The following is a 115343-nucleotide window of genomic DNA, read 5'->3' on the forward strand; positions in this document are numbered from 1 at the left end:
CCGATCAAGGCCACCTTCAAAAGGTGACAGAGACCACAGGAAACTCGCCGGACCTGCATAGTTGTGCAGATGTTTTGGATCCGAAGTTTATTCTCGTGGCTGACCGAGCGTACGGCAAGCATAAGCGGTTTGACGAATACCTGGAGCAAAATCAGTCTTTTGTGATCAGGCTCCATGATAATACCACCTTTTATGAACCGATCCCAAGGGAACGCAATCAGCCGTTTACCGGAACACTGGAACAGGATTTCACTTGCCAATTGGGAAAAAACAAATCCCTTTCCCAGCATCGGTTTCGGGTCGTGATCCTGAAAGATCCCAATGATAACCCCGTTATTTTGGCGACCAATCTGCATTGGCATTACGCAGAAAAGATTGCGGAGATCTACAAGAAACGGTGGCAGATTGAAGTGTTTTTTCGCTGGATTAAGCAGCATTTGAACATTCCTAAATTATTTGGAACGACTCCTAACGCAGTCTATGGGCAGTTGTACACGGCTTTAATAGTTTACGTCCTACTGAAATTCCTGTTTGATCAAGGCAATGCTAAGGTTCATCCGAGCGCCACACTGACATTTGCCGAATTCGATCGGTTATTTACTTTGCAATTATTGCCACCGGAGTGGAGAGTGTATTTGGCTAACAACGCGGCCTCCTCTTCCATAATTTAGTTAATCAACAGGCGTGCACTTTTTGCATTTACTAAGCCGCCACAGGTAAGGAGAGTAATGAATAAATGTACAAAATACAACTACTGCAAAAAGAAGCTCCCCTAACGCGCTCATAAAGCTCATTTTAGGAGAAGCTTCTTTTCTTTGTTCCTTCATCATCTTATAGTAGGGGATAATCTATAGCTGCTTATAGTAAAACACCGTCTCATGAAGCTCCCCGTTAGCCGATCTGGCGAACTGAGGAATGCGTCCGGCCTCAATGTAACCAAGCGAGCGATACAGCAAATTCGACGGATCACCGCCCCGCGTATCCAAAACGAGCAGACTTCTAGCTTCACGCTCCGCCTTCTCCTCTACGGCTAACATCAGCTTTCTCGCGATTCCCTGCTTCCGCGCCTCCGGGTGGACCATCAGCTTTACGACTTCGGCCCGGTGAGACCCATTTTGCTTTAACGCAAGATGAAGCTGTACGGTACCCACAATCCCACCGTTCTTGACGGCTACCCATAGAATCACACCGGGTCCGATCACTTCCTGCCAATACTGCAGCGCTTCATCTTTAGATAACGGCGGCAAAAAACCGATCGACGCGCCATCCTCTACGACCTGAATTAACAAGTCCGCTAACTGCTCCAACTGAAGTGAATCCAATACGTTCAATTCTATAACCTCGACCTGAGAATGACTCACCTGGCTACCTCCCTGCGAAAATGCTGAACTTTTTTTCCTGATCATACCACAGCTCCACCGAATCTATCAAAATTTTCCTGAGGAGCCCATCAATTAGCACTTACCAGACAAAGTTCTCCTCGTATCCCAGAAAGATAACCAGCTCACCGGCCACAAAGAATCCACCAAAAGAGTGGGCTAATGCTGAAGTCACCAGGACTACCCGCCAAATCTTCGTACCGGATTACGCACGTATCGACATCCTCCATTCAGCGAAAATACCGGGTGAAATATTTCTACAAACGGATTCAGAACCTCTACCCCGCCCTCAGGCACTCCTATTAATAGCATACGCCTCACATGCTGACATTTACTCCCCTACTCCAGCAAAGCAAGATAAAGAAACAACGTGAACTGTCCATCTTCGGTTGTTATGGACACCGACCCGTCGTACCGTCTTGCGATTTCCTCGATGCTCGCCAACCCAAAACCGTGAGCGGCCAAATCAGTCTTCCCGGTAGCAAAGCGGCCGTTTCTTTTCTTGGGCGGTTCTAGAAGGGGATTTTGCACCTGGAGAACGAACATGCCTTTATCCGCTCTGGCCTTCACCTTAATCGTTCTTTGCCCCACCGGCAACCGTTCGCAAGCCTCAATCGCATTGTCCAGACTGTTGGCAAACACGGCACAGAGATCAACCCCATCAATGGACAGCTTGGCTGGAACGGTTACAGAAATCTCCGTTTCGATCCCCATTTGCTCCATCAATGGCTGCTTCGCGCCCCACACTGCGTTAATAATACTGTTATCACTGTATCTATACGAGCTCCCCATCGCCGGAGAGTGTAGAAGCTGTCCCAAGTACTCGCGCAGTTCCTGATCCGGGAGAGAAGACATGGTTTGCAAATGGTTGGCCATATCGTGCCGCAGCCGCCGTACCTGAAATTGCTCCTGCTCCAGATTTTCATATCTTAATAAATTGAGTTGATAGAAACTCTTTTCTTGTTCCAGCTTGTGTTGACGGGCCAATATGACCACCGCCCACAAAAGTCCTATAGAGGATAAGGTGACTAAGGGGAGGAGAATGATATCTTGCATTTCGTTGCCTCGCCCGTAAGGATCCCCGAGTAAGACGGTGATGAGCGTAGCTGCAAAGGGCGTCAGTGTCAGCACATCCACCAGCCCCCAAAGGCTCGGCGGCAAATGGTATTCCTGCTTGGGCGCAAAGCGCTTCAGTGCTAGGAACACCAACAGCCATATCGTGAATCGAAACAAATAGCCGATATCAAACAGATAGTAGTTGCTGTCCACCAAGGCGCTGGAGGACAAGCCTAAACTGGACAAGATGAGGGTAATGGATAGGCGCTGAAGCCAGGTTCCCTCGCAGCAAAGAAACAATACAGCACCGAATCCCAGCAGTGTACCGGGAAGATTAACCGGGTCCCCTATAAATATGACCATCCCTGTAAAGAACCAACAACCTATATAAAGCAACGGTTTAGCCCAGCCTTTGCGCCGGATCGGCAGAAACCATTCCACAACGAACATAGCAAATATAGGCGAAATAAAACCGAATATCCTATTAATGAACTCCAGTAACCCATTGCCTATTATATTCACTCCCAGCTGTCCTCCCCAATCATAGCCTGCGCCAGCGCCATCATTGCGCTCTGCCTAAGCGCACGGCTAATCGGCAAGCAAGCACCGCCTATCGTAACAGTATTCCTCTCCACCCGCTGAACCGCTTCGGCCCGGACCAGATACCGCTGGTGGATACGAACAAAGCCGTTTGCCAGCTGTTTTTCCACCTCATCCAGCTTGCCATAAAAAGCATACTCCCGCCCTTCGGTGACCAGTTTGACAAGCCGTCTATCACTATAAAAATAAAGGATATCCCGCTTCGCGATACGAAATATCCCGTCTGAATTATGTACGAGATAGGTTTGAGGCCGCCGATGGTCCAAAAGCTCCCGAGCCCGTTTTATCACCTGCCCCAGCTTCTCTTCCTTTACAGGTTTGACAAGGTAGTCCATCGCCTGTACAGCATACCCGTCAAAGACAAAGTCAGCGTACCCGGTAACAAAGACGATCATAAGTCCAGAATCCTGCTGCCTGATCAGCTGCGCAGCCTGCAAGCCAGAAATCCCTTTGAGCTCTACGTCCAAGAAAAGAAGATCCATTTCCCCTCTATGCTTACCCGTCCACTGGACGAGCCCCTCACCGGAGGAAAATTCGTAGAAGACCTGTCCATCAAAATTGCGCAGCAAGTGCTCCAAAGTATGGCGCAGTGCATCACGAGCCCGGCTCTCATCGTCGCAGATCCCTATCCGGAGCATTTAGCCTCACCTCCTTGTCCTCTTATTTTCACACAAACTCAAGACGGTAGTGAATAACAAAGTGCTCATGGCAGCTGCAAAACATTACCGTAGACGTGCAAAACTTTACACTCTGAGCAAATCGCTGCAAAACTTTACATCGTATACTCCAAATATAGCCCGGCCAAGCAGGCACCTTATCTAAGAGAGATATAGTGGAGCCATAGAAAGGTGGTTGAATACGATGCTTCATGTTCAAAATCTGCACAAATCTTATCAGATCGGAAAAACAACCTACGAGGTGCTCAAAGGAATCGACTTGTCCGTGGCCGAGGGGGAATTTGTAGCCGTGATGGGCCCCTCCGGCTCTGGGAAAACAACGCTGCTCAACTGCATCTCCTGCTACATTCCGTTTGATTCCGGTCAAATCACTTTAGGCGGGCAGGAGTTGGCCCGTTTAGCCGAGGATGAGTTGGCAAAGGTTCGAAATCAAAAGCTCGGCTTTGTATTTCAGGACTTCATGCTGCTCGACGGACTTACCGTCCAGGAAAACATTATGCTGCCTCGCATCATTGCAGGCCAAACCGACAGGGTTATGGAACAAAGAGCCGATCAGCTCTGTGCCATTTTCGGCATCACCTCGATCAAGAACAAATACCCTGTCGAAATATCCGGCGGTGAAAAGCAGCGTACCGCCGTAGCGCGTGCCCTCATGAACGAGCCTCTGGTCATATTAGCCGATGAACCAACCGGAAACTTGGATTCCAAATCCAGCCGGGCGGTCATCTCCACGTTTCAGGAGGCTCAGAAGACGTTATCGGCCACCATTTTTATGGTGACCCATGACAGCTTTGCCGCCTCCTTCTGCGACCGGGTCATCATTTTGCAGGATGGCGCGGTCTACCGCAACCTGGAGAAGGGCAAGGACCGCAGCATCTTTCAAGATGAGCTGCTCGCAACTATTAAGGAAATGAGCGGTGAGAACGGATGAGGACCTTTGGACAAATTCATGCGAAGCTCCGCCGCCATAATCGTAAAAACTACACCCTGCTCGTCGTATGCAATCTGTTTTCGGTCATGCTGATTACCGCCTTCGTCTTTATGATGCGCTCCCCCACCGTTCTCACGATTTTGCCTGAGGGGGGCGACTCCCGCAAGCAGATGATGTCCATTTTTGTGCTGGCTATCGTCGGCTGCGGCGTATTTATAACCTACGCAGCTTCCCTGTTTTTTCGCTTCAAATCCCGGGAGACCGGTATTTTTATGGCGCTTGGCGCCTCGGTCAGCCAGCTTCGCTTTCAGCTTTTCAAGGAATTGACCCTTATTGCCGTAGGCTCCTGCTTGGCTGGGACCCTGCTGGGTATGCCTTTATCCTGGGGCATTTGGCAGCTCTTTCGTTTGCTGCTTGTGGACACAGAAGAGATGGTCTTGACCTTTGATCCGCAAGCTTACCTGTATGCCGGAGCTTTTTCACTGTTTACGATCGTTACACTGTTTACGATGGGTTTGCGGTTCATCCACCGAACCCAGATCATTGATATCGTAAATGAACAACGGCGGACCGAGCGAATGCGCGATGTGCGGCCATGGTACGGTCCGGTTGGCATTGTATTGATGCTGACAGGCGGCTTTATGGGATATATCGCTCCCTCCGTCTGTATCCTTGTATTTCATTGGTACCCGCCCGTCTGGATCAACATTCTCTACTTACCGCTGTTTGTCGGCATTTATATGGTGCTGATGCATACCGTAGTACGCGGCTGGAGCCGCGGCCAGAACCGTTACAATCACATCATTACCCGCAGCATGATGAAGTTTCAGGGGAGACAGACCGTACGCAATATGCTGGTCATTACGGTGCTGCTGGCAGGAGCCTACTTTGCGGCCTTCTATACCCCTATGATGGGCACCGGCTCGATTATGGAAGCCGAGCAGCGCCCTGTCGACTACGCTTTTCATTACCGTGCAGATCAAACGATGCTGACCCGCTCCGAAATTGAGCAAATGGCATCCGAAGAAGGAGTCGCGATTACGAGCTGGCAGGAGGCGGATTTTGCAAATTTAGGTCAGGATGGGCGGACCTCTATAGAAGATGGCGGCGGTAAATACCATTATGAGTACAGACCGCTGCTTCAGGAAGGAAACTATATTTCTGAGAGCAGCTTTAAACTGATGAGCGGCCAAAATATTGATATTCATCCGGGCAAATTTGGCGCCGTATTGGCCAAAGACGGCTCAGGCGATTACCTTATCACGACGGATTCGACAATGCTGACGAACATGGTTAGCCAAAAGACGCTGAAAACTTCTTTTCAGGAATATATTTACGACGATATGATGGCTACCAGATATTACGTGCTGGACGATTCGGACTACGCGGCCATCACCGCTGATTTGACAAATGCCTGGAAAGAGAAGCTCATTTATTTCAATGTGAAGAACGTGCAGGATACGTATCCTTTTGCCAAACGGCTGTATAACAGCATCATTGATCACTCAGGCCCGAAAGCCGAGGTTTCCACATTTTTTGACCGTGTAAGCATTGCGGCAGCTCATAAAACGGGAGACCAGGCTTGGGAGGATGCGAAAAAGAGAGACGGATTAAAATTTACAGAGCGGAACTCCATGGAATTCAAAATGTTTTGGAAATACGCACCGCAGTTCCGCGTGCTGGACCGCAGCGATTTTGTGGCCAACTTCGCAGTATTTCTAATGCTGTTTGTATTTATCGCCATCATTTGCTTTGCCGCCGTGCTGGTCATCGGGTTTACACGCTGCATGACGATCGCTATCCATAATCGGCAGGTTTACGACGACTTGAGGCATCTTGGCGCCAGTCCGAAATACTTGTACCGATCGGTTCGAGGGCAAATATCCAAAGTGTTCGGCGTCCCCGCCGTGGTTGGCACCATCCTGATTTATACCTTGTACTTCATCATTATGTATTTCAATGATAACCTACTGACGCCTGCGGAAATCGCCGGTCTGCTAAACTGCTTGCTCGTGCTGTTCGGACTGAGCGGAGTGCTGTGGGGCTTTTACCGGTATACGCTGCATAAAGTTTGCCGGATGCTGAATGTTAGAAAAGCATAGCTGGACTGGTTAGCTTCGCCCAAGCTTTGGACGCTCCAATCCAAAAGGAATAAACTGCGTTCGCAACATTAGGAGGACCCCCCTATGCCAGAAAACGGAGGGGTTCCTCCTTTGCTTTTTTAAGATACTAATTCTTCCTTACAATGATGTATCTTAATATGTACTCTTTAGCCGATTGATCCTGATAGGTCAACGATTCCCGGATCGATCCGGTTTCTAAAAGCTGCATTCCTGTAAAGTGATCGATCAAATCCTGCTCAGAGAAGAAGTGGGCGTATTTACCTTCGGTGTATTCGTAAGTGCCGTCTTCTATCCGTTTTCCCATACCATTGTGAGAATCCTCGTCTGAGAAACTAGTAAAGTACATAAGTCCACCAACTCGTAGATGTCTTGCACATTGCTCCACCAGCATTTCTCGCTCCGGCTGTAGCAATAAATGCAGCAGATCATAGCAATACACGGCATCATATCGTTTACCGTCCGGTCGTGGGCTTAGCGCCGAGTCCTCAACAAATCGGGTTTTCGGGTCCCACTCTCTAGCAAGCATTATCGCATCATGTGAAAGCTCAATACCTTCGACCCCAAAAAAAGGAGACAAGGCTTTTGTATTTCTACCGTACCCCGAACCCGGTACCAGCACTGTCTTGACATGGTTTTCCAGAAATAAATTCTTAGCGTGAAATGCTGTCTTACTGGGCTCCTGCCCCCAAATCATGCCTTCCTTTTTGAATCTGCGGTCCCAATAGTCCTTTAACTGGTTCATCCCGTGATTCACCTATCCCTTATCTGATGAAAGCGATCGTTTTAACAAGCTTCTCTAAATCGTTCGGGCGAATCTTTAATGTCGTATTCGGAAAACCTGTTCCTCCATAAACGTAGTCGAAACGGTAGAGCTCACGATCCATGATAATAGGCAGGTGGTGCTGAATTAGCGACACGCTTCCGATTTTACTGCCGGTCACTGCCTCCACTTCCTGAGGTTTGGCTAACTTGATTTGCTGTACCTGCAGCAACGCTTTTAGCTGTTCAAAATCCACTCTTCCAAAATCACCCGAAATAATCAAAGCGAAAAAACCGTTATCCGTTTTTAAAATCAAGGTTGGAGCAGTTTGCCCGATATGAATGCCGAAATAGTCGGCTCCTTCCTGGGCCGTATTGATTTGTTGTCGATGCTCGATGATCTCATAATCAATACCCTGCTGATCCAAAAAAGCTATCAGTTTATCCATCGCCTTCTCCTTTTGTTTTCCCTTCGCACCTAACTAAAAACATGCCAATCCGGCTCCAAATCGATTCGTGCCTCCACATTATAGCCGAGCTTATCTTGTACGTTCTGTAATAATAGTCGTTTTGGGACGGCGTTATTGTTCATTTGCATCATTAGTAAGCTTTTTTCCCGAAGCTGGTCGTCTAAAGTGTGTCCTGTGCTGTCATCAAGGAGCGTTAAACCGGTTAGGATTTTCAAGTCCATGCTGTCTATATCGCATTCTCTTTTTTCAGCGTTCCCTAAGCTAATTTCTATTTTTTCATACGATCCCGATTGCTGGTTCTCGTTCATAATCTGATCGTGTAGCTCTGTCATAAAATGCTGGTATGCGCCATGAGACTCCCAAAACGCAACAATGATGGCGTCGTTAACATTTAGCTGATTCCAGCCGCCAACCTGTGCCTTAAAACCCGGAGCTGCCGCTAGCTGCGACGACCAGCCCGATTGAGCGATATGAAATGCCTTCTTCGAGTCCTCATTGACCGTACATTGAATTAGCTTAATGAGCATCTTCTTTCCCCCCGGTACATAAGGTTCTATACTTATCTATCATACCTATTGCTCTGAATTCTGCAAAAATAGAAATTAAAGAAGAAGCCTTCGAATTTAGAATTCAAAGACTTCTTCAAATGGGTTATTAAAATTATCCAATCCATTGCTATTTTTAACGAAGTGCAGCAACCAAAGCTTCTCCAAATTCCTTGGCACCCTGAGGGCCGTCTCCGGTGATAATATCATCATGGGCAACAACGTGCTTTTCAACATATTTCACATTGTTTTTGATCAATTGATCCTTTTGTACATCAACAGGGTAACATGCAGCTTCACGACCTGAGAGCAAGCCTGTTTTTGCCACAGTTACAGCGCCGGCACAGATCCCTGTTACCAGCACTTTTTCATCATAGGCTTGTTTTAAGTAAGTTTGCAATTCTGCATTTTCCCATAAATGATCGTTTGTACCTGAACCGCCGATCACGGAAATAACGTCATAATCTGTGGCTTTTGTATCCGTGAACTTCACTTCGGCAACTGCTTTACCTTGATAGTCGCCAATGATTTCTCCAGTGATCGTGCTGGCTATGGTAACTTTGACCCCGGCACTTTCTAATTCCTCTTTAGGTTGAAATAATTCGTCTTCGTTAAACCGTTCAGGTGGTATAATAAGTAATGCTTTTTTATTCATCATGTCCTCCTAATTAATAATGATTATCACTATGTTAATTATACAGTGCTCTATCTGGATTATGAAGAATGCACTTTTTTGAACGGAGGTTACTTGGAAGTAACTAATAAGGAGAGATTATTGCATGGCCGAGACGCTAAGAGACGAAATAAAGAAAAAGATCATAAATGGAGATTTCAACTGTGAAAAGGAATACACTTTATCGGTCATCAGCGGCAAGTGGAAGGTTGTTATTTTATGGCATTTAGGTGTTGAGGGACCCCATCGATTTAGTGAGCTTCAACGGCTCTTTCCAAAAATATCCCACAAAATATTAACGAACCAGCTACGTGAATTAATCGAGGATGGCATTGTCCACCGCGAAGTAATCCCTGAAGTCCCACCCAAGGTCGAATATTCGATGACAGAGCTGGGAATGACACTGCTCCCCCTCATTCAGATGATGTATGATTGGGGAAAACAACGTATGGATCAATTTAAAAGAGAGCTTGAATTGTAAAAATGGAAGCTGTAATGCTTCCTTCCTCCTTACCAAACGTTATCTCTCTACAAGATAGCTGTTCATCAGATCCATATGATCAGATTCGACCACGATAGCTGTCATGCCAAGCTCAGTCCTGATCTCATGCCACTCTCCAGCTTCCCATACAGCCAGTTCTCCAGCTTTGATATTCTTAATAACGTTTTCCTTACCAGTCACCAAGCCCTCACCAGACACAACTAAAAACAGCTGAGGAACCGCCGCTTCATGCCCTCCAATAATGCCTTGTTCAGAAAGATGGATACATCCGATTTGAATGACATCAATTTGTTTTTCAAGCATTCGAATAATTGGTGTCATCACTACATTTTGGCTGTCAAAGCGATCTACTGGCTTCCCATGCTCTTTGCCGTAACTGTATATTTTCAATATGCATCACATCCTAAACTAATAGATAGGCTAACACTTCCCCAAAAACCAAAGTCGTCAATGTAACGATGTAGTTTTTAGTTCCCTTGAGATACCTCCAATCGAGGAACGCCTAAAAACCAATGGCAGCTAGTATAATCCTGCCCCAGATCGCAGTCTTCTTTCCCTCCTCGGGAAGCTCCGGTCTACCAAGTCCAACTGTCCATATTCTCAGTATCAGGTTAAAAAAAACGGTAAGCAAAAGGACGATGTTGATCGAAAACATAACTCCCGTCGCATCACTCACTCCTTTCCTCTTGCTAATAACGATAGCTACAATGTCCGATCTGCGCTAAAGAATCTAGATGATCTTATTTGGCCGAAACCACATGGTTTTCTATTCTAACGAATCCATACATTCTTATTTGCTCAAAAAATACAATAAAATCGTACTTAACCACTAAATAGCGCTACCTGAGTTCGTTAGAATCGGAAACTGGACATCTTCATACAAATAACGTGGCTCAGGTTCGTTAGACTCTCCTATTAGCACTGGCCCAAACTGAACAAAAGGACCGAACGACATTCGCCCGGTCCCTTATATAAAATGTTCAATTACACACCCAACCAGCGTTTAAACATATGCTTTGTAGTCGCTTTGTTCATCTCCGCGATCGAGGTGGTCAGCGGGATGCCTTTCGGGCAAGCACGAACGCAGTTTTGTGAGTTCCCGCAGCCCTCAATACCTCCGTCCTCCATCAAGGCTTCGATCCGTTCGTCCGCATTCATTTCACCAGTTGGATGAGCATTAAATAAACGCACCTGAGAAATTGGCGCTGGCCCGATAAAATTGGTCTTCTCGTTGACGTTCGGGCAAGCTTCCAGGCAGACGCCGCAGGTCATGCATTTGGACAATTCATATGCCCATTGGCGTTTTTTCTCCGACATGCGTGGCCCTGGCCCCAAGTCATAAGTACCGTCAATCGGGATCCAAGCCTTGACCCGCTTGAGTGCATTAAACATTCGACTGCGATCAATAACGAGGTCGCGAACAACCGGGAAGGTTCTCATCGGTTCAATGCGAATAGGCTGCTCCAGATTATCAATCAGTGCCGCACAAGCCTGACGCGGTTTGCCGTTAATGACCATGGAGCACGCGCCGCAAACCTCCTCCAGACAGTTCGATTCCCAGCACACTGGAGCAGTATGCTCGCCCTTCATGTTTACTGGATTGCGCTGAATCTCCATCAACGCGCTAATGACGTTCATACCGGGGCGATAGTTCAGCTCAAACTCTTCCGTATAGGGTGCGGACTTCGGATCATCTTGGCGCGTAATGATGAATTTTACTTTTTTGGCCGCAACTTGAGTTTCCGCCATTGCCATAGCTTTTCCCTCCTATTTATCCTTCGAATAGTCGCGAATGCGCGGCGGGATCAGAGAGACGTCCACATCTTCATAGGAAATTTGCGGTCCGTCAGGCGTCCATGTCGCTTTCGTTGTTTTCAAAAATTCCTCATCGTTCCGTTTCGGGAAGTCCGGCTTGTAGTGAGCTCCCCGGCTTTCATTCCGCAGCAGTGCTCCAAGCGTCATCGCCTCTGCCAGCTCAAGCATGTTCCAAAGCTGACGAGTAAATGCTGCACCTGAATTGTTCCAGCGCGACGTATCGTTAATGTTGATTTTTTTGTAGCGCTGCTTCAATTCTTTAATTTTGTTGATGGTCGCCTCAAGCTTGTTATTATAACGAACAACCGTCATATTGGCGGTCATGCACTCGCCAAGCTCCTTATGAATCACATAGGCGTTTTCGGAGCCGTTCATGGCTAGGATACCTTCATATTTCGCCTCTTGCGCTTTACGATAGCCTTCAAACACAGCCGGACTTACGTCCTCAGCCGACTTCTTCAACCCGTGGATGTATTCCACCGCTTTCGGTCCGGATACCATTCCGCCGTAGATGGCGGAGACGAGTGAATTGGCGCCAAGCCGGTTGGCACCATGGTATTGATATTCGCATTCACCTGCTGCAAATAGGCCAGGAATACTCGTCATTTGATTGTAATCAACCCACATGCCGCCCATAGAGTAATGAACCGCCGGGAAGATTTTCATCGGTATTTTACGAGGGTCGTCGCCCATGAATTTTTCATAAATTTCAATAATACCACCAAGCTTAACGTCAAGTTCCTTTGGATCCTTATGGGACAGATCGAGATAAACCATGTTCTCCCCATTAATGCCGAGCTTCATATCAACGCAAACATGGAAAATTTCCCGTGTCGCAATATCCCGAGGTACGAGGTTGCCGTAAGCCGGATACTTCTCTTCCAGGAAGTACCACGGTTTGCCGTCCTTATAGGTCCAAATCCGACCGCCTTCCCCGCGTGCCGATTCTGACATGAGTCGCAGCTTATCATCTCCCGGAATCGCCGTGGGGTGAATTTGAATGAACTCGCCATTGGCATAATGCACGCCTTGTTGATACACCGCGCTAGCTGCGGTGCCTGTATTGATCACCGAGTTTGTTGTTTTGCCGAAAATAATCCCGGGACCACCTGTTGCCAAAATTACCGCGTCGGCAGCAAAAGTTACGATTTCCATCGAACGCAGGTTTTGAGCGCAAATACCGCGGCATACTCCTTCGTCATCCAGCACGACGGAGAGGAATTCCCAGTTTTCGTACTTCGTAACGAGACCTGCTGCCTCATGACGGCGAACCTGCTCATCGAGCGCATACAGCAGCTGTTGTCCTGTCGTTGCACCGGCAAAAGCGGTCCGGTGATGTTTCGTTCCGCCGAACCGGCGAAAATCAAGCAGACCTTCCGGCGTACGGTTAAACATAACGCCCATCCGGTCCATCAGGTGGATGATTCCCGGCGCAGCCTCGCACATCGCCTTGACCGGCGGCTGGTTAGCGAGGAAATCTCCGCCGTAGACGGTATCATCAAAGTGCTCCCAAGGGGAATCCCCTTCGCCTTTGGTGTTAACCGCACCGTTAATGCCGCCCTGTGCACACACGGAGTGGGAGCGTTTTACCGGAACGAGCGAGAACAATTGAACCGGCACGCCCGCTTCCGCCGATTTAATCGTAGCCATCAGCCCGGCCAGACCACCGCCAACAACAATTAAGCTTTGTTTAGCCATGTTTTCAACTCCTAAAAGTTTTGTGAGCGTTACTTCTATGAACTACTTCGAACAAAACTTACTTCGTAAGCATTCACTTAGTTTTGTGAGCATTACTTCTACGAACTACTTCGAACAAAACTTGCTTCGTAAGCATTCACTTAGTTTTGTGAGCATTACTTCTACGAACTACTTCGAACAAAACTTGCTTCGTAAGCATTCACTTAGTTTTGTGAGCGTTACTTTTTCTCTTAAATATCCATTCTACTTATGGCATTTCTTAGGCTATAAATGCCTTTACCGTTTGCAGCATAGCCGTTCCCTCAGCCTGGAATTCTGTGCTACGGAAGGTGAAAAGCGACCATACAAACATAATCGATACGATCGTGAACAAGCCCATGCAAATGAAGGAAGACACGCGCTGTGCCCGCGGTCCAACAGTGATGCCCCAGCTTACCATAAACGACCATAATCCATTCGAGAAGTGGAATGCTGCAGAGACAACCCCGATTAAATAAAGTGCGAAAAATACCGGCTGATTGACGATATCATGCATCACCGCGCCAAGCTCTTCATGAGTGACATTGCCTAATGCCACTTGAATACGGGTCTCATACACATGCCAAATGACAAAGACAAATGCAATACCCCCGGTAACCCGCTGTAGCAAATACCGAAGGTTTCGTTCCGTCTGAAACCGGCCATTGTTCGGCTTTGCTTGGAAGGCGATATACAATCCATAGACGCCATGATATAAAAGAGGCAGCCATATCCCGAAAATCTCCAACACTAGTACTAGTGGAAGGCTATTTAAAAATGCTACGCTATCCTTAAACCCTTGGCTTCCGCCCTCCACGGCTGAAAAGTTGGTAATCATGTGCTCCAGAATAAAAAATCCCAGCGGAATGACACCCAAAAGCGAATGCAGTTTTCTGGAATAAAACCCTTTCATAAGTGCATGTACCCCTTTCTCGTTTCCAACTTTCGTTCGATAATTAGCTATATTTCGTCACCAATCGACCGTCTGACTGCACGAAATAATATGACATACCTTACAGCCAGGTCGCCTTTTTGCCATGTTACAAACGTAACATGTGAACATCCTGTGTCGCTTTTCATGTTACTCCTTTTTAGCTTATAATGGAATTGCAATATATTTATTAACACTTATAACAAATTAACATAAGCGGACAGCTAGACGCGGTAGGTCGAGGCACATTTCTCTTATTCCGAAAAGGGGGCTCTCTTAAATGCTAGAAGAACTGCTGGTATTTACGACCGTAGTTGAGCAATCCAGTTTGAACAAAGCGTCCAAGCTGCTCAATCTGTCCCAGCCAGCCTTATCCCGAAAAATAGCCAAACTTGAAGAAGAATGGGGTGTTTCCCTCTTCCACAGAAAAGGTAAACGTCTTGAATTGACCCGGGTCGGTCAAGAAGCATATATGTATGCACTCGAGCAGCGTCAGAGGCATCAAAGCTTTCTCCAAGCTGTCTCCCGCTTCAAAGCAGCCGAACGAAGCGTAGTTACCCTCGGCGCCAGCCTTACAACCATTCAGACAACATTGCCCCCGCTCGTTACGGCGCTGATGGATAAATTCCCCGACATTGAGGTCAAGCTAGTTACCGGAAAAACGCACGAAATTGTCTCGCATGTTCGGGATAAAAAAGTTGATATCGGAGTCATTGCCTCTTCCATAAGTGAAACAGGGCTTAAGTGTTTTCCTCTTTTTCAAGATCATTTGGAGCTCGTAGTGCCGCGTGGTCATGAGCTTGCAGGCAGCAACCATGCGGAAATGGAAAATTTGAACGGGCGCTCGATGATCATCTTTTCGAAAGGAACGTGGTATCGTAAGCTTATCGACGACCTTTTTGGAAGATATAGCGTTATGCCGGACATCCGTATGGAGATCGATTCTTTTGAAGCGATCGTCCGTTTGCTGCCAACCTGCAAAGCAGCCGCACTGCTTCCAAGATCCTACTTACGAAAGCCACTGCTGCGCGATAATGGATTGGTGACCGTACCCATGCAAGAGTTGGAGCAGACGCGAAGAGAAACCTGCCTCATTTATGCTGACAGATCAGAGCTTACGCTTGAAACGAAAGAATGGATTTCCCATATCCGAGAAAGTTTGATTAAGGAGCTGTCGATGTGAGCATCACGTAGAAACGATACACCCCCGACTTCAAGGCGTAAGAAGTAGTGTGTCTAGCGGGTATTCAATAGTTTTAGTTTCAAGTCATAAAACAAGAAAGAACCTGACGGAATATTCAATTCTCCGCTAGGTTCTTCTGTTCTTCTATATGTAAATCGAGCATCTGCAAAAAACAGCTGCAGCAAGCCTCAACGCTTCGCTGCAACTGTTTTTATTTCCAAACCGAGTTTTCTTGCAACCCAGCCGGTTGTGCTGGCCTGAATAACAATTGTCAGCATAATCGCCATAAAGGCGATCGCTGTAATGATATTGGCGTTAGCGATACCCATTCCTGCGATCATACCTGATAACGCTGCAGGAATAACTCCAGTCTCGCGTACCCAGCACATGAACAACAGTTCTCGCCATGTCCATTTCACCTTGCGGTCCGGCCAAGCGCACAGCAAAATCGTAAGCGGCCGGGCGACGAACATCAATACGAGCACGGCTCCGAGACTTTGCCAGAAATACTGTCCAAGCGTTCCAAAATTCACTTGACTGCCGAGCAGAACGAAGATCAGCATCCGCATCATCACCGTCATATTCTCGGCGAACGAGCTGATTTCAAGGTGATTCTCCTTCAGGGAAAGTCCAAATGTCTCAGCATTTCCCCAAATCACACCAGCCACAAAAGTCGCCATAAATCCGCTGACATGGAGCAAATCCCCGATCAGGTAGGAAGACAAAGCGCAAACAATCATCACGATGGTCGCGTAATCGCGTAAAAATCCGTGACGGGCATGTCCGGCAAAAAAGGTTAAAATCCCCGCAATCACAATCCCGGTGAGAATCCCGCCAAGCGCCGTTTTTAGAAAATCACCCGTCATCGCCCCAAAATCCAGCGAGCCTCCTCCTACCACTGCAGCCAGCAGAGCGAAGGTCAAGATCGATCCGGTAGCGTCGTTGAAAGCCGACTCACTTTCCACGGTTTCGCGTACCTGCTCCTTGATTTTAACTTGTTTAAACACCGGAATAATCGATGCGGGGTCTGTCGAAGCAATAACCGCAGCAGCAAGAAAGGAAAAGATCCAATCCACGCCAAACAAAAAGTGAACTCCGGCACCGACAACTAACGTTGAGATCAGCACCCCGGGCACACTAAGCAGCGATAGCGTAATCCACACTTTACGCAGCCCGCTAAGCCGTAAATTCCGGCCGCCATCAAACAAAATCAGTGCAGAACCAACGGTTAAAATCAATTGGTTGATGAGGGAGCCGCTGGATTCGTGAATTAGATTCAGACCAGGTCCCAGCAGCATCCCAACAGCAATATATACCGCCACATCGGGAAGCTTCAGCTTGCTGGCCAGCTTGCCGGACACCATCCCGACACTTATGACAAACAATACTAGTATTAAAAAGTGATGAATCGAGTCTGTTACAGACGATTCCATTGATGTCACACTCCAACTGTTGGTCACTGTTATTCGTTAACTACTTCTTCGAACTCCTCAATGTTCTTTTTCGAGCCGATGATAACCATAATATCACCGGTATTCAGTTGGTCCATTGCAGTAGGAGCGACAAGGATTCCATTATTCCGATGAATAGCCACGATACTGCAGCCGAAACGAGCTCGAGGGTTCAGTTCACCAACACTCTTCTGGTCTAGACAGGCAGGCACTTTCATTTCCACAATGCTGTATTCCTTGGACAGTTCAATATAATCCACCAAATTGGGGGTTACCAGCTGGTGAGCAACCCGAACTCCCATATCCCTCTCTGGAAAAATAACCCGGTCTACGCCAAGCTTCTCCAGCGCTCGCCCGTGCAGAACAGATATGGCCTTGGCCACCACGGTTTTAATTCCTAGGTCTTTAAGCAAAATAGCGGCGAGGATGCTCATTTGGATGTCATTACCAATTGCTACTACCCCGCAATCAAAGTTGCGAACACCTAGCGATTTCAAGACTTCCTCATCCGTTGCATCCGCTACGACAGCATGCGTCAGATGATCGCTCATTTCGTCGACCAGCTCCTCATTCCGGTCAATGCCTAGGACCTCATAGCCAAGATCCATGAGCTCCAGTGCCAAACTTGAGCCAAAACGCCCAAGTCCGATCACTACAAACTGCTGTGTTTTCATCGTTTGGTTAATCCCCTTATCCTATAATCATTTTGCCTTCCGGGTGGCGATATAATTCTTTACCCTTCTTCGGTCCAAGCGCATAAGCCAGCGTCAGCGGTCCGAGCCGTCCGGCGAACATGGTGAGGCTAATAATAATTTTACCGATCACTGTCAGTTTTCCGGTTAACCCCATCGTTAGACCGACGGTACCAAACGCAGAGGTCGTTTCAAACAAAATGCTAAGGAAGCTTGCATCCTCCGTCGTTGACAGCACCATGGCCACCGCAATGACCAGGAACAAGGATAACATCGTAAGTGTGATTGCCTTGAAGATCCGTTCTTGAGTAAGCCGGTAACGAAACAGCACAAGGTCGGAGCGTCCACGAATCATGGAAGCCACCGCGCCAACGAGAATCGTAAATGTCGTTGTTTTGATCCCGCCCCCGGTAGAGCTAGGCGAAGCCCCGATAAACATCAGAATAATGATGAAAAATTGGGTTGCCTGGCGCAATGCACCGATATCGAGCGTATTGGCTCCCGCCGTTCTTGGCGTAACCGATTGAAAGAAGGAGCTCCAAATTTTCCCGCTCCAACCCAGTGGTTCAAGCGTTCTAGGATTCGTGAATTCAAATATGAAAATGACAATCGCGCCGATCAAAATCAGAGCGGAAGTCATAGATAGTACGACTTTGGAATGTAGCGAAAATCTGCGATGTCGCCGAAATTCAATGATGTCAGATAATACAATAAACCCGATGCCACCAGATACAATCAGGAACATGGCAACAAAGTTGACGATGGGATCAGCGACATATTGCGTCAGGCTCCTATATTCTCCGAATAAATCGAACCCCGCATTGTTAAACATAGACACCGCATGCCATACACCGTAATACAACGCCCTCCCAATCGGCATATCAAATGACCAGCGGATGGCAAAGATTAGGGCCGCGCAGGATTCAATAACGAGGGAATACATCAATACCTTTCGAATTAATCTTACGATACCCTCCATCGTGTTTTGGTTCATCGCCTCTTGGAGGAGTAAACGGTCTCTAAGCGATATTTTGCGTTTCAAAACGAGTGAGAACAACGTTGCCATGGTCATGAAGCCGAGACCGCCCACCTGTATTAACATGACAATGACAACTTGCCCAAACGTGGAGAAATAGGTGCCGGTGTCGCGAACGACCAAGCCCGTAACGCAAGTAGCTGAAGTGGCCGTAAACAGTGCATCAACAAAAGGCAACGTCGTTCCCTTTGTGCTGGAAATCGGGAGCATCAGCAAAACCGAACCCAGCAAAATAATAAGCGCAAATCCCATCACCAAAATTTGTGGCGGAGATAAGCTGATTTTTTTGAAGAACAACATATTCACCTCATCGTTGTAGTTAAAAAAGAACAAAAGAAAAAAAGCACTGGATTTCCAATGCCTTTCGGTGTTTGGCTCCTGTTGCAAAGGCCTACGAGGTTAGCTGCCGGATTCGGACATGCACAGTTGCCCTATTCGCTGGTTGTGGCAAGTAGCCGCAAGTTTACGCGAAATTCACCCCCAAAAAATCGGTTCCCCCGTTTTCAAATTGAAATTCGGCCGATATTCTTTTTTTCATAAATTTTCATTTCATTTTCGTCAAATGGATTATAATCCTTATTCACTTCCACTACAAAGTTGTATTTCCATGAAAAAGCTGTAAAATTGGCTAAAAGCAGCGAAACAATCTTTAAGTTCGCTTTAAATCTGAGTCATGCTAAGGCTGGCAGATGTTATTGCGCCTTTACAAGATTTTCCCTTCTGCTATGGCGAAGGTTTTAACGCTGTGTTATCTTTACTTTGACGCACTTGGAAACAATTCATGCGATTTCAAACAAATTATTATTAAAGGAGTTCTTTGGAAATGAATTCTTCCACGAAACCATTCGGTCGCATCCTAAATCAAAAATCGATCTGGGTGCTGGCCGCTCTCGGACTGATTATTTTCTTGTTTGTACAAGTATTTCCATCAACGGCTTCTGAAACACTGGAAATGGACCAATCAAACAAGGTCATCTCCAAGCAGCAAGCCAGAAATGAAGCGATAAAATTCGCTCAATCCGTATTACAAATGAAATTAGACGGGCAGGAGCAGGCACTAGTTACTTACGAGACCAATTCAGATCTTTATGGTTATTTAACCAAAGAGGACCTGCTGGCATCATTTTCGAAGAAATATGAGAAAAAATTTCCTTACGACGTTTTTCGTGTTCATTTTACCCACCCGGATGCGGTATTAAACCAGCTTAACGTTGACGTACATATGACGACCGGCCAAGTCGTCCGATTTGAGAAAGTCGCTTCAGCCAGCACGGCCAATAAACAAATGATGCTGAAATATGGTAGCGAAACCGAAGCTTCTTTACGTTCTTGGGAAGGGGACATGACCCTCGCGGAAAAGGAAAAGCTCGCCGAACCTTACCTAAAAGCATTCGGGTTCCAAAGCGATCAACTGGAACTGGCATCCAAAGAAGGAGACGTCGGTCTCCTGTATCATGTACCCGGATCCAAAGTAGGAGAATCCCAGGCTCAGATCAAATTGCATTATGAATACGGCGCGGTCTCCTCGCTGGAAAGCTCCTTTTCGGTGCCACAGTCACATACGGATTATGTAAAGGGACAGACCAAAATTGCTAACTGGCTCACCTTTGGAGGATATGCTCTGTTTACGCTCGTGCTTGGCATTTTGGCTATAGTATACAGCGCTCTGACTAGAATGCATACCTCCTTTAAAAGAGGTATATTCCTAGCCTCCGTCTATTTCATTCTTTCCATGGCAGGAACGATCAATATGCTCCCGGCCTTCCAATCGGAGAGCACGGAGACCGGTGTTATCATGTTCGCACTAATCTTTCAAGGTCTGGTAACGCTATTCCTCGCCGCCTCCGTCTATTTCTCACTCGTCGGTGGAGACGGGCTGTGGCGGAAAAGTGAGCTGCGCTTATGGGCTCGGGCCAAGGAGCCAGGCTACGGTCGCCAAGTGCTCACTTCCATGGGCCAAGGATACGCTTGGGCCCTCATTTTGCTCGGTGTTCAGTCCATCATTTACATTGTGCTGGACAAAACCATTCATACGTGGTCAACAACAGATGCTACACAATCGCCTTACAATATGTATTACCCGTTACTACTCCCTCTGCTGGCTTGGGTGGCCGGGATCGGAGAGGAAGCCGTTTACCGACTGTTCGGGATACCGATGCTGAAAAAAATATTCCGTAGCACATTCGTCGCGAGTCTCCTGACGACGTTAATCTGGGCTTTCGGTCATACGCTTTATCCGATATACCCGGTCATTTCCAGACCGATTGAACTGACCTTTATTGGGCTTTTGTTCAGCTTCATTTTTTTACGATACGGATTTATGGCTGTCGTCTTCTCGCACGTCATTTTCGATAGCATTCTGATGGCTTTGAGTCTGATGTTTATGGGCGGGGCGCTCAACATTGGTGCCGGGATATTCTATATCGCTCTGCCAGCGATCGTCGCCTATATCATCTATCTGTTCAACCCGCCAGGGAAGGAACGGAAGGAACCGTTTCCGCTAAAAAGAGAGGAGCCGTTAATCACGACTCCTCAACCTCTTCCTCATCCCGAAGGGCATTTATAATTTCGCGGGCTAGCTTATCACCAATCGAAAGAGGCCGAAAGTCTTCGACGGAGGCCTCTTTTATTTTTTTGAGCGAGCCGAAATGTTTAAGCAGTGCCTTCCGGCGTTTCTCGCCGATCCCAGGAATGGCGTCCAGACGAGAAGCAACCATCGATTTGCCCCGCTGCTCGCGGTGAAATGAAATGGCGAAGCGGTGAACCTCGTCTTGGATCCGCTGTAGCAAATAAAACTCCTGGCTATCCCGAGCCAAATGAATCGGCGCCGGAGGATCAAATGCCATCAGCTGTGCCGTCTTATGCTTGGCATCCTTTACGAGGCCGCATACCGGAATGTAGAGGCCAAGCTCGTTCTCCAACACATCGGTTGCTGCAGAGATTTGCCCCTTCCCTCCGTCGACTACGATGAGATCGGGCATCGGTAGGTTCTCCTTCAGCACCCGTTCATACCGGCGACGAATGACCTCACGCATCGTCTCGTAATCGTCCGGGCCTTGAACGGTCCGGACTTTATATTTCCGGTACTCTTTCTTAGCGGGCTTGCCTTCGATAAAAACGACCATCGCCGATACCGGATTCGTCCCCTGAATATTCGAGTTGTCAAACGCCTCAATCCGGGAGAGTGAGGACAAGCCAATGGCCCGGCCTAAATTTTCCGAGGCCTTTGAAGTCCGCTCTTCATTGCGTTCAATGAGCTGAAACTTCTCGTTAAGCGACACACGAGCATTCTCCTCGGCCATTGTGATCATCTGCTTCTTAAGTCCACGCTGAGGCACGAGCGTCTTCACGCCAAGCCATTGCTGCAACGCAGCCGCTCCGGAGACGGAGTCAAGCATTTCGCCTTCTTCCTCCATTTCGGGAAGCAAAATTTCCTGCGGCAGCGCCGGATTTTCACTATAATACTGCGCCACATACGACAGAAAATCACTGTACGCATCACCATAGAACGGAAAGACGGATGCGTGCCGTTCAATCATTTTGCCCTGACGCATGTACAGAATTTGCACACACATCCAGCCTTTATCGACTGAGAAGCCAAAGACGTCGCGGTTTTTCGCATCCTTCGTCGTAATTTTCTGCTTCTCCATCAGCGCATCAATATTGATTATTTGATCCCGCAGCTCCTTGGCTCGCTCAAACTGGAGCTCCTCAGCCGCCTCCATCATTTTGCGCTGAAGCTCTTTTTTGATCTCCTCATGCCCGCCGCTCAAAAAAGAAGTGATCTCCTGGATCATCGCATCATACGATGCCTGGGGTACTTCCTGAACACATGGTGCGAGACATTGACCCATGTGATAATAAAGGCATACCTCTTTCGGCATAACGTTGCATTTACGCAGCGGATACATGCGGTCAAGCAGCTTCTTCGTCTGCTGGGCGGCATAGGCGTTCGGGTATGGCCCAAAATATTTGGCCTTATCTTTAAGCACCCGACGGGTTACTTCCAGCCGTGGATGCGGTTCATTGGTAATTTTAATATACGGATAAGTCTTATCATCCTTAAGTAGAACATTAAACCGTGGAGAATGTTTTTTAATCAGGTTGCACTCCAGAATGAGCGCTTCCATATTGCTTCCGGTCACGATATATTCAAAATCGCGGATTTCAGACACCAGCCGCTGCGTTTTTCCATCATGGCTGCCTGTAAAATAGGAACGAACCCGGTTTTTTAGTATTTTCGCTTTTCCGACGTAAATGATCTTGTCTTCCTTGTTCTTCATCAGGTAGCAGCCCGGAAGATCCGGCAGCAACGCCAGCTTATGCCGAATGTTCTCCAGCGCCTTCTCCTGCTCCTGAATCTCGTTCATAAATGAATCCATAACTCTATCCCTCCTCCCCCTACGGAATAGTTTACATCATTCTACATAGAAAACGCCCCCGGAAAAAACCGGAGGCGTTATTAAAGCGGCAGATCACTGCGCACCTCGTTGCCTGACTTATTGATGTTTAGCGATCAGATTTTTCAAGGTATCCTTGGAATTCAGGCCGACGATTTTATCCACCGGCTGGCCGTCCTTGAACAGGATTAGCGTAGGAATACTCATAACCCCAAAACGGGAAGCCGTTTCCGGATTATCATCTACGTTGAGCTTCGCAATTTTTACGGAATCCCCAACTTCTGTCGAGAGTTCCTCTAAAATCGGAGCGATCATTTTGCAAGGACCGCACCATGGTGCCCAGAAATCAACAAGAACCGGACCTTGTCCTTCAATCTCACCATTGAAAGACTGATCGGATACATTCACAATTGCCATGACAAATCTCCTCCTTATATGTTTGCAACCTTATTTTACAAACAGAAAAATGTGCTGACAGCTCCAGGAAAAAGCTGCCGAACCAATTATACCACACTTTTTTTAGGAAAAGAAAGCAGCTGATAGCGCCTTCTTTACAAAGTAAAATGCGATTGGTTATACTAAGAATAACCTAAAAACAAAACGTCTATGACATTTCGCATTGACGACATGACTAATTCGTGAGGAGGCCCCATCGCTATGGATGCAAATATGCATGCGAACGATCCGCGGCAGCACATCAACGAAGAACCCCGAAACGACCTGTTTGATCTGATGAATGGTTTTTTCGGAATGCTCACTTTTATGGCCGTTATATTTTTTGGCATGGTCATTATCAAATTTATCGCCAGCTAAACGGCAGCGTGCACATGTTGCTTTCATCGCTGCATCAAAGAGCCGGGTCCCTTGTAAAAGGTGCCCGGCTCTTATGATATTACGCACGCCCGCGCTTATTCGTTCCACCCACCTGAACAACATCGACAAACGGAGCAATCCTGTCCATTAACCGCTGGCCCTTATGAACCTCCTCGCCATCCTTGTTCGTAAAGCTGAGATGCTTCTCCAGCATTTTAAGCGAGTAATTTGAGGTATAAAATGTCGGTTTGCGGTTCATTCGGAAATTTAAAATCGAACCCATGACATGATCACGTACCCAAGGATTTAAATTTTCCGCTCCGATATCGTCAAAGATCAGTAAATCCACCTGCTTCATCATTTCTACCGTTTCCCGCAGCCTATCGTTATCCTGCAGCATCGACTTCAAATCCTCGACGAATTCCGGCATATACACAATTGCTCCGGAAAAGCCTTCCTTCGCCAGCTCATGGAGCAGGTAGCACATTAAAAACGTCTTGCCCGTTCCAAAATGCCCTTCAAGGTAAAGTCCCTTCATTTGAAGTCCGGATTCCTTCGTCTCTTGGATATAACGAAACACTTGACCAACAGCCGGAGCGCGCATGTTATCCTTGGTCATGATTTCAACAGCATCATAACCCTCTTCCAGGGCGCGGTCATCGACGTAGAAGCTGTGAATCCGCTTCTTCACGGACATCTCCCGCTCATGCTGCAACTCTTTAGTACAAGGAACCTGCCGGTCAATGAGCTGGGGTTCGCTGCCGATTCTCTCCACCGACAGTTTCGTAAAATGCCCGGGAAAATCGTTAGGGCATTGCTCGAGTCCGGGACAATTTGCGCAGTTCTGATGATCGCGGACATATTGATATAGTTTAGCCATCCCCCGCGTAAGCTGCTCTTCACCGAGCTCAGGGTGACTGCTGCGTAGCTCTCTTACCAGCGGTTCGCTCTTCAATCTGGCTGCCAGTTCCTCCGAACGGCGTTTCAGCTGTGAGCTATTCATTTGAGACAGCACTTCCCCAAGTGATTCCATAGCGTTTCATGCACCTTCCCCCGGCCCCTCGGCCATCTAACTCAAACTACATTCCTCTCGGTTTGCCAGCCTGCATTTGCTCCGCCATTTTCAGCAGCTCAGCAAACTCCTCTTCAGACACGGCTTGATCACCGCCGGATTTCTCCACGATCGGAATTTCCGGCTTCGGCTTGGCTCCACGGTTGGTATAGGTTCTTCCGCGGCCACCGTTTTTTTCCGCTGCTCCAGCTACCTTTTCCTTAACCTTAGCTTGGTCACGAATATATTGAACCGCCTTTTCGTATGTGCTCACCTGCTTGAGTAGCATATTCGCAGCGATGGCATCCACAAAGTTACGATTGATCCGTTGCTCTCCGCCCGAGGTGAGAAGCTGCATTAAATAGTGAATTAGGACGTTGATAACTTCCCCAGGCAGTTTGTAATTAAGATCGATTTTCTCAAATATATCCAGCAGGTTGTCCGGAATCGTCCCCGGAAAAAATATTTTCAAAAGCCGGGTATACGGCTCGTTGCGCAGCATCATATTGTACTGATGAATATCGCACTTGCTTTGGAATTGCGGCGGCACGTCCACATAGTACTCCATCTGCACGGCCACCTCTTCAGGATGGCTGGCATTTCCAGAGGTACTCTCTTGGGCTTTAGCCTCATCGCTTCGCAAAGAGACGATTTTACCCACGGTAACCTCACGCTCTTCCTTCCGCCGTTTCCCCTGCCGGAATTGCAGGTTCGCTTTATATTGAAGCTCATCCAGTACAATTGCACCGTTTTTATCGAAAATGTCGTCCTCATCAAGCAGACGGCAAATATCCTGCACGCTAAGCTCATACTTGCGGGCTACATAGTTGACGACTCCCATGCCTTCGGCATCGAAGCGAAGCGCCTCGACGAAAGCACGATTCCGGGACTCCCGTGGAAAACGAAGAATGATGTCCGCATAATTGATCACTTCATCCTCACCAGACAGCTGCGTTCCCGGCTGTCTGGTCAGCGCTGTTTCAGCGATTGCCTGCTCCAGCTCATAATCGATCGAATGCGTGTTAAGCTCAAAAATATCATAAAACGGAACAGATATATTTTCTTTATTGTAAGTGGCGCCAGGCCACTCCTCCGGTTCCTTGCTAAACATTTGCTCGCGCAACGCCATCACTGCAAACTTTCCGATCTTGTCGCGCAGCAGCAAAGTCAAATGCTGTGTTCTAAAAAACTCGGCAGGACCAAGCGGAGCCTGCAACTCGTATTCATACATATAATCGTCGCTATCCGGAACGTATAGACGGCTCGTCTGGAGCAGCCCGACTGCTTCCAACCGGGAAGCCTGTTCGATTAGAAACTTGCGGCCCTTCTCGCTCGGGTCGATGCCTAAGGTCAGAAACAGCTTACGTTGCTGTTCAATACCCGAATAGCCGACCTGCTCAAGCGGCACCTGCTCCGCCAGCAATCTAAACAGCGAGACGGCGAACGCACCGACCATCGGTTGATAAACGAGTCCGAGCATCTTGCCGTCCAAGGGGCTGAGGCAGAAGTCACGGTATACGCAATATTGGTGATTTTCAGTAAAATGAAGTATGTTGCTAATGCGCACGCTCCATCTCTCCTCCCATTTACGAACAAGTAGACTTTATCTATTTTAGCATAAAAGGCTTCGTCCTGAATCGCCCCAAGCTTACAAAAATCGCTGTTTTTCCCCGCGCGTCTTGTCGGCAGATGCGTTTTGCTTCGCTTTTTGCCTATCGCAGGAGACGACTCTAGCAAATCTACCCAAACTATTATTTTACAAAAAAAGAGGACCGCCCGGCAATTCGGACGATCCTTACCCCTATTCTCTATATTCTTTTAAAACATTTTGTATCCGCCCAGTCTCAGCTTGCGGATCGTCCATCCGCTCAAAATAGCCCCTATCAACCCAGCTACCGCCGTTAAATAATCGACTAGCCTAAAGGATGCCAAATAGACACCGAAGCTCTGCTCATGGTCCCATAACGTATATATAACGATTGGCAGAATAATAAGAATGAAAATATACGCAGGAAACCAGGTCGTCTTCATCAGCATATTGAGTATGAACCCGATGCCAAACATCATGACGAAGAATAACACCATCAGCACCAGCACGATGAGCCAACCCATCGCTCCCCCACCCTTCTATAAAACGCATTTGAATTTAACTTTCAACTATGAAATAGATCACATCTGTTCAAGCTAGTAGTAAGTTTACTAGAAAAAATGTAACGAAGCAATGAACTTTGGATGAAATGTTGGTGAATCGATTTGCTCCCTTAGCTCACCTTGAGATACAATAAAAGGAGTTGAATCTATTTATGGCGATCTCATTAGAAATCTAGGAGTGATTATACAATGAACGAAGCTGCATCAACCCTGGAAGGATGGTATGCCCTTCACGACTTCCGGACGATCAATTGGACCGCCTGGAAAGCAGCGGATGACGAGGAACGCGCCGGTGCACTGGAAGAGCTGCACAATTTTCTTCAGGAATGGAGCCTCATGGAGCAATCCAAAACTGGCAGTACGGCGGTATACTCTATCGTAGGCCAGAAAGCCGACATCGTGTTTATGCATCTTCGGGAAACGTTGGAGGAGCTAAGTGCACTGGAAACTGCCTTCAATAAAACGACCTTTGCCGAATATACAACAAAGGCTTACTCCTATGTCAGCGTTGTGGAGCTCAGCAATTATATGGCCTCCGGCGACGGCGACCCTAAAGCGAACCCTGAAGTTATGGCTAGACTTCAGCCTATTCTTCCTAAATCTAAGCATATATGCTTTTACCCGATGAATAAGAAGCGTGATCTTAGCGATAACTGGTATATGCTGCCTATGGAGGATCGTCGCTCGATGATGCGCAGCCACGGCATGATCGGCCGAAGCTACGCTGGAAAGGTTAAACAGATCATTACCGGTTCTGTCGGGCTCGACGACTGGGAGTGGGGAGTTACACTTTTCTCGGACGATGCGCTGCAATTCAAGAAGCTAGTTTATGAGATGCGGTTTGACGAAGTCAGCGCACGGTTTGGCGAATTCGGCGGTTTTTACGTCGGCAATGTGCTTGATGCGGAACTACTGGAGGAAATGTTGAGAGTATAAACTGCGAGTTTCGAATATAGGGTATAATAGATAGGCTTTGACGAACCTTTCAATAGGACCTGGCGGAGGAGATTCTCCGTCAGGTCCTTTATATTCTAGCGGGTTTTCACACCCCGCTCCACTGGTAAGCTCCGATTTGCGGTGGATTTGGCTATGAATTTGCGGTGCATATGAGGTAAATGCATAAAGTACATTTATTTTTCCCCATATCTCAATTTTTCTCGCTTTAATTGTAAAAAGTGCATTTAATAACCGGTCATAGCGCATCAATCAGCCTACTATACCTATTTAGTTGCACTTTTTGCATTTACTTATGCATGTCCTCGGAAAATGGATGAATTAGATGTACCAAATACAACTAGCTCATGTTCACAATTTCACCTGACGTAAATCTGTTCAAAATGAGTGTAAGATAGAATGATTCTGGCGGCAAAAAAAGAGGCCAGCTCAATTAGCGGCCCCCTTGATCTATTCTTCCTCCTGAAGCCCAGCTTGAAGTGATTCCAAGTACTCCGCCGTGGCTCGATCACGGTCACGACTCTTTTGCTTCAGCCGCTCGATCGCCGGAAGAATCAAAATATCGATTTCCCTTTGGATCGTATACGCCAAATCGTACTTCTGCTGTGATTCCAAATAAGAGCCGACCTCCATCATGGCGTTGTAACGATCCAGCTCTTCTCGGGTTAATAGCCCCCGAACCTGCACGCTGCAATGGCGCATATTAGAAGAATCTTCCTTTTCTCAGCACGAGCGGAATTCCGCCGATAATGAAGAGATAGCGCAAATCGACGAGTTTCTTCAACTGAGCGGCACCCCAGCCTTTATATTTCTTGCCGAATGCGGACGCCACCGCTTCCCCTTTACCAAGTGAGGCTACCGTTCCTTTATTGCTGAAGATGAATTTCTTCTGCTCTTTGCCTCGAATCGCGGCAACCACATTTTGAGCACAAGTGACGCCCTGCTGCATGGCAATTTGTGCTGTTGGCGGATAAGGACGTCCTTCGGCGTTAAACATGAGCGAGTTGTCTCCGATAATAAAGACGTTCTCATGTCCTGGCGCCCGCAGATAATCGTCAACTTTGACACGGCCCCGAGCCGTTTCGAATCCGGCAGCTTCCACAAGCCGATTACCGCGTATACCGCCAGTCCAAATCACGGTTGCAGACTTAATCTCTTCGCCTGTGGCCAACACAACCCCATTCGGGGTACATTCCTTAATGGCAACGCCGATCTTAAATTGAACACCTTTCTTACGAAGTACATCCATGGCGTAATCAACAAGCTCCGGATCAAAACCCGGCAGCGCCGTTGGAGCGGCTTCCACATTATAGACATTGACAAAGTTCGGATCTACATCATATTCTTTACATAACTGAGGAATACGATCGGCTAGTTCAGCAACAAATTCAATACCGCTAAAACCAGCTCCCCCTATGACGAAGTTCAAACGATCTGTACGAGATTCATCAGCCTTGTACAAGGCAAATTGATATTCAATATGCTGGCGAATCAAACGAACGGAGTTAATGCTGCGAATCGTCATCGCGTACTCTTTAAGTCCCGGAATGCCAAACGATTCTGGCTCACCGCCAAGCGCTATTATGAGGTAATCATAAGACAGCGTCCCATCCTGAAGCACTACTTTTTTATCGGTTAGGCGAATTTCCTGTACAATAGACTTCACAAGATCGATTTTAAATTCGTCGATCAACTTAGAAATGGAAACGCGTGTATGTTCAATCGAGTCCGTTCCGGCCGCTGGCATATGCAAATGAGTTGTGAAGTAATGGTAGTCATGACGGTTCACCAAGGTGACATCCGCCTCATTGTAATTCAATTCTTTCTGCAAACGTTGAGCGGTAAGAATCCCCCCGTAGCCTGCACCCAGAATTACAATCTTGGGTATGGTACTCATGAAATGTTCTCCTTCCAAATGTTAGCTCTCTATATTTTTATTTAAAGCCAAAAACTTCAATGTGAAAATTAACACATAAAATTTCAATCTTCGGCAACAATCCTAATAGATCTAATCTGCTCTAATTATATATGTTGCAAACAGTTTAAGCCTTAATTTTATTATTATCAAAACCATTCCGTTGTATTTTGCCAAATGTACTTTTTTCGTCACAAATTTGAGTGCATACATTTGAATGATATCGATTTTTTACCAAAAGATCAAGTCTTAAATTTGCACGTGCTCTCAGTCTTCCCAGTGTTTTCATTTCCAGATATATGTTATTTTTTGTGCAAAATTTTAAGTTGTCTTTGCAAGTCGAAGCGGGATGTTTATAATAAAGTAGAATTGACATTATAAAGCTTCAAGAAACCATCTGGAGGTGTTTGGCCTGTGTCATCTCAAATCAACAACGACGATTTTACCGATCTGCTTATCATTGGAGGCGGTCCAGCGGGAATGTTCGCCGCATTCTATGGTGGAATGAGAAAAGCTTCCGTTAAATTAATCGAAAGTATGCCTCAGCTTGGGGGACAAGTTGCCGCCCTCTATCCTGAGAAATATATTTACGATGTAGCCGGTTTTTCGAAAATTACCGGTCAAGAGCTAATAAACAATTTGAATGAACAGCTTGGCAAGTTTGAAGCGGACATTCGACTGGAAGAGAAAGTGATGCAAATCGAGAAAAAGGATGAGCGTGATTTTGTCGTTACAACGGATAAAGGGGTTCACCACGCTCGTGCTTTGATTATCACAGCAGGAGTAGGTGCATTCGAACCACGCCGGCTGGAGCTGGAAAATGCAGCACGTTTCGAGAAAACGAACCTGCATTACTTCGTCAGTGATCTCAATCAATTCCGCGACAGAAAAGTGCTGATTAGCGGTGGCGGCGATTCTGCAGTCGACTGGGCTCTCATGCTGGAGCCTATCGCTGAGCAGGTTACGCTCATTCACCGCAGAGACAAATTCCGCGCACATGAACATAGCGTTGAGAAACTGATGGCTTCCCGCGTTCAGGTTATCACGCCTTCGGAAATTTCCGTGCTACACGGCGAAGATCTCATTGAAAAGGTAACGCTCGCTCATGTAAAGACGAAGGAAACCCAGGATATCCTCGTTGATGATGTCATCGTTAACTTCGGCTTTGTTTCCTCGCTCGGCCCGATTGCAGAATGGGGACTCGACATTGAAGGCGGCTCGATCGTAGTCGACTCGCGGATGGAAAGCTCCATTCCCGGCATTTTCGCCGCCGGCGATATTACGACATATCCTGGCAAGCTGGATCTGATCGCTGTTGGTTTTGGTGAAGCTCCTACCGCCGTCAACAATGCTAAGGTATATATAGATCCGGAAGCTAAATTGTCCCCGGGACATAGCAGCAATCTCAAACTGTAGCTTTTACATGAAATAATAAGAAAAAGGGTATCTTAACTTTACGGAAAATAATGCCGTAAAGGAGAGATACCCTTGTCTTTTATATGCCCTTTATGCAACGGTCTAGCTCCACTAAATGCGACTTGTCCCGATTGCGGTCATGTGCTGGAGAATGAGGGGAAAAAAGAAGATTACGCAGGGCCTTATAGTCCCTACGGCTCCGCTGACCAGTACACCTCCACCATTTCCTCGCGTCACCCTTCCGGGTGTGAGCATGTGGTTCAATGTCCACATTGTCATGAAGCCTATATTTATCATGTCAACGCCTGGCAGGCGCTTTAATGGAATGTGGATAAGTCTCTCTAATAAGCCGCTATAGTAGCTTGTCCATTCATTATTGCACAAGGCTATACACAGCAGGCTCTAATTTACGTTTACGGATTTCTGCTAACAGCAGTGCGATAAATTCCCGGTCCAATTGCAATTCTGTCGCCATATGGTAGGATTCCAGCAGCAACTCGTCCGTTAACAGCGCCATTAGTCACACATCCTTTCTATTTTTTTCCTAATCATATCAAGAAAAAATTAGTAGAACAAGTGTTCCTCTTATCCACAACCGCTTGTGGAAATCCTGTGAATAACATGTTAGTAAGGTGGATAAAGTGTTGAAAAACGTACTGGGATAATGTGGACAAAAGTTATTCACAGGATATTAACGCCCCGTTTTTTGTCTAAAAATTTTTTTGTGGTAAGTAAGAACATTTCACCTGGCTGCCTGTATTTATACCATTTATTAGTTCATCTTGTATTGAATCTACTAAAATTTTATTGAGGACGTGTGTTCACTTCAAATATCCAAATCTTGCCATTCATATCCACCCCGTAGTCAAAGCCAAGCTCGGCAATTCCCGGGAATGAATTTTCCAGGATGTGTATGCACGTATTGGTTAAGGTGCGCATCTCACGCCGTTTCGGGCTGGCGGCCCGTCTACGGAGCGATCGCGTCAAACCTTCCTTTGCGCTAAGCTGTGTACCACCTTTGCACAGATTGGTAACGAACAATCCAGGTCTGGCTAAACGCCCCACCATGGAACGATAGACCCAAGCTCCGCCTTCCTTGACGACCTTTACCCGGTAGTCGATCGGTCTTCCCCCGATTCTAGCCAGGTTGATCCCCTGCTGAATCATGTATTTCCGGCGGACCTTCATCCGGTTTAGCGATCGGAACATCGTTTCAAAACTACTGAATCTGCTCTGCCTCGACATATAGGTAAAAGCGTAAACACCGCCGGCGTATGTCACCTTGATGACCCCATAACCTCCACCGCCGCGCAGCGGTTTAATGACCACCATTCGATACTGATGAAGCATCTGTCTTAACGTGTTTGCATTGTACAATCGGGTTTGCGGTATGTGGGCGGCCACGTCCGCATTGCTGAGAAGCGCCTCGGTCTTCAGCCATTTATTGGCCAGTTGTCTTCCCGCCATTCCACCATCCCCCTTTCTGGCACTATACGATAACATACTCAAAGACGGGGGGCATTTCTTGTATGATTGTCCAAGGCGCTTGCCTTTTTTCCGATTGGCCCTTTTGATGGCTGCTTTGCCAAAAACATGGATTAACGTATAATATGGGAGAAGATGGATTAACCAGAAGGAGGAGAATTGCTATTTTGCTGACGGCTTCATTCTCGGAGTCCTTGTTTACAGGGCTGTATTGGTTTGGGATGATCGCCATGTCGCTCGTATTGATCGGGGTCACGGTGACACTGTTCTGGATGGGCATTCAAATGCTTAGAAGCAAAAGCCCGCGTAAAGGCTTGGCAATCGGATGTATTGTGTTTTCACTTACCGCGAGCTGCATGATAGCACTGATGGTAGACAAGCAATTTTTTTAGTTCAAAAGATTCAAGTCATTCCTTGGAATGGCTTGAGTCTTTTTTTAAAATAAAACGTATAACTATTTATGTATGTTTTTCTAAGGGCAACCGCAAGAGATACAGGAGGTTAGTAAATGGAAAATTCGCAGTCATGGGGTCACCGCTTCAAAAAGTTTTTTTTGAATAACCGCTTTGTGCTGTTTCTGCTAGTCCTGCTGCTCATCGGCTTAAATGTTTTCGTATTCGCCAAAATCCAGTTTATCTTTAAGCCATTAACCGTTCTGCTAAAAACGGTACTGCTCCCTATATTGCTCACCGGGGCAATCTATTACCTATTAAATCCGCTTGTTGACTGGCTGGAGCGAAAAAAAGTAAAACGTGTGTATACGATCATCGCATTGTACCTCTTTATCATAGGATTAATCACCTTGCTCGTCATGAATGTTTTTCCCCTGGTGAGGGAACAAGTCATTGGGTTGATCGATAATTTTCCAAAATACAGCTATGAGGTTCAAGCCCAGATCGAGCAGTTGACTGGAAGCAGCCTACTCCTTGAGATCCAAAAGTCTACAGGCTTTAACCCTGCGGATTTGGGGAGTACGATATCCGAGCAGGCAACGTCGCTGATGGACAGTGTTTGGTCAGGAATCGGCGGTTTTCTAGGAGCGCTCAAAAATATCGTGCTCGCCATCGCTACCGTACCGTTCATCCTTTTCTATTTGCTGAAGGACGGTAAGAAGCTGCCGAATTTCATTCTAAAATTCGTACCCGTTCGCTTTCGTGAACAAACACACCGGGTTATGACGGAAATGAACGGCCAAATCAGCTCCTACATTCGCGGCCAAATTATCGTAAGCTTCTGCATCGGTGCGCTGTTGTATATAGGCTACCTGATTATCGGCCTCGACTACTCTCTCACTTTGGCCATTATCGCAGCATGTACCAGCATTGTTCCTTATCTAGGGCCGGCTATCGCAATTACACCTGCATTGATCATCGCGATTGTCACTTCGCCGGTGATGCTGCTCAAACTGATTATCGTATGGACCGTGGTTCAGCTGTTTGAGGGCAAATTCATTTCACCACAGATCATGGGTAAATCGCTGAAAATTCACCCGATCACCATCATTTTCGTCATTCTGACGGCAGGCAACCTATTCGGCGTTGCCGGGGTTATTCTAGCCGTACCAGGTTATGCTGTACTTAAAGTAATCTGTACACACCTGTTCCAATGGTTCGAGCGCCGTTCACATTTGTATGAGCCGGAACAGCAAACAGCTAATCCAGAGTCTGGAGAAAGTACGACATCGGATCTTTCGTAAACGGTTCTTATCTTCCCGATAATCCGAAGTGGGATGGGTTCTTATATATCTAGGAAAAACCTGGCGAAAAATCACCGTCAGGTTCTTTTTGTTTAAAGTCTATACCTATCATCTCTCCCCTCTACTTCCCCAACGATCCACCAATAAATGTATTCTGTGCAGCTAATTTGAACCCAAATCGGGATTTTTGGACATTAACTGTATTATGTACATCTAAACTGGGCTAATTTGGAAAGGGTAATATTTCTCCATTTAGATGTACTTTTTGCATTTATAATCTCAGGAAATTCAACAAGACGATGTTTAACTGTACAAAATGCATCTAGTAATCATTCACTCGCCTGATCTGTCTCGATTATTGCGAGAGCAGGCTATCTCCAACATTTTTGGGCTTAAAGAATAAAAAACCTCTATTAAGAATCAGTCCAAGGACTGCCTTAACAGAGGCCAAAATGGTCATATTAAATATTAGTACCTATATCGGCTTTAGTCACACATTTCCGGCTGCCCTTCCTCATCCTTCATCTTGAAAGACTGTCCGCAGCCGCAGGTGGCGATGGCGTTCGGGTTATGGATGGTGAAGCCGCCGCTCATGCCGGACTCCTTAAAGTCAATTTCAAGTCCATTTAGATAACGAATGCTATCCTTCTCAACGACCACTTTGAGACCTTTGACGTCCATGTAGACATCGTTGTCGGTCTCCTGATCGTCCAGTCCCATTCCATATGAAAAACCGCTACATCCGCCAGGGTTAACCCCGATCCGCAGGAACATGTTCGGCGTTTCTTCTTCGCTCAGCATATGTTTAATCCGTGCCATGGCACTATCGCTAATTGTAATCATAAGTGATCACTCCTTTAATCAAATTATACCTCACAACCTAATCTCGCTCAATAAAGGTGATTTTTATAGTTGCATTATTTATTTCTCTATGCTTGGCTTATTGCCCACTGGTAATGGGAGGTTTATAATAGGATGGTGGTTTATACTGTCTAATACGATCTAGTCAATATATTATGCCGGGAATCCGGGCTTTAGCCTTGTAACCGTTTAGGGAAAGACTCATGCTCTACACTCGGAAATGGAGGGATTGCCATGTTTACAACTATTACACCAAACATCGATAAGAAAATGGCAGAAATTACGGAAAAAGTCCGGCACGGGGAGCGCCTTACGCTGGAAGACGGAGTCTATTTGTATGAAAGCGATGACTTATTGACCATCGGTCAGTTAGCCAATGAGGTCAATTTACGGAAGAACGGCAAGAAGGTTTATTTTATTGAAACGATGAGTCTTTATTTCACCAATATATGTGAATCTCACTGTGCCTTCTGCAATTTCCGCAAGGATCAGGGAGAGGAAGGCTCCTACACGCTGTCGGGCGAAGAAATGATCGCCTATGTCGAACAGCACATTCAGCCTGGAGTTCGGGAGTTTCATATCGTGGGTGGACACAACAACCACGTTCCGTTCCAATACTATGTCGATTCGCTAAAAGCACTGCATGAGCGGTTCCCGGACGTTACCCTGAAAGCCTACACAGCGGCGGAAATCGAATTTTATACGCGGATCAGCGGCCTTAGCGTAAAGGAAGTGCTAACCGAGCTGCAAAAAGCGGGTCTTAAATCGCTAACCGGCGGCGGAGCGGAAATTTTGTCCGATCAATACCGGGAGAAGATGAAGGTAGAAAAAGCGAATGTCGATCAATATTTGGACGTTCACCGGACCGCACATCAACTCGGCATGAAAACCCCGACGACGATGCTGTACGGATCGATCGAAACGTACGAAGACCGGATTCGCCACATGATGCAAATTCGTGAGCTTCAGGATGAAACCGGCGGCTTTAATGTATTTATCCCATTGTCCATGCAGCCGCGGAACAAAAATGCCAGCATCATGCGCCGCAATTCAGCTTACGAAGACCTCAAGACAATTGCCATTAGCCGGCTGATGCTGGACAATATCCCGCATGTTAAAGCTTACTTCATTAATATCGGAGTACAGCTCACCCAGGTTGCGCTTACCTTTGGCGCATCGGACGTGCACGGAACGATTTTGAAGGAGCAAATCAGCCATGCGGCCGGAGCACAAACTCCGGAAGGCTTGACGCTTAAAGAGCTGATCTGGCTCGTTAAAGGGGCTGGACGCATCCCGGTTGAACGAGACACCTTCTATAACGAGATTCAAGTTTACGAATAACGCTCGGGGACAAAGGGTTGCCCGGGGAAAAGGGGAAATTGAATAGATGAGGCAATTCGTTATTCTTGGTGGAGGCTATGGTGGGACAGCCGTCGTTCATGGGCTGTTCAAAGGACATATCCCTTCGGATGTACAAATCATTCTGGTTGATCGAATGCCCTTTCAAAGCTTGAAGACCGAATATTACGCCCTTGCGGCCGGGACCGCATCGGATCATGAGCTGCGTGTCCCGTTTCCAAACTATTCCGGTTTGATCATCAGATACGGCGAAGTCAGTTCGCTCGATCTGGAGAAACGCCGCATCCTATTTCAAGAAGGCGACCCCCTAGAATACGACCAGCTTGTTATCGCCTTAGGCTGTACCGACAATTATCATTCCATTTCGGGCGCACGTGAATTCTCCTGCAGCATCCAGTCGTTCTCATCTTGCCGGGAAACATACATGCGTTTGAACAACGCGAGGCCATACAGCAAAATCAACATCATAGGCGGTGGACTTAGCGGCGTTGAAGTAGCGGCTGAACTCCGGGAAAGCCGCCCCGACTTGAACATCGCGATCGTGGATCGAGGCTCGCGCCTGCTCTCCGCTTTTCCGCCGAAGGTTTCAGGCTATGTGTCCAAGTGGTTCCATGAGCACGAGGTGGAAACTCTATCCCATATCTCGATAAATGCATTGGAGCCCGGCGCCATCAAGCATGAGAACGGTGAAATCATGTCCGACGTTACCGTGTGGACTGCAGGAATTCGTCCTGCCGCCATCGTGGAAGCACTTGATGTGGCTAAAGATCGCCAGGGACGTGTGCTTCTTAACGAGTATTATCAAATTCCCGACCATCCGGAAGTTTTTGTCTGCGGCGATTGCGCCAGCTTGCCTTTCTCACCAAGTGCACAGGCCGCTGAAGGTCAGGGGTATCAAATTGGGTTAATCGCAGCATACTTATGGCGAAATGAGCAGCCCCGTCTGCAACCGATCAAGTTAAAAGGAACGTTAGGCTCGCTTGGTAAAAAAGCCGGCTTCGGTCTGATGGGCCGAGCCCAAGTGACCGGCCGAGTTCCCCGGCTTCTCAAAAGCGGGGTGCTGTGGATGTCCAAGCACCATATTGGGTAAACTTAAAAAGGAGCCTCACTCACCGAGGAAGCTCCTCAATTTTCTGTACGACGCGTTCGTACAATAAGGCGGGGGTTTCGGCCTCTACATGTTCGCCGTCAACCAATACGTAGGGAACCATGTAGCAAACCCCGCAATTGGTTAGGCAGCCGTATTCATACACTTCACAATCGTAGGTTTGTTGTATTTTTTTGACGACCTCATGAGTACCAAAACAAGTGTTGTTTACACAAAATTCAATAATAATGGTCACATTTTCCCCTCCCATATGACGGAGCATTTAAATTTTAGATATTTTGTAATATAATAATGCAAAGAAAGGAGTTGAAACCTATGAGTGAACACACACAAGATAAATTGTATGATGAAGTGATGGAAGTATTGGATAAACTTCGGCCCTTCTTGCAGCGTGACGGTGGCGACGTTGAGTTAGTTGACGTGGAAGACGGTATCGTTAAGCTGAAATTGATGGGTGCCTGCGGCAGCTGCCCTAGCTCCACCATTACCCTCAAAGCGGGGATCGAACGTGCACTGTTTGAAGAAGTTGAAGGCGTAGAAGAGGTCGTACAAGTATTCTAATACGCCATAACCCGGACTTTTTACGCTTTTAGCATGAAGGCTCCGAAAAATAAGCTCGGCCCTCCGGTACGCCGGAAAGGCCGAGTTTTTGTTATGACGAAGGCTTGATCCACGGTCGGATCGGATCAAGTCCCCCGGAAATATCCATAATATTACCGGTGATGAAATCGGAATCCGAATGGCATAGGAAGGCGATTACACGGGCAATATCTTCACCGCTTCCTGGCCGGCCGAGCGGCGTTTCTCCATCCTGGATCTCCCTGGCTTCCTTGATCGACTTCTCCTTGTTGCCCCCGCGAATATCCCCTGGGCACACCATATTAACCGTAATTCCATGCGGCGCTTCCTCCACCGCAAGCGTCTTCGTAAACGAGACAAGCCCGGTTTTCGCAGCCGCATATACGGCGCGATGCGGCCATGCACGAGATTCTGATGCATGACCGAAACCGAAGTGAACGATCCGGCCCCATTCTTTTTCCCGCATCCCCGGCAGCACCAGGTGATCGAGCAGTAAACTGCCTACCAGATTACCTTCTATCATGGCCAAAATTTCGGCCTCACTATATTCGGCAAACAGCTTGCGTTCACGGATGAATGGGCCAGCGTTATTGATGAGAATATCAACCGTACCCAAACGCTCTCTCACTTGCTCCACCAACTGCGCAATATCCTCGCGTCTGGATACATCCGCCTTCACGGCAATGCAAGGAACGCCCATCCGCTCGATTTCGGAACGGAGAGAGAGCGCTTCGGCTTCACTATGTACGTAGTTCAGTGCGATGTGGCAGCCTTGTTCCGCCAGCGTTAACGCCGTCTTCTTACCGAGTCCTTTAGCGCTCCCGGTAATTAGAGCTACTTTTCCCAGCAACGTTCTTCTCCTCCTCCCAAGAGTACACTTATTTCAAGTATAAAAGATTTAAGGCATTCTCACAAACAGACTAAGCAAACCCTGGGGAAAATCACCGCCAGGCCCACGTCCTATCTTGTGCAAAGAGTTACTGTAGCGGTGCAAAATTCATCACTAAATGCATTTTGTACAGTTATTTTCAGGCGAATTGCGTTTTTTTGGAATTTAATTGCATTTTCTACATCTAAAACGAGGTAATTTGACTTGGTGGGGGTATTTTGCTTCTTTTAAATGCACTTTCTGCATCTAAATGCTTAAGTCTCCATGAAGGTTAATGTTTAACTGCACAAAATGCATTTAGTCAAAAAAAACCCCGCTCCACAGCGGAGCGGGGATATATGACCATCGTGTACTTATTAGAATACAGGGACCAATGCGCCTTTATACGTATCGTTGATGAATTTTCTTACGTCGTCGGAAGTAAGAGCCTTCGCCAATTTTTGAATAGCATCGGAATCTTTGTTGTCCGGACGAGCTACCAAAATGTTTGTGTAAGGCGAATCTTTATCCTCAATAAACAACGCATCCTTAGTTGGGTTCAGCTTGGCTTCCAGCGCGTAGTTCGTGTTGATCAACGCCAGGTCGACCTCATCCAATTGACGCGGCAGCATGGCAGCATCGACTTCGATAATATCAAGCTTCTTCGGGTTTTCCGTAATGTCCGCTTTTGTAGCTTTAATGCCGGCACCGTCTTTAAGCTTTATCAAGCCTTGTTTTTCGAGCAGCAGCAGTGCGCGTCCACCGTTGGTCGGGTCGTTAGGAATGGCTACTTTAGCGCCCTCAGGAAGCTCGTCGGCAGATTTATACTTTTTGGAATAAGCGCCGAACGGCTCAACATGGACACCTACGACCGGAACGAGGTCAAATTTGTTTTGAGCATTTTGCTCATCGAGATAAGGCTGATGCTGGAAATAGTTTGCGTCCAGTTCCTTTTCAAACACCTGTACATTCGGTTGAACATAATCGGTAAACTCTTTAACTTCGAGATCAATGCCTTCTTCTTTAAGCTTAGGCGCGATAAATTTCAAAATATCGGCATGCGGTACTGTGGCGCCTACAACCAATTTCACCGGTTCGCCAGCTTTGTTGTCCGTCTTGGCGGCATCGCCTTCCGTACTCCCGGCCGTATTGCTTTTTGCAGCATTATTGCCGCAAGCCGCCAGTACCAACACCAAAACCAAAGTTAGCAAAGATAGAGTCCATTTTTTCATTTCAGGATGCCCCCTTAAAGTAGTTTTTGAATAAGGATAAGATATATATAGTATTTCCTTATTTCCGAGTAAAATAGATCACCAGCCGGTCACCAATCATTTGCAGAACCTGCACCAGAATGACCATGAAAATTACCGAAATAATCATAACTTCTTTCTCATAGCGGTAATAACCGTAACGGATTGCCAAGTCGCCAAGTCCACCGCCGCCAACCATGCCTGACATCGCCGTATACGACACAAGCGTCACTACGGTAATCGTCATGCCTGCAATCAAACCGGGCAGCGATTCCGGCAACAGTACCTTACGGATCACCTGATAGGAGGATGCTCCCATCGCTTGGGAAGCTTCGATGACCCCACGGTCAACCTCGCGAAGCGCCGTCTCTACGAGCCGAGCAAAAAATGGAGCTGCCCCGATAACGAGCGGTGGAATCGTTCCTGCCACTCCTGTGGAAACGCCCATGATCGCCCGAGTAAACGGGATCAAGGCAACGATCAGAATAATAAACGGTACAGAACGCAGTATATTAACGATGAGTGATAATATCCTGTAAACCCATCCTAAAACCCAGGAATTGGAACGTGAAAAAGAGTAAAGCAGCACGCCTAGCGGAAGTCCAATGATGAAAGTAAACAACGAGGCATACCCCATCATCTTCAAAGTGTCTACCGAGGCCTTACCCATCTCGGACCAGTCAATACCCCCGAAATCAAACATTACTCAAGCACCTCCACATCAAGATCGCGTTCTTTGAGAAGCGCAAGCGTCCGATCTACATCCGCACTGGCTCCTTCAAAGGAAACGGTAAGCTGACCGTACGGAACATCTTTAATCGTTGAAATCGTCCCTTGCAATATCGCAAAGTTGACTCCCGTCTCTCTAACGACTTGAGACATTACCGATTCGTACGTCTTCGCCCCAAGGAACGTAATCTTCACAAGTCGTGTCCATTCCGGATGCGGTACCGAAGATGCAAGCTTGACGCCTTCTTCGCCTTCACGGTTAATGAATTCTCGCGTTACTGGATGCTTCGGTTTCAGGAATGTTTCAGTGACCGGTCCCTCTTCTACAATGCCGCCCTGATGAATGACAGCGACCCGATCACAAATGCTTTGAATCACATGCATTTCGTGGGTGATCAGCAATATCGTTAAGCCAAATTTCTGATTAATGTCCAGCAGCAGCTTCAAAATCGAATCCGTGGTCTGTGGATCGAGTGCTGAGGTGGCTTCGTCACAGAGCAGTACATCCGGATCGCTGGCCAGTGCCCGGGCGATGCCTACCCGCTGCTTCTGCCCCCCGGATAGTTGGGACGGATATTTACTCTGATGCTCTTCCAGTCCAACCAGCACGAGCAGCTCATTGACTTTCTCCGCGATAGCCGCCTTCGGCGTTCCGATCAGCGTTAGCGGAAATGCGATGTTATCGTAAACAGTAGCCGATGATAACAGGTTAAAGTGCTGAAAGATCATTCCGATTTTGCGGCGCTGCTGCTGCAGTTCGCGTTTGCTGAGATTTGTCAGCTCTATGCCATTCACCCAAACTTCGCCTTCGGTTGGGCGCTCCAGCAAATTTATACATCGGATCAGTGTACTTTTCCCTGCACCGGAGTGGCCGATGACACCAAATATTTCACCTTTGCCAATGGTTAGATTTAACCCGGACAAAGCGGTTGTTGTCGTCTTCTTGCCGCCATACGTCTTGGTGATTCCTTTAAGTTCTATCAACCTGACAAGCCTCCGTTCTAGTATAAAGATCAAAAAAGAAAGAGCCCTCGACAGAATCAAAGGGCTCTTTACGTAAAGACACTGCCTTCTCATCTGCCAAAACTGCTGCACCGTGTACAGAACAGTTTTGAAGGAATTAGCACCATGACACTCGCCACAGAATACGGTTATCCACACCGCACTGCGTACGAATCGGTTGCTGGGCTTCATCGGGCCTTTCCCTCCGCCTCTCTTGATAAGAAAAATATGAAATTATATGAAAGTCGTTCTCATGTATTTTCTGAAACTATTGCTCAGTATAATGACTTTCTATGGTTTTGTCAAAGGGAAAAATAGAGTTTTTCGTTATGATTGAGCCGTTAATTTCTTCCACCTGCGATTGGTGTAGTCAAAAACCGTAAAATACGTCTCGCATACCATGCGGTAGCCCTGCTCCAAATCGCGAATATGAACGTCTAGGTCCTCCAGTTCGATTTTGCCGAATAAGGCTTGATGTCGCTGCCACAAATCGTCTCTCATTTCCGAATTCATGTAATGAATTTCGGTATTCCGGCGTCGCCGTAAAACGCCCAGCGCTTCCCGGTATTCTTCCTTAATCGCAATTAATCGATTGCCTAGCTCAGGATGCACCTTCAAATAAGAGAACTGACGCAGCACGGTAAAATAAGAAAAACGCGCCTTCACCTTGGAGGTATGCAGATTATAAACCTCGTTTAACACCGTACCAAGTTTATCCAGAGCCGAGAACACGCGGATAAATCCGTCTTTATAAAAATATACATATCTGGCGTAATTATTCCGTTCTTCGTGACTCATATCTTCTACGTAATCCGTCGTTACTTTATTTCGAAAATAAGTTGCCGCAAACAGGCACTCTTCCAGCTCATAGAGTGAGGAAATCAGGCCGTGCGTCCATATTTCCAGCTTGCGATAATCATGGGTAGGGTCCTGATGCAGCTCGATTTCCTTCTCCAGCAGCCTGGTCGTTTGCTCCATGGCATCCATGGTTTCAGCCAGCCGGCCCTCATTTTGTCTTGGCGGTTCTCCTAGTAGGCTTCGCAGCATTTGTTTTCCCCGTTTCACGCAAAGTATGTTTTCCAACGCTCATCCACCATTTGCACGATATCTTCCCGCGGGAACAATTCATCAGGATACCCCGGCTTCATCCGGGCATCGATGACGATTGGAAGGCTGTATGCCAAGTGGTGCTGCCGCACCTCAGCCGCCGCATAAATGTCGTCCGCCGGATTAAAGCGCGTAAATACCGTCCACAAGAAGGACGTCTGATTTTGTACCACTGCAGCCGCATCGTCTACGAGGACAACAAGCGGCCAGGACGTACCCCGTTCACGAAGCCGACCTAGCAGCCGCTGTGCCAGCTCCGGTTCCTCTGCGAAGGAAGCTCCTGAAACGACGAGGCATCCATCATGGAAAACCTCAATTCGGTCAATCTCGGCTAATTCACCTTCATCATAAGCTTTAGGGAGCTCGCGTACCGGCTCGCCCACTCCGATTAAGATGGCCTTACTGCCATGATTCAGCTTTCGCCCAGTATAGTCAAGGGTATCATGAGAAGTGTTATTCAGAATAAACAAATCTGTCTGCGGATTAAACCGCTCCAGTACAGTTTTAAGCAGCAAGCGGAAGTCAGCCAAGTCGACCAGCTTGTCCGTTAGCATAAGAATCTTCGTTAGCGACAGTTGACCTTCACCCAAAATTCGGAACGCTGATACAAGCGCCTCGCGGGAATAGCTTTCCCGAACGACCGCAGAGCTAAGCGCATGGAAGCCACTTTCGGCATAAGTCCAAAGTGACCGGACATTCGGCATCACAATCGGGAAGGCAGGGGAGAGCAGCTTTTGCAAAAAGTCGCCCAAATAGTAGTCTTCCTGACGAGGTTTGCCGACAATCGTCGCCGGATAAATCGCATCCTTGCGGTGCCACATATGATTCACATGCAAAACCGGAAAGTCATGCTGCAAGGAATAATAACCGAAATGGTCGCCGAAAGGCCCCTCTAAACGACGTTCATGCGGCGGCACAAGACCGGAAATGGCAAATTCCGATTCGGCAGGAATCCGGTGTCCGCCAAGTGGATTTTCCGCCATAGGCAGCTTTTCGCCAAGGATAAATGAAGCGACCAGCAGCTCCGACAAATGCTCGGGAACCGGTGAAATTGCAGAGGCAATCATCGCTGGAGGGCCGCCAATGAACACAGAGACCGGAAGCGGCTCGCCGCGTTTCTCAGCCTCATGGTAGTGGAAACCACCGCCTTTTTGAATTTGCCAATGCACGCCGGTCGTTTGGTCATCATACAGCTGAATCCGGTACATACCGAGATTGTTCTCCTTCGGCTGGAGCGGATTTTCAGTATAAACGAGCGGCAGTGTTATAAACGGGCCACCATCCTTCTGCCAGCTTGTTACCCTTGGAAGTTCCTTTAAAGGTGACTCGGTTTTACATACCTTCAGGATCGGGGCATCGCTTTTGGATACGGTTTTCATCCCTACCTTTAGCACTTCCCGAATAAGACCACGCTCATTCCAAATCGCCTTAGGCGATGGAGGGAGCAGCTTGTTAATCGCCCCGACCAATTGGTTGGCCAGCTTCTCCGGACGGGTACCGAAAGCCATCTCCACACGCCGGATTGTCCCGAACAAATTAGTCGCTACAGGAAAAGGCGTTCCCTTAACGTTAGTAAATAGCAGTGCTGGTCCACCTTCATCAATGACCCGGCGATGAATTTCGGCGAGCTCCAAATAAGGATCCACCGGGGTATCGATCACCGCCAGTTCGTTTTCTTTCCGCAGTGCATCGATCCATTGACGTAAATTTTTATAGCTCATATTTATATTCCTCCTAAGAAACAGGCCGCTAAAGATGCAAACAATAAGTACTCGAAAAGTACTCGAAAAAAGTATACCTTCTCAAGAGGCCGCTTGGGTTCACCTTTAATGTACAGATTGATGACAATCAGCCGAATCACACAATTCAATATTTAGATATAGCCGCTTTAGATAACTTTCTGTACGTTTTCTTGAATCGTTTGCGGTACGCGGCTAAGCTGCCATGTCCGCACACTTAAGTAGCATAACACTCCAAATAAGGAGGCCAAAACGACGATATGCGCAAGCGAGGCAAATAGAAATACATGATAATTGCCTAGCGTAAACACGATAGACGCCCCCGTGAGCACTTGAACGATAACAAGGATAGTCGCGGCAACTCCCAGCTTGCGAATTTCCGGATGATCCGGATGCCTGCGAAAGGCAAAGTGGCCAACCGTTAAAATCACTATGAATAAAACAGCCGCAGCAACCCGGTGCATAAAAGCAATGCCGACGCCGCCTGACAGCTCGGGAATGAGTCGTCCATTGCAAAGCGGCCAACCGGTACAGCCCCCCGCCGAATTCGTATGGCTTACATAGGCTCCGAGATATACGACGATATACGTATACCCGGTGGCAAACCAGATTAAATTGCGAAACGCTTTCGAGACTTGGGGAAGAAATTGAGTCGGTTCCTGCACATTTGCAGCATTCTCACGTCTTTCCTCCTCACGGATGCCTAAAGCGAGCATGATTGAACTGGCAAACGCGATAAGCGAAAAACCGAAATGCAGTGCCATCACCGCAGAGGAAGCAGGGTAAACCACCGCCATCGCTCCCATAAACGCTTGAATCATCACAAAGATCAAAGCGAGAAGCGAATAGATCTGCAAGTCCTTACGATGTTTCCGGTACAGCCAAAAAGCAACAAACGCAGCCAGCGAGAATAAGCCGGCAGCGCCGCTAATCGCCCTGTGAGAATATTCGATCATTGAGGCCAGGGTGTGCGCGGGGATAAACTTTCCATGGCATAGCGGCCATTCGTTGCCGCAGCCTAAACCGGACTCCGTTTTCGTGACAACGCTTCCTCCCAGTGTCGCCAAAAACATAATTAGGCAGGAAGCGAAGCTGAGCCATTTCAATTGTTTCGTATTCAAACGGTTCACACCTTTGTCTAAAAATGGTTCACCCTATCATCATGGAGTCGTGGATTATTCTAGTAAATCCATTCCATTATAACCGATCAAGCAACCACTTTCATAGGTAGAACCCGATAAATTGTTCCAAAACGTACATCGCCGCCCAACAATATTGGACGGCGATGTGATTAATGATGCTGCGCGGGCAGATGGTTTATTCTTTTCTTTCGGCCGTATCGTGAAGCGCATTGTACACGTCCAATGCACGGTCCAGGAAATCCTCGATTTCCTGCCGCGATTTCCGCAGCTTGTTTACGAACCGGACGAGTTCCCGTCCATCGGTGTATGCGACGAAGCTTGGTATGCCGAGGATGTTTTGCTCTTGGCTTACGTCTCCCACTTGATCAACGTCTACTTCGATCAAAGTCAAGCGGCCGGAATATTTCTCTTCAACCTCCGGCATAAACGGATCTATAAATTTACAGTCCCCGCACCAGTCTGCTTTAAAGACAGCAACGACTAAGCGGCTGCTTTGGATGCTCACTTGAAATTGTTCAGGTGATGTAACTTTTTCCATAATCCTTCCCTTCCTTTCCTTATCGTTCTTCTTTAAGTCAACCAAAACCGGGAGTGGAAGTCAAACTTTCCGGACATACTTGGAATAAAAAGGGCCAATGTTCAGAACATTATTTTCAGCAATAGAGAGGATGAACGCAGGAGCCATGAAGAAGCGTTCCCGCTATACTGCCGCAAAATCATCTGCAGCCGGATTTACCGAAATGATATTCCGTCTGCCTGCCGCTTTAGGACTAATATTAAAGAGTAAGGCCGCCTCATATGCTGATTCATCCAAGCTTAGAGAGGAGCGTCTTTCGATCCCTTGGAATGAATCCGCCGCGCGAACGGTCATTAATGAAATCGAAGATATGCTGCGTCGCGGCATTTCGGCGAGGCCTGTCGGGGAGGAGAAATGGAGCACCGAGGATCTGAAGCTTGTCCGGGAAATAGACGATATATGCAGTCGTGCGGGGGCAAACAACATAACACGGACCGAAGCTTATCTTGAGTGTTATCAAAATTACCCTGAGCTGCATTGGGCTTTTCTGGCTCATATGGTCTCCCGAAACGCCGGTTGGAATATGACCGACCTGCAGAGCAGTCGGATGACCGATGTATTGACTCCCGAGGAAAAGCGGATGATTTATCGTTTTTTAGAGCGAAGCAATGCCTTGATCTTTCAGGATGCCTACCCGCAGCTGATGCTGTATATGAAAAGTCGAGAGCTCGGAGCAAGCCGGTTCCATTTGCTTTCTCATTTTCACGTGTCTCAGTTCATGCGGCCCTTCTGGGAACGCTTCTGGATCGACCGAGACAGCGCCTTGCTTACCGTTGGGTTGATTATCAATGAACAGAATTATATCGAAAAACGGGTTGTTCGCCATCCCTACTTTCAGAAAAATGTAACCGGCAAAGCCAATCTTCATTTGTTTACCTTGGCCGGCTTGAACCAAGTTGTTTTTCCGCTGCTGGAGGACGGTGCGGGAAGCGAGGAGGCTGAGGTGGGAGAAAACAGGAGCGAAGGGGCTGGCGTTGAGGAGCGGGCTGTACGCCGCAGCGACCCAGGCAGCTGCGCGGAGAACGCCGCGGTCCGCCGACTCGCCGGACGAACCGTCTCCGACTTCGGCAGCCTGCCGGCCCGGATCGCGTTAGGCAAAGGCCTATACGCGATGCTGATGGGCCTGCGCGCCGTGCGCAGCGGCGCGGAGCGCTTCGCCGCAAGCGTGCCGCATAGCGGCTCGCGCGCGGATTATTGGCCGGACTTGTTCACGGCCAATATGGAAAAAGCTCTGACCGCCAAGGTGCAGGGGTCAGAGCTTCTGGGGGGCGAGACGCTGCCCGCGGGCCAGCGTCTCTATAGCCCCAAGCTGCTAAGCGCTTGGGGCGACACGCCCTATGAGCCAATCTCCCGTGAAGATTGGCTCAAGGACCACAGCGCGCTGGACGGCATCAGCGCGCCGCAGGCGCCGTTCCTGTGCGACATCAGTCGCGAGCACAGGAACGGCATCCTCAAGACCGCACTCGCGCACGATGCGGTCTCGGATGCAGGCGAATAGCGCAGCTCGCCTGCCGCACCCCAACATCCGCCTGCTTCGGGCGGATGTCCGCCGCTTCTACTTTGCCGCTGCTTTCCTTGCCTCCCTGTGCCGGTCAGCCGCGTTCCACGCCGCCTCCGCGCTGCAGCTTCATCAAGGGCATCAGCAGCTTGCGAAGCGGCGCCGGATAGCTGTCCAGCTCATCCTTGCGAACGACACGCAGGACGATCAGCATAACCGGGTATAGCACAAGAATACCCAATCCCACGATGCAGCAGGTCAAGAAGAAGGCGATCCGACCTGGCATGAACGCTACCATCTGAATGCCGGCTTGGTTGAGGCCATATCCGATCCCACCCAGCGCGATGATGGTGACAAAGAAGCCTGTCCAACGATTTCCCATGATCGAGAACGGCACGATGATCTTCATCGCCCGCAAATTGAGCAACGTAATGACGAAGAAACAAAGGCCAGTCGCCGTGATGATGCCATAGATTCCCCAAAACTGGGCCAGCACAATGCTGGCTACTAATTTCACAAGAATTCCGATGGCGACATGAATCATTGATAAATTGGTCTTGTTGATGCCCAGCAGAATCGAGTTGCTCGTCATCATCGTAATTTGGAAGATGGTCGCAAATGTTAACAGGGCGACGATACTGCTGCCGTCTCTCGTACTAAACAACAAACCGTTGACCGAATAAGCCGCCGTGCCCAGCGCGAGAATAATCGGCATCCCCGTCAGGACGGATATCCGCATCGCCAGTGTAACCTGCCGCTGCAAATGCTCCTCATCCTTGCGGGCAAAAGCCGCTGAAATGATCGGCACCAGAGATTGGCTGAGAGCAATAGCCAGTATAGGCGGAATGCCGGCAATCATCTGTGCGCGGTTTCCGAGAATCCCCAGAATGTAAGTGGCCTGATAGGATCCAAGCTGACCGCTCAGCAGCGGCTTCAGAATCGAATTGTCAATAAAGTTGACGGCCGGCACCGCTAAAGCGGTCAGCACCATCGGAATCGACAATTTGAAAATCTCAGTATATATTTCCTTGTAGGATTGCTGTCTGTGATCGGACCAGCTATGTCTATAGCTCACAGTTTCAGCCAGGTCTTTCTTTCTCAATTGATGGCTGTAATGCAACATGACCGCCAAGGCAGCCACCCCGCCAATCACCGCACCGAAGGTTGCTCCCGCCGCTATCTTTTCGCCGGAATATCCCCAGCTGTAAAACATAAACGCAAGAGCAATCCCGGTAGCCACTCGAACAATCTGTTCTATGACCTGAGATACCCCTCCGGCGATCATAATATTTCGGCCCTGCAAGTAACCGCGAATCATGGCGATAATCGGAAAGATCAGCAAGGCGGGGGCCAGCGCACGAATCGCAATAACCGATTCCGGCACGCCGGAACCTCGGGCATAATACGGTGCCAGCACGTACAGCAGCGCAAACATCACTACGCCGGCGATCAACGAAAAAATCAGCGCCGCTATAAAGATTCTTCGGGCTTCATTCGGCCGGTTAAGCGCATGTCGCTCGGATACCATTTTGCTCAGCGTGCTCGGAATCCCCGCCGTAGCCAAAGTTAGCAGCATGAAATAGGCGGCGTTGGCTTGAGAATAGGAGGCGTTCCCGACATTACCCAGAATGTGCTCCAGCGGTACGCGCTGAAAGAGACCCAATACTCTGGCAATGAGCGCGGCTCCGGCCAGAATTAATGTACCTTTGACAAATGATTCTTTCTTGGACAAAAAATATTCCTTCTTTCCCGGTAACCTGATGTATAAGAGTAAATGACGGTTTGTAATAAGGCAAATTGAAATTTATACCGGTAAGGCTTTAACAACGAAAACGTCACACGATCCAAATAATAAATAGAACAATCATCATAAGCTGGAGCACAATCTTGACCACCGCGCTGCTGAACAAGCCAACGACAGAGCCTATTCCAACCTTGAATGCCTTGGAGAAGGATTCCCCTTTGATCAATTCCCCTATCATCGCTCCGATGAGCGGACCCAGGACGAGCCCAAACGCCGGAATCACAAATGGACCTATGATGATGCCAATCGTGCTAAGCCAAACCGACAACTTGCTACCGCCGAACTTTTTGACTCCCCAGGCGCCGACCGCATAGTCCGCAACCATGAGCACCACCACGATTAACGTTTGAATGACCCAAAAGAACCAGCCAAAAGGCTCAAACGAGAAAAACCAGCCATATACAAAGAAGGCGAAGTAAATGGCGAGAACCCCTGGTAACACAGGATAAACTGCTCCCGCCATGCCAACGGCAAACAGGGCAATCACTAAAATCCAGCCGAGCACATCCATGACGAGGGGTCACACCTCCTGAAAAATATAATCGCGTATAATTAGGGCAATGCCATCTTCGTTGTTGGAAGACGTTACCACATCAGCCTTCTCTTTGACAGTATCCTGGGCATTGCCCATCGCCACACCAAGGCCGGCCGCTTCAATCGCAGCCAGATCGTTTAAGCTGTCTCCCACCGCTACGACCTCGGACATCTCAATGCCAAGCAGCTCGCAGACAGTACGGATACCAGTAGCTTTACTAATTCCAGCAGGATTTATCTCTAAATTATGTGGGGACGAATTCGTGATCTCCAGTCCCCCTATTTGCTGCAGCTGAGACAAAATCTCGCCCCGAACCTCGTCATCCTCCGTGAAATAGCCGAATTTCATCCAATGGTTCCGATCTAACAGATCCGGGGTCCAATTCGTTTCGTTATAGCTCCCCTCTACAGCGTAAGCCCAAAACCATGTTTTCTTTTCCCGGGCAATATTGTACATAGTCGAAATCAGTGCTTTGTCAAACAGCTTTCGTTGGTAAAGTTCGTGCGGCGATTTCCAAATCTCGCTGCCGTTCACCGTGATCATAGGCGTTCCCAGGTCAAGCTGATCGCCATACGGAACCGCCTCATTATACCCTCGCCCTGTCGACAAACAGACATGAACTCCCGCCGCAGCCGCCTTCCGTATCCATTTTTCCGTCTCTGCCGAAATTTGTTGCTCATCGGTCAAGAGCGTTCCATCCATATCGAGCGCCAGCAGTTTATATTTCAACAGTTCAGTTCTCCCCCATTCTATTAAAGTCCAAGTCTTTCTGTCTCTAAAACAGCATACCGCCATTTTATCATATTCCCTTGAACCCAACAAAGCACAGGACAACCCGCTTTCACTTCATATTTTTTACAAATTTTCGGTCATGAAAAAAACAATCCGCCCAAAAAAATTTTGGACGGTTCTTATTGGCAAAAAAACCACGCCAGGGCAGGGAAAGAGACACCGGTGTATGGTTTTGATCGCTTAAGCTTTTCACCTTACTTGTTCGCTTTTCTGGTCGGCTTGATGCTCTCTGCTTGGCTGCAACTCGCTCGAAATCTCACCGATCTTTCAAGAACAAAACAGCAAACCTATCACCGACTCGCGGACTATTTACTCTGAACATCCCTTAGCTACTTTACCTCCCCAATCATTCTACGAATAAGTGTATTTCGTACATCTATTTCGGGGCAAATTGCAGCTTTTGGAATTTTAGTTGTATTTCGTGCATCTAAACCAAGGGAATTTGCCTTGGTAGATTCATTTGGCTTATTTTAACTGCACTTTTTGCATTTAAATTCTCGAGCAGTCCAAACTTGGGTAACGGTAAGCCCTGTGGTAACAGTCCGTTCAACGGTAACAGCAAATTCTTCAGAATAAGTCTTAAACTTTTGACCTTCAGTTGCCATAAAAAACACCCCTTAGAATTCATCGATTAACCCAGGTTTTTTCCCAATGTCTATTCTAAGGGGTGCACTCACAAAAAGAGTGGTCTTTTACTATTCAAATGCGAATGAACAGACTAGGCCGCAGCCGACTTCAACCGCCGACGTTTACTAAACCGGGAAACAAGTCCATGCGATGGGGAGAAAATGAACGCCAGCGCAAACAGCACTCCCGCCACCGTCACCATCGAACCGGCAATGGAGGCGTCGAGCCATTTGGCAATGTAATATCCGCCGGCTGCACTGATCGCGCCGATCAGCACACTATAGAACAGCATGATGCTAAGCCGATCGGTCAGGAGATACGCAGCCGATGCCGGTATGATCAGCATGCCGACGACCAGAATCGCCCCAACGCTCTCGAACGAGGCGACTGTAGACAGCGACACCAATCCCATCAGGAAGTAGTGGAAGAGAGCTACCGGTATTCCTACCGCAGCCGCCAGCGCTGGGTCAAAAGCGCACAGCTTAAACTGCTTGTAAAACAGCAGTATTGCTGTCAGGACGAGCAGCAGCGTTCCTCCGAGCATCCACACTGCGGTTGGTCCCATGTCGTAACCGTTCCAGACCCATGTATCCCACTGGACGTAAGCTATTTCGCCAAATAGGACGCAATCGAGATCCAGATCAATGTGTGCTGCGTTTCGGCTAATGAGAATCACGCCGATGGCGAATAACGCAGTGAATACAATGCCTATGGAGGCGTCAGACTGCAATCCGCTGCTTTGAAGCGTCTGAATCAGGAATACCGTAATCAATCCAAGAGCGGCGGCTCCCAGCAGCATAAGCATCGAATCCCGCGAGCCCCCGATCAAAAAGGCAATCGCAATCCCCGGCAAAACCGAGTGGCTGATCGCATCGCCTACCATCGCCATTTTTCGGAGAACGAGGAAGCACCCGAGAACCCCACACGTTGCGGCTACAAGCGTGCCGGTAAGTATGATCCAAAAATCAGCCACTTACTCCATCCCCCTTTCCAATACCTTGTCGCTGTGATGTACGGATGCAAGCTGCACACTGTTCCTAACAGAACTACGATTTCTCCACCGCCGAATCCATTTGGCAATAAGCCCTCGATTCGGAGCGAACAACACGGATACGGCGAATAAGCTGGTTGCTGCAAGAACCGTTACCGGTCCGGTAGGTAAATTGGTTAGCGTCGAGCTAAGCAGCGCCCCTGTCACCCCCGATAAGGCGCCAAACAAACCGGCCAAAATGACCATGAGCCCCAAAGTATCGGTCCAATACCGCGCAGCTACGGCTGGGGTTATTAGAAGTGCTGCAATGAGCACAACCCCGACGGCTTGAATTCCGATGACAACCGCCACCACCGTCATAAACAACATCAACTGCTCTAGCATGGCTACTTTAAGCCCCATTCCTCTGGCAAAGCCCGGATCAAAGCTGACCAGCTTGAATTCCTTGAAAAGCAGTGCACACATAATCAGCAGCAATAAAGATACTGCCCCCATTAAATAAACATCCTCCAGCATCATGGAGGCCGCCTGCCCGAATAAATATTTGTCGAGACCGCTTTGGTTGCCGTTGCCGCTATGCTGAATTTTCGTCATCATGACGATTCCGATTCCAAAGAAGGTAGACAGGATAATCCCAAGTGCCGCATCTTGCTTGATTCGCGAATAACGGGTGATGACTGAAATGCCGAAGGTAGCCAACATGCCGGACACAAGCGCACCTATGATAAAAAGACCGATCGATTTGACGCCGCTTAGCATGAAGGCAATGCATATCCCAGGCAATGCGGCATGCGCGAGGGCGTCACCGAGCAAGCTCTGTTTACGAAGAAAAGCGAATGATCCAATTACTCCGCTGCCAAGACCTAATACGAGGGAACCCATCAGAATCCACTGCAGGTTTGGGTCAGCTAACCAATGAACTATGTTTAATAGCATCCCCCTACACCGTCCCTGTCGGTACTGCACCGGTAAACTGCAGCATGGCAATCCGGCCGCCGTAGGCTTTGTGCAGATTTTGCGCTATAAATGTCTCCTCGGTAGGACCGGATGCAATGAGCTCCCCGTTCAGTAGAAGAATGTGGTCAAAATATTCCTTGACCGTGGAAAGATCATGATGGACAACGAGTACGGTCTTTCCTTGCTCCTTTAGCTCATGCAGCAGGCTGATAATCGCTTTCTCGGTCGTCGCGTCAACACCGGCAAACGGTTCATCCATGAAATAGAGTCGGGCGTTTTGCGCGAGTGCCCGAGCTAGAAAAACCCGCTGCTGCTGCCCCCCGGATAACTGGCTGATTTGCCGTCCGGCGTAATCCGCCATTCCCACCTTGCTCAAGCATTCCATGGCGATCTGCCGCTCCTTGGCACCAGGTCGGCGAAACCAGCCCAAATGCCCATAACGGCCCATCATGACGACATCAAGGGCATTAGTAGGAAAATCCCAATCCACCGACTCCCGCTGCGGGACGTATCCGATCTCTTTCCTTTGCTCGCGGTAGGGTTTCCCATAGATGCTGACATCTCCATCGACTTTCGGAATAAGGCCCAGCACCGCCTTCAACAAGGTGGATTTCCCCGCTCCGTTAGGCCCGAGCACGCCGATGAGTTTTCCGGGCGGGATATTGAACGATACCGATGTAAGGACCGGCTTCTTGTGATAGGCTACCGTTAAGTCTTTGACCTCAAGCGCATTTTGACTCATTTACTTCGCCTCTTTTCTCCCCTGGACATTTCCAGCTTTTATTTTCATTTCAAGGCTTCGACAATCGTGTTTACGTTATGGCGAACCATCTTCACGTAAGTATCTGCATCGGACCCCGGCTCGCCGAGAGAGTCGGAGTAAAGTTCCCCGCCGATCTTTACCGTGTGCCCTTTCTCTGCGGCCCCGGCGATTACGGCTTCCATTGATTTCGTTGGAATGCTGGATTCGACGAACACGGCTTTGATTTTATTTTCAACCAAGTAATCCCGCAGCTTACTGACATCCTTGGACCCGTATTCCGAAGCCGTGCTGATCCCCTGAAGCCCCATCACCTTAATCCCATAAGCGTCGCCAAAATAGCCAAAAGCATCATGCGCCGTTACTAGAACTCGCCCGGATTCAGGAATTTCCTTAATCCGTTCCTTCACTTCGGCATTCAGTTCATTAAGCTGGCGGATGTAATGATCCGCATTCTGCCTATACTTTTCGGCGTGTTCCGGATCATATTCGGACAAGGTATCCCGAATCGTCTCCGTCGCGGAAACCCAGTGTTTTACGTTAAACCAGATGTGCGGATCGTATTCCGAGCCCCCGGCATCCTTCCCGGATCTCAGCAGCTTGGGATTGATGTTCTTGGATACGGCGATCGTACGCTTTTGACGCTCCAGCTTTTTAAAAATCTCCGTCATTTTCCCCTCAAGATGCAATCCCCCGTAAAAAATAATGTCCGCCTTATCAAGCTTCCCAACGTCTCCTTGGGATGCCTTATACAAGTGGGGATCTACGCCCGGTCCCATAAGTCCATTAACGTCAACTTCATCTCCCCCAACCTCCCGAACAACGTCCGTGATCATTCCAATCGTTGATACAACCTGAATCGGAGTTTCCTCGCCCTGTCGCTTTTGCAGATCAGCCTGACCTTCCACCTTCGAACAAGCTGCAATGATAATTAATGCCAATACGCTTAATGTCATCTTTGCCCGTTCCAGCGGGCTCTTCTTCACCTTCAATTCGTCCATCTCACTACCCCTTTCGAGCTTTAACATCCGGTAATTTGTTATCTAGCGGAATAATTGTTGTTCAACGACATAATTTTTAATATATGATAAAAATGTTTCCCTTGTGCAAATATTAATCCATAATCATACAAAAAAGCAAGAGGATTTTCCTCTTGCTTGGTCAAAAACATATGCGATTTTTAAACTTGATTATTGGCCGTTGCCCTTGTTTCTCCCCGCCGGAGTAGCATTATCCTGATTCGTTTGTTGATTGTTTTGTTGATTGTTTTGTTGGTTAGCCTGCTGATTTTTCTGCTTCTTCGGCACACCGTCCAAGCCGTACTCCTGATCGTAGGCATCGAAGATCTTACGCGCAACCGGAGCTGCGCTATAAGCACCGAATCCGCCTTCCGGAATGACTACTGCGACTGCCAGCTTCGGATTCTCACGTGGAGCAAAGGCGATGAACACGCCGTTATCGCGCATAGCTTTTTTAGCCCTTTGCTCTGATGTCCCCGTTTTTCTGGCGAAATCGTAAGGAAACCCGGCAAACGCTGAATCAACGTTTGTCTCCATTCCCCCAATGACTTCATTCCAATATGCATTATTAAACTTAACTTCGTTCAATACCTTTGGTTTAAATTCTTTCACAACTTTTCCATTTGAATCAGTTATTTTACTTACGAGATGTGGTTCCATCCGTTTGCCTCTTGTAGCCAAGGTGGCCGTATACTGAGCAAGCTGCATTGCTGTATATTTTCCTTGCTGACCAAACGAAGCATAAGCTAATCTTGATAACGCCGTTTCAGCTTCGTTTGTATATTCAAGATTACCCAGATATTCCAATGGTAAGTCTATCCCAGTAGATACCCCAAGGCCAAATTCCTTCATGTATTTATCCCAAATTTCTATCCCTTTGGATCCATACTTTTTGTACAGTCTTTCCCCAACCATATCGACCATAAAAGTGTTGGAGGAGTGGCGAATTGCTCCTGCCGGGTCTAACGAGCCATAAGCATGTCTTTGGGAGTTTCGAACGCTTGATGAGTCATTTCTCCCGAAGTAAGCGATCCCTGTGTCATTATAAAAAGTGCTTGTAGTAAATAATCCCTCATTTAGTCCAAGCAGGACAGATAGCGGCTTTATTGTGGAACCCAAGTACAAAACCGATTCGATCTCATGTCCTGAACGACCGGAACTGATAGGCGTGATTGTACCGTTCTGATAATTCGTTGAGATTTTGCTCCAAATATCCGGTGAAATACTGCCAGACTGCCATAAATTTGTATCGTAATCAGGCATGCTCGCCATAGCCACTACTTTCCCGGTATTTACTTCCATAGCTACAGCATATCCAGTTTTAGCAGCAGGATGAACCTCCCCTGATACGGGGTGGGTATGCACCCAATTAATCTGATCTAAAATTGCCTGTTCAGCAACTAACTGTACGTTTTTATTAATTGTAGTGTACAAATCATGACCTTTTTCAGGTGGTGTGATCTCCGGAATTCCAGTGGCCATATTACGAGGATCAATTGGAATACTTTTATATCCGTTTTTTCCACGCAGCTCATCCTGATAATACAATTCCAATCCATCATAACCAACGTCTTCTGTCTCCATGTACTGAAGAGATGGGTCCTCGTTTTTCTTCTTCCTGATTGCTTCATACTTGCTTAATGTAGTTGATGCACCTTTGAATTTTCTAATATACCCTATTGTTTGTACGGCTACCGTATCTTTGTCATAGTGGCGTATACTTTCCTCTACAATATCGATACCAGGAAAATCACTCTTGCGTTCCAAAAAATAGGCGACTTCATCCCGCGTCAAGTCAATCTTGATTCGTCTTGGTGAGTATCCGTTATTTTTTTTGTAATCCAAATCCATCGCGTCAATAATATCTTGTTCTGACATTTTAGATTCTGGCTTGCCATATTTGTCGAATACCCCTTTCAACCTTTTTACAAGATCAACCGCCTCAGGCCGATTCTTCTTTCCTTTATCTGTCGTGCTGCTGTAATCCTTTTGCAGCGTAATGTATAGCGATTGCACAGGGGTTGAATATGCCAGCTTTTCCCCACCGGCGGCATAGATCGTTCCGCGGGTAGGTGGCAGCGGTACATCCTTCACCCTCAAACTCGTCTCCTGCTGCGAAAGAGTTGGCCCCTCCACAAATTGCAAAATCGCCAAACGAACGATGATAACCGTAAAAATAGCGAACGCGCTGAAGAAAAATAAATTAAGCCGTATATTGAAATGACGCTGCATCGAAGCTTCCTGCTCGCGCGGATCGTCACTATAAGCACTTTTCATACCGTTTTTTCTACCTCCTTCCAACAAATCCACACACCACTTTGGTGAGTCACTTTCCTATATTAACATAACGAAATAAGGCGCGGTGAAGTTACGCCTTATTTCCAGAATTTTTTTCAGAATTAAATTAATTTATCGGGAATGTGCGTTTCGTTAAATGCCGGGGTATTGAACCAGTCTCCGGTTTTTGCCCAGGTCGAGTCTAGAGGTATCCACGTTTTTTTCTCCGACAAATACACTTCATTCCATGCGTGAGGACCATAGCCTCCTTGGCCGTCATATCCTAGTCCGGTGATCACCTTCACCTTTAGCTCCTGGGATCTCGCCATGACGGCGAATAAGCGGGCATAATCAATACAAACCCCATGCTTCGTATCAAACGTCATCTGAGGTGTCTGTTCATGCCATTTGCCCTCTTGCTCATAGTCTTTCACTTTAATCTTATCGTATGTAATCTTTGTACCGACCCAGTCGTATAAAAGCCGTGCCTTCTCCTCATCCGTCTTCGCGTCCTTCGTGATCTCCGCAGCTGCCTTCTTAATATCTTCAGGAATCTTAGCATCGATCACTTCATATTTCTGCTGAAGAATTGTCCCGAGCTCCGCCTCGACCCCACGGGTAAAGACAGGAAGTTGCTGTTTAATCAAGCTGCCGGTAAGCGGCTCAATCACACTTTGTGCTCCTTGCCGGTACACGGGTGATGCCTCCACATAACGGCTGAATTCAGTATTAGGAAATAACGTGACCACGATAAAGAGCAAAACGATGACTACCAGGCATCTCGCAGCTCCGATTAAGGTGCCAATCCCCGCTCCCAGCAGTCGACTTGGCAGAGTAGCCGGGCGACCCCCTCCAAAAGCAATACGCCCCAACAATGAGCCGCTTCCACGGAGCAGTAAAATGCCAAGCCCGACCAGTGATCTTGTCAGCAGATACATAAGAATAAACACGACGGCAAAGCGCATTAACGGAAAATCACGAACGGCCATCACAACCGTGTACCCCACTTGCTCCCATTTCGCCAAATCCCGATCCGGCAAAACGAACCCGGACAGCCATTTCTGAACAAACGGGGAAATCCAAATCGTTAGCGGGATAGCCGCAGCAATACCAAGCAGCGACAGCGCACCGCCACTTACCAAATGGAGCAAACTGCCTGCCGAGCGGGAAGCTCCACGTAACAGTCCTTGAAATATCGAGCCTAACAAAATGAGCAGCAGACAAATGGAAACTAGGTTGAATTCACGCAAGCTTTGCATCAAGACTTCCATCTAGCAGCCTCCGATTTATGAACGACTGAAACAACAATGTTGAACTGCAAGCACAAGATATGTGTTTATAACCGTGTACGTTTCTTAAACTTTATTGAGAATTCTGCTTTGCCTCTTTAATGAACGTCTCAAGGGTACTGTTAACCGACCATTCTCCAAGAGATACACCGCGGAACATGACCTTTACCTTGTCACTTCCTGGAGTTCCGTTTACTTCGAGATTCGGGGTTTTAATCGTGAACGATCCGTCTGCATTTTGCGTAAACTTCGCCTCTTTTGCCTCATTTTTCATCATATTCAAGGCTTCGCTTTGGCTGATGCTTACGGCCTGATCCTTGACCGTCGTCACCGCGTCACCGATGTCTTTCAGCGTAATTCCGCTGTAGATAATAATAAATGCGGCAATGACAAGCACAAGCGCCCATTTGACCAAGGTCTTCACAAAATTCAGAACCAAAAACAGAATCACCAGCGCCACAACGATGACCAGCCAGTTTTCCTGCAAAAATTCGGTCCATACTTGAACATCCATCATATTAACACTCCTAAACCCCATTTTTGTCAATCAAGCTCATCACATTAGATGTGGTCATAATTACCACAAAAAAGCTATTGTTCCTATTATACATGATGGCCCATGGCGGTGTCAGCTTAACCTCTCCAAGCTATATTCATTTGAGAAAAAGCCAGTCATGGACAACCTTCCGGCGATTTTTTCGGTATAAGTTCGTCCGAAAAAACGTACAAGTAAGCATAAGCAACTATCAAGGGGAGGACAAATGCATGAAGGTTGCATTTTGGCTATATTTCTTTATGTTTCTGGCTTTCTTCGACTTGCACGCCCAGTATCCGATCCTTACTCCGTTCGCCTTATCTCTCGGCGCGGCTCCTACGTTTATCGGTTGGATGATGGGTATATACGCTCTGACGCACCTGCCGGGAAATCTCATTGCTGGACAGGGCGTAGACCGGCATGGAAGTCGCGGATATATGATTTTCAGTCTGCTCGGCGCCGGCATTATCCTTCTGTTTCAAGCGCATGTTACGGAGCCCTGGCAGCTTCTCGTGCTAAGATCCATCAGTGGCTTTGTGCTGGCTTTCCTCTCCCCAGCCTGCTTAGCGATGCTTGCATCCCTTTCCAGCAACCCCGTTCAGCAAGGCAAGCTGATGGCAGGCCATGGCGTGGTGCACACGGTTGCTTCCGTCGTTTCTCCGGCGGCCGGAGCATTTCTTGTCGCTCAGTCAGGATTTACTTTAGCTTTTCAGATGCTTGGCTGGCTGCTTATCTCAACAGGAATTATCGCCATTTTTACCATTCACGAGCCCAAAAAAACGAAAGCAAGCCTTCTTCCCGCAGAGTTAAGCGTAGATGCACCGGTTTCGGTAAAAATTGATGTCATTCCGCTTCGATACTATTTGCTGCCCCTGTTCGTCGCTTGCTCCCAAGGCATCTTGTTCTTTGAACTGCCGCTGCATGAAGGTGCCGGCGCTTCAGCGATTATGCACACCGGACTTTATTTCTCCATCATTAGCCTTGGCGCGTTAGTTACGTTATCCATGCTTTTTTTAAGCAAAATTTCGCCCTACAAACGGGCTAGTTACGGCATTCTGGGCATTGCTCTATCTTTTTTCGCCTTGGCTGCTCTAGACTTTATCCCCATTCAGGTCTCTTTATTTGCACTCGGAATGGCTAAAGGTGTCGTGTTTCCGGCCATTGCCTCCATGTTCATCGACCTAAGCGGTGGCAAACGAATGGGGACCGTATTTTCCATGCAATCGATCGCCATGTCGCTCGGTTCATTTGTCGGACCCATCGCTGCCGGGGCGCTGCACGGCTCCTACTCTCCATACTTCTTGGCCTTTTTCCTGCTGATGCTTCTGCTGGTATTCGTCCCGCCGAAAAAGCATGGCGGATTCAAATCTCCACCGGTCAGAACGACCACGGAAGGTGCCATAAAATAATACTGCTGCTGTCCGCCCTGAGCCTATTTTTTCTTTTTAGGCAGCCGCACAGGGCACAGGGTATAGTCCTTCATAGTATAACGTGTAATCACCGAACAACTTGAAAGCGGGGTGAACACAGATGAGCGGAATTGACAATTGTGGACCTGGTCATGTTTCTCCGATTCATGGCATCTTTACGTCAACAGCAACTATCCTCGTACTGTATATTTTGCTGGTGATCATTCTCCGTGCTCCTCTTTACTAATCTGACCATGAAGCAAGCGTGTCATTCGGTCTACCCCCCGGTAGGCCGTTTGTCATTTCTACAGAATAGCAGCCCTTTTGCATGATACGCGGTACCGGGTATACACTATAACAAAACAAGCCTAAATTTCGATCCGCGAGGTGAGAGCATTGACGATCAGCATCATTGTGGAAGGTAAAAACGACCGCAGCAAACTCCGCCGCCTTCTGGATGAGGATGTTCGCATCTTTTGCACGTTTGGTACGCTCAATACCGATAAATTAGAGGCTCTGCGGAAGCAGGTGAAGGAGGACGAACTGTTTTTATTTCTAGACAATGACCCTTCCGGGAAAAAAATCCGCGGTATACTGCGGGATGCATTTCCCGATGCTACGCAAATTTACACAAGACGAGGCTACGCCGGGGTTGAAGGAACGCCCGACGAATATGTAATCGCTCAATTGGAAAAAGCCGGGCTAGAGGAATTTATTATTTATCCCCCGCCGGCTTCTTATTAAGTGGCTAATATTGAGTTTTCGCTACTCGAATGCTTTAAAATGCTACTCCCGGGCCAAATTCTCGACCCCTTGGGCAATTTCCGCCGCAGTAGCTTGCGGCCGATATATAGCCCGCAGTTGTCCTTCCCGATCCACTAACCCGATCAAATCCATATGAACAAAGTTGTCGTTCTGATCCTTATTAATAAGAATCTGGAAGGAGTTCATCGCCAGGTTAATAGTCTTCTGCTGATCTCCACGCAAGAAGTACCATCCTGCGTAATCGGCCTTGAATTTATCACCAAATGCTTTAATCTTCTCCCGCGTATCGCGAGCAGGATCAAATGTAACTGAGACGATCGACGCATCCTTACCGAACAAGCCTTTTTCCTTTAATATGTCCTGCACCTGACTGAGACGGAAGGTCGTCATCGGGCATACATCCGGACAATTTGCAAAGAAAAAATAAAATAATCTCACCTGGCCGTTCGTATCTTGCAGCGTCACCGTGCGTCCGTCCACATTTTCCATACTAAAATCCGCTACAGGGCGAATTACTGGAAGCTTAGGTTTAGCATAAGTGCTCCACAGCAGATAGCCCGCCAGGATGACGCATACTGCCAGAAGTACCCAAGTCCATTTATATTTTCGAAGAACGGTCATGCGTGCCCCCCATTACAATCTTACAGTATCGAAGACAATAACAATTAAAAGGATCGTTAAATAGTTGACCGAGAATAAAAATACCTTCTTCGCCCATGCATCGTTGTCTTGCGTACGAACACCTTTAAGCGCCAGTAGAATCCAGGCCAGCGACATAATTTCGCCAATGACGAGGAACCACATTCCGGTGTAGTTGTACACATACATCAATACCGGAATCGGAAGCAGCAGGAACAAGTAAGGAAACATCTGCAGCTTGGTGCGCTGAGCACCCTTTACGACAGGCAGCAGCGGATAGCCGGCTGCACGGTATTCCTCCATACGGCGAATCCCAAGCGCCCAAAAATGGGGCGGCTGCCACAGAAACAGCAAAGCGAACAGCATCCATGCGCCGAGATCGATTTTGCCAGAAGCAGCTACATAGCCGATTACCGGCGGCATCGCCCCCGATATAGCTCCTATCGAAGTACTCCAGGTCGAAGATCTTTTGAGCCAGAGTGTATATATGACTACATAAACAAACATGCCAACAATGCCAAAAATCCCTGCCAGCAGACCGGAAAAAGCAAACAAAACAGCGAGTCCCGAAACGCCTAATGTAATCGCATACCACAATACCGTTCTCGGGGATACCTTTCCAGTTGGAAGCGCCCGGTTTTGTGTTCGCGTCATTTTCGTATCTAATTCCCGGTCAAAATAGTTGTTAAATACACAAGAAGACGCCATAACTAAAGCCGTACCGACTAGCATAAAAATTAGCTCAGCATATTGCAAATGCCAATGTGACGCTAACCAGAACCCGGCAAATGCTGCAATCAAATTGGATCGCAAAATCCCCGGTTTGGTTAAAGCGATAAAATCTTTCCAAGTCGCCGTTTGCCCCTTTGGAACAGGTCTCACGGACAACGCTGCGGATTCCGAGGAAACCTGATAACTGATTGGTTTGTCCACGCGCGTTTCATCCTCCTACATCTAAATAGAGTTTGGAATTCACTTATATGAATCGTCCACAAATTGTTCATTAAATCAACTCTTCGCTATAAACTTTATCATATCAAAAGGCAAAAGTGTTTGACAATCAATGGAATTTAAAGAGATTTATATGACAATTTGGTGACACAAAAGGCCGCCCGGGGGATAACACCACCCAGCGGCCTTTAATCATCAGTATGCTTGTTTTATCTGCTAATTTTTATTTTGTCACAAACCCCATCAGCCGTTGAACATCCTGCAACGTTTTGTCGGCCATTTCGGACGCTTTTTCAGCCCCTTGACGCAAGATACTGCGCAGTTCACCGGACTCCCGGATGTCCCGATAACGCTGCTGGAGCGGTTCAAGTACACTGACTACCGCTTCAGCGAGATCCTTCTTAAATGGCCCATACATTTGACCCTCATAGCGTTTCTCTATTTCGGCAATCGTAAGGCCGGTGCATTGGCTGTAAATCGTGATCAGGTTGCTCACTTCCGGTTTGGCCGCCGGATCAAAACGAACCTCTTTACCGGAATCCGTCGTGGCCCGGCTGATTTTCTTGCGAATTTCGTCCGGCGCATCCAGAAGTCCAATTCGGCTGCCTGGATTCGGGTTGCTCTTGCTCATTTTCTTGGAGGCGTCGTCCAGAGACATGATTCTAGCTCCAACTTTAGGAATGTACGGTTCAGGAAGCGTGAAATAGTCCCCGTAACGGCTATTAAACCGCCCGGCCAAATCCCTAGTCAGCTCCAGATGCTGCTTTTGATCTTCGCCCACCGGTACCAAATCAGCATTATAGATCAGAATATCCGCAGCCATCAAAGCCGGGTATACGAACAACCCCGCTCCCACCGACTCCTTGCCCGCCGACTTGTCCTTGAACTGAGTCATCCGCTCCAGTTCCCCCATCGACGTCAGCGTCGTCAGCAGCCATCCGAGCTGCGCGTGCTGCATAACGTGAGATTGCAGATATATATTAGCTTTATTCGGATCGATACCGGCTGCAAGATAGAGCGCTGCTACGGATTCAGACTGCTCGGTTAGAGCCGCTGGATCCTGAGGGACCGTAATTGCGTGGAGATCAACCACCATAAAATTGCAGGCATAGTCATTTTGCAACGTAACGAAATTTTTCATGGCTCCGATATAATTTCCTAACGTCAGTTGCCCGCTAGGCTGAATGCCGGAAAGTACTCTTTTCATCTTCTTTTACCTCCTGAAAATTAACTTAACCCGAGTCGACTCGGCCTCAAAAACAATGCAAAAAGGCCCCACATCCTCAAGGGACGTGAGACCGTGGTGCCACCCTTATTCGCCGGAAAGTGGACTAGGATCCAACCCGTCCATCTAAATCATCCGGCCTTCAAATTCCGTAACGTAGAATCACCCGACCGACATACTAAGAGAAAGGTACCTTTTTCTCGTTTCCGTTCGGCACTCCGGGGTCCATTCAGTCAAAGTCCATCCTCCGGTTCGCAGCAACCACCGGCTTTCTGTAGGAGTGATACTTTGCTTACTTATCCCCATCATCGCATTGTTTTTGTAAGCTGATTATAGTAATCATCATAAGTTGCCCCCGGTGCAATGTCAAATCCCATTTTTCGTCCACCGCAAAAAGTGATATGATAAGGTTTAGCTTAAGGATCTGATTATTATGTGGGAAAAGGAGCAACGATATGAAAAAGGTGACCAAAGGGCAATGGAATGGTTACGACACATACATTCTACACAGCCACGAACTTGAAGTCACGCTGCTACCCCGCCTTGGAAATAACGTCATTCGCATATGGGACCGCATCCAGCAGCGCGATGTGCTGCGGCGTCCAGAGGAAAATGAACTGGATTTCTACCTGCTGAAGCCATATCATTTCGGCATTCCCCTGCTAATTCCCCCAGGGCGTATTCGCAGAGGGCATTTTACTTATGCTGGCCAAGAATATCAATTTGATCGCAATACGGCAAATGACAACCACATTCACGGCCTTCATCGTACGCAAGGCTGGTGCGTGAGCGACATTGAAGAGGATGATGATGGGTGCGCCATTACGACGGAGTTTGTTACAACGAGTGATCCTAACTGGATGCGACAATTTCCTGAGCCGCTCAAGCTGGAGATGACATTGCGCCTGCAAGGCACCTCCCTGAAGCAAACTTTTAAAATTACCCATCTGGGTCAAAAAGCCGCGCCATTTGGTTTAGGACTGCACACATGGTTTCTAATAAACGGGGAACCGGATCGTTGGAACCTTAATCTTCCTGTATCCGGGCTTGTAGAAGCCGACGACGAGTTGGTTCCTACCGGCAAAATGGCTCCTCTCGGTGAATTTCAATCGTTGAACGAGGGAACGAATCTGCGGGGTGTGAATTATGACACCATTCTAAGTATCGGAGATCATCCGGTAGAAGCGGTATTGACCCGGGATGATGGGTACGGTCTTCGTTATTCCGCCGATCCGCAGTATTTTAAATATTGGGTCATCTATACCAAAGGGGAAGCTGACCAATTCCTTTGCATCGAGCCATATACGTGGCTGCCAAATGCACCGAATTTGCAGTTGCCGGCAGACACGACTGGGCTCATCGAATTACACCCCCAAGAGACGCTGGTGCTAAACGTAAACCTGGACATCTTCTATCCGGATGGTTCGCCTGCTTAAAAACCAATGTGGCATATTCTAAGCAAGTTTCATTAACAAGCCGCATCATACCTCTAGTACATCGCATGCCGCCTTTATTTAAGGCGGTTTTTTTCTTGCAAATTAGGAAGCAATCTGGGAAAGTCACCTGAAATGTAATAATTACCAAAGCTAGTTAAAAGTCTATCCGCATATTTTCGAGCCTTGAGACCATACTAACACCACAAAGCCAAAGGAGGTGACAAACATGCCAGGTGGAAGCCGCGGAAGTCGCAATAACCTCATCGTTCCTCAGGCAAACGCTGCGCTGCAGCAATTGAAATTGGAAGCAGCGCAAGAGTTGGGCGTACAAATTCCCCAAGACGGTTACTATGGGAACTACACTTCCCGTGAAACCGGATCCCTCGGGGGTTATATTACAAAACGTCTAGTTCAATTGGCGGAGCAGCAATTGGGTCGTTCAAACCTGTAAATTTGCATTCTGCCTATTCGCACTATAGGGAAACAGGCGATCTGCTATTAGCAGGTCGCCTGTTTTAAACATGGATCTGGGTTTATGATTATGTGAAAAGAGCAGTAAGCTTCTTACCCAATTGACGCAGCAAACCGGTTATAAGCTCACATCCTGATGGTATGTATTCGCGGCATCCTTACGCGGGTAACGCTGAATAAGCAAATTCGCCATATTGTAGTTCGATTCCATAATCGCATCAACAACGATCATTCCTTGGCGAAGTGCAAATTCGTAGCTGATTTCCCCGTGGGTCCAGTATTGTTTGAACTTTAAAGCTTCGATCGCCATTAGCCGAAAAGAATTCATTTGCTCCTGATCCAGGCCCTTGCCATCCTCAGAGAGATGCCCGTTTCGTCCGGCGATCGGATTGTGACGGATTCCAAATTTTCCGATGGTATTGTTACGGATTTGGATGAATACGGTACCCGACGTTAACCCGGCAAGCTCTACCTCCAACTCCTTAAACACCAGGTCAACCTGCCTTGCGAGTGAAATCTGATCGGTGTTCAGCATATCCACCCTCCCTTCCCATATAGTTCCCTATGTATAGGGCTTATGTCTCATTATATGTCATTCTTATATAACGATCAACAATATACAACATAATTGGTTAAATATTACTATAAAAATAATTACTTCAAGCCCTTAAAATAACATAATTCGATACATATTATTTATTTTCGACATAATTCTACTCCTTAATAGGAGATCATAATGATTCTAAAGTCCTAGTAAATTCTTCTATTTTTTTCCGCCTTCTGGATATATCTCTCCTCATAAAGACATCTGATTGATTTCCCCTCCACTGTTTTTGTTGCATTTCATATCAGTAAGTAAGTGCTAAATGTATTTTATACATCTATTTTTCTTGATATTTCTAACTTTTCTCCATTAGTTGTAAAATGTACATTTAAAAACTGTACAAACCGCATTAACCGGCCTACCGAGTCTATCTAGTGCAATCGCATCCTGCCAAAAGTCCGGTTTTGTCAAATCAACTCCGAGATGTTTGGCTGCAAGCTCCTCTACCGTCATCCGGCCAGTATCCTGCAGGAGCGCATCGTATTTCGCCGCGAAGCTTTGACCCTCCCGCTGTGCCAGTGCATAGATTCCAGTACTAAACATGTACCCGAACGTATATGGGAAGTTATAAAACGGTACATCCGTAATATAGAAATGCAGCTTGGAAGCCCAAAAATGCGGATGATAGTTGCCAAGCGCCCCTTGGTACGCTTCTTTCTGTGCTTCTTCCATCAATGCGCACAGTTCCCCGGCATCCAGCATGCCTTTACGGCGTTTCTCATAAAAGCGCGTTTCAAACAGGAAGCGAGCATGAATGTTCATGTAGAAGGCGATTGCGCTTTGGATTTTATCCGCAAGCAGAATAACCTTCTCTTCCTCAGTTGCCGCATTTTTCACCAATGCATCGGATACGATCATTTCAGCGAACGTAGAGGCCGTTTCAGCCACGTTCATCGCATAATCCTGATTGAAAACCGGCAACTCATCCATCAAGTATTGATGATAACCGTGTCCGAGCTCATGCGCCAAGGTTGAAACGTTGGATACAGTTCCCCCGAACGTCATGAAAATCCGCGTTTGCTTACTCACCGGAAGTGACGAACAGAAGCCTCCAGGACGTTTGCCAGGACGATCCTCCGCTTCAATCCAGCGATTTCGGAAAGCATTCGTTGCAAACTCGGCAAGCTTCGGACTGAAACGGCCGAATTGCTCGATAATATTTTCAGCAGCTTGCTCATAAGTGACTTTTCCGGATAATTGACCCAGCGGAGAGTCTACATCAGACCAGTTCAACCGCTCCATTCCGAGCAGTTTTGCTTTACGCTCCAAATAAGCGACGAATTTCGATTTGTTCTCTTCAATCACGCCCCACATCGCATCAAGTGTCTGCTTAGTCATACGATTCACCGCAAGCGGCTCCTTCAAAATATCGTCCCAGCCGCGCCGTTCGTAAAGCTTCAGACGGAAACCTGCCAAACGATTGAGCGTGTCTGCACAGTAGTCGGCCGCATCGCCCCATGCTTTCTCCCAGCTTTCAAAGGCTCTGTCACGGACGGTTCGATCCGGGTCATCCATTTTGTTTGCAGCCTGACCTACGGACAAGACTTTGATCTCTCCATTTTTCTCCTGGAATGGAACTTCTACCTTGGCTACGATCGTATCGTAATGCTGTCCCCAACCATGGTAGCCGTCAACCGATAGATCGGAAGCAAGGCTTTCCAGTTCGGGAGACAGTTTCTCCCGGGCTTGGCCGCGTTTCTCACTCAGGAGGAACGAAATCGGGGCGATGTCCTCCCGGCCCATCCAGCCATTCCATACGGCATCCTCTGTTTGTCCAAGCAGGTTCCAAAACAAGGTCATCGTATTGTTGTATGACGCCCGTATCGAGGTCACCTTGGCAGCCAGTTGAACCGCTTTTTTGTCATGCTGATCCTGGGCGGTCAAACATCCTACAAAACTATCTGCCTCCATCAATTTCGCGGTTTCTCTTTGCAGACCTTCGATAATTTCATCAAAAACTTTCGTTTCTTCCAGGGAACCTGGAGCACTAAGTTTCTTAATCTTCATAAGGCTGTCAGCAATATCACGTTCTAACGCTTCCAGAAAGTTCCGGTACTCGGCAGAGGAAGAGCCCCCCGGAAAAAGGGAATCCAGCTCCCATGTTGGTTTAATTGGTTCAGAAAATAGTGCCATGTTCAAACTCATCCTTTCTTCATCCTAAAATTGATGCTAAACGTGATAAAAGAGTATGCTATTATATAGCTACCAGTTTGACAGGAGGGATATTCTTATGAGACCACTACAAATTTCTCCGGACACCGCCGTTAAATTAGCAGAGAAATTAAAGGTGCCTATCGAGCATTTAATGCATATGCCGCAGCATATTTTACTTCAGAAGATCGCTGAGCTGGCAAAAGAAGAGGCTGGAAAATCTTCGGACGAAGCAGCATCCAAAGAACCAGAAAACAATAAATGATGATTCCTTTAAACCGAACTCTCCCCTATGATGTGATCATGGGAGATGTTTATGTACAAGAGTGCCCCTTCTGTACCAGTAACAATGTGCTGCTCCCACTAAAGCCTCGTGAACTGAAGACCATTCACGAAGGGAAAAAGAAGCTGCTCGTGTTTCCCTGCTGCGGTAGCAGAGTTCAGTTGCTCGACTGCGATAGCGATTATTTGCTGACCGATACAGTAATTCGTTGATCACAAAATAATAACAACTTTTGCAGTTAGGGCCGTTCTACTTGAGAACGGCCCTTGTTCCTTATTATCTACAGATCAGCTCTGCATTTCCTCCGGCAGCTCGTGCCCGCCGCTCAGCATTTCCTCACGCAGAAGTGTCCACTGCTCCCTTGAAGCCCGGATCATGGCTGCATCCATAATTTTCTTATCGTTTATGACGCGGGAAAACCATTTTACCGCCTCATGGTAAGCACCGACACGCCGGTTCAGCTCCCCGATTAAATACATTAGCCGGGCATCGCTTCCCCCGACCCCTTCATTCTCATAAACGCGAATATACGCTTCCAGCGAATACTGCAAGAACCGCTTCTCCTGCTCCTGATTTCCCTGATAGCGGTATAACCAGGCGATATGCTGCAGCAAGCTTGCAACAATCCGTTCCTTCTCCCCGATGGTCTGAGCACACAGAAGGCCGAGCTTATATGTTTCCATAGCTGCCTCCCAATCCCGGTGGCCGCCGTAATTCCGCTTATGAAAACGGCTGCTGATCTCATTCTGAAACAGCTTGCTCTGCCGGTCGCTTAACCGGTCGCTGGAGTTTTCCGTCGAGGCAAACCCGCAGGAAGGACATACACGGACAACGTAGAAATCGGGATTCTCATTATGATAATATCCGCAAAAGTCCGTATCGGTCTTGATGGCCCGTTTGTAGCTCGGGCGCACGCGTGAAGTAGAAAATTCATTTTCACAGAAAGCGCAAGTAACTTTGATCTGATAAAGTGGTTCGAGTTCCAATTCCCTGACTTCCTTTCCAAAGGTCCGCCTTTTGCGGATCAGCATTTGATCTAAGGTGTATTCACAAAATGAAAAGCGGGACCGGATAGCCGCTGAAGTACGATGCCGCGCAGCGGTTCGGAAATGCCGATTTCCTCAAGCGCTTCACGCATGCATGCCAGCCATGCCTCTGCCCGTTCTGGAGTAACGGGGAAAGGCAAATGTCTTGCCCTCATCATGGGATGGCCATAAGCGTCCGAATAGAGGGAGGGCCCACCAAAAAACTGCGTTAGAAACATATACTGTTTCTCCATCACAGGGGTAATATCCTCTGGGAATAAAGGCCCAAGCAGAGGGTCCTTTTGAACTTTGGGATAAAAAGCCTCCACGAGCTTTCTTAGCGCCCCTGCTCCGCCAAGATTTTCATAAATGCTCAGGCTTGGATTCATTAACTCACCACCTGACATCAACTGTTTAATGTGGGATTTTTCCAAATTCAACTTTCTCCATTATAGCAAAAAAAAATAAAAGCTCCTAACGGAGCTTCTACGTGTAAATAGTTTGAACCCTATACTAGTAACTGCGCCAATCCTCTTCACCGGAATGGACGAGAGAGGCGCGAATGACGTATACAAAAGCGCATACGAGAACTCCTGCAACAATGCTCATTATCATCACTCCATCCACAAAATTTTCCCTGCGAAGTTAATGATCGTATCGTAGCTGGGTCTGAAGATTCAACCTCATCTTCTAGAATCATTCTAACATATATCCGGGAAAATATCAGCCTGTTCTGCAATCGCTTACTTATTTTTTTGTGCTGTTTGTCCCAGAAAATACATAAACTTCACTATGATCCCAATATGGAGGGTTACTATGGTCATAAAACGTTTGGCACCCGGGCTTCTGCTCCTGGCAGCATTGGCTTTGGTCTTATTAATGATTGCTTATCCGATGGAATCGTGGCAGGCCGGTATTCGCGGTCTTGCCATTTGGTGGGACGTCTTGTTCCCTTCCCTTTTTCCATTCTTCGTGATCTCCGAGGTCATGCTCGGATTTGGAATTGTTCATTTCCTCGGCAAACTCCTCGATCCGTTCATGAGACCGCTGTTCCGTATCCCAGGCAGCGGAGGGTTCGCCCTGGCTATGGGATTCGCTTCAGGGTATCCGGTAAGCGCCAAGCTGGCCACAAAGCTGCGTGAGCAAAAGCTCGTTACCCGCGTAGAAGGTGAACGTCTTGTCGCGTTTACGACCTCCTCAGATCCGATCTTTTTGATCGGTGCGGTGTCGGTCGGCTTTTTCGGCAATCCGAAGCTTGCTGGGATACTCGCACTTGCTCATTATGGCGGGGCGCTGTTGATCGGACTCATGATGCGGTTTTATATCGGTTCAAGCCAAGAAACGGCCGATACCGTAAATGAAAAACAACCTCTTACAGGGCGCTTCAGTCTAAAGTTAGCTTTTCAAGCCATGCATGAAGCTCGAATGCAGGATGGCCGAAGCTTAGGAGAACTGCTGCGTCAGGCAGTAGTATCCTCTCTGCAACTAATGACCGTTGTCGGCGGTTTAGTCGTCTTCTTCTCAGTCATTCTTGAAGTGCTGACAGCCTCTAGAGTCATGGACATGCTCCACGGTGTCTTTAGCTTCATACTCCCGATAATGGGACTGCCGTCCGGACTTGCTGAGCCCCTGGTCGGCGGATTATTTGAAGTAACGCTAGGCGCCAAGGCCTCGGCTGCCCCAGTTGATATTCCCTTAATATACAAAGCTGCAGCAGCGGTATTTATCTTATCCTGGGGCGGTTTGTCCGTGCACGCTCAAGTCGCGAGCATACTAAACGGCGCGGATCTTCGCTACCTTCCATTCCTAGTTGCCCGTTTTTGCCATGCCGTGGTGTCGTCCTTGCTCTTGATCATGCTGTGGAAACCACTAATGGGAGATATGCCAACATGGGCTCTGTCCCATCTGGATTATCGAATGCCCCATTTTGGCTGGTCGGCTGCCCCCGAGGCATTTCGTATTTTCCTTGTGCTTATAGCTTCCTTGCTTATTTTGTCATTTCTCGCTAAAATCATGCAGTTGGTTGTATTCAGACAAAAAAAGTAAAAACCTTGTGAATACAACTCCGAGGCGGAAAGCTAGCGCTCCAGGTGAAATGAAACGTTGTGTTCTGTTTGGGAATTGATTATGATCTTTACAAAAGGATTTACAATGCAAAGGAGCTTGTCAACTTGAGATATTATGTTCTTGACCGTGGCGATCAATTGTCCGTCGATTTGAGCGAGTCCTTTCATAAATTGGCTGCTGAACAGGGTTTGGAGCTAGATGCGAAATCCCCGGATATTGTCGTTTCCATCGGAGGAGATGGCACTATGCTTCACGCGTTTCATACGTTCAAAGATCGAATTCCGTCCATCGCTTTTGTCGGGATTCACACCGGCCATCTTGGATTTTACGCGGATTGGAAAGCCGATGAAATACCGGAGCTTGTACATATGATGAGCGGGCATGCCGATCCAGGATTGCTTAAGCCCCGGATTGTCAATTATCCGCTAATTGATCTGGAGATTGTGAATAAGTCTGGAACTTCCTCCTATGTTTGTCTAAATGAATTTACGTTAAAAAGCGTGGATGGTACCGTCGTGGCTCAGGTGGATATCAACGATCAGATGTTTGAGATGTTCCGTGGCGATGGCATTTGTGTGTCCACCCCTTCAGGGAGTACCGCTTATAACAAAAGTTTGGGCGGGGCGATGATTCACCCTTCGATTGAAGCGCTGCAAATTACGGAAATTGCCTCCATCAATAACCGGGTGTTCCGTACGATGGGCTCTCCACTCGTATTGCCAAAGCACCATCATTGCGACATTTATTCCCGTAAGGAACAAAACCTGCTGCTCACGGTCGATCACAATAATGTTCATATATCGGATCTGATCTCTGTTCGCTGTCAAGTCGCCAAGCAGAAAATCAGCTTCGTCCGGTACCGTCCGTTCCCATTCTGGAATCGAGTGCGGAACGCATTTTTGGAATAGACCGCCAAAGGACGACTCCATAGACAAGCTTCCAAAATACACCGAAAAGGACGAACTCAATAATGATTTTGAAATATTTTCGCAAATACGCTCTAATCTCCTTGTTGGCCCTGTCCATCTCTATACCACAAGCCGCCGAAGCCGCTAGTTCAAGCACAACCGGCACAACAACGAATGAAGCGACGAATACCTCTGATCTGACCACTCTCCAAGAAGTTCTGAATTATCTGGAGACCTACAATATTGAAGGCGTAGACCGAAAGGAATTTTTAGATAGCGCAATACGGGGCATGGTTTACTCGCTGGATGATCCTTATAGTGATTATTTTAGCAGTGAAGAGCTGCAAAAGTTTGAGAATGGGCTTAATCAAGAATACGTCGGTATAGGAGTAACCCTTCGCTATCACGACCATAAGCTTTATGTAACGGATGTGCTTGCTTCATCACCTGCAGCCGCGGCCGGACTTCGGCAGAATGATATAATAACCAAAGTGGACGGACAGGCTATAGCCAGTCAAGAGGATACAGCCAAAATTCAAGGCAAGGAAAACACTCAGGTACAAATCACCGTCAACCGCAGTGGCAAATCGCTGACGTTATCGATCAACAGAGCTCATTTCGCACTGCCGTCGGTCACGGGTAAGATGATTCCTTCCTCCAAGGTCGGGTATATCGCTATCTCTACCTTTTCCGAAACTGCGGATGATGAGTTTGCAACAAAGCTGGCCCAGCTTCGCAAAGAAGGCATCGCTTCACTCGTGCTAGATCTTAGAGATAATTTAGGCGGATATGTCGAGTCTGCTGCGAACATTGCCAAACATTTTATGAAGAACGGAATCTTAATGTACACCTCCGATCAGAGCAATGAACTGCAGCCTGTGACGATAACAGACGGCGAGGATATCGGGATGCCTGTTGTCGTACTAACGAATGGGCTAACTGCCAGCGCCTCGGAGATTTTGACGGGGTCTTTGAGGGATAACGGTCTCGCAACAGTAATTGGATCACAAACCTATGGTAAGGCACGAATCCAGAACCTCTTCAAGTTGTCAAACGGCAGTTCGCTAAAGCTGACGGTTCAGAAATATCTGACCCCGAACAAAGAAGACTTTAACCACATCGGCTTAAAACCGGATATTACCGTGAAAAATAGTACTGCCGCCCAGCTTATTACCGGCCTATATAAATCCGGAGTCCGGAAGGTAGAAGTAAGCGGAAGTCCTAGCTCCTTATACGTTAACGGCGCACCATTTGCCGGATATGTCGATGTGCTGCAAACGGGAGGCAAAACCTACGTTCCATCCCAGATTGTCGCAGCCCTGATTCAGGGAAAAGCCGAATGGACACCAAGCCTCAAAAAGCTTACTCTTACAGACAAAAACGGAAAACGTACTGGCTATACTGTTGCAGCCAAGAGCACTAAAATCGTGGGCAATGAATCATTTATCGAGCTGCACGACTTAAAACAAAAGGTTCCGAACCTGACTTGGAGTTACCAACAAGGCATATTGAAATTATCACTTAATTAATATCATATAAAAAACGGCTCCCGATCATTCGGGAGCCGTTTCCGTCTCATTTGGATTTCCTTTATCCTTATGATTGTCCTTCGTCTTCTGAAGCACAAAGTAAGCACAGCCGAAATTGCAATATTCGTTGATATAGTCCGTAATCCCCGAATAAGCCGTATCACGGTTCGCCTTTGGATGATTGTCCCGCAGGAAGCCCTTTAACCGCAGCTTCTCGTAACCCCAATCCCCCATAATGTAATCATAACGGTCAAGAACTTCGCTGTACCTCTGTTTAAAAGCTTCGGCATCCCAAGCGTCCCTGTAGTTCTGAATAAGTTCGTATGTTCTGCCACCGATTTGAATTTGAGTCAAGGGCGTCACCTCCTTTGCCGATCGTCCCGACATCCTTTAAGATTGTGCCGACACGCCTTTCATGTGTTTTTTTGCGGAATCGACCTGTTCATGCGCATGATAAGAGCTACGAACGAGTGGACCCGATTCCACGTGGCTGAATCCCCGCTTTAATCCTTCTTCCTTCAGCATAGCAAATTGCTCAGGTGTATAGTACTTCTCTACGTGTAAATGCTGCGGAGATGGCTGCAAATATTGACCAATTGTCAGGATATCGCAATCAACGGCCCGCAAATCATCCATCGCCTGCAAAATTTCATCCCATTCCTCACCAACACCTAGCATAATGCTCGATTTCGTCGGAATGTCCGCTTGCATCGCTTTGGCTCGCTGCAGCAGCTCTAAAGACCGGCGGTACTTCGCTCTGGCTCTAACCCGGTCGGACAACCGTTCGACCGTTTCGATGTTGTGATTCAAAATATCCGGTTTTGCATCCATAACAATCTGAAGCGAGGCCTCATCCCCTTGAAAGTCAGGAATCAGCACTTCTACGCTGCAAAAGGGCAGACGGGCGCGGATCGCTTTAATCGTACCGGCAAAAATACTTGCCCCGCCATCCTGCAAATCGTCGCGGGCCACACTAGTCACAACGCAGTGACGCAAGTTCATCTTCTCTGCCGCTTCCGCAACGCGCTCTGGCTCTTGCAGATCAAGCTCGGTTGGCTTACCCGTATTCACCGCACAAAAACGGCATGCCCGAGTGCAAATGTCGCCCAAAATCATGAAGGTAGCCGTTCGATTGGCCCAACATTCATAGATATTGGGGCATCGTGCTTCTTCACACACGGTATGTAAAGTTTTTGAACGCATCATATCTTTAATATCCTGGTAATTTTCTCCAGTCGTTAACTTAATGCGTATCCAGTCCGGTTTCGGTTGTTGGAGATTTTTAGCCAAGGGGAAAGACCTTCTTTCTTGTGATATAAGACGTAGCGCCACTTATTATATCATGATTCCCTAGGGAAAACCTACCCCACAAAATGGAATAAAAACAAGGAATTTGCTTCATTCTAAGTTGGAGAGAGCCCACAAAGTGCTTATCTAAACGGTTCGACAGTTTCGTCCGCACAAGCGGATAATGGTAAGGAGGAAATTTCACATTGAGGTCCCAACTGTTTCACCGCAGCAAATGGTTTCTCTGCTTCTTATGCGTGATCATCCTAACGTCAACATGGGCTGTACCCGGGTTTGGTGCGGCCTCGGCAGAAGCACCCGGCAAACTCCGCACTGATTCAGCGAAAAGTATCTTCGAGCAGCGCAGGAGTCTGTATGAGGAGATGGAAATTTTAACACGGATTCCTTGGTACTGGCTGGCGGCAGTTGACCAATATGAACGGACGATTACACCTCGTAAAGAACAGAAGGATGAGAACAACCGGCTGACCGGATTCCGTTTTAAAGAAGCCTTTTGGGCTGGCCCGCTAAATCCCGATCCCGTGGATACAGATCCGGAGACAATCGGATTGTTCGGCGGAATTGGCAAAGATGCTACGTCCGATGGTTCAGCCGATCCTAGAAATGACAGAGATGCCTTATTTACGATGGCATCGTATATGACCAGTTTAGGCTACGATGAAGAAGATTTTCGCATCGCTCTTTGGCGTTATTACCAAAGCGACTCCGCAGTAGAGCGCATACGCCAATTTGCGAAGCTGTACAAATCATTTAATAAACTCGATCTGACGGAAAGCGCGTTTCCCCTGCCTGTGAGAAGTACATATTCGTATCGTGACACATGGGGAGATCGACGAGGCTGGGGCGGACTCCGAACTCACGAAGGAACTGACCTTTTTGCCCCGATGGGCGTCAGTGTCCGCAGCGTTTGTTATGGAGTCGTTGAAACCAAAGGTTGGAACCCCTATGGCGGGTGGCGGATCGGTATCAGGGACATCGCAAACCGATATCATTACTATGCACACCTTCAGGGCTATGAAAAGGGAGTCGAAGTTGGACACCTGGTAAAACCAGGGCAAATGATAGGCTGGGTCGGCAATAGTGGCTACGGCCCTCCCGGAACCTCGGGAAAATTCCCGCCTCATCTTCATTACGGCATTTACCGTGACACAGGGACGACAGAATGGGCGTTTGACCCGTATCCACTATTAAAAAAGTGGGAGCACGCGGAACGGGCAAAAAATAGCAAGGCTCGGCCTCCCAAAGGAAGCGCCAAATAATAGGTGTAAAGAAGGAGCTGTCCAACCGCAGTCAGAACGACTTATTGGACAGCTCCTTTTGCAAAATCAACAGGCAATCCTGAAACGCTTCGGTTTTGATATAGCACTTGCTGCTATCAGGAAAAGGCCAATCAGCGCATACACACATCGCCCGATTATGATGGACAAAGGGACTTCAAAAGCAGGCTCTATTACGCTCAATCCCGCCGGGTAGCTGCTGAAGAAATGACTGCCAAACAGGTCGAGCTCGTATGGAAGCGGCAAATAGCCAAGCAGCAGGACAACTGGCATTAACGCGAACACCAGCGCAGGATATACCCGCCCTGCGAGCAGCCCCAGCCCGAGGAAAAACAGCATGGACGGCAGACATGTAAGCAGTGTAGGCATGATCAGCGTTCCGAAGGCAGTGAAGTGAAACCAGGCTCCATAAAAGTAGCCGGCTACCCCAATCGGGAGGACAAAAATGACGAGGTATGCGATGATTATCGCACCATAACGAAGCAGTCTGAAGCGGAAACGGTCAACCGGCGTTACCTCCGTCAGTACCTCCACCTTTCGTTCCCGCTTCGAATATAGAAGAGAAATGAAGAACAGCAAGGCTACAAGCAGGATAGGCAGTACCTTGGAGAGGTAAGCTCCATAACTCCACCCGGAAAACGGTGCAGTATTGGCTACTCCAAGAATAATATCCCCACTCATGATTTGATAACAGGACAGAGCGGTGACCACCAATAGTCCAAAGAAAAACCTGTTCATCATCAATCGCTTCAATTCGTATTTTAGTAGTCTGATCATTGTTCTTTTGCCCCCTCCTGGGATCCCGCCGGTAAAATATCCAGCTCAACCGCTTTCTCTGTCAAACCGCATGCACTCAGAAAATCATGCCAGGTGACCATGGGCGGCATTTCCTTCCCTCCGTTTTGAAACAGCTCGGCGAGAATTTTGTCCATCTTCTTTTCTCCGCCTACTTGCTGTTCCGCCTTCAGGATTTGCAACGGTACTTTTTTGTAAACCGCAGCATCCCACATCATGTTTTGCAATTGCGCGACATATTTCTCAGGGAGCAGCTTTATATATTCAGGATGCCGAACATAAAAGTTGCTCTTCTGATTTTCAAGTGCGTTTTTCCAGAAATCCACATAATATTTATTGGCGTATTCATCGCCATGCTTCTCTTTCATCATGCGGTAGGTTGTGTATACGGTAAGACCCTCGCTGCTCCAATCCTGGTTCTTCTGATCCATCATAAACCGACCGATTCCCCACCACTGATGGACGATTTCATGGGCCAGCACTTCAGTGGCACTCGCTCCTTTTTGCGGATCGCTCAACGATTCTTTGGTATAAGTAGATTCATCCATAAAACTGATATTGCCCGCAGCTCCCCCGCCAAAGGAATATGCGTGACTCATCAGTATCATCAGCGGCATTTCCTTCGTATAAGGTAACGGTCCAAAGTGTTCGGTACAGTAGGCAATGGTATCCTCCAAAATCTTCCGAATACCCAATTCCTCTAACTGCTTCTGATGCTTTTTGCCGTAATAAAAGAAAACAGGGGTTCCACCCGTGTTAATTTCCAGTTTGGCATAATCTCCAGCGAACAAGGTGGCACGACCGCGCGGGTCATGCACCTGCCACGTCCTAGTTCCATCGCCGTTGCTTCTCAGCACGGTTGCAGGGGTTCCGGTCGAAATCAGCTCCAAATCACCAGGGATCGTAACCTCCCCGGAAAAATCGCAGTCCTCGGCAGTTGCTGCATTGAGCGCTGGGATCAAAGCGTTGCCCATGATATCGATATATTTGGGATCAATTCTACTGCTTCTCAACACCATACGATCAGCAGATGGAATTTTAGGAGATCCCCCATATGTAATCTCCAAATTAATGCTTTCGTCCGCGGGCAGTTCAAAATTGATGTCCTTGGAACTCAAGTAATAATCGTTATTCAGATCGGTAAACGCAATCTCCTTGCCATTCGCCGCTATCTTGTCCACCTTGTAGCCCGGATTGAGGTTCATTATGCCTTTTTGCCGCTGATGGCTCGTATTTTGTATCTGATAGATGGCCGTACCGTCTAGCCTTGTCCTGGCTGTATTTAATACGATGTTCGCTTGTTTATGCAGCACCTTTAGCGGCTGATTTTCCGGCTTCTGCTCATTCATCATTACACTCATGCCGCCTCCGGTTACGTCACTCGTATCCGGCTCTGCCATAGGGGCGTGATCGATGTAAGGTTCGTTCGCGTAAAGGTAGAAGCTGCCTGCAACGAGCAGTACTGCAATGATTGGCACGTATATTTTGCGCCCGTTATGTGCAAGCGAACCAAACAGGCCTTTACCATGATGACGAACACATAGGAGAGAGAACAGCCATAGACCGAGCAACAAAGCGAACCACACCAGCCGGCTATACCCAGCTGTCCGGTAGACCACCTCATTGCTGAAATCACTGGAAAATGTGGGGACCAGGGGATTAATCCAGCGCAGCAAATAAATGTCGGAGGCCAACTTGCTTAGACTGAAATATACCAGCGCGGCCAACAGTATGAAGCTCAAGTCTACCCTGCGAAAAATTTGATAAAAAGCCGACGATGCGAGGATCGAAAGCCATAGCGAAGGCAGCATCAGGATCACGACGGATTTGCTATATTCGACAAAATCAAACACCATGTTCATACGATAGAACGTATATGGCAGATAGACGATGGCTGTCAGCAAAGTGACGGACAGTGCTGCCATCAGCAGGGCGACCAACTTTACCGCCCCAAGCACTAGCGGGGAAACGATACTGTCCGTTAAAACCTCAGTTTGATTCCGCTTCATCCGGTCCAATTCAAAGAGGGTGAGCAGGGCGAACAACACCGCCCCGCCTAATCCGCTTGCGAGCACGGGATTAGCCAATGCCACGGCTGCCGTGGTTGTCGTACCAGCCGGCTGATACAAACTATAGCCTGCCAACGGACAAAGCAAGGTTAAGGCCAGGATCAACAGTGTAGTCTTGGAACGGAATAACCGCCCCTGTTCCACGCGTAAATAAGAGAGAATGTTCATTGCTCCATACCCTCCCCTGCAATCAGGTACATATAAGCATCCTCCAGCGTAGGCTCTACCACCTGAGCGAAAGAAGGCAAATCTCCTGAAACAATACGGCACTGTACACCCTGCGAGGTGTTAACTCTGGCGGTGATATGGTGATTCGAGCTTACCTCTTGACCTGCCTGCAGTTGAATTATCCCTACATGGCCCTGGGCTAAAGCGATCAGCTCTTCAGGTGTACCGCTAAACAGGACACGGCCGTGGTTAATGATGATCAGTTGATTGCATACCGATTGCACATCCTCAATGATATGAGTGGACAGCAGGACGATTTTATCCCGGGCGGTTTGGGAAAACAGATTACGGAAGTTGATTCGTTCTTCTGGATCAAGGCCTACAGTGGGTTCGTCGAAAATGAGCAAATCCGGACTCCCCAGCAGGGCTTGCGCAATTCCAACCCGCTGCCTCTGGCCACCGGAGAGAGTACGGATACGGGATCGCCGCTTTTCCGTCAAATTTGTTGCCTCAATAACCTTGCGAATAGCATCCTTGCTGTCGGAAATGCCCTTCAAAGCGGCCATATAATCGAGAAACTGCCACACGGTAAGCTCATCATATAGACCAAAGGACTGCGGCAGGTATCCTAAACTGCCCTTTAGCCTCTTCTCGTCTTGCAAAAGCGGTGAATCATCCAGCATAATCTTTCCGCTCGTCGGAAGCAGGCCTGCAACCAGCAGCTTCATTAAAGTTGACTTGCCTGCACCGTTAGGGCCGAGTAAACCGATCAGATTGGGGCTCTCCAACTTTAACGAAATATCCTGCAGAGCTCTTTTTCCTGTCGGATAGGTCATGCTAAGGTTTTCAATGGAGATTTTCATATTATCGCTATCTTCCTTTCTTGTTCTTCGTACAAGAAAAAAGGATAGCAAAGTAGTTTGAAGTTGCTTTGAATTCAATTTGTGTTTTTCATGAAGTTGAAAGTCAACGAATTGGGGATATCTTAAGAGGACGCATCCTGATCAGGAAACTGCATGGAAAATCGTACGCCCTCGGTTGTGTTCTCCATCTGGTAGCTGACGCTGTGCCGGTCCAAGATCATCTTGACTAGGTACAAGCCAAGCCCGCTCCCCCCGGTTTGCCGATTCCGAGACTGCTCTACCCGGTAGAACGCTTCAAATAGATGTGGCAACGCCTCCTCAGGAATACGTACGCCGGAATTTTCTACGGAAAAACAGATGTGATTTTCCTGTTTGCTTGCCAGAACGGTTATTTTTTCACCCGGTGGAGAATAGAAGGCAGCATTGGAAAGGAGGTTTTCGATCACTTTTTGCAGCAGATCACTGTCGCCCCGAACAAACAGCGGTTCCCTCATATCTACATGGAGGTGCATCTCTTTTTGCTCCAGCAGATCAGCAAACTGTTCTATTTTTCTGCGCACTAAAGAGGAAAAATCAAATCCCTTGTTCCGTAAGGAATAATGGGAAGATTCCATCCTTGAAACGGTCAGGATTTCCTGTACCAAGCCCTCCATACGCTTTGCGACTTTCAAAGAACGGGACAGATATTTGTCCCTGTCCTGATACACGCCCACCTGGGCTAGCATTCCCTCAAGCTGCCCTTTGATCACCGTGATCGGCGTTTTCAGCTCATGGGACACAGCAGAGAAAAACTCCAGCCTGCGCTGCTCCTGCTCGCGTTCCTTATCGATATCTTGCTGCAAAGAAGCATTGGCTGCACGCAATTCGGTAAGGGCAAAGGACAATTTATCCGAAAGTCCATTAAGGCTGCGCCCCAAGGCGCCTATCTCATCTCCTCGCCGATCGTCGCAATAATAGTTAAACTCCAATCGGGACATTTTTTGAGCAATGTCGCTGATTTTAACAATCGGTCGCGTGACATAGCGTACATAAAACAGAGAACCAAAGAGTGAAACGAGCAAAACAGCTATAAGAAGCCATGGCCAAATACGACCAAGCGCTTGTATGGCCTGATTGACCGCTCTCACACTGCCGACGACCGTAAGCGTATATTTCTCCGATCCATTGGAAAAAGAAAAAGGATAAGTGCTGGCAGAGCTAATACTGGTTTTCACGACAGGCCCACCTTCAGCACCTTCGTATTCTATGGATTCCATCTTGAACAACATTCTGCCTCCCGTTGCTTTCCCCGAATGGTCCGTAGGCAGGGAATTTCCAGAGGCTTTGACTCTTTCACCTTGTTCATTCGTTATAATCAATGCAGCGTCATAAGCGTTCGAGAACCGGGTCAGTAAAGGATCGCAATCTTCCAGCGTGCTTTGCTCTAACTGCTCCACAAGCTGCTGAGCATAAGCATCTAACTTATTATTAAGATCATCGGTATAGGTCATTGGCATGACCCAGGCAATAAAACCATAGGTCAAGGCACAAACGGAGAACAGCATCAGAAAAGTAATGAGAAAAATTTTTAGCGATAAGCTATTTTTTAAGTTCCTTATCAATGCGATACCCCACCCCTCTGATGGTTTCAATATAATCTCCGCCCAGCTTTTTACGCAGGTTTTTGATGTGAGTATCCACGATTCGTTCATCGTTGTAAAAATCATAGCTCCATAAGCGGTTCAGCAGCATTTGGCGTGTCAGGACCCTTCCCTGATTCCGCAGCAATTCACGCAGCAATTCAAACTCCCGCTGTGTCACGTCGATGGTTGTGTCATTCACATACACCTTATATCCTTCTAAATCCATCATCAAATTGCGATAAATAATCCGCTCGATGTGATCTGTACCCGAGAAGCGGCGGAGTACGGCTTCGATCTTTCGCAACAAAATCGGCATTGAAAATGGTTTTGTTATGTAATCGTCAATTCGTAAATCGAACCCTTTGATCTGGTTTTCCTCACCGTCCAATGCGGTCAACATAATTATGGGGATTTGTGATTCTTTGCGGATCAACTCGCAGACACCGTAACCATCTATTTTAGGAAGCAGGATGTCGAGCAAAATCAGATCATAAGCGCCATTGTGAAACTGCTCGATGGCCGCGATTCCATCCAGCGCGGCAACCGTCCCGTATCCTGCACTCTCCAGAAAATTTTGCAAAAGCTCCTGTATGTCGGCATCATCTTCAACGATTAAAATTTGTCTCATCAGCATCACCTTCTCGAAGCTACTATACCATTTCAATTTGAATTTTGTATGGAGTGGCGAAAAATAGATCCGCACAAAGTAAAAGAGACCCCATTTGCGAGAAGCAGGATCTCTTCCGATTCGTTATTCGACTTAACGTCTTGCCTTCACCTATTTTTCGTTTTCTCCTCAGAATCCTGAATTCCGGTCGCGTCAGGAGCCGACTCATCTTCCGATTTGGACTCCGTATCCTCTCCAGGATTAGTCCCTGGCTCGGGCCCCAAATTGCCGGACTGAAGCTGCCCCCCATTCCCGGGCTGCGTGGGAATCGCAATACTTGGGGCATTGCCCTGATTGCCCCCTACCGGATTCCCCTTGCTGTCGTAATAATACATCGGTACATCCCCTACAACCAGTAAGTAAGATACCGGAATTTCCGTCTCCACCGATTGCGGCTCCATGTCGAAAGGAACGACGATACTGAGCTCCGTTTTTACACGCAGGAAAACCTCCACGAGAATCATGTTAATGCCCGCATCCTGCCTGCGTGTGTTCAGGTCCACCTTAACATCGCCCTTAGGCTCGATCTTTATCGGAATGCTCGGTCCAAACGATGCCAGAATCGGGCTGCCGAGCGCTTGACCAACTGGAATATGCTCCGAAAGCCTTGATACCTTATCGAGCGTATTGCGAACAGTCTCAATGGTTTCTGAGGTAACCTTCATATGGGCGGAATAGTTAAGCATGAACCCGGTGATTTTCCCTGTGGAATCGGTCTTCCAATCAATCAATTCTCCAACCTGCTGTTGACCTGCCACCTGGGCGGCAATCGCATCGTTGATCGATTCCGTTGCGATTTGCTTCACCCTGATTTTAGCCAAATGCATGATAGGTTCACGCATATGTTTTTCGACGTACTGAAAAAATTGTACAAATCCGATAAGACAAATCACCAAGACGGCAATCCAGATTTTTCGCCGGCTTTTCGGCCTTCTCCTCCGGCTCCGCCATCCTCGTCGAAAACGCATATTCAAGCCCCCTTACAGCGGTAACACTACTATACAAGTTATGCCGGACAGGAGGGAAAAAGAAGGACGAAGCATCCCGAACTGTGAAATAATGCTTGTAGAATTATAGCATTTATTATTTCAATTTACGGGAAAATATGGTATACTTTAAAATGTGATATTCATTGAAATGTATAATTATACGAGGGGACCAGCATCATGACCATCCAGAAAAAATTGTTCAAAGTCACTGGCGAACTTCATAAGGACCAGTTGGAGTTCAAGGTTTCCGCATGGAAGCTGCTAATTGAAACCAATCGTTACTATGAGATTAAACCGCTGACCGGTACTGCTGTTAAGAGGTTGTACAAGGAGAAGCTTAACGCAGCAACCACAGAAACACAGTATTATGCGAATGGCGCGCTAGTGGTCTCTGCCTTCTGTATGGAGGAGTATATTGAGGAGATTCAGCAGCGAATCATAGATCAACTCGAATCGAAAATTGATATCTACATGCATGAACTTACATTAAATCGAAAAGCGATCGAAGGAGTGTCGGAGCATTTACGGAAAGAGCATGTAAGCAGTGTAAGCTCGACGTAACCTTTAACCACCCCTCCGAAAACCAGACCATCCATCCTGGTTTCGGGGGGGTTTTTATCGTTTCTGTTAGCTGGAAATCCAAGCTTTTTGCAGCAACTTGGCACCCGTTCGAATATTCTCCTCGGTTATATTGCTGATACCGACCTGCAACTGAGGCCCGTTCGGCGGATTATTCATATAGTAATGGGAGGTCGGATACACTTTTACACCGCAGCTTAGAGCCTGCTTAATCAGTTCGGACTCCTTTTTATGAAGCTGCGGCCGGATTAGTACATAAAGCCCAGAGTCCGCTCCTATGACCTGGACGGTATCTCCAAACACCTCAGAAAAAGCGGTAACCAGTGTGTTCATTTTTCTTTTATACAAAGCGCGCATTTTCCGGACATGGGAATCCCAAAACCCCCCTTCCATAAAATAAGCCATCGTTCGCTGATGAATCCCGGAAGCGGCCTGCTCCATAGCTGCAAACAACATTTTATATTTGTCGAGCAGCTTGGGAGGAAGGATCATATAACTTAATCGAATGGAAGGTAAAAAAGATTTAGAAAACGTGCTTACATAGATGACCGAATCATTTTGCTGCAAGGAGGACAAGGCCGGAATAGGCTTCTGTTTGTATCTAAACTCACTGTCATAGTCATCCTCGATGATGTATCCGCTCCGGTCGGATGCCCATTTCAGCAACTGGTGGCGCTTATACATCGGCATCGTGACCCCGGTGGGAAAATGGTGGGACGGCGTGATGTAGGCGAGCCGGGCTTTCGTATGCTCCAACTGCTCTATAATTAACCCTTTGGGGGATACACCGATCGGTTCAAGCTGGAAGCCCTGCAGTCCAAAGACCGTACGGGCTCCGTCATAACCCGGATTCTCTACAGCTAAAGATGAGAACCCTTCCGACTTTAGCAAAATGGACAAATGAAGAAGCAGATGCTGCATACTGCTGCCGATGACGATGGAATCCGCATGTGTTCGTATGCCCCTGGATTGGAGAAGATAGCCCGCGATTTGCTCGCGCAGGTATGGATCTCCTTGGCGATCCCCATACACATAAGTGCTCGCCTCTTGTAATACTTTATTGGTGCAGCGGCGCCATGCTTTGAGCGGAAAAGCCTCAGCATCCACACCGCCGATCCGAAAATCGATGAAGGGCGCTCGATCCCGGGTCGCTTCCCGTATCTGCTCTGTCTGTTGCTGAGAACGGGAAACATGAATATCGGTATTTTCAAAATCCTCGACATAATAACCTCTCCTGGAATCACTACGTATGAACCCCTCTGCCAATAGCTGCTCGTAGGCAACGAGCGTCGTATTCCGGCTGACATGCAGCAGATCCGCAAGCTGACGTATGGAGGGAAGATGCGTATTCGCCCGCAGCTCGCCGTTCTCAATGAGTTCACGAATGAAATGATAAATCTGTTTGTACTTTGGACTGTTGTCTTGGAATGATAGCAGCAGCTCTTTCATCACGGCGTCTCCTAACTGACATGCACAAAATTCAAAAACTGTGCCTATTCAACATGTCAATGTTCAGCAATACTATAAAAGAACTCAGCAGGAAAAAGCAAATTTTACAGCCGATTCAGGAGATGAAAGCCTTGAAAATCATTAAAGCCGAAGTACAGCATATTACGGCAATTGCTCCGCTGTTTGATCAGTATCGGGTTTTCTATGGTCAGCCTAGTGACTTAAGCGGTGCGAAAGCCTTTATCAGGGACAGAGTCCAAATGAAAGAATCGACGATCTTTATCGCTTATGATGATGAGCAGCCGGTCGGATTCATGCAGCTTTATCCCTTGTTCACGTCTATTGGCATGCAGCGGAAGTATGTTTTAAACGATCTGTTTGTCATTCCCTCTTTTCGGACACAAGGAGTCGGCAAAGCCCTGATGCAGCAGGCCATTCAGTTTGCCAAGGAGGAGCGCGCAAATCAGATCAGCCTCCAGACTTCTATCGAGAATCATCCTGCAAAGGCGTTGTATGAAAGGATGGGCATGCAGATGGATTTAGAGTTCGATAACTATATTTTACGCTTGGTTTAAGGGTAGTTTTTTTAGAATAGGAGGCTAGACATGAAAATATTAGTTGCGGGTGCCACCGGAGCGATTGGGCAGATGCTTCTCCCTTTACTCGTTCAACATGGCTACGACGTGATTGGAATGACTCGACGTCAGGAGCGCAAAGCGCTTATTCAAGCGATGGGCGCTATTCCTGTCGTAGCGGATGTCTTTAATCAAGAATTGATCTATGCGCTCATAAAAGAAATACAGCCGGATGTGATCATCCATCAGCTAACCTCTTTAAGCAGCTGGGATTTTGGGGAGAATTCCAAGATTAGAAAAGAAGGAACGCGAAATTTGGTAGCTGCCGCTCAGGCAGCAGGTGTAAAGCGTATGATCGCGCAGAGTATTTCATGGGCTTATGAGCCGGGGGATTCTCCGGCCGCTGAAGAAGTCCCTCTGGATTATCAGGCGCCTTTCCCCCGGAAAACGACAATTGACGGAGTGGCCGCGCTGGAATCGGCGGTGTCCGAAATACCTGACCATGTGATTTTGCGCTACGGAACGCTTTATGGGCCTGGAACCTGGTATGACAAAAATGGGGCCCTCGCACAAAAAGTGATGAACGGGGATATGCATTCCAGCGATGGAGTTACTTCTTTTCTCCACGTTGAAGATGCTGCCAGGGCAGCTCTACAGGCGTTGGAATGGGATACGGGTACCGTAAATATCGTGGACCATGAGCCTGCCGCGGGAACGGAATGGTTGCCGATCTATGCAGAGCTGCTGCAAGCGCCGGTCCCCGAGTATCGTCCAGGCCGAAATCCGGGAGAGCGCGGTGCTTTGAATGCCCGGGCCATCACAGATTACGGATGGAAGCCGCTATACCCATCGTGGAGATCAGGATTTGAGTATCTAAAAAATTAAATGATAAGGTGAAATAACCCGGTACCTTTTACGGTACTGGGTTATTTGCTGACTATGATTGCTTGTGCTTGCTTGAGACTCCAACTCCTGAAGTTAAAAGCTTGAAGACTAACTTTTTACCTTTAATCCTAACAGCTTGGAAAAACCGATGGCCTGTTCCGGAGACACCTCGCACCCCTGAAGACTTGGAAACGTAACATTGATTCGTTCGTAGGTGCAGGTGCTAAGATCAATTCCTTTCAGGGAGGTTTGCGTAAAATCAACATCGTTTATATCGGTGTCATTAAAATATACCTTCGTGAGCTTACAGCCGTAATAATTCGCACTTCTCAGGGAGGAGTGATCAAAGCTCACCTGCTTCAGCCTTGCGTCCGCAAAGCTGCTCAAATTGACATCGCAATTCTCGAAACATACATTTCCCAGATTACACTCCGAGAAATCTACACCTAACAGTTTGCAGTCTCGAAAAATGACCCGATTGATAATTCCTTTGTTGAAAGATGCATTGGACAGGTTACAGCTCTCAAAGATCGCATCCGTCAGATCGATATGATGAAATTTGGAACTCGTGAAAGATACGTTCTTAAAACCAACTTTGGACAAGTAAGCTTTGTCGACCTCCGTGCCATCGACCTGCTCATCGCATACTCTGCATTCCATAAGCTGCGGTTCTTCCTCAAGATAGATAGCGTCAAATTTCACCTCTTCCAGATTGGGAGTTAGTTTAGGTTGTTCGATTTTGGGTTTGGACATCATATTCTTCCTTTTCATAAATGCTGGGAATGAAACGTTCCTCATCATTATATCTCTTCTAGTACAGATAGAGAGTGTAAATATTTCACCCTGAGGCACATAAAAAGCCTAATTCCCATTTATTATAAATTTTAACTGTCCACGAGCCAGAGTTGCTCAATTAGTTGGCCGAAACCAATTCAAAATGATCGAACGCGGCCCAGTTATTCGCGTTGGCATTAGACCATACGCCTACCTCAATTTGTCCTGTATCTACGACAATATTGTCTATAGTATACTTCTTCCAGTAATCCGAAGCATTCGATGCTACGACTGCCGTAACTTCCTTGTTGCCGTTCTTGGCATACAGGTGCAGCGCCTTTTGCCCTCCGCTCGAACGAGCCCAAGCACTGAACCGATAAATTCCATTCGGCAAGGAAATCGTCTGCCTTGTAAGTTGTTGATAGTCAGAGGAGGCCCAATGTGTTAACTTATAAGCTCCTGAGTAAGGGAAACTTGTATCAGCTGCTTGCGCAAGGACACCACCGTTCCATTGATCCCACCCTGTCGTGCTGCCTGACTCAAATCCAGGATTGACCAGGTAATTGCCGTTTACTGGTGTCGAATTCGTCGGCCTTAGCTCCAGCCAGTTCAAATTCCAATTGCCTGCGCTTGCATGAAGCCGGAGAGTCTGTACGCCCGCGTTCAGCGTCACATTCTGGGTTACAGTCTCCCAGGATTGCCACCCACCTGTATTAGGGACGCTGAAGGTCGCCAGGTTGGTTGATCCATTTCTCAGCTCGATCGCATTCGGGGCGCCATTTTGACTAGCTACCCGCATGCTCACTTTATACACCCCCGTTTCGGGTACATTCACACGATATTCTATCCAATCGTTCGTGTCGATGTAGCCCACGTTCAAACCTCCGTTCACATCACTCGTTGCTTCCGTTTGAACGCCTGAAGCGCTGTTGTGGTTTTCCGCTTCTATCATTCCTGGTACTTCTTTCACATTCGTAACCGAAGCATTTAGGCCGAAATCGTAAGGGAAAAGGGGCGAATAATTCGCATCCTTCGAGTTGGCTGGAATTTGCGCCATGCTTCTCGGCCAGGATAGCGGCAGCTTGCCTGTGAAATCATAGTCGCCGAACAGTACATCCGCCAGTCCATTCCCCTCCGTCCCCGGCAGCCAAGCCGCCACGAATGCTTTCCAATCCGGCAGATGATTCGTGATGATCATCGGTCTGCCCGAAAGCATGATAACAACCATGGGTACGCCAGAGCTTTTCACGTTGTTAAGCAGCTTGATATCATCGCTGCTGAGCTCCAGGTCCGGTATCGGCTGTCCTGTCCCCACATCGCCCATCATCTCGGCGTAAGGATATTCACCAATGACCACGATCGCAATGTCATTACCCGCTGCGCCTGTTCCTGTCGGCGAATAAGTGACATTGGAAGAATGGCTAACGGCGCTCTGGATACCCTGAAGAATCGTCGTACCCGGTGTAATATTGCCCGGTGAACCCTGCCAGGTCATTGTCCAGCCTCCGGATTGGTACCCTATGTCGTTGGCCTTGGCACCAGCCACAAACACCTTGGCATCCTTGGATAATGGCAGGATATGTCCTTCATTTTTCAGCAGTGTCGCCGACTTGCGAACCGCTTCTCTTGCGATCGTTCGGTGCTCGGTACCACCGAACGTTCCGCCGCTGATCAGGCTTCTGTCGGTATATGGCTCTTCGAAAAGACCCGCTTCAAATTTCACACGCAGAATACGACGGACGGCGTCATCGATTCTGGATTGGGGAACCTGATTCGTATTGACGAGGTTTTTGAGTGTAGGGATGAATTGCTGCCAGTTATCCGGCTCCATGAACATATCAATGCCGGCATTGACCGTATTCTTCAGGGCATCAGAGTAGTTCGAATAAATACCTTGGTTAACAAGCGAAGTGGTACCGTTCCAATCCGACACGACCATACCTGTAAAGCTCAAATCCTCCTTCAGCATCTTTGAAATCAGGTGCTGGTGAGCATGCATCTTGACGTTGTTCCAGGTCGTGAGTGAAATCATGACTGTCCTTGCGCCAGCTCTAACTGCTACTCGGTAAGGCTGAATATATGAATCCAGTTCATGCTCGGTCAAGGTAATGTTTCCTTGATCGTCTCCGTTCAATGTATTGCCGTCACCAACCCAGTGTTTGATACTGCCGACAACTTTGCTGCCCTTCATGAAATTACTGTCCGTCGGCAGGCCCTGTAGACCTTGCGTGTAGGCCTCACCCATTTTTGCGACGATTGATGGATTCTCCGAGAAGCCTTCATAGGTTCTGCCCCATCGAATATCCTGCGGCGAGCACAGGCAAGGAGAAAAGTCCCATTGAATACCTGTTGCTCTGACTTCCTTAGCCGTAGCCGCAGCAACCCGTTTAACCAAATCGGTATCCCGGGTAGCGCCAAGGCCGACATTGTGAGGGAAAATGGTCGCTCCATAGACATTGTTGTGACCGTGAACGGCATCCACTCCGTAGATGATCGGAATTTGCAGCAGCGTCTGCATGGCCTGTGTCTGGAACGCATCGATCGTATCCGCCCACGCCGTCGGTGTATTCGGATTCGGAGTCGAGCCGCCGCCACTTAGGACGGAGCCAATGAAATGATCTTTTACCTGAGTTGGCGTCGCTGTTCGACGTTCCACCTGCAGCATCTGACCGATTTTTTCGTCGAGCGTCATTCGTGAAAGCAGGTCTGTCGCCCGCGTTTCAACAGGCTGTGTCGGATCCTTATAGGGAGGTGCATCGGCATTAGCACTGGCCGAATATAGGGCTGACGTCGAAAATATCAAACTGGCGATCAGTGCTATGCTTAGCAAATTGCGTAATCCACTTGCCATTTTTCTGTTTTTCATAGCAACCTCCTATTGTTGGAAATAGAACTTACTCAAATGCTCTAAATTCCGAAATTGACCACCAGCTTGTCGAGCTTTGTTTCAATGTAACCTTGATATAGCGACCTTCGGTAATCGGGAAGTTGGCTGTCACAACCGGACCCGTTCCTTCGCCGTTCGCCACCGTCTTCCAGCTCACATTTTCGGTTGACATCTCTACAATAAAATCTCTCGCATAATCATCCGTGTTAGGACCGGAATCCATTACAATGTGATTGATCCACTGCTTGGAGCCCATATCGATTGTGAAGGATTGGCCTGGTGCCTGTGCCATGCCACTGCTCCATCGATTCGACGTATCGCCATCCAGAGCGTTATTGGTGAAACCGCCCGACTCCGTCGAAGAAGCATATGCTGTCCAGCCGTTGCGGCTCTTTTCCAGCTCGCCGTAAACTTTAAGTTCAGTGATCGACCACCAATTCGTCGAGTTGCCCGTTTGAACCACCTTCAGATAACGCGCCGTTTGCGGCATGAATTCGGTGAGAAGTGCTGCTTCAGTCCCCGTACCGCTGGACACAGTAGTCCAATTCACCCCATCGTTAGATACCTGGATATCGTAGCCTCGCGGATAGTCGGTCGTGAACGAACCAGCGTCGATCAGTACTCGATTGAACGTCTCCTTTTTTCCAAAGTCCACTTGGTAAGACTGGCCATTCACTTGAGATGTGCCGCTAGCCCACCAGGTTGAAGCATTACCGTCAATACCGTGAGATGGCTCGTTGCCGGCTGTATCAGATGACGACGCTGTTGCCGTCCAGCCCGAATTGTCCAGCGCTGGCACGGAGTAAACGTGGAACTCGGCAATCTGCCACCAGTCTGGAGCGGTTCCTGTCTGCTCCACACGCACATACTGCGCATACTGCGGCGCAAAGGTAATAGCCTGCTTCCAGCCAAAGCCTTGCCCCTCCTTCACCGTCGTCCAGTTTGTACCGTCATTGGATACCTGTACCCGGTAACCTCGCGGGTAATCCCATTTCTCATTGATTCTGGTTTCAAAGGAAACTTGGTCGAATACTTTTTTAGATCCCATGTCGACCTGAAACCATTGACCGTTCTTTTGCGGCACTCCACTGCTCCAGCGCGTCGCGGTGTTCCAGTCAATGGCGTTCACAGCCGCCCCTCCTGATTCCGTTGAGGATGCACTTGCCGTCCAGCCGGTCTGATCGAGCGGTACGGTCGCCATAAACGGTTGACCTTGTGCAAATTTCTTTACTGTATTTATAAAGCTCACGTTCGGCTGGAAATTGTTCGTGCCAAATTGCTGCAACTTCGAGTTGATCGTGGTTGCGCTGTCGTTATTAATGACCGGAATCGGCGAAGGATTGCTGTTATACATTCCCCAATAGCCGCCAATCCCTTCGTTCATATCCCCTCTGACTTTGTAGGTCCAGTTCGTCCATGATCCATGAATTCCGTTCAGTCCGCCCATAAATTTCGACCACACATCATCGTAATGATAGAGCGAATATTCGCCCATAAGGACGGGCACATTCCAGTCGTTCTGTTTGATCGCCATATCGCTGATTTTGTTATCAACCAACGCGCTCTGCGCATTCCAATCCTTGCCATTAGGCATATCGTATGGATGTACCTCGTATATGACATTCGTCCAACCCTTCACACTTGGCGGTACGATGTTCCCCCAATCGAAGAAAGCCGCGATATAAATCGTGTGATCCGGGTCTATTGCGCGGATCGCATCATATACACGATCATAGAATTCTACCTTCTGATGAACATCGTCATTGTCCTCGCCGTAATCGATCAACGGCTCGTTCATAATGTCGAAGCCGGCAATCGTCGGATTGCCTTCGTAACGGGCCGCCATCTCTTCCCAGATGTCAACGACCCAGTCCTGATACGTCGTATTCGTCCAGAATTCGTTCGGGTTCGGTCCAAAACGGCCACAGCTTGCGAACGGGCAGTTTCCGCCTGGTAACGTGTGTAGATCAAGCAGCACATAAATATTCCGCTCAGACGCTTCTGCGACTAGCCAGTCAATTTTCGTCCAAGCGTTCGGTTTCCAAGAGCCATCTTCGTTCAGCAGTTCGTTCCAGCCGATCGGAAGACGAATCAGGTTCAGCCCCATGTCAGAAATGTGGTCCAAATCCACTTCCTGAATCCACGTATCCTGATGTGTCGTCACGAGACTTTCCGCGGTTGCGTTGCCAAACCGTTGTTTGTAGGAGGCGTTCATCGAAAGGTCATCGTTATTAAGAAAAACATTCAATTCGCCGATCGACCACCAATTCGCGGTACTGCCCGTCTGTGTAATTTTGAAGTAACGAGCCGTCACGCCAGGGAAGTTGATTGGCGTCGCTTTGCGTCGCCCTTCGCCGGTTGCGACTGTCGTCCAATTCGTACCATCATGCGAAACTTCCACTTTGAAATTCCGCGGATAATCCTGCTCGGATGTAGAGTTTTTCTCCGAATCCAGAATAATCTGGTTGAACGGGATACTCGCCCCCATGTCGACCTGAAGCCATTGTCCGTTCTTTTGCGCGGCTCCAGTCGTCCAGCGCGTACTAGTATTGCCGTCCTTAATATGGTTCGGCGACGTTCCGGAACCGCTCGTGGAGGCTGTTATATTCCACCCGGTACGCTCTAGCGCGTTGCTCGAGAAGATGGAAATATCCGAGATCGACCACCAGTTGCTGTGGCTACCCGTCTGCACGATACGAATGTACCGCATGTATGTCGACCACCAGAACTCGGCGACAACGATCCTCGAGTTCGCGTTAGCGCTTGCATACTTCGTCCAGTTAACACCGTCGGACGAGCCCAGCACTTCGTAGCTTCTCGGATAATCGCCGCTGGAGGCTGGTCCGGCATCAAAGATAACCTTAGAAACGTCCTGACCATAGCCAAGATCGACTTGAAACCATTGCCCGCCAGACTGCGCGGTCCCGCTGGTCCAACGGGTATTCACATCTCCATCCAATGCATTAGCCGGCGAAGTGCCGGAGCCGCTCGAAGAGGCGGTAGCCGTGAAAGCGGAATTGTTCATGGTTGGATCGGAGAAAACGTTAAACTCCGCGACCGACCATCCATTCGAGCCGGCGCCGGTCAGCTCTACTCGAATGTATTGCGCAACCTGCGGGGCGAAGCGAATAACTGTATTTTGCGCGGTTCCAGTACCGCTCGCCGCATTCCGCCAGGAAGTACCGTCGCCCGAAACGAGCACCTTATAGCTTGCGGGATAATCACCAGTGAACCCTGCGGCATTTACATAAATACGGTTAAAATAGCCTTGGTACCCCATGTTGACTTGGAACCACTGACCGTTCGCCTGGGCAATTCCCGTGCCCCACCGCGTCGTATTGTCGCCGTCAATGGCATTTCCTGCACTGGCACTATTGGTTGATGCCGTAGCGGTCCACCCTGTCCGGTCGAATGCAAACTCACCCGTGGGCGCCATCCAATCCTCAAAAGTGAGCCAGCCGCCTAAATTCGTGCCGCGGAGGTTCATAACCTCCCCGGTACCGTTATTGTTCTTGATGTACTTTCCATCGGTTTTCAAGAAATCACTGGAGTCAAATGCTGCGTGCGCCGTGTCGGGCCGGGCTGCGTCTGCGAATACACCGAGGGCTACAAACATGGATAATAAAGCGCCTAATATCCGTCTTAGGTTTTTCATTATTTACCTCCTGTTTTTAAGGTGAACACCAATCTCGCTCCCTTGGTGCAGCCTTTTTATGGGCATTCCCTCTTTCAGTAATCGTCCTATGTTCATCTACTCCCAATCAATCAGCCGGTGTCAGCAAAATCCACTGCACGTCGATGGGATGTTGTTTCTGCCCCTTCATTTGAATCTTATTTACCCCCTTCTTCCCTTCAATCATGAGAGGTATCCGCACCGTTTCCCATTCGCCCACGGAAGAGGCAACAACCTCGGTCAATTGGTCGTTGATGGAGATCAATTGATTGCCGCCGACCGATCGAAGGCGGTAATCCGCATGGATCACCTGGGCCTCGCGGAGCGTAAAATCATACGACAGCCATTCGTTCTCATGCAGACGAACATACAGCCATTCGTCCGCCTGCCACTCTTCGCCCTTCATATGTTGAAAATTCGGTTTCACCCGATCAACATTGTCGACGAATCGAATGTCCGTCCCATCCCTTTCGCGGAAACCGAGTCCATGCTCGTGTCTCATCTTCACCTCGAAGCTGACGCCTTCACCTCGATAACCGTAAAATATGGCCGGAATCCGAATGGCTGGCCGCCGGAATAATGCATTCACAACTTGTGGCTGATAGTCACAGTTCGACAACTTGAGATTCTCGAGATATTCCCGGAGAATTTGCTCGGACGAAGCCTGACTCGGTTTGGCGCCGCCCTCCAAATATTCGACAAGCGAAGACCAGCCTGCCGGTAAGCGAACAGAATAGGGGGAATTAGTACAATGGAGCTTTTTCCACGTCCAGAAGTTCCAGGAGATGTCATGATCCTCATAAAGTCGGAATGCACCGGTAAACCAATCGCAGTTGTTTTCACCTCCCTCCCCCATAAAAATCGGCGCGTTTAGTTCGTCTCGTTTGTCTAAAAAGGCTTGAATACTTTCCGTGTCCGGGTTGTTCCAGTACTTATGAAATTGCAGCATAACATTATTGTCGGGTATCTCCGTAAAGATCGACCAATCCGTCGCCCAATGAACGCCTTCCAAGATAATCATGTGCCGATCATCGACCTCACGGATCGCCTGAATGATTTTTTGGTAGAGCGGCATGACTTGATCGTTGTATTGGGCGAACCAGTTGGGCAGCGGCTCGTTCAACAAATCATACCCCGCGACAATCCACTCGTCTTTATATCGCTCTGCCAACATCCGCCAGAGCGCGATCGTTATTTGCTGATTCCGCTCATCCATAAACAATTCCGGCTTGTCGTTCTCGGAGTCATCGATATTCGTCCCGGTTTGTCCCCCGGGTGCCCCGTGTAAGTCCAATACGACATAAAGTGAAGCCTCTCGGCACCATGTAATGACACGATCAAGAAGGGCAATATGGCCCTCGTGAAACCGTAACGGCTCCTCGTTCTCCATCAGGAACCTCGCGTTGATCGGCACCCGCACGGAATTGAACCCATCTGCCCGGATCGCTTCGATATCGGCCTTTGCAACATAGTTTTCGTAATAGGACTCCCAGAACGCTGCCGCCCTCTTCGCCCCGACCAAGTCCTGAATCATGCGCTCGATCCGGCGCGGGCGGTCGCCCGCATCCGGAAAACACCACATATACCCTTCAGGCAGAAGCCAACTGCCAAGGCCGACACCTCGGAGCAGCATCTCTTGCCCATCTCCGTTTACAAGCTTTTTGCCTTCCGCTTTAAGAAAACCAGTAACGACCGTCAACCCTTAATCGCCCCCTCCGCGATCCCGCGCAGAATGTACTTTTGCAGCAGCAAATAGAGCACGACAACCGGCAGCATCGTAAGAATTAATGAAGCCAAAATCGCTGACCAGTCATTGTTGTATTCGCCAAACAGCATGTTGGTTGAAATAAGCAGTGTGTAGTAGTCGTCATCGGTCAGCATTAGAAGCGGCAATAGGAAGTCATTCCACATCCACAGTGCGTTCAGGATGGCAACGGTGGCCGTGATTGGCAAGAGCAACGGCAGGATTACAGCGAAGAAGAGTCTAAGCTCCCCGCATCCATCGATGACAGCGGCTTCATCCAGTTCCCGCGGAACCGACTTTACGAAACCGTGATAGAGAAAGATCGCGAGCGCCACGCCGAGCCCCATATAAATGACTCCCAACCCATACGTCGTCCCTTGCACACCAAGATCCTTCGAAATTTTCATCAAGCTAATGACGATAGAATGAAACGGAATAAGCGATGACATCACGAACAATCCGAAAAAGAAACCACTGAGCTTACCGGGGGTGCGAGACATTTTATAGCCCGCCATGGAAGCGAACAGAACGATGCCGACAACACCGATGACGGTTACAACGATCGTGTTTTTAAAGCTGTTCATAAAATCGATCTTCCGATAAGCGTCAGCGTAATTACTGAAATTGATCGAGCTCGGAAACGCCAGAATCTGACTGAGTATCTCGCCATCCGTCTTCAACGAGTTCAGCAAGGCCATATAAATCGGGAACAGTGTAAATATGGCGGCACAGACCAGAATCAGTACGGTAACCGTATTTCCGGCTTTCCGCCGAAGTGATCCGTTTCCTGTCATGCTTCCACCTCTCTTCGCTTCATGACCCACAGCTGGACCAAGGTGATGAGAAGGACAATCAGAAACAGAATAATAGCTTTTGCGCTGGCATATCCGTATCGTTGCTGGTAGCGAAACGCTTCCTCTACAATATTGATCGCAATCACCTGCGTCGAGCGTCCCGGTCCACCACCCGTTAATGCAAACACGGCGTCAAATACCTTAAAGGAAGAGCTTAAGGTCAGGAACACACCGATCGTCAGCGCAGGGTAGATCATGGGGAGCGTAACATGCCGGAAAATTTGAAACGCGTGAGCTCCGTCGATCGCAGCCGCTTCCCGCAGATGCTCTGGAACGCCTTGCAGAGCTGCAATATAGATGACCATCAAATACCCGACGCCGCCCCATAGCGATAAAATAAGAATCGAATAAAACGATAGGCTCGGGTCTCCAATCCAAGATTGGTCAAGAAATGTGAGCCCGGTCGACTCCGCGATCGAAGGCAATACTTTGGTGAAGATAAATACCCACATAAACCCGCCGATGATTAGGCTTAGCATATTTGGCATAAAAAAGATCGTCCGGAACAAAACCTTGCTTTTTCGCCGAGACTCCACAAGTACGGCTAGCAAAAGTGCAAGGGCATTCTGAAGTACGACCATATAAAGAACGAATTTCAAGGTAAACCAGATCGAATCAACAAAGTACTTGTCATCCATCAGCGCCTCGATGTAATTAGCCAAACCTACAAGATCGTAAGATGGATTCAAACCATTCCAGTTCGTCAAGCTATACCATACGCCCCCAAGAGCGGGGGCGATGGTAAATACTACATAAAGCAGCAACGCCGGAAAGACGAAGGCGATCAGTGTCGCCGTTTTCTTGTGTTTTCTCGTCATGAACATGTTTTGTCACTCCCGCTTATCCAAGACATTTACTGCGTGTTCTTGACGGCGGCAGCCCAAGTACGATCCATCGTCTTAATGAATTCTTCCTTGGATAATTCTTTGGTAAAATAGCTTTGCAGCAGTTTCGCCTGCTCGTCGGTTACGCCGTTCGGCAGCTTGAGATCTTGATATGCCTTGCCTTGCTCCACGTATTTGGAAGCTTCGTCGACCCATGGAAATACTTCGTAATGGTGAACCGATGAAACCGGGTTAAACTTTAGCCCTTCGAAGAACGCGGAGGAGTCTTTCTCGTCAAGAATATAGTTGAGCAGGTCGAGCGCCACTTCCTTATTTGGACTTGTCGGTGAGACAACCAAGGACGTGGACGTGGATAGGTTAATCATGGTGCCCGCCGGGTTGTTGCTGACAGGCAGCGGCGCTACACCGAACTCCATCTCGGGGCTGACCTTCAGAATCGTTTCTGCGTTCCAAGGCCCTTGCACCCACATGGCCGCTTTGCCGTTCGCAAAATCTGTAGAACCGGCTTCGTTTCCGACTTCGAACGGCTTCGCCGTACCGTTGGCCATGATAAGATCAATGATGTTGAAAATATCCTGCACGTCCTTGTAGGACGCTTCACCTTTATTCATTTTATCGATCCAGTCAGGATGCTCCGAGGAGACGATGCCGCCCAAGGAAAGCGCTGTCATCAACTGCGGGACCCAAGCCTCTTGAAAGGCCAGCAGGAACGGTTTCACGTTATTGGCTTTCAACTTCTCGACAACCGCCTTCATTTCATCCAGCGTTTGCGGCGGCGTAATACCGTTATCTGCGAAAATTTTCTTGTTGTAGAGATAGCCCCACGACAAGCTCTCCATCGGCAATGCAACGACCTTACCGTCCAAGGTGACCGTGTTCTTCACGCTCTCGTACAACGTGCTAACAAACGGCTGCGAGGAGAGATCCTCGAGATAGCCGGCCTTATTATAGGTTGCTAGATCGTTGGCGTGTACGTCGAAAATATCCGGTGCGTCATTGGACGCAAGCCGGGATTGCAGCACCTGCTTCGCTTGCTCCGGATTCGGCATTTCGAGTTCGATCGTAACATCGATATTTTTCTCCGCCAGCTCTTTTGCCTTGAATTGATCGAAATATTTCTCAAACTGTTCTTTAAAGCGAGGCTGCCCCAACATGACTCTCAGTTCCACCTTCTTCGCGGACTCCTGTGTCCCCGGCTTATTCGCCGTTGTGGAATTCCCGGCTCCGTTCGTGGCAGATGGTGTGTCTCCGCCGTTGCCGCCGGAGCTGCAAGCGGACAATAATATCACCTGCAACGCGGCCACCAGCAGAATATGAAGCGCTTTCTTCATTTCGTTAACCCCCCATAAGGAATGACTACATCTTCAGTATAGAAGAGCCGCTCTGGTCCTTCATTCCCTTCGGTTAGCATCTTTTTATGCAATATATTGATACCGTTTCATTTCTCATGACGTCGTTTAAATTCTCCCGGCGTAATCCCGAATTGCTTCTTGAAGACGCGGTGAAAATATGGCAGTTCCGGATATCCGGTCAACCGGGCCGCATGTTTGATCGAAATCTCCGCTTTCTCAAGTAAATTTTTCGCCTTCTCCATTCGGATCCGGACGATAAAGTCCGAAAGGTTTTCCCCTGTGGTAGACTTAAATGCTCTGCTCAGATGCTCCTTGCTGACGTAGAAATGCTGCGCGATCGACTCCAATGAAATGGGATCTGCATAATGCTTTTCGATGTAGGCGGTCACTCCATCGATCGTTAGGCGCGTTTTACTCTTCTTGCGCGACTGTATCCATTCTATGGCTCTGACGCATAACAAAGAAAGATTGTGCAACGGACGTTCTTTCAAGACCATCGCTTCGTCTTCTCCAAAAACCTCGGAAAGCGAGAAGTGGTGATGATTGTTTAAGAATCGCACGAGGAGCTCCGCGTAATCCTCTTGGATGAGCACCTTCGTCTCGTCGTCTAAGCCGTTCTCAAATTCCTCGGATATGAAATCGTTCAACTGCTCGAAGGCCTGCATGATACCCGGAACGTCCAATTCAATTAAAGAGGCAAGCGCACGTTGCCGCAATATCAAGTAACGGTCGTTTAACGCATCCGATGAGAAGTCGACCGGCGTGATCGACAAAGGGCTAGTCGTCTTTCGGCGCTCCTTAAGCTCCTCTCTGCATTTCCGTAACGCCTCGTTTAACTCCGCCTCATCGAACGGCTTAAGCAAATAATCCAAGGCTCGTGAGGCAATAGCCTGCTTTAAATAAACAAAATCATCATACCCGCTCATTACGATAATTTTGATCGAGGGGAAGTCCGTGTTTATTCGCTTCAGCAATTCAATTCCATCGATGGCTGGCATCCTCATATCCGTAATGACGATGTCGGGATTAAGCTCGGTAATCAAACGAAGCCCTGTCTTCCCATCCTCCGCTTCGCCAACGACACTTAATTCTAACGAGTCCCAGGCACCTAGTGATTTTACGACTTCTCGGGCCCATGGCTCGTCGTCAATAATTAACACATTAAACATGCTCGGCTCCCTCCCCTGGCTTCGGCAATTTCATCACAATTAACGTTCCTGCGCCTAATCGACTGTATATCTGCAACCCGGTCCCGCCGAAGTGCAGCTTTACCCTTGAATCCACATTTCCAAGCCCGATACCCTTCTGCATTCTCGGTCTTTCCGATTCATTTTCTTTCGATGTTTTGCCGGAGGGGCCGCTTTGCAGCTCCTCGCGTATCGCTCGCAGGCGAGCCTCATCCATCCCAACGCCGTCATCCTTTACAAGGATAGCAATCCTTCCTCTTACCGAACGAATACGAATGTCGACACTCCACTGCCCTTCTTTCGGCTGCAATCCGTGTTCAAAGGCGTTCTCAACAAGCGGCTGCAAGGTAAAGCGCGGCAAAAAAAGACGAGGCAGCGGTTCTTCGGTATCGATCCGTACGATGCACCTTCCCATAAAACGTTGCTCTTGGATATACAAGTAATTGCGCACATGCTTTACTTCGTCTTCCAGAAGAGCTATCTTGTCCCCCGTACTAATCGAATAACGGAGCAGGTCGCCGATTCCCTTCGTGATCTTGTATATTTCCGGGACCTTCTTGGTGAGCGCGATACCCCCGATTAGGTTCAACGTATTATTGAGAAAATGCGGGTTGATTTGGGCTTGCAGCGCCATAAGCTGCGCTTCCTTCACCTCAATCTCCCTTACGTATTCATTCTCGATGAGCTCCTTCATTCTTCTCATCATCGAGTTGTATCCGTGCTCGAGCAGGCCAATTTCGTCGCGGCTCTTCACCGATTTGAATTCAAGCTGATGGATCGGCGTCTTGCGCATCGTCCGTGCCAAACTGACGATCGGACGAGTGATACGCAGGGAGAAGACGATCGATGCGGCAGCCGCAAGCCCCGCGAATAAAAGGCCTGACAGTATGCCCGCCCTTACAGTATCGTTCGCGCTTTCTGACACCGTAGATTTTGGCACAGCCTTAATAAGTGTTAACGCGCCATGGCCGACTTGCCTCGAGAATAGCAGATAGTCATCTGTCTCCTGGAACTCCTTACTACTCTGTAAAAATTGTCGATATAAGTGAATCATACGCTCGTCGCGGATGGCCGTTGATCCCTTCAGAAGTTCGCCGGTATCGTTCAACAGGAAAACGGGGTGATCCACTTCAGTACCGAGAATAGCACTTAATTCTGCCCAAACCTTTTCGTTGATACGTACAGCAACGCCACCTAAAAGGGCCCGATCTTCAAATCGATTTAAGCTATGAAAGGCATAGATATGATCGCCTGCCTGCTTGAAATAGAGACTAACTGGTTTGTCAAGCATTCGGTTCCACGGCCCCTCTTTGATATCAAAGGAATAGCTCAGCCCGCTTACCGCAAAATTGACCATATATACGCGTTTATTACCATGTGTATATAGTGACAGCTCGTTAATCTTTCTCGAATTTTCGTAGAATGTAGACGTCAATGTATTTTGAATGTATCGCTGGTTTCGAAACTGGGCGGCCGCGCCCTGATTTTCCACCATCGTTAAACTGTTCATCAACGGCTCATTGATTTGCAGGGAATAAAATAAAACGTTGATTTGAGAAACCAGTTCGTTCAAATACTGCTCCGCCCAACCCATGCGTGAGGCATTAGCCTCAATTATCTCTTTCTCAACCGAGCTTCGCGTATTATTCGTAGCAATAAGAGTTACAATCAAGACCGGGACCGACGTGAGACAAATCATGAGGACCATAAGACGATATCGAATGCTTGTAAAAATCGACACGCCCCCCCACCCCCTTCACTATTATTTTCTTTTGTTAGCGCTTACATTTTTGTGAAACAAATTTACGACTCCCCTCTCTTTTCCAAGTGTAAGAGGTAAACCTGGAATTCACAATAGGTTCTATTAGCGAAAGTATTTGGATTATATTGATCAGACAGAGGTATTATTCATTTTAAAAAAGGCGCAAAAAATATGAGCCAACAACAAATTAAAAAAATTAGGAATACCTATATAAAGAAAAGTAAAATTAAAAAGACATAGGTGCCCTACCTAATTGGTATGGGCTATCCTTATGCCTGTTTGAAAGTACCTTTGCGTTGCAAATAACCGAATCATTAATAATCGATAGTCTATAGCCCTTAGCTTTTAATTAATTTCAATGCTTGATTTAAATCTATATCTTCTTCAATATGTTTAGGTGTCCATTTTATATATATATGAGGCTGAATTCCTTTTCCGTGTATTGGGTCTATTTCTGTTTTCCGTTCAAGTCTTGATATTGGATAATATAGAGAAAACTGATTGTCCCAATTGACACTAACTAAGTCGCTATAATCATTTAGTCCCATGGTAGCACGTCCTACTATTGTTACTTTGGATGATTCTTTACAAACCTCCACAAGTTCCTCTCCAGCACTTGCACAATAACAGTCCGATAAAATAATTACATTTTTTGGATTATCCTCTCCCTCAAAATTGTTTTCTACTTCTGCAATATATTCCGAAAAGTCAAAAGCAACAAACCCTTGATTTTGATATGTCTTAAATTGATTTTCAGCAAACTCTAACATTTTAAGAGTATCTCCATTATCTGTTGAATTTCGAACTTCCTCGACCAGTTTTAAAAATAGTTCCACATTGCGGTCAGAACAATTAAATTCTCGTACTTTAAAATCAGAACTTGGTTTTTCTCCTTTTTTAAAGATATATCTCAATAAAGAAGAAAAAGCATGAGCATTCCCTCCACGATTACTCCGGACATCAATAATTAAATTTTCACTTTCAAGCAGGTCATCCTTATGTTTTTCAATTAGATTCATTATTCTATCGGGATCTCTAAAATCAGAAAAAGTTAATAATAAAGTGTTTTCATTGATAAAATGCATAGCATAAGTTGACTTTTTAGGAGTTCGTTCGTATAAACTTAATTCCAGTTTAACTAAATCTTCATTCTCATTAATAAGCTCAAAATATTTAGCTTTGTTCATTATATCTTCCCATTCTTCTCTCTCAGGATGAGATTCTCTAAGCATTTCACGGTGCAGTTTTCTTATCGAAGAAATGGATTGTCCGTCAATAGAAACAATTTTTGCCCCTTTTCCAAATCTGTTCTCTTCATAAACCTCTGTTACATATAATGCGTCTTCGTAATTCCTTATAGAAAAACCACAAGTTTTAGCTTCTACCTTTTCTGAATTATGTAAGTGAAAATACATATGACGATCTTTGAAACTAATAAGATATTCATTCACAATTTCAGTAAACAGTTGCGGTGTCATTAATTCACTGGTTTCAAGGCACTCTATTTTTTGGGTAAAATAATCAGGATTATCCCAACCTTTTTTTTCCTCATACCCTGCATAATCCTGATGCATGATAGATACTATCTCAGCAAATACATTTACGTATTCCAAATTTTGTTTCCCCTCCAAATCTTTATTGGCTAAATATCTTTCAACCAAATAGTTTAGTAGCGCTCGAGTATTTTGCGATCTCTTTCCGGCCTCAACCTTTCATCAAGTTCCTGTAAATCCTTGTTTAGTCTTAGCTTGTTCGAAGTATGTGGATAACCATTATTTACATATAGAGGAAAGTAGTTTGATCATTGACTTTCGAGGACAAAATTTAACGATCATCGGTTCAAACTCACCGTTACGGTCGCGAGGCACCTGAATTTCTTGTTCACCATATTCGCTGGTAATCTTCTTCTTGCTTTTACTGTTGTGGCTGTTTGTCGTCTGCATGTTAGAAACGTCATGTTTAGCATAACCCAACTATTGATCAAGTTCCGCCTCTAGCATTTCTTGTAGTGTTTCGGCAAACAACTCTTTCAGGGCAGACTGCACATCCGCCATTGTTTTCAAATTGTGGAGGACTTGCTGTTACCTTTTCTATTTCACTAAGATTACCTTGTTATATTCCAAATCCTTCTAAAAATTTAACTTAGCTTAAATTAAGTAATTTCGAAAAACCTTTATTTTTTCTCCGATCATAATGGCTCATCCTTTCTATCTATCCCCAGCTAATGGTGAATAATCCTTATCGAAAGTGATTTTTCCTCCGGTTTGTCCGAGCCTAAGATATAAAACTTTACCCGGTGTAAAAGTATACTTTTTTTGATTCATCTTCAATATTTTAAAGCTGATGTATAAACCAAATGGCATCGAACCACTTGTACTACAAGGGATTTGATGCCATTTGGTTGTCTCATTTTGATGTTATAACCTGTCTCAAACCTAATCAGTCTCACTTTACGTTATAACTGACAACGGGAATTATTTATGTTTGAAAAATGCCGCTGTCGCATCGCCTCATACAGCAGCACCGAAGCAGCCATCGCTACGTTCAGTGACTCCGCTTTCCCGCGCATCGGGATGATGAGGCCATCGTCCATTAACTCCCGGACTTCGCTGCTCAGGCCGCCCCCTTCGCTGCCGAACAGCAGCCACACCGGGCCGGTGAAATCATAGGCGAAGCAGTTCGCCGCCGCCTGCAGACTCGTCCCGGCCAGCCGAATGCCGCGCGCCTTCGCTTGCGGCAAAACCTCCCCCAACTTGCCGTTCACCACCGGCAAGTGAAAGAGCGAGCCCATCGTCGCACGGATGACTTTGGGCCCGTAAATGTCGGCGCAGCCCGCGCCGACGATCACCCCATCCGCACCGACCGCGTCGGCGCTGCGAATAATCGTCCCGACGTTGCCGGGATCCTGCACACCGTCGAGCACGACGACCAAGCTCCGCTCCTTGTCCAGGAGCGGCTGCACCATCCCGTGGTCTTTCCGAACGACCGCGAACACCGGTTGCGGCGTCTTCGTATCGCTGCATTTGCTGATGACGGCGGAGGATACGCCGACCCATTCCACATCAATACCCGCGGAGGCAGCCTCGTGAAGTTCAGACGGAATGCCACCCTCCACCTCATAGCACACGCATTCAATATCGGCGCGTGCGAGTAGCGCCTCCTTCACCAAATGAATCCCCTCGATGAGGTATTTATACTGCTTGTCCCTATTTTTCTTCTCAAGCAGTCCGGCCCATTCCTTAACCCTGGAATTCTGCGGAGACAATATTTCCATGTATCGGCTCATCCTTATTTTCTAGATAATTAGGTATTACGAATCCTGATAAGCAAGCTCAAGCTTGGTCAAATCGCTGGTCTCCCCGACAATAACGAGAATGTCCTCCTCTGTCAACCGATCCGTTGAAGCCGGAGAAATATTCATTTTATTTCCTCGCTTAATCGCCATAACGTTGCAGCCAAAGCGGACTCGAATTTCAAGCTCCTTCAGATTTTTGCCATACATGGCCTTAGGAACCTTCATCTCAACAATGCTGTATTCTTCGGACAGTTCAATGTAATCGAGAATGTTCGGAGAAATTAGATGGTGAGCGACACGCAAGCCCATATCTCTTTCCGGATAAATGACCTTATCCGCCCCGATCTTCTGAAGCACCTTTCCGTGCAGCTCATTCTGGGCCTTGACGACGATGAGCGGTCCATCCATGTCTTTGAGAATCAGCGTCGTTAAAATACTGGCTTGTATATCTTTCCCTATCGCCACAACGACGACATCAAAGTTGCGAATACCCAGTGACCGAAGCGCCTCTTCATCGGTCGAATCAGCCGATACGGCATGGGTCACCATATTGGATATGGCCTGCGTACGCTGTTCATCCGAATCGATGGCCAGAACGTCAAACCCCATACTGCTAAGCCCATTGGCTACGCTGGTACCGAAACGGCCCATCCCAATGACAGCAAATTGTTTTTTGTCTTTATGTGCCATATTGTCACCACCCGAGACATTTTCATTTGATTTAGTATACCACAATCCCCACTAAACTTGAATTTTCGCCAGGCTCTACGGGTACATTAAAACCAGTCAAGTTCAGATATCAAGGAGGAAAACGTTCATGCCTACGATTACGATGACGTTGCGCCAGGCGGTTATGCACAAGATAAGTGGTCAGGATGAGCAGGGACTGCGGGACATGATTGAAGGCTCCATCGATGCACAGGAGGCCGCTCTACCTGGACTTGGAACCGTATTTGAGGTGATTTGGAAAAATATCGATGCCTCTAAGCAAAACGAGTTAATTTCGGTACTTAAAACGCAAGTTGATGCAATGCATCTAAAATCTCCAAAATGAGCCCATTATGAAACAATAAGCCTTCTTGTTCACGCCGCGGGCGACAGAACATGAAGGCTTGTTCTTTGATTTACTCCTCGATCCTTGTGATATTTTCTCTATATCACTTAAGGTGCTGTTTCCAGGAATTTAGCATCCGGATTTTTCTCCACTGCTGTCCGCATGGCATACTCATTTTCGAACAAGGCAACATAATTGCCCTTCTTATCCTTTACGAGCGTGGAGTTGATGCGGAATTTGGACGGGTCGATTTTTTCAGCAACGATCCAGCGTGCAAATTGGAAAGGCATCCGCTGCAGCTGTACGTCAACGCCGTACTCACCCTTCATCCGGTACTCAAACACTTCGAACTGCAGCTGACCGACCACGCCAAGCAGAGTGTCCTCAAATCCGACAGTCGTGAATACCTGGATTGTCCCTTCTTCGGTCAACTGATCGATCCCTTTTTGATATTGCTTATGCTTCAGGGCGTTTTTCACCGTAACCTTAGCAAAAATTTCCGGGGAAAATGTCGGCAGCTCGTCAAACTCGAAGCTTTGTCCTTCCACCAAGGAATCACCGATACGGAAAATCCCCGGGTCGAATAGACCGATAATGTCGCCGGCATAAGCCTCCTCGACAATGTCCCGGTCCTGTGCCAAAAACTGCTGCGGCTGGGCCAGCTTAATGTCTTTCCCCGCACGCACATGCTTCACCGTCATCCCGCGCTGGAACTTCCCGGATACGATACGCAGGAACGCAATCCGGTCGCGGTGAGCCGGGTTCATATTCGCTTGGATTTTGAAAACATACCCCGAGAACTTCTCGTTTGTCGGCTCTACATCTCCCGCCGTGCTGCGACGTGGTTCAGGCTTAGGCGCAAGCTGAAGGAAGTTCTCCAGGAAGGTCTGCACACCGAAATTGTTTACGGCACTGCCGAAAAACACCGGCGTAAGTTCCCCGTTTTTCACCTTCTCCAGATCAAACGGGTCCCCGGCAACATCAAGCAGCTCCAAATCCTGACACAGTTGATCATGAAGGTAGTCGCCAGACATTTCCCGAATAACCGGGTCTTGATAGCCATCAACCTTTTTGACCTGAATCGTGGAATGATCGTCCCCTTGGAACAGCTCCACCTGATTTTTCATCCGGTCATAGACGCCACACAGCTCGCGTCCCATCCCGATCGGCCAGTTCATCGGCACGGAGCGAATGCCCAGCACCTGTTCGATTTCCTCCATCAGCTCAAACGGATTCCGGCCTTCCCGGTCCAGTTTGTTAATAAACGTAAAGATCGGAATGCCTCGCTTCGCGCACACCTGGAACAACTTGATCGTTTGCGCTTCGACCCCTTTGGCGACGTCGATCAGCATCACGGCGCTGTCGGCGGCCGTAAGTGTCCGGTAAGTATCCTCACTGAAGTCTTGGTGACCCGGGGTATCCAAAATATTAATACGGTGTCCGTTATAATCAAATTGCATGACGGAGGAAGTGACGGAAATCCCCCGTTGCTTCTCTATTTCCATCCAGTCACTAGTAGCGTGTTTGCTTGCTTTGCGGGCTTTAACCGTCCCGGCTAGGCGAATGGCTCCACCAAACAGCAGCAATTTTTCGGTTAACGTCGTTTTCCCGGCGTCCGGGTGGGAAATGATCGCAAACGTACGCCGTTTGTCCACTTCCTGCTGAAGCGCCTGTTCCAATGCTTTGCTCATGCTCACATTCCTCTCGTTCCACAAATTCACGTTTTATATTGTAACATATTTTGTTCCCTTTTTACGCAAAAACACCTCACGGCCATGAAGGACATGAAGGTGTTTAAGATTTCTATACTATATTCAATGGCTAGACCCGGCGGTCCTCTAAAGACACCCCGGCACTTCAATTTAATTGGGAGTAACCCAAACCACGTCATCTTCCTCTTGACCGTTCACAGGCCACCAGTGGAAACCGTCCTTGGCTAACAGCTCGTCAGCCTCTTTGGGTCCCCAAGACCCGGCAGGATACAAGCTGATATCCGAAGGATTTTGCGCCCATGCCGAAGCGATGCGGTCAACGAATGCCCAAGCGGTAGCTACCTCATCCCAGCGAGTGAAGTAGGTGGAATCACCTTGAGCGGCATCATGAATTAGTCGTTCATAAGCTTCAGGAGAGTTAATCCCCACTAAGCAGCTTTGGCAAAATTCCATCGCCAGCGGTTCGATTTGCGATTCCGATCCCGGCTTCTTGGCATTGATCTTAATATAAATGCCTTCCATCGGGTTAACCCGAATAACAAGCAGGTTCGGCTCCAGCGTATGTTTCTGACCAAGGTACACATTTGTTGGCATTTGTTTGAATTCTACAACTACCTCTGTCGTCTTGACAGGAAGTCGTTTCCCGGTCCGAATATAGAATGGAACACCGGCCCAGCGGAAATTGTCAACAAACACTTTAGCCGCAAAATACGTTTCCGTATTGGAGTTTGGATCCACCTTGTCTTCCTCGCGGTATCCGCGCAGCTTCTTGCCCTTGCTTTCTCCAACCGTATATTGACCGCGAACGACATTCTCCTTAACATCCTGTGCCGATTCGTAAGGACGAAGCGAGCGAAGCACCTTGACCTTCTCGTCCCGGATATCTTCCGGGTACAGTCTGCTAGGCGGCTCCATGGCAATCATCGTGAGCATTTGCAGCATATGGTTTTGTCCCATATCCCGCAGCGCGCCGGCATGATCGTAATAACCGCCGCGTTCTTCAACGCCGACGGTTTCGCTCAGCGTAATTTGAATGTTGGAAATATGCTTATTGTTCCACAGCGGCTCAAAGAAGGCGTTGGCAAACCGAATGACTTCGATATTTTGCACCATTTCTTTGCCAAGGTAGTGGTCAATCCGGTAAATCTCTTCTTCCTTGAACACCTGACTCAGCTCTTCGTTCAGCTTTTGGGCTGACAGCAAGTCGTAGCCGAACGGCTTTTCGATGACCAAACGGTGCCAACCGGCACTGCTGAGCATACCGCCCTTCTGCAGGTTGAACGAAACACTTCCGAATAATTCTGGCGCGAGAGCCAAGTAGAACAAACGGTTACCAGGGATGTCGAAACGAGATTCCACCGATTCGGTTAGTTCTCTCAGTTCACGGTATCCGTCCACATTGTTGATATCTAATGATTTATAGGCAAAATGCTCGGCAAAACGTTCCCAATTTCCGGAATCATCTACTTTATAACGACAAAATTCCTCAATGGAACGATAAATGTCGTCTCGGAATTCCTCCTGAGTCCGCGGGCGCCGCGCCACGCCGATCACTGCAAAATCTTCAGACAATTTGCCCTCGCGATATAATGAATAGATGGCGGGAAAGAGCTTACGGCGTGCCAAATCTCCGGTTGCTCCGAAAATAAAAAATACCGCCCCTGGTGTAGGAAGTGGTTCTTGATTTTGATTTTCAGCCATGGCTCCTCATTCTTTCTATAGTAATATTGTCATTTACATTCTATTTCCCATCAAGGCCATATCTTTACACGGCATCACGGGATGTGATGCCATTTTAGCACATTCCCTAAAAGGATGCCATCACATTAATATCAAAAAATGTTATGTTTTCAGAAACTTCATCTAATATTTATCAAATTTTCATATTACGACAAATAAGGCTCCTAATCTAGTTTAACCATTTTGGAGTGCCTTAAATCGAGGAATTTCTCATATTATGGATTTTAGTACTCAACGGTTAACAGCGGGGAACCGATCGATATTTCACTTTGACCCGTATCGCTGCTCCGATGAATCGCCATCTGAAGGGCAACCTGATGGTTTCCGCTAGCTATGGCAATAGGCAATCCTGCAGTCACATAGGTTTGACTTACTGTATTTTCGTCCGAAAAGCCTTCCACTCGCTTAAGTGCTATTTCTCCTTTTAGCTCTTGCTCCAGAGCCAGCAGGTCGGCGGACAATGCCTCTGAGTTCGTAGCACCAACGCTCTGCGCTCCGCCTTGTCCAAATGCTTTAATTCCTTGAAGAGCAACGTTCCATGCTGCCGTGACACCTTCATCAATAAGCGAACTCCCTGCCAAATCTTGCGCTGTAGCAATGTCATTTACCGGTTTTGAACTATTTGCTTCAAGCCGGAGAACAACATAGTACACTCCTGCACCCCTGCCTGTAACCGATAATTCGCTTACCATCCCCTCAAATTGTCCTTTTGTGCTGTATACTTCATGGTCTTGAATCATCGTCTTTACTGGTGCAGGCAATCCAAGCCGCGAGCTGAGGACGCCGGCGGCCTCCACCGGAGAAAGCAGCGTGTTCCATTCGCCCTGCCATTTGATCGTCGTTTGATATGGGCCTTGGATCGCTTTTTCTGCAATAGAAATCACCTTTTGGAGCTGTTCATGAGCCAGCTGTACAGGATCTGTATGTATCTCCTGTTCATTTCCCTTGTTTGTCATACCAAGCAGTATGATAAAACATACGATTAAAATTAGTCCAGAACTCCACAGCTTCCATATCCGCATTTCTCATGGCCTCCGTTCAAATCTATCAATCTATGAACAGAATGCCCGAAAGGCGCTTAAAATATACTCCCTCTCTCACCATCCACCGCTAAATGTATATAGTGCAGCTATTTTCGCGCAAATTCTGAACTTTCGAAATTTAATTGCAAAAACTGCATCTAAAATGGGGCAATTTCACTAGCCAGGTTATTTTGCTCTTAATAACTGCATTTTTTACATTTAAATGTTCGATAGTTTCAATAAGGCGAGGTTTAAATGTACAAAGTACATTTAGTAAGTTTGCAGTAACAATAAGGATGATCATTACGGAAACTGAGCCCAGGATGCAGGTGTTACATTCCGCGTAGATTTAAATAGAGTTCTAGTATACGCGCATGCGTGCCTCTTGGCACCCCGAGTAAAAAAAAGACGGAGTGCTATCACTCCGCCAAGCCGTTCTTATATGCGTAAATTGCCGCTTGCGTGCGATCCTCTACGCCTAATTTTGCCAAGATGTTCGTTACATGGAACTTTACGGTCTTGATTCCGATAATCAATTCATCCGCAATATCCTGATTCGATTTCCCTTGGGCCAGCAACCGCAGCACATCCATCTCTCGTTCGGTAAGATCCTCATGCGCCGGGGCTTCCGCTTTTGGCTGACGAAACCGGTTCATCATTTTCGACGCCACCTGCGATTCCAAAACAGATTGGCCGCGAACCGCCGCCCGAATGGCTTCGGCAATCTCTGAGGCGCGAGAGGTTTTCAGCAAATAGCTGAATGCTCCAGCCTCGATGACAGGATACATTTTCTCATCGTCTAAATAACTGGTAAGTACGATCACTTTAGCCTCCGGCTGAAGCTTGAGTAGCTCCCTTGTCGCCTCAATGCCGTCCATCCCTTCCATCACTAAATCCATCAGCACCACGTCAGGTTTATACTCCTGTGCGAGCCTGATTCCCTCTTCACCACTGCTAGCCTCACCTACGACCTCAATCCCGTCCTCGGTACCAAGCACTGCCGCCAAACCAATCCTCACCATCTCATGGTCATCCACAAGCAGCACTTTAATCTCCTTGTCTATCTCCATAGCCGTCATCCCCTCCGCTTTCCTCTTTCATGACAGGTACAGTAATTTCAATCCGCGTTCCCTTCCCGGGAGCGGTGATGATTTGTATCGAGCCGCCGATTTCAACCACACGTTCCTGCATCGTAGATAAACCATATGAAGCCTGCTTTTTCTCATCCATTTGGAAGCCAATCCCGTTATCCTTCAAAGATACTTTCACCGCCTCACCACGCCTATGAATCCGAATTTCCATCTTATCCGCTTTCGCATGGCGAAGTGTATTGGACATTGCTTCCTGAATGATTCGAAACAGATGATTTTCAATTCCTTTCCCCAGACTGAGCTCATCGTCCATCTCCAGCGCCAGCTCCATCGGCACCTTCGTTTTCAATTCTCTCACGAGATCTAGCAAGCCTTGCGCGAGCTGCTTGCCCTCCAAATAGACCGGCCGCAAATGAAGCAATAAAGCGCGCATTTCCGACTGAGCTACCGAGGCCATCTCCTCGATGAGTTCAACTTGCCGCTGCGCTCTGTCAAAATCTTTTTCAAGCGTTCGCCCTACTGCTGTTGCCGTCATCGAAATTGCAAACAGCTGCTGGGAAACCGCATCATGCAATTCCCGAGCGAGTCGCTGCCGCTCCTCAATTATGGCAGATACTCTGGCCTGCTCGGCCAATTGGGCGTTATGGGTCGATAAACGTTGAAGAGAGGATACCTGCTCCTCCCAACGTTTCCCTATGCGTTCCAACTGCTCGGCCAACCGACCGATCTCATCCTCCCCAAGCTTGGGGACTGTACCGGTTTGATTGCCCTTTTCCCACTGCAGGAGCGCATCTCGCAATTCATCAATTTTACGTTTAGAACGATAGGCTTGGCTAAAGCCATAGGCCGCTCCAATCCCGATGAGCAACGTTGCCAGTGTAACTCCAGCTTTAATACCTGTTCTCCAAGAAGCAAGGGGATGAAAATAACCGTATGTATAAAACACATAAAAAGTCACTGCCATCGTAATGACTGACAGGAGAATTCCTCCACGCATGCTGCGCGATACCATATTACTGGGCTTTCTATTTCTCATGCGGGCATCTCCTCCTGTCTTAAGTTAAGCGTATATCGACATCTCCTACAAGGTAGGAAATCATAATTTTCACTTTTTGTTCACGGAGTTCATAGTTCGGCGATTTCCAATACAGCCGATTCAGCATCCCCGTCTCTTTGTCCTTGCCAAAATCGATTTGTCCAAACATAACGAATGCTTCTATCTCAACGCCGTAATCTTCCGGCACGACAAGATCAATATCGCCAACAATCCCCTGGAACATCAGAATCGTGTTTTGTCCTTCGGCAATGGCGAGTGATAAATCAATGTCCAGCTCCCCGAATACATGCCACATGCTCGTATTTCTGAGAGACCAAGGATCGAGGTCCCAATGAATGCTGGAAGTAATGTTTTGCTTTTGGATAAAGTTGCCCTCAGGCCGGGTCTTTCTAATTTTTGCGTAATACCATCCGAGAGAAATCATCAGGACCGCGATGACCAACATGAAATGTTCCAGGAGGATCATGCCCCCTCCAATGGCCATCAGGATGTAGCCGGTTTTGACCTGCTCCCCTTGGCGAATTTTCACAATTCCGAATGCAATTAAAAAGAGGGCGACAATGGTGAAGAAACTCAGCCATTTTCCGACGAGCATCAATACCCCAATTCCAATCAAAGCGATGGCTAAGAACCTTTTATGCTTATCCATGTCGCACCTCCTTGACAGGTTCATAGAATTGGAAAAGCCATAACGGTATGGGAGTCCATACCGTATGGCTTGACCGTTATATAGCATACCACATTGTCCAGATTACGTGTA

General features: G+C 47.8%; 110 protein-coding genes, 1 pseudogene, 2 riboswitches and 1 other annotated feature. Of the genes and pseudogenes, 32 read left to right on the plus strand and 79 right to left on the minus strand.

Translation table 11 applies throughout. The features are described from left to right. The coding region (locus ACFQ3W_RS17630) for an IS4 family transposase (RefSeq protein ID WP_379320560.1) at nucleotides 1–671 on the plus strand (671 nt) is incomplete at its 5' end. 177 nt (nucleotides 672–848) lie between these two features. Here the strand turns inward: ACFQ3W_RS17630 and ACFQ3W_RS17635 are convergent. From ACFQ3W_RS17635 to ACFQ3W_RS17645, 3 genes are all read right to left on the minus strand, one after another. Next, complete coding sequence (locus tag ACFQ3W_RS17635; RefSeq protein WP_379320561.1) at nucleotides 849–1361, minus strand: GNAT family N-acetyltransferase; 513 nt, start codon at nucleotides 1359–1361, stop codon at nucleotides 849–851. A gap of 357 nt (nucleotides 1362–1718) precedes the next feature. Next, nucleotides 1719–2957 (minus strand): ATP-binding protein, encoded by a 1239-nt coding sequence (locus ACFQ3W_RS17640; RefSeq protein ID WP_379320562.1) that lies wholly within the window; start codon nucleotides 2955–2957, stop codon nucleotides 1719–1721. Continuing rightward, entirely contained in the window at nucleotides 2954–3673 is a 720-nt protein-coding gene (locus ACFQ3W_RS17645; RefSeq protein WP_379320563.1) for a LytR/AlgR family response regulator transcription factor, read from the minus strand. The genes ACFQ3W_RS17640 and ACFQ3W_RS17645 overlap by 4 nt, the downstream gene beginning before the upstream one ends. 223 nt (nucleotides 3674–3896) lie before the next feature. On the opposite strand from ACFQ3W_RS17645, the gene ACFQ3W_RS17650 reads away from it, so the two are divergent. Together ACFQ3W_RS17650 and ACFQ3W_RS17655 are read left to right on the plus strand one after the other, a co-directional pair. After that, a complete protein-coding gene (locus tag ACFQ3W_RS17650; RefSeq protein WP_379320564.1) occupies nucleotides 3897–4643 on the plus strand; it encodes an ABC transporter ATP-binding protein in 747 nt (248 codons plus the stop codon). Then, nucleotides 4640–6745, plus strand: coding sequence for an ABC transporter permease (locus tag ACFQ3W_RS17655; RefSeq protein WP_379320565.1), 2106 nt, complete (start codon nucleotides 4640–4642; stop codon nucleotides 6743–6745). Before ACFQ3W_RS17650 ends, ACFQ3W_RS17655 begins: the two co-directional genes overlap by 4 nt. Nucleotides 6746–6872: 127 nt before the next feature. Here the strand turns inward: ACFQ3W_RS17655 and ACFQ3W_RS17660 are convergent, their stop codons facing one another. The 4 genes from ACFQ3W_RS17660 to ACFQ3W_RS17675 form a co-directional block, all read right to left on the minus strand. Then, nucleotides 6873–7508 carry a class I SAM-dependent methyltransferase gene (locus ACFQ3W_RS17660; protein ID WP_379320566.1) on the minus strand — a complete coding sequence of 212 codons (636 nt, stop codon included), beginning with the start codon at nucleotides 7506–7508 and terminating at the stop codon, nucleotides 6873–6875. 19 nt (nucleotides 7509–7527) lie between these two features. After that, nucleotides 7528–7974 (minus strand): aminoacyl-tRNA deacylase, encoded by a 447-nt coding sequence (locus ACFQ3W_RS17665; protein WP_379320567.1) that lies wholly within the window; start codon nucleotides 7972–7974, stop codon nucleotides 7528–7530. 29 nt (nucleotides 7975–8003) lie between these two features. After that, a complete protein-coding gene (locus tag ACFQ3W_RS17670; protein WP_379320568.1) occupies nucleotides 8004–8522 on the minus strand; it encodes a DUF4937 domain-containing protein in 519 nt (172 codons plus the stop codon). A gap of 154 nt (nucleotides 8523–8676) precedes the next feature. Further along, entirely contained in the window at nucleotides 8677–9195 is a 519-nt protein-coding gene (locus tag ACFQ3W_RS17675) for a DJ-1/PfpI family protein (RefSeq protein ID WP_379320678.1), read from the minus strand. 124 nt (nucleotides 9196–9319) lie between these two features. Here ACFQ3W_RS17675 and ACFQ3W_RS17680 point away from each other — a divergent pair, with 124 nt between their 5' ends. Further along, entirely contained in the window at nucleotides 9320–9694 is a 375-nt protein-coding gene (locus ACFQ3W_RS17680; RefSeq protein WP_379320569.1) for a winged helix-turn-helix transcriptional regulator, read from the plus strand. Between the two features lie 39 nt (nucleotides 9695–9733). Here ACFQ3W_RS17680 and ACFQ3W_RS17685 read toward each other — a convergent pair whose 3' ends face one another. The 5 genes from ACFQ3W_RS17685 to ACFQ3W_RS17705 form a co-directional block, all read right to left on the minus strand. Beyond that, on the minus strand, nucleotides 9734–10105 hold the full coding sequence (locus tag ACFQ3W_RS17685) for a cupin (protein ID WP_379320570.1): 372 nt from the start codon (nucleotides 10103–10105) through the stop codon (nucleotides 9734–9736). Between the two features lie 112 nt (nucleotides 10106–10217). Continuing rightward, nucleotides 10218–10391 (minus strand): hypothetical protein, encoded by a 174-nt coding sequence (locus ACFQ3W_RS17690; RefSeq protein WP_379320571.1) that lies wholly within the window; start codon nucleotides 10389–10391, stop codon nucleotides 10218–10220. Between the two features lie 308 nt (nucleotides 10392–10699). Continuing rightward, nucleotides 10700–11464: a succinate dehydrogenase iron-sulfur subunit gene (sdhB, locus tag ACFQ3W_RS17695; RefSeq protein ID WP_379320679.1), complete on the minus strand. Its 765-nt coding sequence runs from the start codon at nucleotides 11462–11464 to the stop codon at nucleotides 10700–10702. 18 nt (nucleotides 11465–11482) lie between these two features. Further along, on the minus strand, nucleotides 11483–13228 hold the full coding sequence (gene sdhA / locus ACFQ3W_RS17700) for a succinate dehydrogenase flavoprotein subunit (protein ID WP_379320572.1): 1746 nt from the start codon (nucleotides 13226–13228) through the stop codon (nucleotides 11483–11485). A 259-nt stretch (nucleotides 13229–13487) separates the two neighbouring features. After that, complete coding sequence (locus ACFQ3W_RS17705) at nucleotides 13488–14159, minus strand: succinate dehydrogenase cytochrome b558 subunit (protein ID WP_379320573.1); 672 nt, start codon at nucleotides 14157–14159, stop codon at nucleotides 13488–13490. 298 nt (nucleotides 14160–14457) lie between these two features. Here ACFQ3W_RS17705 and ACFQ3W_RS17710 point away from each other — a divergent pair, with 298 nt between their 5' ends. Further along, entirely contained in the window at nucleotides 14458–15360 is a 903-nt protein-coding gene (locus tag ACFQ3W_RS17710) for a LysR family transcriptional regulator (RefSeq protein ID WP_379320574.1), read from the plus strand. Between the two features lie 188 nt (nucleotides 15361–15548). On the opposite strand, the gene ACFQ3W_RS17715 is transcribed toward ACFQ3W_RS17710, so the two are convergent. Genes ACFQ3W_RS17715 through ACFQ3W_RS17725 form a run of 3 tightly spaced genes read right to left on the minus strand, consistent with a single transcriptional unit; the run spans nucleotide 15549 to nucleotide 18839 of the window. Continuing rightward, nucleotides 15549–16793 carry a cation:proton antiporter gene (locus ACFQ3W_RS17715; protein ID WP_379320575.1) on the minus strand — a complete coding sequence of 415 codons (1245 nt, stop codon included), beginning with the start codon at nucleotides 16791–16793 and terminating at the stop codon, nucleotides 15549–15551. Between the two features lie 29 nt (nucleotides 16794–16822). After that, nucleotides 16823–17485: a potassium channel family protein gene (locus ACFQ3W_RS17720; RefSeq protein WP_379320576.1), complete on the minus strand. Its 663-nt coding sequence runs from the start codon at nucleotides 17483–17485 to the stop codon at nucleotides 16823–16825. Between the two features lie 16 nt (nucleotides 17486–17501). Beyond that, complete coding sequence (locus tag ACFQ3W_RS17725) at nucleotides 17502–18839, minus strand: TrkH family potassium uptake protein (RefSeq protein ID WP_379320680.1); 1338 nt, start codon at nucleotides 18837–18839, stop codon at nucleotides 17502–17504. A 73-nt stretch (nucleotides 18840–18912) separates the two neighbouring features. Next, nucleotides 18913–19070: riboswitch (cyclic di-AMP (ydaO/yuaA leader) on the minus strand. Nucleotides 19071–19362: 292 nt separating this feature from the next. Here ACFQ3W_RS17725 and ACFQ3W_RS17730 point away from each other — a divergent pair. Beyond that, entirely contained in the window at nucleotides 19363–21105 is a 1743-nt protein-coding gene (locus ACFQ3W_RS17730) for a CPBP family intramembrane glutamic endopeptidase (RefSeq protein ID WP_379320577.1), read from the plus strand. On the opposite strand, the gene uvrC is transcribed toward ACFQ3W_RS17730, so the two are convergent. Continuing rightward, nucleotides 21062–22921, minus strand: a complete 1860-nt coding sequence (uvrC, locus tag ACFQ3W_RS17735; protein WP_379320578.1) for an excinuclease ABC subunit UvrC — start codon at nucleotides 22919–22921, stop codon at nucleotides 21062–21064. The genes ACFQ3W_RS17730 and uvrC overlap by 44 nt on opposite strands. 117 nt (nucleotides 22922–23038) lie before the next feature. Continuing rightward, on the minus strand, nucleotides 23039–23356 hold the full coding sequence (trxA, locus tag ACFQ3W_RS17740) for a thioredoxin (RefSeq protein WP_379320579.1): 318 nt from the start codon (nucleotides 23354–23356) through the stop codon (nucleotides 23039–23041). Between the two features lie 240 nt (nucleotides 23357–23596). Here trxA and ACFQ3W_RS17745 point away from each other — a divergent pair, with 240 nt between their 5' ends. Further along, nucleotides 23597–23752, plus strand: coding sequence for a YqzM family protein (locus ACFQ3W_RS17745; RefSeq protein ID WP_379320580.1), 156 nt, complete (start codon nucleotides 23597–23599; stop codon nucleotides 23750–23752). 79 nt (nucleotides 23753–23831) lie between these two features. Here the strand turns inward: ACFQ3W_RS17745 and dnaI are convergent, their stop codons facing one another. The 3 genes from dnaI to ACFQ3W_RS17760 all read right to left on the minus strand — a co-directional run bounded on the left by dnaI (nucleotide 23832) and on the right by ACFQ3W_RS17760 (nucleotide 26915). Next, complete coding sequence (gene dnaI / locus ACFQ3W_RS17750) at nucleotides 23832–24785, minus strand: primosomal protein DnaI (RefSeq protein WP_379320581.1); 954 nt, start codon at nucleotides 24783–24785, stop codon at nucleotides 23832–23834. 46 nt (nucleotides 24786–24831) lie between these two features. Continuing rightward, on the minus strand, nucleotides 24832–26370 hold the full coding sequence (locus ACFQ3W_RS17755) for a helicase DnaB (RefSeq protein ID WP_379320582.1): 1539 nt from the start codon (nucleotides 26368–26370) through the stop codon (nucleotides 24832–24834). A 251-nt stretch (nucleotides 26371–26621) separates the two neighbouring features. Next, on the minus strand, nucleotides 26622–26915 hold the full coding sequence (locus ACFQ3W_RS17760) for a YuiB family protein (RefSeq protein ID WP_379320583.1): 294 nt from the start codon (nucleotides 26913–26915) through the stop codon (nucleotides 26622–26624). A 228-nt stretch (nucleotides 26916–27143) separates the two neighbouring features. Here ACFQ3W_RS17760 and hemQ point away from each other — a divergent pair, with 228 nt between their 5' ends. After that, nucleotides 27144–27890, plus strand: a complete 747-nt coding sequence (gene hemQ, locus ACFQ3W_RS17765; protein ID WP_379320584.1) for a hydrogen peroxide-dependent heme synthase — start codon at nucleotides 27144–27146, stop codon at nucleotides 27888–27890. 468 nt (nucleotides 27891–28358) lie between these two features. On the opposite strand, the gene ACFQ3W_RS17770 is transcribed toward hemQ, so the two are convergent. Both ACFQ3W_RS17770 and ACFQ3W_RS17775 read right to left on the minus strand, forming a co-directional pair. Next, complete coding sequence (locus tag ACFQ3W_RS17770; protein ID WP_379320585.1) at nucleotides 28359–28610, minus strand: hypothetical protein; 252 nt, start codon at nucleotides 28608–28610, stop codon at nucleotides 28359–28361. Between the two features lies 1 nt (nucleotide 28611). Beyond that, nucleotides 28612–29805, minus strand: coding sequence for an NAD(P)/FAD-dependent oxidoreductase (locus tag ACFQ3W_RS17775; protein WP_379320586.1), 1194 nt, complete (start codon nucleotides 29803–29805; stop codon nucleotides 28612–28614). A 432-nt stretch (nucleotides 29806–30237) separates the two neighbouring features. Here ACFQ3W_RS17775 and ACFQ3W_RS17780 point away from each other — a divergent pair, with 432 nt between their 5' ends. Further along, nucleotides 30238–31239: an NAD(P)/FAD-dependent oxidoreductase gene (locus ACFQ3W_RS17780; RefSeq protein ID WP_379320587.1), complete on the plus strand. Its 1002-nt coding sequence runs from the start codon at nucleotides 30238–30240 to the stop codon at nucleotides 31237–31239. A gap of 72 nt (nucleotides 31240–31311) precedes the next feature. Then, nucleotides 31312–31560, plus strand: a complete 249-nt coding sequence (locus ACFQ3W_RS17785) for a hypothetical protein (RefSeq protein WP_379320588.1) — start codon at nucleotides 31312–31314, stop codon at nucleotides 31558–31560. A gap of 52 nt (nucleotides 31561–31612) precedes the next feature. Here the strand turns inward: ACFQ3W_RS17785 and sda are convergent, their stop codons facing one another. Together sda and ACFQ3W_RS17795 are read right to left on the minus strand one after the other, a co-directional pair. Beyond that, complete coding sequence (sda, locus tag ACFQ3W_RS17790; protein ID WP_379320589.1) at nucleotides 31613–31756, minus strand: sporulation histidine kinase inhibitor Sda; 144 nt, start codon at nucleotides 31754–31756, stop codon at nucleotides 31613–31615. Nucleotides 31757–32043: 287 nt separating this feature from the next. Further along, nucleotides 32044–32706, minus strand: coding sequence for a YheC/YheD family protein (locus tag ACFQ3W_RS17795; RefSeq protein ID WP_379320590.1), 663 nt, complete (start codon nucleotides 32704–32706; stop codon nucleotides 32044–32046). Nucleotides 32707–32891: 185 nt separating this feature from the next. Between ACFQ3W_RS17795 and ACFQ3W_RS17800 the strand changes: the two genes are divergently transcribed. Further along, a complete protein-coding gene (locus tag ACFQ3W_RS17800; RefSeq protein WP_379320591.1) occupies nucleotides 32892–33116 on the plus strand; it encodes a hypothetical protein in 225 nt (74 codons plus the stop codon). A 116-nt stretch (nucleotides 33117–33232) separates the two neighbouring features. Next, nucleotides 33233–34420, plus strand: coding sequence for an AI-2E family transporter (locus tag ACFQ3W_RS17805; protein ID WP_379320592.1), 1188 nt, complete (start codon nucleotides 33233–33235; stop codon nucleotides 34418–34420). A 486-nt stretch (nucleotides 34421–34906) separates the two neighbouring features. Here ACFQ3W_RS17805 and ACFQ3W_RS17810 read toward each other — a convergent pair whose 3' ends face one another. Further along, nucleotides 34907–35263: a HesB/IscA family protein gene (locus ACFQ3W_RS17810; protein ID WP_379320593.1), complete on the minus strand. Its 357-nt coding sequence runs from the start codon at nucleotides 35261–35263 to the stop codon at nucleotides 34907–34909. A gap of 252 nt (nucleotides 35264–35515) precedes the next feature. Between ACFQ3W_RS17810 and mqnE the strand changes: the two genes are divergently transcribed. Further along, nucleotides 35516–36622 carry an aminofutalosine synthase MqnE gene (gene mqnE / locus ACFQ3W_RS17815; protein WP_379320594.1) on the plus strand — a complete coding sequence of 369 codons (1107 nt, stop codon included), beginning with the start codon at nucleotides 35516–35518 and terminating at the stop codon, nucleotides 36620–36622. Between the two features lie 46 nt (nucleotides 36623–36668). Continuing rightward, the gene (locus tag ACFQ3W_RS17820) at nucleotides 36669–37730 is read left to right on the plus strand and encodes an NAD(P)/FAD-dependent oxidoreductase (protein ID WP_379320595.1); all 1062 of its coding nucleotides are present in this window, start codon (nucleotides 36669–36671) and stop codon (nucleotides 37728–37730) included. A 19-nt stretch (nucleotides 37731–37749) separates the two neighbouring features. Here ACFQ3W_RS17820 and ACFQ3W_RS17825 read toward each other — a convergent pair whose 3' ends face one another. Further along, nucleotides 37750–37983, minus strand: a complete 234-nt coding sequence (locus ACFQ3W_RS17825; RefSeq protein WP_379320596.1) for a YuzB family protein — start codon at nucleotides 37981–37983, stop codon at nucleotides 37750–37752. A gap of 80 nt (nucleotides 37984–38063) precedes the next feature. Here ACFQ3W_RS17825 and ACFQ3W_RS17830 point away from each other — a divergent pair, with 80 nt between their 5' ends. Further along, the gene (locus ACFQ3W_RS17830; RefSeq protein ID WP_379320597.1) at nucleotides 38064–38309 is read left to right on the plus strand and encodes a NifU family protein; all 246 of its coding nucleotides are present in this window, start codon (nucleotides 38064–38066) and stop codon (nucleotides 38307–38309) included. 91 nt (nucleotides 38310–38400) lie between these two features. Here ACFQ3W_RS17830 and ACFQ3W_RS17835 read toward each other — a convergent pair whose 3' ends face one another. The 8 genes from ACFQ3W_RS17835 to ACFQ3W_RS17870 form a co-directional block, all read right to left on the minus strand. Next, a complete protein-coding gene (locus ACFQ3W_RS17835) occupies nucleotides 38401–39177 on the minus strand; it encodes an SDR family oxidoreductase (RefSeq protein WP_379320598.1) in 777 nt (258 codons plus the stop codon). Nucleotides 39178–39572: 395 nt separating this feature from the next. Beyond that, nucleotides 39573–40427, minus strand: coding sequence for a MetQ/NlpA family ABC transporter substrate-binding protein (locus ACFQ3W_RS17840; RefSeq protein WP_379320599.1), 855 nt, complete (start codon nucleotides 40425–40427; stop codon nucleotides 39573–39575). Between the two features lie 58 nt (nucleotides 40428–40485). Next, nucleotides 40486–41148, minus strand: coding sequence for a methionine ABC transporter permease (locus ACFQ3W_RS17845; protein WP_379320600.1), 663 nt, complete (start codon nucleotides 41146–41148; stop codon nucleotides 40486–40488). Further along, entirely contained in the window at nucleotides 41148–42158 is a 1011-nt protein-coding gene (locus ACFQ3W_RS17850) for a methionine ABC transporter ATP-binding protein (RefSeq protein WP_379320601.1), read from the minus strand. The genes ACFQ3W_RS17845 and ACFQ3W_RS17850 overlap by 1 nt, the downstream gene beginning before the upstream one ends. A gap of 86 nt (nucleotides 42159–42244) precedes the next feature. Next, nucleotides 42245–42400: riboswitch (SAM riboswitch) on the minus strand. 103 nt (nucleotides 42401–42503) lie between these two features. Then, nucleotides 42504–43223, minus strand: a complete 720-nt coding sequence (locus ACFQ3W_RS17855; protein WP_379320681.1) for a Cthe_2314 family HEPN domain-containing protein — start codon at nucleotides 43221–43223, stop codon at nucleotides 42504–42506. 14 nt (nucleotides 43224–43237) lie between these two features. Then, nucleotides 43238–45004: a UbiD family decarboxylase gene (locus ACFQ3W_RS17860; RefSeq protein WP_379320602.1), complete on the minus strand. Its 1767-nt coding sequence runs from the start codon at nucleotides 45002–45004 to the stop codon at nucleotides 43238–43240. 167 nt (nucleotides 45005–45171) lie between these two features. After that, nucleotides 45172–46143, minus strand: a complete 972-nt coding sequence (locus ACFQ3W_RS17865) for a COX15/CtaA family protein (RefSeq protein ID WP_379320603.1) — start codon at nucleotides 46141–46143, stop codon at nucleotides 45172–45174. 196 nt (nucleotides 46144–46339) lie between these two features. Continuing rightward, nucleotides 46340–46747 (minus strand): thioredoxin family protein, encoded by a 408-nt coding sequence (locus tag ACFQ3W_RS17870; protein WP_379320604.1) that lies wholly within the window; start codon nucleotides 46745–46747, stop codon nucleotides 46340–46342. 100 nt (nucleotides 46748–46847) lie between these two features. On the opposite strand from ACFQ3W_RS17870, the gene ACFQ3W_RS17875 reads away from it, so the two are divergent. Next, nucleotides 46848–48239, plus strand: a complete 1392-nt coding sequence (locus tag ACFQ3W_RS17875) for a DUF2515 family protein (protein WP_379320605.1) — start codon at nucleotides 46848–46850, stop codon at nucleotides 48237–48239. A 94-nt stretch (nucleotides 48240–48333) separates the two neighbouring features. Here ACFQ3W_RS17875 and ACFQ3W_RS17880 read toward each other — a convergent pair whose 3' ends face one another. The 3 genes from ACFQ3W_RS17880 to ACFQ3W_RS17890 all read right to left on the minus strand — a co-directional run bounded on the left by ACFQ3W_RS17880 (nucleotide 48334) and on the right by ACFQ3W_RS17890 (nucleotide 51307). After that, nucleotides 48334–49971, minus strand: coding sequence for a putative polysaccharide biosynthesis protein (locus ACFQ3W_RS17880; RefSeq protein ID WP_379320606.1), 1638 nt, complete (start codon nucleotides 49969–49971; stop codon nucleotides 48334–48336). A 103-nt stretch (nucleotides 49972–50074) separates the two neighbouring features. Continuing rightward, on the minus strand, nucleotides 50075–50554 hold the full coding sequence (locus ACFQ3W_RS17885; RefSeq protein WP_379320607.1) for a DUF456 domain-containing protein: 480 nt from the start codon (nucleotides 50552–50554) through the stop codon (nucleotides 50075–50077). Nucleotides 50555–50563: 9 nt separating this feature from the next. Beyond that, a complete protein-coding gene (locus ACFQ3W_RS17890; protein WP_379320608.1) occupies nucleotides 50564–51307 on the minus strand; it encodes a Cof-type HAD-IIB family hydrolase in 744 nt (247 codons plus the stop codon). Nucleotides 51308–51478: 171 nt separating this feature from the next. Here ACFQ3W_RS17890 and ACFQ3W_RS17895 point away from each other — a divergent pair, with 171 nt between their 5' ends. Further along, nucleotides 51479–51688 (plus strand): hypothetical protein, encoded by a 210-nt coding sequence (locus tag ACFQ3W_RS17895; protein WP_379320609.1) that lies wholly within the window; start codon nucleotides 51479–51481, stop codon nucleotides 51686–51688. A 400-nt stretch (nucleotides 51689–52088) separates the two neighbouring features. On the opposite strand, the gene ACFQ3W_RS17900 is transcribed toward ACFQ3W_RS17895, so the two are convergent. From ACFQ3W_RS17900 to ACFQ3W_RS17930, 7 genes are all read right to left on the minus strand, one after another. After that, a complete protein-coding gene (locus ACFQ3W_RS17900) occupies nucleotides 52089–52970 on the minus strand; it encodes a metal ABC transporter permease (RefSeq protein WP_379320610.1) in 882 nt (293 codons plus the stop codon). After that, entirely contained in the window at nucleotides 52971–53924 is a 954-nt protein-coding gene (locus ACFQ3W_RS17905; RefSeq protein WP_379320611.1) for a metal ABC transporter permease, read from the minus strand. 4 nt (nucleotides 53925–53928) lie between these two features. After that, nucleotides 53929–54687: a metal ABC transporter ATP-binding protein gene (locus ACFQ3W_RS17910; RefSeq protein WP_379320612.1), complete on the minus strand. Its 759-nt coding sequence runs from the start codon at nucleotides 54685–54687 to the stop codon at nucleotides 53929–53931. Nucleotides 54688–54731: 44 nt separating this feature from the next. Next, entirely contained in the window at nucleotides 54732–55706 is a 975-nt protein-coding gene (locus tag ACFQ3W_RS17915) for a metal ABC transporter solute-binding protein, Zn/Mn family (RefSeq protein WP_379320613.1), read from the minus strand. A 189-nt stretch (nucleotides 55707–55895) separates the two neighbouring features. Beyond that, nucleotides 55896–58001, minus strand: a complete 2106-nt coding sequence (locus ACFQ3W_RS17920) for a peptidoglycan D,D-transpeptidase FtsI family protein (RefSeq protein WP_379320614.1) — start codon at nucleotides 57999–58001, stop codon at nucleotides 55896–55898. Between the two features lie 122 nt (nucleotides 58002–58123). Next, entirely contained in the window at nucleotides 58124–59272 is a 1149-nt protein-coding gene (locus tag ACFQ3W_RS17925) for a transglutaminase domain-containing protein (protein ID WP_379320615.1), read from the minus strand. Nucleotides 59273–59363: 91 nt separating this feature from the next. After that, nucleotides 59364–59804 carry a hypothetical protein gene (locus tag ACFQ3W_RS17930; RefSeq protein WP_379320682.1) on the minus strand — a complete coding sequence of 147 codons (441 nt, stop codon included), beginning with the start codon at nucleotides 59802–59804 and terminating at the stop codon, nucleotides 59364–59366. Nucleotides 59805–60055: 251 nt separating this feature from the next. Between ACFQ3W_RS17930 and ACFQ3W_RS17935 the strand changes: the two genes are divergently transcribed. The 3 genes from ACFQ3W_RS17935 (at nucleotide 60056) to ACFQ3W_RS17945 (ending at nucleotide 61978) form a co-directional block, all read left to right on the plus strand. Next, nucleotides 60056–61234 (plus strand): MFS transporter, encoded by a 1179-nt coding sequence (locus tag ACFQ3W_RS17935; protein ID WP_379320616.1) that lies wholly within the window; start codon nucleotides 60056–60058, stop codon nucleotides 61232–61234. 121 nt (nucleotides 61235–61355) lie between these two features. Then, nucleotides 61356–61481, plus strand: a complete 126-nt coding sequence (locus ACFQ3W_RS17940) for a sporulation protein YjcZ (protein WP_379320617.1) — start codon at nucleotides 61356–61358, stop codon at nucleotides 61479–61481. A gap of 149 nt (nucleotides 61482–61630) precedes the next feature. Next, nucleotides 61631–61978 (plus strand): toprim domain-containing protein, encoded by a 348-nt coding sequence (locus tag ACFQ3W_RS17945; protein ID WP_379320618.1) that lies wholly within the window; start codon nucleotides 61631–61633, stop codon nucleotides 61976–61978. A gap of 42 nt (nucleotides 61979–62020) precedes the next feature. On the opposite strand, the gene ACFQ3W_RS17950 is transcribed toward ACFQ3W_RS17945, so the two are convergent. From ACFQ3W_RS17950 to trpS, 3 genes are all read right to left on the minus strand, one after another. Beyond that, a complete protein-coding gene (locus ACFQ3W_RS17950) occupies nucleotides 62021–62620 on the minus strand; it encodes an SCO family protein (RefSeq protein ID WP_379320619.1) in 600 nt (199 codons plus the stop codon). A 12-nt stretch (nucleotides 62621–62632) separates the two neighbouring features. Continuing rightward, nucleotides 62633–63571, minus strand: coding sequence for a heme o synthase (gene cyoE, locus ACFQ3W_RS17955; RefSeq protein ID WP_379320620.1), 939 nt, complete (start codon nucleotides 63569–63571; stop codon nucleotides 62633–62635). A 241-nt stretch (nucleotides 63572–63812) separates the two neighbouring features. After that, nucleotides 63813–64796, minus strand: coding sequence for a tryptophan--tRNA ligase (gene trpS / locus ACFQ3W_RS17960; protein ID WP_379320621.1), 984 nt, complete (start codon nucleotides 64794–64796; stop codon nucleotides 63813–63815). A gap of 76 nt (nucleotides 64797–64872) precedes the next feature. Next, nucleotides 64873–65132, minus strand: a binding site (T-box leader). Nucleotides 65133–65269: 137 nt separating this feature from the next. On the opposite strand from trpS, the gene ACFQ3W_RS17965 reads away from it, so the two are divergent. Both ACFQ3W_RS17965 and ACFQ3W_RS17970 read left to right on the plus strand, forming a co-directional pair. Beyond that, nucleotides 65270–66250 carry an aldose 1-epimerase gene (locus ACFQ3W_RS17965; RefSeq protein WP_379320622.1) on the plus strand — a complete coding sequence of 327 codons (981 nt, stop codon included), beginning with the start codon at nucleotides 65270–65272 and terminating at the stop codon, nucleotides 66248–66250. Between the two features lie 226 nt (nucleotides 66251–66476). Beyond that, nucleotides 66477–66701 (plus strand): small, acid-soluble spore protein, alpha/beta type, encoded by a 225-nt coding sequence (locus ACFQ3W_RS17970; RefSeq protein WP_379320623.1) that lies wholly within the window; start codon nucleotides 66477–66479, stop codon nucleotides 66699–66701. A gap of 138 nt (nucleotides 66702–66839) precedes the next feature. On the opposite strand, the gene ACFQ3W_RS17975 is transcribed toward ACFQ3W_RS17970, so the two are convergent. Both ACFQ3W_RS17975 and ACFQ3W_RS17980 read right to left on the minus strand, forming a co-directional pair. After that, nucleotides 66840–67256: an O-methyltransferase gene (locus ACFQ3W_RS17975; RefSeq protein WP_379320624.1), complete on the minus strand. Its 417-nt coding sequence runs from the start codon at nucleotides 67254–67256 to the stop codon at nucleotides 66840–66842. A gap of 378 nt (nucleotides 67257–67634) precedes the next feature. Further along, a complete protein-coding gene (locus ACFQ3W_RS17980) occupies nucleotides 67635–69458 on the minus strand; it encodes a M3 family oligoendopeptidase (protein ID WP_379320625.1) in 1824 nt (607 codons plus the stop codon). A gap of 97 nt (nucleotides 69459–69555) precedes the next feature. Between ACFQ3W_RS17980 and ACFQ3W_RS17985 the strand changes: the two genes are divergently transcribed. Together ACFQ3W_RS17985 and ACFQ3W_RS17990 are read left to right on the plus strand one after the other, a co-directional pair. Beyond that, nucleotides 69556–69741 (plus strand): YycC family protein, encoded by a 186-nt coding sequence (locus ACFQ3W_RS17985; protein ID WP_379320626.1) that lies wholly within the window; start codon nucleotides 69556–69558, stop codon nucleotides 69739–69741. Beyond that, nucleotides 69741–69971 (plus strand): hypothetical protein, encoded by a 231-nt coding sequence (locus tag ACFQ3W_RS17990; RefSeq protein ID WP_379320683.1) that lies wholly within the window; start codon nucleotides 69741–69743, stop codon nucleotides 69969–69971. Before ACFQ3W_RS17985 ends, ACFQ3W_RS17990 begins: the two co-directional genes overlap by 1 nt. Before the next feature lie 75 nt (nucleotides 69972–70046). Here the strand turns inward: ACFQ3W_RS17990 and ACFQ3W_RS17995 are convergent, their stop codons facing one another. Together ACFQ3W_RS17995 and ACFQ3W_RS18000 are read right to left on the minus strand one after the other, a co-directional pair. Beyond that, complete coding sequence (locus tag ACFQ3W_RS17995) at nucleotides 70047–70745, minus strand: DUF2225 domain-containing protein (protein WP_379320627.1); 699 nt, start codon at nucleotides 70743–70745, stop codon at nucleotides 70047–70049. Between the two features lie 50 nt (nucleotides 70746–70795). Beyond that, complete coding sequence (locus ACFQ3W_RS18000; protein ID WP_379320628.1) at nucleotides 70796–71173, minus strand: globin domain-containing protein; 378 nt, start codon at nucleotides 71171–71173, stop codon at nucleotides 70796–70798. Nucleotides 71174–71600: 427 nt separating this feature from the next. Between ACFQ3W_RS18000 and ylbJ the strand changes: the two genes are divergently transcribed. The 3 genes from ylbJ to ACFQ3W_RS18015 all read left to right on the plus strand — a co-directional run bounded on the left by ylbJ (nucleotide 71601) and on the right by ACFQ3W_RS18015 (nucleotide 75288). Further along, nucleotides 71601–72830: a sporulation integral membrane protein YlbJ gene (ylbJ, locus tag ACFQ3W_RS18005; RefSeq protein WP_379320629.1), complete on the plus strand. Its 1230-nt coding sequence runs from the start codon at nucleotides 71601–71603 to the stop codon at nucleotides 72828–72830. Between the two features lie 125 nt (nucleotides 72831–72955). Beyond that, complete coding sequence (locus tag ACFQ3W_RS18010; RefSeq protein ID WP_379320630.1) at nucleotides 72956–73759, plus strand: NAD kinase; 804 nt, start codon at nucleotides 72956–72958, stop codon at nucleotides 73757–73759. A 62-nt stretch (nucleotides 73760–73821) separates the two neighbouring features. Continuing rightward, nucleotides 73822–75288, plus strand: a complete 1467-nt coding sequence (locus ACFQ3W_RS18015) for a S41 family peptidase (protein WP_379320631.1) — start codon at nucleotides 73822–73824, stop codon at nucleotides 75286–75288. 24 nt (nucleotides 75289–75312) lie between these two features. Here the strand turns inward: ACFQ3W_RS18015 and ACFQ3W_RS18020 are convergent, their stop codons facing one another. Beyond that, nucleotides 75313–75642: a YutD family protein gene (locus tag ACFQ3W_RS18020; protein WP_379320632.1), complete on the minus strand. Its 330-nt coding sequence runs from the start codon at nucleotides 75640–75642 to the stop codon at nucleotides 75313–75315. Between the two features lie 36 nt (nucleotides 75643–75678). Continuing rightward, nucleotides 75679–76578 (minus strand): lipoyl synthase, encoded by a 900-nt coding sequence (lipA, locus tag ACFQ3W_RS18025; protein ID WP_379320633.1) that lies wholly within the window; start codon nucleotides 76576–76578, stop codon nucleotides 75679–75681. A 203-nt stretch (nucleotides 76579–76781) separates the two neighbouring features. Here lipA and ACFQ3W_RS18030 point away from each other — a divergent pair, with 203 nt between their 5' ends. After that, nucleotides 76782–77855 (plus strand): M23 family metallopeptidase, encoded by a 1074-nt coding sequence (locus tag ACFQ3W_RS18030; RefSeq protein ID WP_379320634.1) that lies wholly within the window; start codon nucleotides 76782–76784, stop codon nucleotides 77853–77855. 66 nt (nucleotides 77856–77921) lie between these two features. Here the strand turns inward: ACFQ3W_RS18030 and ACFQ3W_RS18035 are convergent, their stop codons facing one another. From ACFQ3W_RS18035 to yunB, 6 genes are all read right to left on the minus strand, one after another. After that, complete coding sequence (locus ACFQ3W_RS18035) at nucleotides 77922–78650, minus strand: hypothetical protein (RefSeq protein WP_379320635.1); 729 nt, start codon at nucleotides 78648–78650, stop codon at nucleotides 77922–77924. Then, nucleotides 78647–80905 carry a M1 family aminopeptidase gene (locus ACFQ3W_RS18040; RefSeq protein ID WP_379320636.1) on the minus strand — a complete coding sequence of 753 codons (2259 nt, stop codon included), beginning with the start codon at nucleotides 80903–80905 and terminating at the stop codon, nucleotides 78647–78649. The genes ACFQ3W_RS18035 and ACFQ3W_RS18040 overlap by 4 nt, the downstream gene beginning before the upstream one ends. Then, the gene (locus ACFQ3W_RS18045; protein ID WP_379320637.1) at nucleotides 80902–81768 is read right to left on the minus strand and encodes an ATP-binding cassette domain-containing protein; all 867 of its coding nucleotides are present in this window, start codon (nucleotides 81766–81768) and stop codon (nucleotides 80902–80904) included. The genes ACFQ3W_RS18040 and ACFQ3W_RS18045 overlap by 4 nt, the downstream gene beginning before the upstream one ends. A gap of 122 nt (nucleotides 81769–81890) precedes the next feature. Beyond that, nucleotides 81891–83369, minus strand: a complete 1479-nt coding sequence (locus ACFQ3W_RS18050) for a sensor histidine kinase (protein ID WP_379320638.1) — start codon at nucleotides 83367–83369, stop codon at nucleotides 81891–81893. Next, nucleotides 83347–84018 (minus strand): response regulator transcription factor, encoded by a 672-nt coding sequence (locus ACFQ3W_RS18055; RefSeq protein ID WP_379320639.1) that lies wholly within the window; start codon nucleotides 84016–84018, stop codon nucleotides 83347–83349. The genes ACFQ3W_RS18050 and ACFQ3W_RS18055 overlap by 23 nt, the downstream gene beginning before the upstream one ends. 146 nt (nucleotides 84019–84164) lie before the next feature. Further along, a complete protein-coding gene (yunB, locus tag ACFQ3W_RS18060) occupies nucleotides 84165–85025 on the minus strand; it encodes a sporulation protein YunB (protein ID WP_379320640.1) in 861 nt (286 codons plus the stop codon). A gap of 198 nt (nucleotides 85026–85223) precedes the next feature. Between yunB and ACFQ3W_RS18065 the strand changes: the two genes are divergently transcribed. Beyond that, the gene (locus ACFQ3W_RS18065) at nucleotides 85224–85607 is read left to right on the plus strand and encodes a hypothetical protein (protein WP_379320641.1); all 384 of its coding nucleotides are present in this window, start codon (nucleotides 85224–85226) and stop codon (nucleotides 85605–85607) included. A gap of 66 nt (nucleotides 85608–85673) precedes the next feature. Here ACFQ3W_RS18065 and pdxR read toward each other — a convergent pair whose 3' ends face one another. Next, nucleotides 85674–87074 (minus strand): MocR-like pyridoxine biosynthesis transcription factor PdxR, encoded by a 1401-nt coding sequence (gene pdxR, locus ACFQ3W_RS18070; RefSeq protein ID WP_379320642.1) that lies wholly within the window; start codon nucleotides 87072–87074, stop codon nucleotides 85674–85676. Nucleotides 87075–87205: 131 nt separating this feature from the next. Here pdxR and ACFQ3W_RS18075 point away from each other — a divergent pair, with 131 nt between their 5' ends. After that, entirely contained in the window at nucleotides 87206–87649 is a 444-nt protein-coding gene (locus ACFQ3W_RS18075) for a GNAT family N-acetyltransferase (RefSeq protein WP_379320643.1), read from the plus strand. A gap of 30 nt (nucleotides 87650–87679) precedes the next feature. Then, a complete protein-coding gene (locus tag ACFQ3W_RS18080; protein WP_379320644.1) occupies nucleotides 87680–88534 on the plus strand; it encodes an NAD-dependent epimerase/dehydratase family protein in 855 nt (284 codons plus the stop codon). Between the two features lie 108 nt (nucleotides 88535–88642). Here ACFQ3W_RS18080 and ACFQ3W_RS18085 read toward each other — a convergent pair whose 3' ends face one another. The 13 genes and pseudogenes from ACFQ3W_RS18085 to ACFQ3W_RS18145 all read right to left on the minus strand — a co-directional run bounded on the left by ACFQ3W_RS18085 (nucleotide 88643) and on the right by ACFQ3W_RS18145 (nucleotide 107597). Next, a complete protein-coding gene (locus ACFQ3W_RS18085) occupies nucleotides 88643–89305 on the minus strand; it encodes a pentapeptide repeat-containing protein (RefSeq protein WP_379320645.1) in 663 nt (220 codons plus the stop codon). Nucleotides 89306–89447: 142 nt separating this feature from the next. Beyond that, complete coding sequence (locus ACFQ3W_RS18090) at nucleotides 89448–92174, minus strand: glycoside hydrolase family 3 N-terminal domain-containing protein (RefSeq protein ID WP_379320646.1); 2727 nt, start codon at nucleotides 92172–92174, stop codon at nucleotides 89448–89450. Nucleotides 92175–92202: 28 nt separating this feature from the next. Continuing rightward, on the minus strand, nucleotides 92203–95850 hold the full coding sequence (locus tag ACFQ3W_RS18095) for a discoidin domain-containing protein (protein ID WP_379320647.1): 3648 nt from the start codon (nucleotides 95848–95850) through the stop codon (nucleotides 92203–92205). A gap of 106 nt (nucleotides 95851–95956) precedes the next feature. Further along, nucleotides 95957–97567, minus strand: coding sequence for a glycoside hydrolase family 5 protein (locus ACFQ3W_RS18100; RefSeq protein WP_379320648.1), 1611 nt, complete (start codon nucleotides 97565–97567; stop codon nucleotides 95957–95959). Next, entirely contained in the window at nucleotides 97564–98406 is an 843-nt protein-coding gene (locus ACFQ3W_RS18105) for a carbohydrate ABC transporter permease (RefSeq protein ID WP_379320649.1), read from the minus strand. Before ACFQ3W_RS18105 ends, ACFQ3W_RS18100 begins: the two co-directional genes overlap by 4 nt. Further along, nucleotides 98403–99284 (minus strand): carbohydrate ABC transporter permease, encoded by an 882-nt coding sequence (locus tag ACFQ3W_RS18110; RefSeq protein ID WP_379320650.1) that lies wholly within the window; start codon nucleotides 99282–99284, stop codon nucleotides 98403–98405. Before ACFQ3W_RS18110 ends, ACFQ3W_RS18105 begins: the two co-directional genes overlap by 4 nt. Nucleotides 99285–99319: 35 nt before the next feature. Continuing rightward, on the minus strand, nucleotides 99320–100642 hold the full coding sequence (locus ACFQ3W_RS18115) for an ABC transporter substrate-binding protein (RefSeq protein WP_379320651.1): 1323 nt from the start codon (nucleotides 100640–100642) through the stop codon (nucleotides 99320–99322). A 107-nt stretch (nucleotides 100643–100749) separates the two neighbouring features. Next, nucleotides 100750–101832 (minus strand): response regulator transcription factor, encoded by a 1083-nt coding sequence (locus tag ACFQ3W_RS18120; RefSeq protein WP_379320652.1) that lies wholly within the window; start codon nucleotides 101830–101832, stop codon nucleotides 100750–100752. Beyond that, nucleotides 101825–103591, minus strand: a complete 1767-nt coding sequence (locus tag ACFQ3W_RS18125; protein ID WP_379320653.1) for a sensor histidine kinase — start codon at nucleotides 103589–103591, stop codon at nucleotides 101825–101827. The genes ACFQ3W_RS18120 and ACFQ3W_RS18125 overlap by 8 nt, the downstream gene beginning before the upstream one ends. A 359-nt stretch (nucleotides 103592–103950) precedes the next feature. Continuing rightward, entirely contained in the window at nucleotides 103951–105273 is a 1323-nt protein-coding gene (locus tag ACFQ3W_RS18130; RefSeq protein ID WP_379320654.1) for a S41 family peptidase, read from the minus strand. 162 nt (nucleotides 105274–105435) lie between these two features. Further along, nucleotides 105436–105666, minus strand: a pseudogene (locus ACFQ3W_RS18135) (transposase); the annotation flags it as partial. Between the two features lie 401 nt (nucleotides 105667–106067). Further along, a complete protein-coding gene (locus ACFQ3W_RS18140) occupies nucleotides 106068–106886 on the minus strand; it encodes a TrmH family RNA methyltransferase (protein WP_379320655.1) in 819 nt (272 codons plus the stop codon). 36 nt (nucleotides 106887–106922) lie between these two features. Next, nucleotides 106923–107597 carry a potassium channel family protein gene (locus tag ACFQ3W_RS18145; protein WP_379320656.1) on the minus strand — a complete coding sequence of 225 codons (675 nt, stop codon included), beginning with the start codon at nucleotides 107595–107597 and terminating at the stop codon, nucleotides 106923–106925. A 127-nt stretch (nucleotides 107598–107724) separates the two neighbouring features. Here ACFQ3W_RS18145 and sspI point away from each other — a divergent pair, with 127 nt between their 5' ends. Beyond that, a complete protein-coding gene (gene sspI / locus ACFQ3W_RS18150; RefSeq protein ID WP_379320657.1) occupies nucleotides 107725–107961 on the plus strand; it encodes a small acid-soluble spore protein SspI in 237 nt (78 codons plus the stop codon). 107 nt (nucleotides 107962–108068) lie between these two features. On the opposite strand, the gene ACFQ3W_RS18155 is transcribed toward sspI, so the two are convergent. From ACFQ3W_RS18155 to liaF, 6 genes are all read right to left on the minus strand, one after another. Beyond that, a complete protein-coding gene (locus ACFQ3W_RS18155; RefSeq protein ID WP_379320658.1) occupies nucleotides 108069–109652 on the minus strand; it encodes a peptide chain release factor 3 in 1584 nt (527 codons plus the stop codon). 171 nt (nucleotides 109653–109823) lie between these two features. Then, complete coding sequence (gene zwf / locus ACFQ3W_RS18160) at nucleotides 109824–111374, minus strand: glucose-6-phosphate dehydrogenase (RefSeq protein WP_379320659.1); 1551 nt, start codon at nucleotides 111372–111374, stop codon at nucleotides 109824–109826. A gap of 263 nt (nucleotides 111375–111637) precedes the next feature. Beyond that, nucleotides 111638–112435, minus strand: a complete 798-nt coding sequence (locus ACFQ3W_RS18165) for a YwmB family TATA-box binding protein (RefSeq protein ID WP_379320660.1) — start codon at nucleotides 112433–112435, stop codon at nucleotides 111638–111640. A gap of 419 nt (nucleotides 112436–112854) precedes the next feature. Continuing rightward, nucleotides 112855–113505 carry a response regulator gene (locus ACFQ3W_RS18170; RefSeq protein WP_379320661.1) on the minus strand — a complete coding sequence of 217 codons (651 nt, stop codon included), beginning with the start codon at nucleotides 113503–113505 and terminating at the stop codon, nucleotides 112855–112857. Beyond that, nucleotides 113483–114562, minus strand: a complete 1080-nt coding sequence (locus tag ACFQ3W_RS18175) for a sensor histidine kinase (RefSeq protein ID WP_379320662.1) — start codon at nucleotides 114560–114562, stop codon at nucleotides 113483–113485. Before ACFQ3W_RS18175 ends, ACFQ3W_RS18170 begins: the two co-directional genes overlap by 23 nt. Before the next feature lie 19 nt (nucleotides 114563–114581). Beyond that, nucleotides 114582–115232, minus strand: coding sequence for a cell wall-active antibiotics response protein LiaF (liaF, locus tag ACFQ3W_RS18180; RefSeq protein ID WP_379320663.1), 651 nt, complete (start codon nucleotides 115230–115232; stop codon nucleotides 114582–114584). Between the last annotated feature and the right edge of the window lie 111 nt (nucleotides 115233–115343).

This window comes from Paenibacillus puldeungensis, from assembly GCF_042678945.1.
GTDB classification, from domain to species: Bacteria; Bacillota; Bacilli; order Paenibacillales; family Paenibacillaceae; genus Fontibacillus; species Fontibacillus puldeungensis.

Excerpts from the sequence above, each read along its gene's own strand:
- ACFQ3W_RS17905 (WP_379320611.1), bottom strand. The coding sequence starts at position 53,924 with ATGCTATTAAACATAGTTCATTGGTTAGCTGACCCAAACCTGCAGTGG.
- ACFQ3W_RS17885 (WP_379320607.1), bottom strand. The coding sequence starts at position 50,554 with ATGGATGTGCTCGGCTGGATTTTAGTGATTGCCCTGTTTGCCGTTGGC.
- ACFQ3W_RS18170 (WP_379320661.1), bottom strand. The coding sequence starts at position 113,505 with ATGGAGATAGACAAGGAGATTAAAGTGCTGCTTGTGGATGACCATGAG.
- ACFQ3W_RS18035 (WP_379320635.1), bottom strand. The coding sequence starts at position 78,650 with ATGATCAGACTACTAAAATACGAATTGAAGCGATTGATGATGAACAGG.
- sspI (WP_379320657.1), top strand. The coding sequence starts at position 107,725 with ATGCCTACGATTACGATGACGTTGCGCCAGGCGGTTATGCACAAGATA.
- uvrC (WP_379320578.1), bottom strand. The coding sequence starts at position 22,921 with ATGGATTCATTTATGAACGAGATTCAGGAGCAGGAGAAGGCGCTGGAG.
- ACFQ3W_RS18115 (WP_379320651.1), bottom strand. The coding sequence starts at position 100,642 with ATGAAGAAAGCGCTTCATATTCTGCTGGTGGCCGCGTTGCAGGTGATA.
- ACFQ3W_RS18000 (WP_379320628.1), bottom strand. The coding sequence starts at position 71,173 with ATGAATCCAAGCCTGAGCATTTATGAAAATCTTGGCGGAGCAGGGGCG.
- ACFQ3W_RS17745 (WP_379320580.1), top strand. The coding sequence starts at position 23,597 with ATGGATGCAAATATGCATGCGAACGATCCGCGGCAGCACATCAACGAA.
- ACFQ3W_RS17760 (WP_379320583.1), bottom strand. The coding sequence starts at position 26,915 with ATGGGTTGGCTCATCGTGCTGGTGCTGATGGTGTTATTCTTCGTCATG.
- ACFQ3W_RS18120 (WP_379320652.1), bottom strand. The coding sequence starts at position 101,832 with ATGTTTAATGTGTTAATTATTGACGACGAGCCATGGGCCCGAGAAGTC.
- ACFQ3W_RS17985 (WP_379320626.1), top strand. The coding sequence starts at position 69,556 with ATGAGACCACTACAAATTTCTCCGGACACCGCCGTTAAATTAGCAGAG.
- zwf (WP_379320659.1), bottom strand. The coding sequence starts at position 111,374 with ATGGCTGAAAATCAAAATCAAGAACCACTTCCTACACCAGGGGCGGTA.
- hemQ (WP_379320584.1), top strand. The coding sequence starts at position 27,144 with ATGAACGAAGCTGCATCAACCCTGGAAGGATGGTATGCCCTTCACGAC.
- ACFQ3W_RS17810 (WP_379320593.1), bottom strand. The coding sequence starts at position 35,263 with ATGATTACAATTAGCGATAGTGCCATGGCACGGATTAAACATATGCTG.
- ACFQ3W_RS17910 (WP_379320612.1), bottom strand. The coding sequence starts at position 54,687 with ATGAGTCAAAATGCGCTTGAGGTCAAAGACTTAACGGTAGCCTATCAC.
- ACFQ3W_RS17710 (WP_379320574.1), top strand. The coding sequence starts at position 14,458 with ATGCTAGAAGAACTGCTGGTATTTACGACCGTAGTTGAGCAATCCAGT.
- ACFQ3W_RS18155 (WP_379320658.1), bottom strand. The coding sequence starts at position 109,652 with ATGAGCAAAGCATTGGAACAGGCGCTTCAGCAGGAAGTGGACAAACGG.
- ACFQ3W_RS18095 (WP_379320647.1), bottom strand. The coding sequence starts at position 95,850 with ATGAAAAACCTAAGACGGATATTAGGCGCTTTATTATCCATGTTTGTA.
- ACFQ3W_RS17875 (WP_379320605.1), top strand. The coding sequence starts at position 46,848 with ATGAAGAAGCGTTCCCGCTATACTGCCGCAAAATCATCTGCAGCCGGA.
- ACFQ3W_RS17855 (WP_379320681.1), bottom strand. The coding sequence starts at position 43,223 with ATGCTGCGAAGCCTACTAGGAGAACCGCCAAGACAAAATGAGGGCCGG.
- mqnE (WP_379320594.1), top strand. The coding sequence starts at position 35,516 with ATGTTTACAACTATTACACCAAACATCGATAAGAAAATGGCAGAAATT.
- yunB (WP_379320640.1), bottom strand. The coding sequence starts at position 85,025 with ATGCGTTTTCGACGAGGATGGCGGAGCCGGAGGAGAAGGCCGAAAAGC.
- ACFQ3W_RS17980 (WP_379320625.1), bottom strand. The coding sequence starts at position 69,458 with ATGGCACTATTTTCTGAACCAATTAAACCAACATGGGAGCTGGATTCC.
- ACFQ3W_RS17670 (WP_379320568.1), bottom strand. The coding sequence starts at position 8,522 with ATGCTCATTAAGCTAATTCAATGTACGGTCAATGAGGACTCGAAGAAG.
- ACFQ3W_RS18055 (WP_379320639.1), bottom strand. The coding sequence starts at position 84,018 with ATGAGACAAATTTTAATCGTTGAAGATGATGCCGACATACAGGAGCTT.
- ACFQ3W_RS18080 (WP_379320644.1), top strand. The coding sequence starts at position 87,680 with ATGAAAATATTAGTTGCGGGTGCCACCGGAGCGATTGGGCAGATGCTT.
- ACFQ3W_RS17675 (WP_379320678.1), bottom strand. The coding sequence starts at position 9,195 with ATGAATAAAAAAGCATTACTTATTATACCACCTGAACGGTTTAACGAA.
- ACFQ3W_RS18105 (WP_379320649.1), bottom strand. The coding sequence starts at position 98,406 with ATGACAGGAAACGGATCACTTCGGCGGAAAGCCGGAAATACGGTTACC.
- ACFQ3W_RS17965 (WP_379320622.1), top strand. The coding sequence starts at position 65,270 with ATGAAAAAGGTGACCAAAGGGCAATGGAATGGTTACGACACATACATT.
- ACFQ3W_RS17775 (WP_379320586.1), bottom strand. The coding sequence starts at position 29,805 with ATGAGTACCATACCCAAGATTGTAATTCTGGGTGCAGGCTACGGGGGG.
- ACFQ3W_RS18165 (WP_379320660.1), bottom strand. The coding sequence starts at position 112,435 with ATGCGGATATGGAAGCTGTGGAGTTCTGGACTAATTTTAATCGTATGT.
- ACFQ3W_RS18085 (WP_379320645.1), bottom strand. The coding sequence starts at position 89,305 with ATGAAAAGGAAGAATATGATGTCCAAACCCAAAATCGAACAACCTAAA.
- trpS (WP_379320621.1), bottom strand. The coding sequence starts at position 64,796 with ATGAAAAGAGTACTTTCCGGCATTCAGCCTAGCGGGCAACTGACGTTA.
- liaF (WP_379320663.1), bottom strand. The coding sequence starts at position 115,232 with ATGGATAAGCATAAAAGGTTCTTAGCCATCGCTTTGATTGGAATTGGG.
- ACFQ3W_RS17940 (WP_379320617.1), top strand. The coding sequence starts at position 61,356 with ATGAGCGGAATTGACAATTGTGGACCTGGTCATGTTTCTCCGATTCAT.
- ACFQ3W_RS17705 (WP_379320573.1), bottom strand. The coding sequence starts at position 14,159 with ATGAAAGGGTTTTATTCCAGAAAACTGCATTCGCTTTTGGGTGTCATT.
- ACFQ3W_RS17770 (WP_379320585.1), bottom strand. The coding sequence starts at position 28,610 with ATGCGCCATTGCAGCGTGCAGGTTCGGGGGCTATTAACCCGAGAAGAG.
- ACFQ3W_RS18175 (WP_379320662.1), bottom strand. The coding sequence starts at position 114,562 with ATGAGAAATAGAAAGCCCAGTAATATGGTATCGCGCAGCATGCGTGGA.
- ACFQ3W_RS17680 (WP_379320569.1), top strand. The coding sequence starts at position 9,320 with ATGGCCGAGACGCTAAGAGACGAAATAAAGAAAAAGATCATAAATGGA.
- ACFQ3W_RS17715 (WP_379320575.1), bottom strand. The coding sequence starts at position 16,793 with ATGGAATCGTCTGTAACAGACTCGATTCATCACTTTTTAATACTAGTA.
- ACFQ3W_RS17820 (WP_379320595.1), top strand. The coding sequence starts at position 36,669 with ATGAGGCAATTCGTTATTCTTGGTGGAGGCTATGGTGGGACAGCCGTC.
- ACFQ3W_RS17660 (WP_379320566.1), bottom strand. The coding sequence starts at position 7,508 with ATGAACCAGTTAAAGGACTATTGGGACCGCAGATTCAAAAAGGAAGGC.
- ACFQ3W_RS17845 (WP_379320600.1), bottom strand. The coding sequence starts at position 41,148 with ATGTTTGATTTCGGGGGTATTGACTGGTCCGAGATGGGTAAGGCCTCG.
- ACFQ3W_RS17935 (WP_379320616.1), top strand. The coding sequence starts at position 60,056 with ATGAAGGTTGCATTTTGGCTATATTTCTTTATGTTTCTGGCTTTCTTC.
- ylbJ (WP_379320629.1), top strand. The coding sequence starts at position 71,601 with ATGGTCATAAAACGTTTGGCACCCGGGCTTCTGCTCCTGGCAGCATTG.
- ACFQ3W_RS17990 (WP_379320683.1), top strand. The coding sequence starts at position 69,741 with ATGATTCCTTTAAACCGAACTCTCCCCTATGATGTGATCATGGGAGAT.
- pdxR (WP_379320642.1), bottom strand. The coding sequence starts at position 87,074 with ATGAAAGAGCTGCTGCTATCATTCCAAGACAACAGTCCAAAGTACAAA.
- ACFQ3W_RS18015 (WP_379320631.1), top strand. The coding sequence starts at position 73,822 with ATGATTTTGAAATATTTTCGCAAATACGCTCTAATCTCCTTGTTGGCC.
- ACFQ3W_RS17665 (WP_379320567.1), bottom strand. The coding sequence starts at position 7,974 with ATGGATAAACTGATAGCTTTTTTGGATCAGCAGGGTATTGATTATGAG.
- ACFQ3W_RS17950 (WP_379320619.1), bottom strand. The coding sequence starts at position 62,620 with ATGACCGTTCTTCGAAAATATAAATGGACTTGGGTACTTCTGGCAGTA.
- ACFQ3W_RS17645 (WP_379320563.1), bottom strand. The coding sequence starts at position 3,673 with ATGCTCCGGATAGGGATCTGCGACGATGAGAGCCGGGCTCGTGATGCA.
- ACFQ3W_RS18110 (WP_379320650.1), bottom strand. The coding sequence starts at position 99,284 with ATGACGAGAAAACACAAGAAAACGGCGACACTGATCGCCTTCGTCTTT.
- ACFQ3W_RS17720 (WP_379320576.1), bottom strand. The coding sequence starts at position 17,485 with ATGAAAACACAGCAGTTTGTAGTGATCGGACTTGGGCGTTTTGGCTCA.
- ACFQ3W_RS18065 (WP_379320641.1), top strand. The coding sequence starts at position 85,224 with ATGACCATCCAGAAAAAATTGTTCAAAGTCACTGGCGAACTTCATAAG.
- ACFQ3W_RS18045 (WP_379320637.1), bottom strand. The coding sequence starts at position 81,768 with ATGAAAATCTCCATTGAAAACCTTAGCATGACCTATCCGACAGGAAAA.
- ACFQ3W_RS18145 (WP_379320656.1), bottom strand. The coding sequence starts at position 107,597 with ATGGCACATAAAGACAAAAAACAATTTGCTGTCATTGGGATGGGCCGT.
- ACFQ3W_RS18140 (WP_379320655.1), bottom strand. The coding sequence starts at position 106,886 with ATGGAAATATTGTCTCCGCAGAATTCCAGGGTTAAGGAATGGGCCGGA.
- ACFQ3W_RS18090 (WP_379320646.1), bottom strand. The coding sequence starts at position 92,174 with ATGAAAAACAGAAAAATGGCAAGTGGATTACGCAATTTGCTAAGCATA.
- ACFQ3W_RS18040 (WP_379320636.1), bottom strand. The coding sequence starts at position 80,905 with ATGAACATTCTCTCTTATTTACGCGTGGAACAGGGGCGGTTATTCCGT.
- ACFQ3W_RS17915 (WP_379320613.1), bottom strand. The coding sequence starts at position 55,706 with ATGGACGAATTGAAGGTGAAGAAGAGCCCGCTGGAACGGGCAAAGATG.
- ACFQ3W_RS17975 (WP_379320624.1), bottom strand. The coding sequence starts at position 67,256 with ATGCTGAACACCGATCAGATTTCACTCGCAAGGCAGGTTGACCTGGTG.
- ACFQ3W_RS17970 (WP_379320623.1), top strand. The coding sequence starts at position 66,477 with ATGCCAGGTGGAAGCCGCGGAAGTCGCAATAACCTCATCGTTCCTCAG.
- sda (WP_379320589.1), bottom strand. The coding sequence starts at position 31,756 with ATGGCGCTGTTAACGGACGAGTTGCTGCTGGAATCCTACCATATGGCG.
- ACFQ3W_RS17805 (WP_379320592.1), top strand. The coding sequence starts at position 33,233 with ATGGAAAATTCGCAGTCATGGGGTCACCGCTTCAAAAAGTTTTTTTTG.
- ACFQ3W_RS17930 (WP_379320682.1), bottom strand. The coding sequence starts at position 59,804 with ATGGATGTTCAAGTATGGACCGAATTTTTGCAGGAAAACTGGCTGGTC.
- ACFQ3W_RS17840 (WP_379320599.1), bottom strand. The coding sequence starts at position 40,427 with ATGAAAAAATGGACTCTATCTTTGCTAACTTTGGTTTTGGTGTTGGTA.
- dnaI (WP_379320581.1), bottom strand. The coding sequence starts at position 24,785 with ATGGAATCACTTGGGGAAGTGCTGTCTCAAATGAATAGCTCACAGCTG.
- ACFQ3W_RS17795 (WP_379320590.1), bottom strand. The coding sequence starts at position 32,706 with ATGGCGGGAAGACAACTGGCCAATAAATGGCTGAAGACCGAGGCGCTT.
- ACFQ3W_RS17730 (WP_379320577.1), top strand. The coding sequence starts at position 19,363 with ATGAATTCTTCCACGAAACCATTCGGTCGCATCCTAAATCAAAAATCG.
- trxA (WP_379320579.1), bottom strand. The coding sequence starts at position 23,356 with ATGGCAATTGTGAATGTATCCGATCAGTCTTTCAATGGTGAGATTGAA.
- sdhB (WP_379320679.1), bottom strand. The coding sequence starts at position 11,464 with ATGGCGGAAACTCAAGTTGCGGCCAAAAAAGTAAAATTCATCATTACG.
- ACFQ3W_RS17860 (WP_379320602.1), bottom strand. The coding sequence starts at position 45,004 with ATGAGCTATAAAAATTTACGTCAATGGATCGATGCACTGCGGAAAGAA.
- ACFQ3W_RS17925 (WP_379320615.1), bottom strand. The coding sequence starts at position 59,272 with ATGGAAGTCTTGATGCAAAGCTTGCGTGAATTCAACCTAGTTTCCATT.
- ACFQ3W_RS17655 (WP_379320565.1), top strand. The coding sequence starts at position 4,640 with ATGAGGACCTTTGGACAAATTCATGCGAAGCTCCGCCGCCATAATCGT.
- ACFQ3W_RS17920 (WP_379320614.1), bottom strand. The coding sequence starts at position 58,001 with ATGAAAAGTGCTTATAGTGACGATCCGCGCGAGCAGGAAGCTTCGATG.
- ACFQ3W_RS17830 (WP_379320597.1), top strand. The coding sequence starts at position 38,064 with ATGAGTGAACACACACAAGATAAATTGTATGATGAAGTGATGGAAGTA.
- ACFQ3W_RS17650 (WP_379320564.1), top strand. The coding sequence starts at position 3,897 with ATGCTTCATGTTCAAAATCTGCACAAATCTTATCAGATCGGAAAAACA.
- ACFQ3W_RS17725 (WP_379320680.1), bottom strand. The coding sequence starts at position 18,839 with ATGTTGTTCTTCAAAAAAATCAGCTTATCTCCGCCACAAATTTTGGTG.
- sdhA (WP_379320572.1), bottom strand. The coding sequence starts at position 13,228 with ATGGCTAAACAAAGCTTAATTGTTGTTGGCGGTGGTCTGGCCGGGCTG.